This window comes from Sphingobium sp. AP50 (assembly GCF_900109095.1).
Classification (GTDB): Bacteria; Pseudomonadota; Alphaproteobacteria; order Sphingomonadales; family Sphingomonadaceae; genus Sphingobium.
Window position 1 is genome coordinate 1 of the sequence record NZ_FNYZ01000008.1, and the last position, 115343, is coordinate 115343.

87 protein-coding genes, 1 tRNA gene, 2 pseudogenes and 1 CRISPR repeat array (1 of these 91 running past the window's edge) are annotated in these 115343 nt (G+C 63.4%); of the genes and pseudogenes, 46 read left to right on the top strand and 44 right to left on the bottom strand.

The features are described from left to right. Positions 1-141 precede the first annotated feature (141 nt). Positions 142-1599 carry a hypothetical protein gene (locus BMY84_RS14165; protein ID WP_093084687.1) on the bottom strand — a complete coding sequence of 486 codons (1458 nt, stop codon included), beginning with the start codon at positions 1597-1599 and terminating at the stop codon, positions 142-144. A 611-nt stretch (positions 1600-2210) separates the two neighbouring features. On the opposite strand from BMY84_RS14165, the gene trxB reads away from it, so the two are divergent. Genes trxB through BMY84_RS14180 form a run of 3 tightly spaced genes read left to right on the top strand, consistent with a single transcriptional unit; the run spans position 2211 to position 4642 of the window. Then, positions 2211-3173 carry a thioredoxin-disulfide reductase gene (gene trxB, locus BMY84_RS14170; protein ID WP_093084688.1) on the top strand — a complete coding sequence of 321 codons (963 nt, stop codon included), beginning with the start codon at positions 2211-2213 and terminating at the stop codon, positions 3171-3173. A gap of 55 nt (positions 3174-3228) precedes the next feature. Next, positions 3229-3828 (top strand): glycine-rich domain-containing protein, encoded by a 600-nt coding sequence (locus BMY84_RS14175; RefSeq protein ID WP_093084690.1) that lies wholly within the window; start codon positions 3229-3231, stop codon positions 3826-3828. Beyond that, positions 3809-4642, top strand: coding sequence for a TIGR04222 domain-containing membrane protein (locus BMY84_RS14180; RefSeq protein WP_093084691.1), 834 nt, complete (start codon positions 3809-3811; stop codon positions 4640-4642). Before BMY84_RS14175 ends, BMY84_RS14180 begins: the two co-directional genes overlap by 20 nt. A 55-nt stretch (positions 4643-4697) precedes the next feature. Here the strand turns inward: BMY84_RS14180 and BMY84_RS14185 are convergent, their stop codons facing one another. Both BMY84_RS14185 and BMY84_RS14190 read right to left on the bottom strand, forming a co-directional pair. Further along, complete coding sequence (locus tag BMY84_RS14185) at positions 4698-4988, bottom strand: acyl carrier protein (protein WP_093084692.1); 291 nt, start codon at positions 4986-4988, stop codon at positions 4698-4700. A 28-nt stretch (positions 4989-5016) separates the two neighbouring features. Continuing rightward, complete coding sequence (locus tag BMY84_RS14190) at positions 5017-6027, bottom strand: GNAT family N-acetyltransferase (protein ID WP_093084693.1); 1011 nt, start codon at positions 6025-6027, stop codon at positions 5017-5019. A gap of 97 nt (positions 6028-6124) precedes the next feature. Between BMY84_RS14190 and BMY84_RS14195 the strand changes: the two genes are divergently transcribed. From BMY84_RS14195 to BMY84_RS14265, 15 genes and pseudogenes are all read left to right on the top strand, one after another. Next, positions 6125-7636, top strand: a complete 1512-nt coding sequence (locus BMY84_RS14195) for an acyl-CoA ligase (AMP-forming), exosortase A system-associated (protein ID WP_093084695.1) — start codon at positions 6125-6127, stop codon at positions 7634-7636. Further along, a complete protein-coding gene (locus tag BMY84_RS14200) occupies positions 7633-8865 on the top strand; it encodes a pyridoxal-dependent decarboxylase, exosortase A system-associated (protein WP_093084696.1) in 1233 nt (410 codons plus the stop codon). The genes BMY84_RS14195 and BMY84_RS14200 overlap by 4 nt, the downstream gene beginning before the upstream one ends. A gap of 132 nt (positions 8866-8997) precedes the next feature. Next, positions 8998-9642, top strand: coding sequence for an XrtA/PEP-CTERM system exopolysaccharide export protein (locus BMY84_RS14205; RefSeq protein ID WP_093084697.1), 645 nt, complete (start codon positions 8998-9000; stop codon positions 9640-9642). Positions 9643-9644: 2 nt separating this feature from the next. Further along, positions 9645-11165 carry an XrtA system polysaccharide chain length determinant gene (locus BMY84_RS14210; RefSeq protein WP_093084699.1) on the top strand — a complete coding sequence of 507 codons (1521 nt, stop codon included), beginning with the start codon at positions 9645-9647 and terminating at the stop codon, positions 11163-11165. A 14-nt stretch (positions 11166-11179) separates the two neighbouring features. Beyond that, on the top strand, positions 11180-12130 hold the full coding sequence (locus tag BMY84_RS14215) for a P-loop NTPase (protein ID WP_093084923.1): 951 nt from the start codon (positions 11180-11182) through the stop codon (positions 12128-12130). Beyond that, on the top strand, positions 12127-13722 hold the full coding sequence (locus BMY84_RS14220; protein WP_093084701.1) for a hypothetical protein: 1596 nt from the start codon (positions 12127-12129) through the stop codon (positions 13720-13722). Before BMY84_RS14215 ends, BMY84_RS14220 begins: the two co-directional genes overlap by 4 nt. 23 nt (positions 13723-13745) lie before the next feature. Beyond that, positions 13746-14984 (top strand): annotated as a pseudogene (locus BMY84_RS30430) (XrtA/PEP-CTERM system-associated ATPase); the annotation flags it as partial. Positions 14985-15586: 602 nt separating this feature from the next. Beyond that, positions 15587-16432 (top strand): XrtA system polysaccharide deacetylase, encoded by an 846-nt coding sequence (locus BMY84_RS14230; RefSeq protein WP_093084705.1) that lies wholly within the window; start codon positions 15587-15589, stop codon positions 16430-16432. Continuing rightward, positions 16429-17499: a FemAB family XrtA/PEP-CTERM system-associated protein gene (locus BMY84_RS14235; RefSeq protein ID WP_093084706.1), complete on the top strand. Its 1071-nt coding sequence runs from the start codon at positions 16429-16431 to the stop codon at positions 17497-17499. Before BMY84_RS14230 ends, BMY84_RS14235 begins: the two co-directional genes overlap by 4 nt. Before the next feature lie 66 nt (positions 17500-17565). Next, complete coding sequence (locus tag BMY84_RS14240) at positions 17566-18639, top strand: FemAB family XrtA/PEP-CTERM system-associated protein (RefSeq protein WP_093084708.1); 1074 nt, start codon at positions 17566-17568, stop codon at positions 18637-18639. Further along, positions 18636-19865, top strand: coding sequence for a TIGR03087 family PEP-CTERM/XrtA system glycosyltransferase (locus tag BMY84_RS14245; RefSeq protein WP_093084710.1), 1230 nt, complete (start codon positions 18636-18638; stop codon positions 19863-19865). Before BMY84_RS14240 ends, BMY84_RS14245 begins: the two co-directional genes overlap by 4 nt. Continuing rightward, a complete protein-coding gene (xrtA, locus tag BMY84_RS14250; RefSeq protein ID WP_093084712.1) occupies positions 19862-21394 on the top strand; it encodes an exosortase A in 1533 nt (510 codons plus the stop codon). The genes BMY84_RS14245 and xrtA overlap by 4 nt, the downstream gene beginning before the upstream one ends. A gap of 67 nt (positions 21395-21461) precedes the next feature. Continuing rightward, a complete protein-coding gene (locus BMY84_RS14255; protein WP_093084714.1) occupies positions 21462-23357 on the top strand; it encodes an XrtA/PEP-CTERM system amidotransferase in 1896 nt (631 codons plus the stop codon). Positions 23358-23429: 72 nt separating this feature from the next. Further along, positions 23430-24779 (top strand): sugar transferase, encoded by a 1350-nt coding sequence (locus BMY84_RS14260; RefSeq protein WP_093084925.1) that lies wholly within the window; start codon positions 23430-23432, stop codon positions 24777-24779. Between the two features lie 4 nt (positions 24780-24783). Beyond that, entirely contained in the window at positions 24784-25914 is a 1131-nt protein-coding gene (locus BMY84_RS14265; protein ID WP_093084716.1) for a glycosyltransferase family 2 protein, read from the top strand. A 6-nt stretch (positions 25915-25920) separates the two neighbouring features. Here BMY84_RS14265 and BMY84_RS14270 read toward each other — a convergent pair whose 3' ends face one another. Both BMY84_RS14270 and BMY84_RS14275 read right to left on the bottom strand, forming a co-directional pair. After that, entirely contained in the window at positions 25921-27621 is a 1701-nt protein-coding gene (locus tag BMY84_RS14270) for an amidohydrolase (protein WP_093084718.1), read from the bottom strand. Then, a complete protein-coding gene (locus BMY84_RS14275; protein WP_093084719.1) occupies positions 27618-28487 on the bottom strand; it encodes an NAD(P)-dependent oxidoreductase in 870 nt (289 codons plus the stop codon). Before BMY84_RS14275 ends, BMY84_RS14270 begins: the two co-directional genes overlap by 4 nt. Before the next feature lie 97 nt (positions 28488-28584). Between BMY84_RS14275 and BMY84_RS14280 the strand changes: the two genes are divergently transcribed. The 3 genes from BMY84_RS14280 to BMY84_RS14290 all read left to right on the top strand — a co-directional run bounded on the left by BMY84_RS14280 (position 28585) and on the right by BMY84_RS14290 (position 33438). Then, the gene (locus BMY84_RS14280) at positions 28585-29832 is read left to right on the top strand and encodes a threonine ammonia-lyase (RefSeq protein ID WP_093084721.1); all 1248 of its coding nucleotides are present in this window, start codon (positions 28585-28587) and stop codon (positions 29830-29832) included. A 114-nt stretch (positions 29833-29946) separates the two neighbouring features. Beyond that, the gene (locus BMY84_RS14285; protein WP_093084722.1) at positions 29947-30765 is read left to right on the top strand and encodes an arginyltransferase; all 819 of its coding nucleotides are present in this window, start codon (positions 29947-29949) and stop codon (positions 30763-30765) included. Positions 30766-30900: 135 nt separating this feature from the next. Continuing rightward, the gene (locus BMY84_RS14290; protein ID WP_093084724.1) at positions 30901-33438 is read left to right on the top strand and encodes a sensor domain-containing protein; all 2538 of its coding nucleotides are present in this window, start codon (positions 30901-30903) and stop codon (positions 33436-33438) included. Between the two features lie 58 nt (positions 33439-33496). Here the strand turns inward: BMY84_RS14290 and BMY84_RS14295 are convergent, their stop codons facing one another. The 3 genes from BMY84_RS14295 to BMY84_RS14305 form a co-directional block, all read right to left on the bottom strand. Continuing rightward, positions 33497-34555 carry an RcnB family protein gene (locus tag BMY84_RS14295; RefSeq protein ID WP_093084725.1) on the bottom strand — a complete coding sequence of 353 codons (1059 nt, stop codon included), beginning with the start codon at positions 34553-34555 and terminating at the stop codon, positions 33497-33499. A gap of 177 nt (positions 34556-34732) precedes the next feature. Next, on the bottom strand, positions 34733-35218 hold the full coding sequence (locus BMY84_RS14300; protein WP_093084927.1) for a GAF domain-containing protein: 486 nt from the start codon (positions 35216-35218) through the stop codon (positions 34733-34735). A 78-nt stretch (positions 35219-35296) separates the two neighbouring features. Further along, positions 35297-38095 carry a TonB-dependent receptor plug domain-containing protein gene (locus BMY84_RS14305; RefSeq protein ID WP_093084727.1) on the bottom strand — a complete coding sequence of 933 codons (2799 nt, stop codon included), beginning with the start codon at positions 38093-38095 and terminating at the stop codon, positions 35297-35299. Between the two features lie 176 nt (positions 38096-38271). On the opposite strand from BMY84_RS14305, the gene BMY84_RS14310 reads away from it, so the two are divergent. The 3 genes from BMY84_RS14310 (at position 38272) to BMY84_RS14320 (ending at position 41066) form a co-directional block, all read left to right on the top strand. Next, positions 38272-39291: a cyanophycinase gene (locus BMY84_RS14310; RefSeq protein ID WP_093084728.1), complete on the top strand. Its 1020-nt coding sequence runs from the start codon at positions 38272-38274 to the stop codon at positions 39289-39291. Positions 39292-39364: 73 nt separating this feature from the next. Continuing rightward, positions 39365-39814, top strand: coding sequence for an Lrp/AsnC family transcriptional regulator (locus tag BMY84_RS14315; protein WP_093018300.1), 450 nt, complete (start codon positions 39365-39367; stop codon positions 39812-39814). A gap of 292 nt (positions 39815-40106) precedes the next feature. Continuing rightward, positions 40107-41066, top strand: coding sequence for a hypothetical protein (locus BMY84_RS14320; protein WP_093084730.1), 960 nt, complete (start codon positions 40107-40109; stop codon positions 41064-41066). A 68-nt stretch (positions 41067-41134) separates the two neighbouring features. After that, positions 41135-44863: direct repeats of the CRISPR family, unit length 36 nt; unit sequence GTTGCCGCTGGACCGCGATCTCTGAGCGGCTATGAT. A gap of 72 nt (positions 44864-44935) precedes the next feature. Here the strand turns inward: BMY84_RS14320 and cas2 are convergent. From cas2 to BMY84_RS14340, 4 genes are all read right to left on the bottom strand, one after another. Beyond that, the gene (gene cas2, locus BMY84_RS14325) at positions 44936-45241 is read right to left on the bottom strand and encodes a CRISPR-associated endonuclease Cas2 (protein WP_256215256.1); all 306 of its coding nucleotides are present in this window, start codon (positions 45239-45241) and stop codon (positions 44936-44938) included. Positions 45242-45270: 29 nt separating this feature from the next. Beyond that, positions 45271-46194, bottom strand: a complete 924-nt coding sequence (gene cas1, locus BMY84_RS14330; RefSeq protein WP_093084733.1) for a type II CRISPR-associated endonuclease Cas1 — start codon at positions 46192-46194, stop codon at positions 45271-45273. A 24-nt stretch (positions 46195-46218) separates the two neighbouring features. After that, on the bottom strand, positions 46219-49530 hold the full coding sequence (cas9, locus tag BMY84_RS14335; RefSeq protein WP_093084734.1) for a type II CRISPR RNA-guided endonuclease Cas9: 3312 nt from the start codon (positions 49528-49530) through the stop codon (positions 46219-46221). Between the two features lie 328 nt (positions 49531-49858). After that, positions 49859-50212, bottom strand: a complete 354-nt coding sequence (locus BMY84_RS14340) for a hypothetical protein (RefSeq protein ID WP_093084736.1) — start codon at positions 50210-50212, stop codon at positions 49859-49861. 222 nt (positions 50213-50434) lie between these two features. On the opposite strand from BMY84_RS14340, the gene BMY84_RS14345 reads away from it, so the two are divergent. Further along, positions 50435-52336, top strand: coding sequence for a potassium transporter Kup (locus BMY84_RS14345; RefSeq protein ID WP_371262421.1), 1902 nt, complete (start codon positions 50435-50437; stop codon positions 52334-52336). Between the two features lie 22 nt (positions 52337-52358). Here BMY84_RS14345 and BMY84_RS14350 read toward each other — a convergent pair whose 3' ends face one another. The 12 genes and pseudogenes from BMY84_RS14350 to BMY84_RS14395 all read right to left on the bottom strand — a co-directional run bounded on the left by BMY84_RS14350 (position 52359) and on the right by BMY84_RS14395 (position 63854). Beyond that, a complete protein-coding gene (locus BMY84_RS14350) occupies positions 52359-53078 on the bottom strand; it encodes a response regulator (protein WP_093084737.1) in 720 nt (239 codons plus the stop codon). Further along, positions 53075-55744, bottom strand: coding sequence for a sensor histidine kinase (locus BMY84_RS14355; RefSeq protein WP_093084739.1), 2670 nt, complete (start codon positions 55742-55744; stop codon positions 53075-53077). Before BMY84_RS14355 ends, BMY84_RS14350 begins: the two co-directional genes overlap by 4 nt. Continuing rightward, a complete protein-coding gene (kdpC, locus tag BMY84_RS14360; protein ID WP_093084740.1) occupies positions 55741-56331 on the bottom strand; it encodes a potassium-transporting ATPase subunit KdpC in 591 nt (196 codons plus the stop codon). Before kdpC ends, BMY84_RS14355 begins: the two co-directional genes overlap by 4 nt. 11 nt (positions 56332-56342) lie before the next feature. Then, positions 56343-58373, bottom strand: a complete 2031-nt coding sequence (gene kdpB / locus BMY84_RS14365; protein ID WP_093084742.1) for a potassium-transporting ATPase subunit KdpB — start codon at positions 58371-58373, stop codon at positions 56343-56345. A gap of 16 nt (positions 58374-58389) precedes the next feature. Further along, entirely contained in the window at positions 58390-60093 is a 1704-nt protein-coding gene (gene kdpA, locus BMY84_RS14370; RefSeq protein WP_093084743.1) for a potassium-transporting ATPase subunit KdpA, read from the bottom strand. A gap of 17 nt (positions 60094-60110) precedes the next feature. Next, positions 60111-60200 (bottom strand): potassium-transporting ATPase subunit F, encoded by a 90-nt coding sequence (locus BMY84_RS14375; RefSeq protein WP_093084745.1) that lies wholly within the window; start codon positions 60198-60200, stop codon positions 60111-60113. Positions 60201-60480: 280 nt separating this feature from the next. Next, the gene (locus BMY84_RS30435; protein WP_256215257.1) at positions 60481-60609 is read right to left on the bottom strand and encodes a hypothetical protein; all 129 of its coding nucleotides are present in this window, start codon (positions 60607-60609) and stop codon (positions 60481-60483) included. An 82-nt stretch (positions 60610-60691) separates the two neighbouring features. Next, a pseudogene (locus BMY84_RS30825) lies at positions 60692-60980 on the bottom strand (hypothetical protein). A gap of 2 nt (positions 60981-60982) precedes the next feature. Beyond that, positions 60983-61429 carry an Arm DNA-binding domain-containing protein gene (locus BMY84_RS30440; RefSeq protein WP_256215258.1) on the bottom strand — a complete coding sequence of 149 codons (447 nt, stop codon included), beginning with the start codon at positions 61427-61429 and terminating at the stop codon, positions 60983-60985. A 388-nt stretch (positions 61430-61817) separates the two neighbouring features. Next, positions 61818-62315, bottom strand: coding sequence for a hypothetical protein (locus tag BMY84_RS14385; RefSeq protein ID WP_093084746.1), 498 nt, complete (start codon positions 62313-62315; stop codon positions 61818-61820). Between the two features lie 172 nt (positions 62316-62487). After that, complete coding sequence (locus BMY84_RS14390) at positions 62488-63159, bottom strand: hypothetical protein (RefSeq protein ID WP_093084748.1); 672 nt, start codon at positions 63157-63159, stop codon at positions 62488-62490. Then, positions 63159-63854 carry a hypothetical protein gene (locus BMY84_RS14395; protein WP_093084749.1) on the bottom strand — a complete coding sequence of 232 codons (696 nt, stop codon included), beginning with the start codon at positions 63852-63854 and terminating at the stop codon, positions 63159-63161. Before BMY84_RS14395 ends, BMY84_RS14390 begins: the two co-directional genes overlap by 1 nt. 282 nt (positions 63855-64136) lie before the next feature. On the opposite strand from BMY84_RS14395, the gene BMY84_RS14400 reads away from it, so the two are divergent. Further along, the gene (locus BMY84_RS14400) at positions 64137-65669 is read left to right on the top strand and encodes a hypothetical protein (protein WP_143075050.1); all 1533 of its coding nucleotides are present in this window, start codon (positions 64137-64139) and stop codon (positions 65667-65669) included. Positions 65670-65839: 170 nt separating this feature from the next. On the opposite strand, the gene BMY84_RS14405 is transcribed toward BMY84_RS14400, so the two are convergent. The 8 genes from BMY84_RS14405 to BMY84_RS14450 form a co-directional block, all read right to left on the bottom strand. Further along, on the bottom strand, positions 65840-68254 hold the full coding sequence (locus BMY84_RS14405) for an AAA family ATPase (RefSeq protein ID WP_093084752.1): 2415 nt from the start codon (positions 68252-68254) through the stop codon (positions 65840-65842). Further along, entirely contained in the window at positions 68251-68862 is a 612-nt protein-coding gene (locus BMY84_RS14410; protein WP_143075051.1) for a hypothetical protein, read from the bottom strand. Before BMY84_RS14410 ends, BMY84_RS14405 begins: the two co-directional genes overlap by 4 nt. Next, positions 68859-70613 (bottom strand): hypothetical protein, encoded by a 1755-nt coding sequence (locus BMY84_RS14415; protein ID WP_093084755.1) that lies wholly within the window; start codon positions 70611-70613, stop codon positions 68859-68861. The genes BMY84_RS14410 and BMY84_RS14415 overlap by 4 nt, the downstream gene beginning before the upstream one ends. Positions 70614-71340: 727 nt before the next feature. Further along, positions 71341-76443, bottom strand: coding sequence for a hypothetical protein (locus tag BMY84_RS14425; RefSeq protein ID WP_093084759.1), 5103 nt, complete (start codon positions 76441-76443; stop codon positions 71341-71343). Positions 76444-77193: 750 nt separating this feature from the next. Further along, positions 77194-78987, bottom strand: coding sequence for a DUF6538 domain-containing protein (locus tag BMY84_RS14435; protein ID WP_093084760.1), 1794 nt, complete (start codon positions 78985-78987; stop codon positions 77194-77196). A 95-nt stretch (positions 78988-79082) separates the two neighbouring features. Further along, a tRNA-Glu gene (locus tag BMY84_RS14440) sits at positions 79083-79157 on the bottom strand. A 293-nt stretch (positions 79158-79450) separates the two neighbouring features. Then, the gene (locus BMY84_RS14445; protein WP_093084930.1) at positions 79451-80239 is read right to left on the bottom strand and encodes a SapC family protein; all 789 of its coding nucleotides are present in this window, start codon (positions 80237-80239) and stop codon (positions 79451-79453) included. Between the two features lie 128 nt (positions 80240-80367). Further along, positions 80368-81807, bottom strand: a complete 1440-nt coding sequence (locus tag BMY84_RS14450; protein ID WP_093084762.1) for an FAD-binding oxidoreductase — start codon at positions 81805-81807, stop codon at positions 80368-80370. A 79-nt stretch (positions 81808-81886) separates the two neighbouring features. Here BMY84_RS14450 and BMY84_RS14455 point away from each other — a divergent pair, with 79 nt between their 5' ends. From BMY84_RS14455 to BMY84_RS30120, 3 genes are all read left to right on the top strand, one after another. Continuing rightward, a complete protein-coding gene (locus BMY84_RS14455) occupies positions 81887-82321 on the top strand; it encodes a hypothetical protein (RefSeq protein ID WP_093084763.1) in 435 nt (144 codons plus the stop codon). A 121-nt stretch (positions 82322-82442) separates the two neighbouring features. Next, complete coding sequence (locus tag BMY84_RS14460; protein ID WP_093084765.1) at positions 82443-83879, top strand: DEAD/DEAH box helicase; 1437 nt, start codon at positions 82443-82445, stop codon at positions 83877-83879. Between the two features lie 246 nt (positions 83880-84125). Further along, complete coding sequence (locus BMY84_RS30120) at positions 84126-85055, top strand: SHOCT domain-containing protein (protein ID WP_093084766.1); 930 nt, start codon at positions 84126-84128, stop codon at positions 85053-85055. 182 nt (positions 85056-85237) lie between these two features. On the opposite strand, the gene serS is transcribed toward BMY84_RS30120, so the two are convergent. Further along, a complete protein-coding gene (serS, locus tag BMY84_RS14470) occupies positions 85238-86515 on the bottom strand; it encodes a serine--tRNA ligase (RefSeq protein WP_093084767.1) in 1278 nt (425 codons plus the stop codon). Positions 86516-86609: 94 nt separating this feature from the next. Here serS and BMY84_RS14475 point away from each other — a divergent pair, with 94 nt between their 5' ends. The 6 genes from BMY84_RS14475 to BMY84_RS14495 all read left to right on the top strand — a co-directional run bounded on the left by BMY84_RS14475 (position 86610) and on the right by BMY84_RS14495 (position 89511). Continuing rightward, the gene (locus BMY84_RS14475; protein ID WP_093084768.1) at positions 86610-87047 is read left to right on the top strand and encodes a host attachment family protein; all 438 of its coding nucleotides are present in this window, start codon (positions 86610-86612) and stop codon (positions 87045-87047) included. 115 nt (positions 87048-87162) lie between these two features. Continuing rightward, on the top strand, positions 87163-87504 hold the full coding sequence (locus tag BMY84_RS14480; protein WP_256215259.1) for a hypothetical protein: 342 nt from the start codon (positions 87163-87165) through the stop codon (positions 87502-87504). 6 nt (positions 87505-87510) lie between these two features. After that, positions 87511-88044: a hypothetical protein gene (locus BMY84_RS14485; protein ID WP_256215260.1), complete on the top strand. Its 534-nt coding sequence runs from the start codon at positions 87511-87513 to the stop codon at positions 88042-88044. Positions 88045-88131: 87 nt separating this feature from the next. Further along, positions 88132-88332, top strand: coding sequence for a hypothetical protein (locus BMY84_RS30125; RefSeq protein WP_143075053.1), 201 nt, complete (start codon positions 88132-88134; stop codon positions 88330-88332). A gap of 278 nt (positions 88333-88610) precedes the next feature. Next, a complete protein-coding gene (dksA, locus tag BMY84_RS14490) occupies positions 88611-89075 on the top strand; it encodes an RNA polymerase-binding protein DksA (protein WP_093019981.1) in 465 nt (154 codons plus the stop codon). Between the two features lie 67 nt (positions 89076-89142). Beyond that, positions 89143-89511: a PilZ domain-containing protein gene (locus BMY84_RS14495; RefSeq protein WP_093084769.1), complete on the top strand. Its 369-nt coding sequence runs from the start codon at positions 89143-89145 to the stop codon at positions 89509-89511. 260 nt (positions 89512-89771) lie between these two features. On the opposite strand, the gene BMY84_RS14500 is transcribed toward BMY84_RS14495, so the two are convergent. Further along, positions 89772-89930, bottom strand: coding sequence for a YdcH family protein (locus tag BMY84_RS14500; RefSeq protein WP_083952561.1), 159 nt, complete (start codon positions 89928-89930; stop codon positions 89772-89774). A 189-nt stretch (positions 89931-90119) separates the two neighbouring features. Here BMY84_RS14500 and BMY84_RS14505 point away from each other — a divergent pair, with 189 nt between their 5' ends. The 7 genes from BMY84_RS14505 (at position 90120) to BMY84_RS14535 (ending at position 100121) form a co-directional block, all read left to right on the top strand. Beyond that, positions 90120-90299, top strand: coding sequence for a YdcH family protein (locus tag BMY84_RS14505; protein WP_093084935.1), 180 nt, complete (start codon positions 90120-90122; stop codon positions 90297-90299). A 127-nt stretch (positions 90300-90426) separates the two neighbouring features. After that, positions 90427-90909: a DUF1465 family protein gene (locus tag BMY84_RS14510; protein ID WP_093084771.1), complete on the top strand. Its 483-nt coding sequence runs from the start codon at positions 90427-90429 to the stop codon at positions 90907-90909. A gap of 76 nt (positions 90910-90985) precedes the next feature. Beyond that, positions 90986-93067, top strand: a complete 2082-nt coding sequence (locus tag BMY84_RS14515; RefSeq protein ID WP_093084772.1) for an autotransporter assembly complex protein TamA — start codon at positions 90986-90988, stop codon at positions 93065-93067. After that, positions 93067-97263 carry a translocation/assembly module TamB domain-containing protein gene (locus BMY84_RS14520; RefSeq protein WP_093084774.1) on the top strand — a complete coding sequence of 1399 codons (4197 nt, stop codon included), beginning with the start codon at positions 93067-93069 and terminating at the stop codon, positions 97261-97263. The genes BMY84_RS14515 and BMY84_RS14520 overlap by 1 nt, the downstream gene beginning before the upstream one ends. 1 nt (position 97264) lies before the next feature. After that, the gene (locus tag BMY84_RS14525; RefSeq protein WP_093084775.1) at positions 97265-98659 is read left to right on the top strand and encodes an L-serine ammonia-lyase; all 1395 of its coding nucleotides are present in this window, start codon (positions 97265-97267) and stop codon (positions 98657-98659) included. A 179-nt stretch (positions 98660-98838) separates the two neighbouring features. Next, positions 98839-99492, top strand: coding sequence for an outer membrane protein (locus BMY84_RS14530; RefSeq protein WP_093084777.1), 654 nt, complete (start codon positions 98839-98841; stop codon positions 99490-99492). Positions 99493-99701: 209 nt separating this feature from the next. Then, entirely contained in the window at positions 99702-100121 is a 420-nt protein-coding gene (locus BMY84_RS14535; RefSeq protein ID WP_093019995.1) for an acyl-CoA thioesterase, read from the top strand. Positions 100122-100319: 198 nt separating this feature from the next. Here the strand turns inward: BMY84_RS14535 and pyrF are convergent, their stop codons facing one another. Genes pyrF through BMY84_RS14570 form a run of 7 tightly spaced genes read right to left on the bottom strand, consistent with a single transcriptional unit; the run spans position 100320 to position 106515 of the window. Then, complete coding sequence (gene pyrF, locus BMY84_RS14540) at positions 100320-100994, bottom strand: orotidine-5'-phosphate decarboxylase (protein WP_093084779.1); 675 nt, start codon at positions 100992-100994, stop codon at positions 100320-100322. Next, the gene (locus BMY84_RS14545; protein ID WP_093084780.1) at positions 100991-101368 is read right to left on the bottom strand and encodes a lipopolysaccharide assembly protein LapA domain-containing protein; all 378 of its coding nucleotides are present in this window, start codon (positions 101366-101368) and stop codon (positions 100991-100993) included. Before BMY84_RS14545 ends, pyrF begins: the two co-directional genes overlap by 4 nt. 35 nt (positions 101369-101403) lie before the next feature. Beyond that, the gene (locus BMY84_RS14550; RefSeq protein WP_093084782.1) at positions 101404-102276 is read right to left on the bottom strand and encodes an aldose 1-epimerase; all 873 of its coding nucleotides are present in this window, start codon (positions 102274-102276) and stop codon (positions 101404-101406) included. A 14-nt stretch (positions 102277-102290) separates the two neighbouring features. Then, positions 102291-103703, bottom strand: a complete 1413-nt coding sequence (locus BMY84_RS14555) for a sugar porter family MFS transporter (RefSeq protein ID WP_093084783.1) — start codon at positions 103701-103703, stop codon at positions 102291-102293. 25 nt (positions 103704-103728) lie between these two features. Then, positions 103729-104613, bottom strand: coding sequence for an SMP-30/gluconolactonase/LRE family protein (locus BMY84_RS14560; RefSeq protein ID WP_093084936.1), 885 nt, complete (start codon positions 104611-104613; stop codon positions 103729-103731). A 4-nt stretch (positions 104614-104617) separates the two neighbouring features. Further along, the gene (locus tag BMY84_RS14565) at positions 104618-105376 is read right to left on the bottom strand and encodes an SDR family NAD(P)-dependent oxidoreductase (protein WP_093084785.1); all 759 of its coding nucleotides are present in this window, start codon (positions 105374-105376) and stop codon (positions 104618-104620) included. Then, positions 105373-106515 carry a fumarylacetoacetate hydrolase family protein gene (locus BMY84_RS14570; protein WP_093084938.1) on the bottom strand — a complete coding sequence of 381 codons (1143 nt, stop codon included), beginning with the start codon at positions 106513-106515 and terminating at the stop codon, positions 105373-105375. The genes BMY84_RS14565 and BMY84_RS14570 overlap by 4 nt, the downstream gene beginning before the upstream one ends. Before the next feature lie 165 nt (positions 106516-106680). Between BMY84_RS14570 and BMY84_RS14575 the strand changes: the two genes are divergently transcribed. Next, positions 106681-106887 (top strand): hypothetical protein, encoded by a 207-nt coding sequence (locus BMY84_RS14575; RefSeq protein ID WP_093084786.1) that lies wholly within the window; start codon positions 106681-106683, stop codon positions 106885-106887. A 382-nt stretch (positions 106888-107269) separates the two neighbouring features. Here the strand turns inward: BMY84_RS14575 and BMY84_RS14580 are convergent, their stop codons facing one another. Continuing rightward, positions 107270-107680, bottom strand: a complete 411-nt coding sequence (locus BMY84_RS14580) for a calcium-binding protein (RefSeq protein ID WP_093084788.1) — start codon at positions 107678-107680, stop codon at positions 107270-107272. Between the two features lie 276 nt (positions 107681-107956). Here BMY84_RS14580 and purB point away from each other — a divergent pair, with 276 nt between their 5' ends. After that, on the top strand, positions 107957-109273 hold the full coding sequence (gene purB, locus BMY84_RS14585; RefSeq protein WP_093084789.1) for an adenylosuccinate lyase: 1317 nt from the start codon (positions 107957-107959) through the stop codon (positions 109271-109273). 91 nt (positions 109274-109364) lie between these two features. On the opposite strand, the gene BMY84_RS14590 is transcribed toward purB, so the two are convergent. Both BMY84_RS14590 and BMY84_RS14595 read right to left on the bottom strand, forming a co-directional pair. Then, entirely contained in the window at positions 109365-110432 is a 1068-nt protein-coding gene (locus BMY84_RS14590; RefSeq protein WP_093084791.1) for a LacI family DNA-binding transcriptional regulator, read from the bottom strand. A 75-nt stretch (positions 110433-110507) separates the two neighbouring features. Beyond that, positions 110508-112631, bottom strand: a complete 2124-nt coding sequence (locus BMY84_RS14595) for an alpha-glucuronidase family glycosyl hydrolase (RefSeq protein ID WP_371262422.1) — start codon at positions 112629-112631, stop codon at positions 110508-110510. Between the two features lie 174 nt (positions 112632-112805). On the opposite strand from BMY84_RS14595, the gene BMY84_RS14600 reads away from it, so the two are divergent. Beyond that, entirely contained in the window at positions 112806-115181 is a 2376-nt protein-coding gene (locus tag BMY84_RS14600) for a glycoside hydrolase family 3 N-terminal domain-containing protein (protein WP_093084794.1), read from the top strand. After that, a protein-coding gene (locus BMY84_RS14605; RefSeq protein ID WP_093084795.1) for a glycoside hydrolase family 3 N-terminal domain-containing protein crosses the window boundary here: on the top strand, positions 115181-115343 show its 5' portion. It continues 2210 nt past the right edge of the window; 163 of the gene's 2373 nt are visible here — the first part of the coding sequence; its start codon is at positions 115181-115183; its stop codon lies off the right edge, out of view. Before BMY84_RS14600 ends, BMY84_RS14605 begins: the two co-directional genes overlap by 1 nt.

Consider the following 115343-nt stretch of genomic DNA (forward strand, 5'->3'; position numbering starts at 1 on the left):
GCGAAGGCCTCGCTCAGGATCTCCTGCCGTTCCTCGTCGTTCCAACGGCGACGCCGCTCCGGCCCGGAAAACACCGTGATCTGACCCATCGACCGCTCCTAAGCGCACTCTTAAGAGCGCACTTAAGACCGCTCGCTCACCTCATCGGCAAGGCGGGCTTCGCCGGATGGGTACAGAGCCACAGACGCATAGTTCGTTTCTTCCCACTTTGGCGCGTGCTTTGGGTTTCGCAGTCGCCCTCGGAAACTCCGAGATCGTCTGTCTGCTCGCCTGCATTTGCGGTGTCCGGAAAAATCTCAGTTCCTCGTTAGCCTCCTGGTAGTAGGCCTGTCGCTCTGCGTTCCAGTCCTCAAATTCCATCAAAAGCAAATCTTCGGAATTTGTTTTGCCCGCAAACTTCGGCGCGTCAGTCGCAATGCCGATCACTCTCTTGATAGTCGGCATTCTGAGCTTTGCAGCCCCACACGCTATCTCAAGCATGCCGGAACGTACCTCCCGATAGGTCTCTGAGTTTCGGAGATCATCTGAAGCTTTGAGTTGAAGGAACACGTACACCATGCCTTCGTAGAATGAGGGCATTAGCGAGACATTACGAACCACTGGCGCATCAGATTCTGGGAAGTTTCTTATCGACTTCAGCATGAAGTCCGAAAGGCCCCGCCGAGAAAAACGCGGCTCCATGGCCATGAAATGCAAGGCGCTCTTGCCGTGGAAAGGCTTGCTGTTTCCGCCAAGCACACCCTTGAGCGCGTTGTTGGACGTGATCTGTAGCAAGCGATCCCAGAAATACGAAGTTTGGTTTGCCGCTTTCCGTCGCGCATATGGCTCGCTGCGCTCAAAGTCGAACCACTCGCCTTCACCGATATGAACCGTATCGAACGCGTCGAGTGTACCGATCATATGGCGGTTTTTCTTCTCGTCAAAATTGAGGAAGTAGTGCGCGATGACATCTTCCTCCCCGCAATACGATAGGGCGTGACGCTGAATCGCTCCAAGTTTTGCATCCAGATAAGCCGTGAAATCGAAGATCGTATCGAGTTCGGTCAGGGCGATTTCCAAATTCTCGATATCGAGAATGTGGACGGGATGGTTCCGATCAACCTGCACGAAAAATGGGTGATCTAACCGCTCGCCTTTCTCCTCGTAGGAGATCGCCAAGCTACCCGAAACGTTTGCCGAAGAAGCTCGCTTGCAAGCCTCTTTCACGCCATGCGCAACAACGATCTTATGACACCTCACCTGGCCTGGATCGATAGGAATAGGAAATGGCTGTTTCTTCTGAGGATCTAGATAGATCGATCGCCCGGAACGAATGTACCTCTCCGCGCCGTGGGCGGTGGCAACCTGCTTGTCGATGACTTCCTTGCGCCAGCGTTTCCAAGCCAGATTAACGTCTTCTGGATTTTGGTCGAATCTCCGATTTTCTCGGTCGAAGAAAATCAGAACATCATTCTGAAAGACGACGAGCAGGTCGCACAGTTCTTTTCCATCGTCGCGGCACGGATTAGGATAACTCCAAAGGCGCAAAAAGGTGCGGTCGCACAATTCCGCCAATAGCCGCTCAGTGGGCGATACTCCTTCAGATTTTAAGATGGCCATGGCGGATCATATCACGGCTGGAACGGCACGTTCCAATAATTACGGCATACGTATCGGCAACGAAAACAACCTTATCGCTTTAGGCGAAGTTCCGCAGGTGGCACGTCTGTTCGGTGCTCACAGAGCCCGAAAGCTGCCGGTCCAAAATCGGCCATTTCCAGTCCTCTCAAACAATCGCCGCCGTCATCCCCCCTCCCAAAAAACATCCCCCTACCAATGTAGGATAATCTCTGATCTATCCTGCCAGATGAAACCCCGGCGCCTCACCTCCATGCTCGCACCCTCGGCCCCACAACCGGGCCGCCGACCCGTGACCTGCAAGGCGCGTCACCGGCGCGGTGCTGTGACCCGATCGGCGCGTTCCCGGTGCGCCGGTATGACCCGGCTGTCGCGTCGCGGGCGCTTGCCTGCCGCTTTGCAGGTGCAAAACCCCGTAAATGGCGCGCATCGACACTGTGAACTTCCGGCCCGTGACCCTGGTGGCGCGTCACTATGACCGCAATCCCCCCATCGCAGTGGCGCTTGGGGCGTCCCAAGCAAATCCTTCGCTTGCGCCCGCGCCGTCGCCGCCTATCTCTGTCGCCCACCGAATCGCAGTTTGAAAGCCTGACATGACCGCCACCCATTCCACCCGCATGTTGATCCTCGGCTCCGGCCCGGCCGGCTTGTCCGCCGCCATTTACGGCGCGCGCGCGGGCCTCGCGCCGATCGTGGTGCAGGGGATGCAGCCGGGCGGCCAGCTCACCATCACCACCGACGTCGAAAATTATCCCGGCTTCAAGGATGTGATCCAGGGCCCCTGGTTGATGGAACAGATGCAGGCGCAGGCCGAACATGTCGGCGCGCAGATGATGTATGACCAGATCGTCGACATCGATCTCTCCGAACGCCCCTTCCGCCTGCGCGGCGACGGTGGCACCCTTTATGTCGCCGACACTTTGGTCATCTGCACCGGCGCGCAGGCCAAATGGCTGGGCGTCGAGGGTGAGGAGCATTTGCAGGGCAAGGGCGTGTCCGCCTGCGCCACCTGCGACGGCTTCTTCTATCGCGGCAAGAAGGTCGTGGTGATCGGCGGCGGCAACACCGCGGTCGAGGAAGCGCTCTACCTCACCAACCACAGCCATGACGTGACGCTGATCCACCGCCGCGATTCGCTGCGCGCGGAAAAGATCTTGCAGGCCCGCCTTCATGCCCATCCGAATATCAAGGTGCTGTGGAACAAGGCCGTCGACAAGTTCGTCAGCGGCGGCACGCCCGAAGGGCTGGTCGGCGTCGACCTGACCGACACCGTGACCGGCGAAAAGTCGCATGTGGCCACCGACGGCGGCTTCGTCGCGATCGGCCATCACCCCGCGACCGAATTGTTCGAAGGCAAGCTGCCGCTCGACGAAGGTTATATCGTGGTGGAAAAGGGCACGACCCGCACCGCCATCCCCGGCGTCTTCGCGGCGGGCGACGTGACCGACAAAATCTATCGCCAGGCCGTCACCGCCGCCGGCATGGGCTGCATGGCCGCGCTGGACGTCGAAAAATTCCTGGCGGAAGCCGATTTCGAGGAACTGGTCGAGGCCTAAGCTTCTCCTTCAGCGCCTTGCATCGCGTTCTCTATCATGATAGTAGAGAATATAGATGCAAGGCGCATTTCGTCTAAGCGGTCCGCCGCAGGACCAAGCTCTCTGGGACAGGATATCCTCTTATAGGATTGGCCCGGAGGACGCAGATTTTCCCTTCGAAGCGCGACTGGCGCGGGAAAATGGCTGGACGCTCGATCATGCCCGGCGGGTGGTCGAGGAATATCGCCGCTTCTGTTTCCTCGCGGTCACCGGCCCTGATCAGGCCACGCCATCCGATGCGGTCGATCAGGCCTGGCACCTTCATCTGACCTATAGCCGCGATTATTGGGACCGCTTCTGCCCGACAATATTGGGCCGCCCCCTCCATCATGAACCGACCCGTGGCGGTCCGGCGGAGCAGGGGCGCTTCTTCGACCAATATGCCCGCACCCTGCGCCGCTACGAACAGATTTTCGGGGAAGCGCCCCCCGCCGACATCTGGCCCGATGCCGCCCGCCGGTTGCTCCACGATCCGCGCGCCCGCCGCGTCCATCCGGCCGACGCGCTGATCCTGCCCCGCCACCTGTTGCGCCGCATGGCCCTGCTTCTCCCCATTCTCGTCCTGATCCTCCTGTCGATTGGAAAGATGGTGTCCTATGCCCTTGAATCCCTTTGACCTGACCGGTGGCCCGTTCCTGCTGCTCTATATCGTCCTGCTGCTGCTGGCGACGATCGCCGCCTTCCGCATCCCGCACCGGCTGCGTTCGGACGGGCGCGCGGGTCAGTCTTTCGACGCGGATCATCTCGCCTATCTGTCCGGCGGCCCGACCCGCTATGTCGACACGCTGGTCGCCCGCCTGCTGACATCGGACCTGCTGACCCTGTCGGGCCGACACAAGTTGATGTCGAAAGGCGCAGGTCAGGGGCGAACCGCAGCGGAGATGCACGTCCTCGCCCTGCCGGGAGAGGTCGGATGGAGCGCGATCGAACGCGCCGCCATCGACTATGCCGAACCGATCCGTCGCGATCTGGTGCGGCGGCATCTGCTGATCGATGAAGACAAGGTGCTGCTGCTCCGCCTCTGGCAGACCCTGCCTTTCGCGGCACTGCTGTTGTTCGGCGCGATCAAATGGGAAGTCGGCACGATGCGCGACCGCCCCGTCGGTTTCCTCACGGTCCTGCTGGTGCTGACCTTCATCTTCGCGATCATCCGCTTCGCATCGGTCGACCGGCGCACCTGGGCCGGCATCGCCGCGCTGGAGGATGCACGCAGCAGCGCGGACCGATTACGGCGCGCGGCGGTGTCGGACGAAATTCCGCTGGCCGTCGCCCTGTTCGGCACGACGGTCCTCATCGGCTCCTACTGGTCCGACTATCATGACTTGCGCCGCGCCAGCAGCAATGATGGCGGGAGCAGCAGCAGCGACTCATCGTCGGATGGCGGTTGCGGCGGGGGAGGATGTGGTGGGTGCGGAGGCGGGGGCGACTAAGTGATTTCGAGTGAAATGGAACATTTCACGGCTCGGAAATCACGGAAAGCAAAAATCAGCCGCCGACCTTGGCCTGTGCAAAGGCGACCAGCGATCCGAACGTCTCGAACGTGTCGCCGTCAATATCCTCATCGTCGATCAGGATGTCGAAACGATCCTCGATCTCGGTCAGCAAACCGGCGACCGCCATGGAATCCAGTTCCGGCAGCGCACCGAAAAGGGGCGTGTCCGCGTCGAAGGCGTCGACCCGATCCTGCGTCAGGCCGAGCACGTCGCGCAGCAAGGCCCGCATCATGCTGTCTACATCGAGTGTCCGGTCGACCGGCTGAGAATTTTGCGCCTGCATAACGGTCGCCTAACTAGTGGTTCGCGCGCTAACCTACAAGCGCGGAAATGGCCGTCCGCGCCGCCGGCAACCAACTGGACAGGTAACGCGGATTGAAGGCGTCGATCCGGTGCAGTGCAATGCGCCTCTCCATCCAGTCCCGCTTATAGCCATTGTCGCCGGTGCCATAGTCGATCCGGCTGACCCGGTCCTGATCGATCGCCTGCTCGAACATGCGATGGCTCAGCAGCGTGCCAGGCGATCCGCCATCATGCGCGCTGTCATGGCTCAGCTTGTGGATCAGCGCGACGCCATGCTCGACCGTCCAATATTGCGTCGCCACCGCTTGCCCATCGATACGGGCAAAACCCAGCCGCAAAGTCCCCGCCGCGCTTTCCCGCTCGGCCAGATCGCGCAGGAAATCGAGGCCTGCGTCCGGCTCCGCCTGCTTCCAGCTCCGCGAATGGACATCGATATAATCCCGCCACAGCGCATCGGTCAGCCTGCTTTCGATCGACAGAGTATAGGGACTGTTGCGCCCCTTGCGACGAACCAGATTGCGCAGCTTGCCGGGGCGCTCTGCCCAATAATCGGCGAAGCTGCGACCATTGACATCCAGCAGATAGCGCCCGCCCATCGGCCGTTGTACAGTGAACCAGCCCGCCTGCCGGAGCACGCTGACAAGCGGCCCCGTCTCTTCAAGTGGATAGAGGTCGATCTGAGCATGACTTTTCAGCAACTGGCGGGCCATCGCTTCGGTCAGCTTTTGCTGCACGGCCGCGTCCGGCGCGCCAAGGAAGACCGGCGCCCATCTGAAACTATACCAGTTGGCGATCGCGCTCGCCCGGCGCGGGGCAGGGGACAGAAGGAACAGCCAGCCTTCCCGACCGTCTTCTTGCCCATGAAGGATACGGACGGGCATGTCGGGAAAACAATGATGATGCAGTGACGAGAACCAGTCGAAACGGTCGAACAGGCCGGGCACGCGCGCACTATCCAGCCGGCCGGCAACCGCCTGCCTTGCCTGATCGAGGCTGTGATATTCCCTTGTCGCCCGCAACCGACTATCTCCGCCCTCAGTCACTTTGTTGGCCTTGGCCCCGCATAGGATAAAAACATCGATATGGAGTTAAGCGTTTGTGACTAACTATTTCCCCATGATCGATGGCGCGCCGGTGCAACCGATAGATCATCTGTTGCTGCGTGGCGATCCGGCCCGTCCGGCGCTGGATGGCCGATCGGGCAGCTATGCCTATGCGGAACTGGAAGAGACGCTGGGGCGACTGGCGGGCTGGCTCGCCGGATTCGGGCTGGAGCCGGGCGCGCGGGTCGCAAGCTGGATCGCCAAGGGGCCGGTCGCCGCGCTCATGCCGCTGGCCGCGCCGCGCGCCGGCCTCGTCCATGTGCCCGTCAATCCGCTGCTCAAACATGCTCAGGTCGCCCATATTCTGGCGGATAGCGGCGCGGCACTGCTCATTGCCACGGGCGCGCGACTCGACAGCCTGCAACCCGGTGATGTGCCCGCTTCATGCCAACTCCATCGGGAGGATGACGCCGCCTGCGCCATGAGTGGCGGTCCCGCGATCGGCCCCTCCACCGCCGCCCCGAATGATCTGGCGGCGATCCTCTATACCAGCGGATCGACCGGTCGCCCCAAGGGGGTTGTGCTGACCCATGCCAATTTGTGGCTCGGCGCGGTGGCGGTGGCGGATTATCTCCATTTGACGGAAGAGGATCGCACCGCCTGCGTCCTGCCCTTCAGCTTCGACTATGGGCAGAATCAACTGCTTTCCACCTGGTATGCCGGTGGATGCGTCTATCCGCTCGACTATCTGACGCCGCGCGACGTGCTGAAGCTGGTCGATCGGCGCGACATCACGACGCTGGCGGGGGTGCCGCCGCTCTGGGTGCAACTGGCCGAACTGGACTGGCCGGCGGAGGTTGCGGGGAAGCTGCGGCGCCTGACCAACAGCGGCGGCGCCTTGACTCGCCCACTGGTAGCAAAGCTGCGCGCGCTGTTCCCCCAGGCCGATCTTTACCCGATGTACGGGCTGACCGAGGCGTTCCGCTCGACCTACCTGCCGCCCGCATTGGTCGACAGCCATCCCGACTCGATGGGCCGGGCCATTCCCTTCGCGGAAATATTGGTGGTTCGCCCCGATGGCAGCCTGACGGATGCGGGTGAGCCGGGGGAACTGGTTCATTGCGGCCCGCTGGTGGCGCAGGGCTATTGGCGCGATCCCGCGCGCACGGCGGAGCGTTTCAAGCCCGCGCCAGCCGCATCGCGCTATGGCGGCATGGCGGTCTGGTCCGGCGATACGGTGCGGCGCGATGCCGAGGGTCTGCTCTATTTCGTTGGTCGCGACGACGCCATGATCAAGTCCGCCGGCAATCGCATCAGCCCGACCGAGATTGAGGAGGCGGCCGTCGCCATACCGGGCGTGGCCGAAGCGGTCGCGCTGGGCGTAAAGGATGATCGGCTGGGGCAAGCGGTACGCCTGCTGCTTCGCTCTGCCGATCCGACCATCACGGATAAGGTCACCATTCATCTCAAACAGGAACTGCCCAACTTCATGCAGCCCAGGGACATGGTCATAGTGTCGGAATTTCCCCGTAACCCCAATGGCAAGATCGACCGGGTCGCACTGGCAAAGGACTATGGCGCATGAAGTCGATGGGACCGATCCCGGCCTGGTTCGCAGCGGAAGAGGGCATGTTGCTGATCGGCGGTTGCGGTGCGGCCAGTCTGGTGGATGAAGCGGGCGATACGCCGCTTTTCGTCTATGACATGGATATCGTCGGCGCGCAGGTGCGTCGTTTCCGGAGTGCCATGCCCGATGCGCTGCACCTCCATTATGCGGTGAAGGCCAATCCCTATGCGCCGTTGCTGGCGCGGATGGCGGGGCTGATCGACGGTTTCGATATCGCGTCGGGTGGCGAACTGGACATGGCGCTCGGCGCCGGGATGGCACCCGACCACATCAGCTTCGCCGGGCCGGGCAAGCGCAATGACGAACTGGAGGCCGCGATCTTCGCGGGCGCCACCATCCATCTGGAATCGGAGGGGGAAGGGCGCCGCGCGCTCGCCGCAGCGGAAAAGGTCGGCAAGACGCCGCGTCTGGCTGTGCGGGTAAACCCGGATTTCGATCTGAAGGGATCGGGAATGAAGATGGGCGGCGGTGCCAAGCCCTTTGGCGTCGACGCCGATCGGGCGGGTGCGCTGGCGCGGGCGATGATCGATGCCGGGGCGGACTGGCGGGGCTGGCATATCTTCGCGGGCAGCCAGAATCTCGATCCCGCGGCGATCATCGCAACGCAATCGGCGACGATCGCTCTGGCAGCGCGATTGTCGGATCAAATCGGCACGGCGCCGCCGCTGGTCAATCTGGGCGGCGGCTTTGGCCTCGCCTATTTCCCCGGCGACGAACGACTCGATATCCGGCCGATCGGCGTGGCGCTGGACAGCGAAATGAACAGTTTGCCCGATATTCTCAAAACCAGCGAATTCGCGATCGAACTGGGGCGCTGGCTGGTGGGGGAGGCGGGTGTCTATCTGACCCGCGTCGTCGATGTGAAGACCAGTCAGGGCGAAATCTTCGTCGTGGTCGATGGCGGCCTGCATCATCAATTGGCGGCCAGCGGCAATTTCGGCACCGTCGTCCGCCGCAACTATCCGATCGCGATCGCCAATCGCTTCGGCGCGTCGCCTGTGCCCGATCCGGTGACGGTGGTAGGGTGCCTGTGCACTCCGATCGACCGTCTGGGCGACAAGGTGGCGTTGCCACCTGTGCAGGAAGGCGATCTGGTCGCGATCTTTCTGGCGGGGGCTTATGGCGCGTCGGCTAGTCCTTCCGCATTTCTAGGGCATCCAAGTCCTCGCGAACTTTTACTTGGCTGATTTGTGCACTATTTAACTCCTAACGGTATCTTTACCCTTTGGCGGCACAAGAAGCCCAAAGCCATGTGCTGGCAGGCGACCGTTCCCTTTTGCGGCGGCCCGTTGCGCACGGCTCTTCAAAGGGGTTGGACTATGCGTTTCATGTCGGTTTCCAGACTTCTGATCGGTGCGTCGCTGCCTGCGGTCGCCCTGTCGGGCTGCGCCACGGCGCCGTCAGGACCGCAATTGCCGCCGGCCTCCTTCGTGTCGACGCAGGAAGGGCCGGGCGAGGAATATGTCATCGGCCCGCTCGATGACCTGACCATCTTCGTGTGGCGTAACCCCGAACTGGGGGCGAAGGTACAGGTGCGCCCGGATGGCCGCATCACCACGCCGCTGATCACCGACATGCCGGCCGTGGGCAAGACGCCCAAGATGCTGGCCGAGGATATCAAGCTGGCGCTGACGCAATATATCGAAAATCCGCTGGTGTCGGTCATCGTCAACAATTTCAACGGCACCTACAGCCAGCAGGTGCGGATTGTCGGCGCGACCGAAAAGCCCGCCTCCATTCCCTATCGCGCGAACATGACCCTGCTCGACGCGATGATCTCCGTCGGTGGCCTGTCCGAATATGCGGCGGGCAACCGCGCGCGCCTCATCCGTTTCGACAAGGCGACCGGTAAGCAGAAGGAATATCAGGTCCGCCTCACCGACCTGCTCAAGAAGGGCGATACGCGCGCCAATGTGCAGCTCGCGCCCGGTGACGTCATCATCATTCCGGAAAGCATGTTCTGATCATGGCGGGCCTTTACGACGAACTGCTTGTCCTCCTCCATGGCATATGGAGCCGCCGCTGGATCGCGCTGGGCGTGGCCTGGGGCGTCTGCATGCTGGGCTGGCTGGGCGTGGCGCTCATCCCCAACAGCTATCAGTCCAAGGCGCGGGTCTATGTGAACACCCAGTCGCTGCTGGAGGACAAGATCGGCATCACCCAGGTCCAGTCCCAGCAGGATCTGGACCGGGTGCGCAGCACGCTGGCCAGCGCCGAGAATCTGGAAAAGGTGGTGCGCGACACCGACCTGTCCCAGTCGGTGTCCGGTCCGCGCGATATCGCCGCGAAGATCACCAAGCTGCGTGAGAATATCACCGTCATGGCGCAGGCCGATCCCAGCATGATCGACATCAGCGCCATCTCCGCCGATTCCAGCCTGTCGGACGGGGCCAATGCGCGCATCGCCCAGCAGGTGGTGCAGAAGCTGATCGACATCTTCCAGGAAGAAAATCTGTCGGGCGACCGCAACCAGACCAAGCAGAGCCTGGCCTTCCTCGACCAGCAGATTGCCGCACGCGGCAAGCAACTGGAGGCGGCCGACCAGCGCCGTGTCGAATTCGCCCAGCGCTATATCGGCCTGCTACCCGGTGCCGGGTCGATCAGTCAGCGCATGGACGCGGCCCGCGCGGAAATCAGCAACATCGATTCGCAGCTTGTGCAGGCGCAAAGCGCGCTCAGCGCGATGAACGGCCAGTTGGCCGGTACGCCGGCAACCCTGCCGGGCACGACCGCAACGGGCGGCGTGTCGCCGCTGGCGCAGGCGCAATCGAACCTGGCGTCCATGCGCGCGCGCGGCTGGACCGCCAGCCATCCCGATGTGATCGCTGCCCAGCGTGAGGTCGATGCCCTGCGCAAGGCGGGTGGCGGCAGCGCGGCTGCGGCTGGCAGCACGCCCAATCCCGCCTATCTGTCGATCAAGTCGATGCAGGCCGACCGCGCCGCCACGGTGCAGGCGCTCAGCACGCGCAAGGCGCAGTTGCAGGGCGACCTCAACACCATGATGTCCAAGCAGGTGAACGAGCCGGGCGTCGCGTCGGAACAGGAAAAGATCGAAAGCGACTATGCCGCGCTCAAGGCGCAATATGACAAGCTGGCGGCCGATCGCGAGGAAATCCGTCTGCGTGGCGACGTGAAGACCGAAACTGGCTCCGTCCAGTTCCGCGTCATCCAGCCGCCCAGCACCCCGACGGCGCCCTCCGCGCCCAACCGGCCGCTGCTGCTGCTGGGCGTGCTGATCGTGGGGATCGGCGCGGGTGTCGGTGTCGCCTTCGCTCTGGGACAGCTCAAGGGCACGTTCCCGACTGCCGCGCGGCTGGAAAAGGCGATCGGCCTGCCGGTCGCCGGATCGATCAGCCAGACGGTCAGCGCGGCGCAGGTCGCGATCGACCGGCAGCGCATGAAATGGTTTGCGGGGGCAAGCGGTGGTCTGGCCGCCGTCTGCCTGCTGCTGATCGTCGTTGAATTTGTCCAGCGTGGTATGGCGTGAAGGATCCGGACAAGATGAACCAGCATACCCCCATCAAGGGTCGGGGATCGCTGATCGAGCGGGCCACCGAAATCTATGATTTCAACGCCGCGCTGCGCGGGCGTGCCGCGCCTGCCGTCGATGTGCCTGCGGACCTGCCGCCTGCGCCCGCGCCGATCGCTGCCGCGCCCGCCATGCAGGCGCCTATGACGCCGGCTGCACCGATCGTGCCGCCCGCTTATCGCGCGCCCGACTGGACCGGGCCGAAGCAGCCGATCGATCGGATCGCGCTAAGCGAAGCGGGTTTCATCCGCCCGGATGGTCCGGTGACGGCGATGAGCGAGGAGTTTCGCCTGCTCAAGCGTGACCTGCTGAGCCAGCTTCGCGATAACAAGCGCGGCAATCGCATTCTCGTCTGCTCCGCCCATAGCGGCGAGGGCAAGAGCTTCTGCGCTATCAATCTGGCGCTCAGCCTGGCGGCGGAAAAGGACAGGGAAATCCTGCTGGTCGATGCCGATTTCGGCAAGCCGGGCATTCCCGCCAAGCTGGGTCTGGAGGCGGGCCCCGGCCTGATGGATGCACTCGCCGATCCGATGATCACGATCGAGGACTGCGTTATCCGCACGGATATCCCCTCATTGTCTGTCCTGCCCGCCGGGCAGCGCAGCAACAATGACACCGAATATCTGGCGTCCGCCCGGACCGAACAATTGCTGCGCCGTCTGACCGACGGCCGCCCGGACCGCATCCTGATCTTCGATTCGCCGCCCTTGCTGGCGGCTTCGCCGGCCGCCGAGCTGGCCAGCCATGCGGCCATCGCGCTGCTGGTGGTACGCGCCGACAAGACGACCGAAAGCGCGCTGCGTGATGCGGCGGGCATGCTCAAGGGCGGGGCGCAGGTTCAGCTTCTGTTGAACGCAGTCCGCTTCAGGGGCGGTGGCCGCCGGTTCGGCAGCTATTATGCCAAGGGGGATAACCAGTCATGACCGTCCGGCAGATGTTAGCGGGCGCGTCGCTCGCCGCGCTGGCTGTCGCTACGCCCGCGCTTGCCCAGTCGGGCACGGAAAAGCGCACCAGCGTCACGCCCTATATCGGCATTGATCAGGTCGTAGCTGGCCCGATCAAGGGTGATGGCGATGTGCTGACCTATACCAATGTCACCGCTGGCGTCACGGCTGAGGTGAAGACCCGCCGCGTCGAAGCGGCGGTCGACCTGCAATATAATCACAGCTTCGGCTGGGGACCGGCGACCGATCAGGATGTGCTGACCGGCGTGGGCCATGCCACGGTCAATGTCGCACGGGGCCTGTCTATCCAGAGCGGCGGGCTGGCAACGCGCGTGCGCACCGATGGCCTGTCGGGCGCGGCGACGCAGCGCGATACCTATACCAGCCAGGTCTGGTCCGGCTATGTCGGCCCGGCCTATACGACGCAACTGGGCGACTTCAACGTCAACGCCTCTTATCGCCTCGGCTATGCGCGGGTCGATGACGGCACGAACCTGAATGACGGCAATGCCCAATATAACGGCTCCTTCGCCGATAGCTGGACCCATAGCCTGACCGGATCGATCGGCTTTTCGCCGGACACGGTGCTGCCGGGCGTGGGGCTGACGGCCAGTGCGGGCTATGACCGGGAAGATGCCAGCCAGCTCGACCAGCGGTTCGAGGATGCCTGGGGCCGTGTCGACGCGACCGTGCCGGTGACGCAGACCGTCGCACTGGTCGGCGGTGTCGGCTATGAAGAAATCAAGATCAGCCAGCGCTCGCCCGTTCTGGACGAAGATGGCACGCCGCTGATCCGCAACGGTCGCTATGTCACCGACAAAAGCTCGCCGCGCGCGCTGATCTATAATTTCGACGATATCATCTGGGATGTCGGCGTTTTGTGGCGGCCCAATCACCGCACCTCGCTTCAGGCGCGGGTGGGCGAGCGCTATGGCGGCATGACCTATCAGGGCAGCTTCGTCTGGCAGGGCCATGACAGCAGTTTCGCGCTGATCGTGTTCGACGGCATCGACAGTTTCGGCCGCATGATCAGCGCCGATGTGGCGGCGTTGTCGGGCAGCAGCTTCGACGTCGCGCGCAATCCCTTCACCGGCGATATCACCGGTTGCGCTTTCTCCACCACCGGGGGCGGTCAGTGCTTCAACGATGCGCTGGCGGGCATCACCGATGCCAATTTCCGCTATCGCGGCGTGTCGGCGCAATATTCGCGGCGGCGTGGCCCCTGGGGCTTTGGCCTTGGCGCAGGCTATTCGCAGCGCAAGTTCATCACGCCTGAAGGGCAGACGGTGCTGATCCGTGGGTCGCGGGATGAAAACTGGTACGGCAACGGATCAGTCACCTATGCGGTCAGCGATCGCGACAGCATCGATCTGGTGACCTATATCAACTATTATAATGCCAGTGGTGGGCGGCCCGACGTACTCAACTATGGTGCGTTCAGCAGCTATTATAAAAGTTTGACCCGTCGTCTGTCGGGTTCCGTCTCTCTTGGTTTGGACGGCGTACAGGCGGACGATATCGACACCATCATCAGCGGCATGGGGCAGGTCGGCCTGCGCTACAGCTTCTGACGGGTCGCCTGGGAGACGAAGAGATGTACGATCAATTCTACGGTTTGCAGGGCCGCCCGTTCCAACTGACGCCCGACCCGCATTATTATTTCGAGAGCGCGACGCACCGCAAGGCGCTGTCCTATCTCGGCTATGGGCTGGCGCAGGGGGAAGGCTTCATCGTCATCACCGGCGACATCGGCGCAGGCAAGACCACCCTGGTCGGCCATCTGATGCAGACGATCGATCCGGCCCGCCTGACCGCGGTCAAGATCGTGTCGACGCAGGTGGAGGGCGACGACATGCTGCGCCTCGCCGCGCAGAGCTTCGGCCTGGCGACCGATGGCCAGAGCAAGGCAGCGATCCTGCATCAGGTGGAAGGCTTCCTCTACGCGCAGGCACGGGCAGGGCGTCGCACGCTGCTGATCGTGGACGAGGCGCAGAACCTCCCGGTTTCGGCGGTCGAGGAATTGCGGATGCTGTCCAACTTCCAGTTGGGCGGGCAATCGCTGCTTCAGATTTTCCTGCTGGGCCAGCCGGAGTTTCGCGATCTCATCCGCTCGCCGGAACTGGAACAGTTGCGCCAGCGCGTGATCGCCACCCATCATCTGGAACCGATGATGGCGCAGGAGGTCGAACCCTATGTGCTGCATCGGCTGAGCATCGCCGGCTGGAACGGCAATCCGGCCTTCACCCCGGCGGCCTTCTCGGCGCTCTACGCCGCGACGGGTGGCGTGCCGCGCCGGCTGAACGCGCTGGTGAGCCGCGTGCTGCTGCTCGGCGCGATCGAGCAACTGCATCTGATCGATGAGGATGTGGTCGGCGCGGTCGTCGCCGACATGGGTCTGGACGTCGATGTCGCACCCGAACCGGTGGTCGCCTCCACCCTCGATACGGTCGAGGAATGGGATGCGCCGGAAGAGGACGTGATTGAGGAGGAACCTGTTTCGATCGCTGATCCGATCGAGCCGGAAGAAGCTGTCTCCGTCGCTGAACCGGAGGAGGAGCCGGCCTTCGCAGCTGCCGAGGTCGATCTGGTAGAAGAAGCGCCCTTCGCGGTGGCTGACGTCGATCGGTTGGAGGACGAAATCGAACTGGTCGACGAAGTTCCCATGATGGAGAGCGTCGAGCCGGAGACGGAAATTGCCGCGTTCGAACCGGAAGCGGAAGAGGCGGAAGAGGCGGAAGAGCCTGTCGAGGCCGAAATCGAAGAAACGGAAGAAACCGAAGAAGCTGTCGCTTTCGCTGTTGCTGATACGGTGGAAGAGCCGGAACCCGAAGCAACCCGCCCCGCCTTCCTGCGCCCGATTGCACTGGTGCAGCAGGAACCGGACGAGGAGGATGCCGAAATCTTCGATCTGCGCGACATCGATACGAGCGCGCGGGTCACGCCCTTCCTGCGTCCGGTGACGGATGGCAATGTCGCGCCCTTCGCGCCCCCCGTGTCCGAACGGGTGGTGGCATCCTTCGCTGCACCGGTGACGGTGGACGAAAGCGAGGATGAGCCGGTCGAAGCCTTTGCGGAAGAGGATGAAGCGCTCGAACTGGAGCAGGCCATTGCGGTCGATACCGGCATCGAAACCCTCCGGTCGGACATGCTGACCGAGATCGAGGCGCTGCGGGCGGAAATCGCGTCGCTGCGCGCGATGCAGGCCCATGCGCCCTTCGCCCAACCCGCGCCGCAGGCGCAGCCGGAAATCGATCCCGAAGCGCTCAAGGGCTGCTTCACTTTGATCGAGGAACGACTGGCATCGTTGGAATTTCGGGCCGAGGAACAGGATACGGCGTTGCGCCGCGTGCTGACCCTGCTGGTCGACTGGGTCGAGCGCGAAGAGCAACTCGCCGACGCGCAGGCCGTCGCCTGACGGCCGGAGGAACAGGCCCGATGCAAAATGCCCTGTCGGTCGATGTCGAGGACTGGTTCCAGGTTGGCGCGTTCGAGCGCACGATCCGCCGCGCCGACTGGGATGGCCTGACCCACCGGGTCGAGGGCAACAGCGATGCGGTGCTGGACCTGTTCGCGGCGGCTGGGGTCAAGGCGACCTTCTTCACGCTGGGCTGGGTGGCCGAACGCTATCCCGCGCTGATGCGCCGGATCGCGGATGCCGGGCATGAAGTGGCCAGCCATGGCTATGACCATGCCCGCGTCTTCACCTTCACGCCGGAGGAGTTTCGCGCCGACCTGCGCAAATCGCGCGCCATATTGGAGGATGCCAGCGGGCAGGCGGTGACGGGCTATCGCGCGCCCAGCTTCTCGATCGATCCGCGTACCCCCTGGGCGCACGGCATATTGGCGGAAGAAGGCTATCGCTATTCCTCCAGCGTCGCGCCGATCCGGCACGATCATTATGGCTGGCCGGATTCGCCGCGTTTCGCCTGGAAGCCGGTCAAGGATTCGCCGCTGGTCGAACTGCCGGTGACGACCGCCAAATGGGGCAAGCGCACCTTGGCGGCGGGCGGCGGCGGCTTTTTCCGTCTCTTGCCCTATGGCTTTTCGCGCTGGGCGATCCGGCAGGTGAATGAACAGGCGGGGCGGCCCGCCATCATCTATTTCCACCCCTGGGAAATCGACCCGGATCAGCCGCGCGTGCTCGATGCCCCGCTGCGATCAAAGCTGCGCCATTATAGCAATCTGTCGGTCATGGCGGCCAAGCTGCGTCGGTTGACCAGCGACTTCGACTGGACCCGCGTCGATGCGCTGGTGGAGGCGGAGGTCGCGCGCGCATCATGACGGTCGGCGATGGCGCCGGCCCGGCGATCAGCATATGGGACCCGGCGAACCCGGCGCAGGCCGCTGCTGCCGACGCCTTCGTGCGGGCGCAAGATCAGGGTACGCCCTTTCACCGCACCGCCTGGCTGCGCGCGATCACGCAGGCGACCGGTCATCGCTCGCTGTTGCTCGCCGCCCTCGGGCCGTCGGGCCGGATCGCCGGGCTGTTGCCGCTCCATCATGTGAAGAGCCGCTTGTTCGGAAATGCGCTGGTCTCCACCGCTTTTGCGGTGGATGGCGGCATATTGGCGCAGGACGGGCAAGTGGCGCACCAGCTTGCGAAGGCGGCGGAAGCGCTGGCGCGCGAGCGGGGCGGGCTGCCGATCGAATTGCGCGGTGGCATGGCGCCGGGCGACAATTGGGACCGGCGGGAGGGCGAGCATGTCGGCTTCGTCCGGCCGATCGCCGCCGATGATGAAGCGGAATTGTTGGCGGTCCCGCGCAAGCACCGCGCCGAATTGCGCAAGGCTCTGGCCAATCCCGCCCTGACCGCCGAGACGGGCCGCTCTGCCCGCCTGCTGCGCGACCATTATCGCGTCTATGCCGAAAGCGTCCGCAATCTGGGCACGCCGGTCTTCCCCGCCAGCCTGTTTCGCGCGATGCTTGACCGCTTTGGCGAGGATGCCGACATATTGGTCGTGCGCGAAGGGAAACGGCCGGTGTCGGCGGTATTCAACCTCTATCATGGCGGCCGGGTCATGCCCTATTGGGGCGGCGGTCTGTCCGACGCGCGCAGGCTGCGGTCCAATGAACTGATGTATTATCGGCTGATGGGCCATGGCCGTGCGCGCGGCATGACCCATTTCGACTTCGGCCGGTCCAAGGCGGGGAGCGGTCAGGCGGCCTGGAAGAAGAGTTTCGGCTTCGATCCACGCCCGCTGGTCTATCATGACTGGTCGGCGGATGGCGCGGCGCGCGATGTCAGCCCCGGCAGCGCCAAATATCAGCGGCGGATCGAATATTGGAAAAAACTGCCGCTGCCGGTCGCCAACATGATCGGCCCGATGATTTCACGCGGCCTTGGCTGAAATGCACATAAATTATTTAGCCGGAAGTCGTACTATCCGGCTCAGAATGGCAAGGGAAGTTTGACCATGAGCGTAATGACCGGTCTGGTCTTCGTCGTAGAGGAAGCGCGCCTGTCCGACATGGCAGTGGTGGCGGAAATCGACGATTGGGTTCGCGCCCATCCCGATTCCACGCCGTTCCAGCGTCCCGGCTGGATCATGGGCGTGCAGGCGGGCACCGGCCAGAAGGCGAAGATGCTGGTCGCGCGCTCCGGCGCTGGCGAGATATTGGGCGTGCTGCCGCTCACCTATATCCGGTCCGCCCTGTTCGGGCGCGCGCTGGTAGGCAGCGGTTTCGCGGTCGACGGCGGCATATTGACCACCCATCGGCAGGTCGGCGAAGGTCTGGCCAACGCCGCCTGGACGCTGGCGGAGCAACTGGGCTGCGCCACGCTGGAACTGCGCGGCGGCGAAGCCCCGGTCGACGCCCAATGGCAGGAAAAGGCCGACGCCTATCTGGGCTTTGCCCGGCCGCTGGCCGCCGACGATGAGGCGGAACTCAAAGCCGTGCCCAAGCGCCACCGCGCCGAAATCCGCAAGGGACTGGGCAATGACCTGGATTTCGAGATGGGCCGGGACAAGCGGCTGCGCGATATTCATTATCGGCTCTATGCGCACAGCGTCCATAATCTGGGCACGCCGGTTTTTCCGCGGGCATTGTTCGATGCGGTGCTGGACCGGTTCGGCGAAGATGCCGACATCGCCATCGCATCGAAGGATGGCAAGCCCTTGTCGGCGGTGATCAGCCTCTATCATGGCGGCGCCTGCATGCCCTATTGGCATGGCGCGGCCGATGGCGCGCGGGCGATGCGGTCGAACGAATTTCTCTATTTCAGCCTGATGCGCGCCGCGCGCGAGCGGGGATGCAGCATCTTCGATTTCGGCCGGTCGAAGGTCGGAACCGGGCCGGCCGCCTGGAAAAAGACCTGGGGTTTCGAAGGCGAACCGCTCGGCTATCATCTGCGCACCGCGCCGGGCAAGGAGACGCGCGACGTCAATCCGCTCTCGCCCCAATATCGGCGCAAGGTGGAATTGTGGAAGAAGCTGCCTGAATCGATCGCCAATCTGATCGGCCCGCATATCGCGCGGGGGCTGGGATGACGGGCGAGATCCTCTTTCTCTGCCACCGCATCCCTTTTCCGCCGGACCGGGGCGACAAGATCCGTTCCTGCCATCTGCTCAAACGTCTGGCGCAGGTCGCGCCGGTGCATGTCGGCTGCTTTGCCGATGACGATCGCGATATGCGCTTTGCCGCCGAACTGGCGCAGGTGGCGGCGAGCCAGTGCCTGCTACGGCGCGACCGATCGAAGGTCGTGGCGGGCCTGACCGGCCTTGCCAAGCGGCAGTCATTGTTGATTTCGCTGTTCGACCATCCCGACCTGCATCGCTGGGTGGGTAAGACACTGGCGGAGCGGCCGATCCGTGCCGTCGTCGCTTATTCGGCGCAGATGGCGCATTTCGTGCCGACGCTGCCGTCCGATGTGCGTTTCCTGATGGATTTCGTCGATTTCGATTCGGCCAAATATGCTGCCTATGGCGCGGAAGGCCGCGGGCCCATGGCCTGGATCAACCGGCGCGAAGGGCGGGTGCTGCTGGATTTCGAGAAGCGCGTAGCACAGTGGGCCGACATCTGCTCCTTCGTCAGCGAGGCGGAGGCGAGCCTGTTCCGCGATGTCTGCGGGCTGGGACCGGACCGGATCGTCGCCATCGAAAATGGCGTGGCGCTCGATTATTTCGATCCCGCAGCCGATTTCCCGGCGATCGATCATGGCGATGGCCCCTTGCTCGTCTTCACCGGGCAGATGGATTACCGCCCCAATGTCGAGGCAGTCGAAAGTTTCGCGCGCCAGACCTTGCCTGCGATCCGTACCGTCCATCCCGACGCGCGCTTTGCCATCGTCGGGCGTAATCCTGCGAAACAGGTGGAGGCGCTGGCCGACCTGCCTGGCGTGATCGTCACCGGCGGCGTGCCCGACGTGCGCGGCTGGCTGGCGGCGGCCGATGTCGTGGTCGCGCCGCTGCGGATCGCGCGCGGCATCCAGAACAAGGTGCTGGAGGCCATGGCGATGGCGCGGCCGGTTGTCGCTTCGCCACAGGCCGCCGAAGGGATCGACGCCACCGACGATCTGCATTTCCTGATCGCTGCCAACCCGGCCGAGGAGGCTGCGAAAGTCATCGCTTTGCTCGCCGATCCCGCGCGTGCGACCCGTCTGGCCGTCGCGGCGCGAGCACGGATGGAGGAACGCTATCGCTGGACGGCAACGCTGGCCGGTTTGCCGGACATGCTGTTTTCCTCCGACGGCAAGGCCGGTTCGCGCGCCGCATGACCGACCGCGCCATGCCCCTCGATCGCATACCGCTGATCGCGCTGAATGGCTGGCGCGGGCATCTGACGGCGCTGGGCGTGATCGCCTTCGCCATACTGGCGCTGTTTCTGGGCGATGTTCATACCATGGTATCGATCTGGTGGAATGCCTCCACCTTCGGCCATTGCCTGTTCATCCCGTTGCTGATCGGCTGGCTGGTGCAACAGCGTCTGCCGGGGCTGCGCCAGCTACAGCCGGTCGCCTGGGCGCCGGGACTGCTCTGGCTGGCGGCGGGGGCGCTCGCCTGGCTTCTGGGCGCGGCGGCGGGGGTGGCGATGGTTCGCCATGGCGCGCTGATCCTGATGTTGCAGGGCGCGACGATCGCGCTGCTGGGGCCGGCGGTAGCGCGCGCCTTGCTGTTCCCGCTCTTCTACGCCTTCTTCATGGTGCCGTTCGGGGATGAAATCGTGCCGCCGCTGCAATTGCTGACGGCGCGTATAGCCCTGTTGCTGCTCGATCTGACGGGGGTGCCCGCGCATATCGAGGGTATCTTCATCACCACGCCGACCGGCTATTTCGAAGTGGCCGAAGCCTGTTCCGGCGCGAAATTTCTGATCGCCATGACCGCCTATGGCGTGCTGGTCTGCAATGTCTGTTTCCGCAGATGGAGCCGGCGCATCCTGTTCATGGCGGGTGCGCTGACGCTGTCCGTGCTGGCCAATGGCGTGCGTGCCTATGCCACCATATTGGTCGCGCATCTGACCACGGTCGATGCGGCGGTCGGTTTCGATCATGTCGTCTATGGCTGGGTCTTCTTCGCGATCATCATGATCGTGGTGATGGCCGCCGCCTGGCCTTTCTTCGATCGTAAGCCGGGTGATCCATGGTTCGATCCGCAGGCGCTTCAGGGCGCTGTCGGGCCATCCCATGCCGGGCGGATCGCGGGTGCGGCGCTGGTCCTGATCTTTGCCGCGCCGCTCTGGCTGGCGGCAACGGCGGCCGCTGCCGATCCCCTGCCGCCGGTGCTGGCGATGCCGCAGGTCAGGGGCTGGGCCCGCACCGCCGATCCGCAGACCTATCCGTGGAAAGCCCGTTTCGACGGCGCGGATCATTTCGTCACTGGCCGCTACCGCAATGCGCAGGGGCAGGTCGTGGACCTGTCCATCGCCACTTATGACCGGCAGGATGAGGGACGCGAACTGGTCGGCTTTGCGCAGGGCGCGGCCGATCCCGACAGCGAATGGGTCTGGTCCTCGCCCGCCCGCGCCCCGGCCAATGCGCGCGGCGAGCAGATCACCGCGCCCGGCCCGGTCATCCGCCATGTCGTCAGCTTCTACCGTGTCGGGGACGGCGCGCCGACCGGCAGCAAGCCGCAGGTGAAGATCGAGACGATGGCGGCACGGCTGTTGGGGCGCGACCAGCGCGCCGTGGCCATTCTGGTATCGGCCGAAGAAGGGGAGGGGCGCCCGGCCGACGCCGCGATCACGGCTTTCCTCACGGACCTTGGCGATGTGCAGCCCCTGGCTGACCGCGCCGTCGGTATCCAATGACGCTGTTTTCGGCATTCTGCGCCGTCGGCTGTTCCAGCCGACTACAGAATGCTCTAGGGAATTTCGCATGTGCGGCATAGCGGGCATCTTCCATCTCGAAACGGCCAAGCCGGTCGATCCCGCGCGGGTGCGCGCCATGCTGGACGTGATGCCGCATCGCGGCCCGGACGGCAGCGGCATCTGGACGGCGCCGGGGGTTGGGCTGGGCCATTTGCGCCTCTCCATCATCGATCTGGGCGGCGGCGCGCAGCCGATGCTGACCGAGGACGAAAGTCTGGTCGTCGTCTTCAATGGCGAAATCTATAATTTTGCCGAAGTGCGCGCGGAACTGGAGGCCAAGGGCCATGTGTTCCGGACCGATAGCGACACCGAAGTCATCCTGCACGGCTATCGCCAATGGGGCGAGGAATGCGTGCATCGCTTCAACGGCATGTTTGCCTTCGCTTTGTTCGATGCGCGGGCGCAGTCGCTCTGGCTGGCGCGCGACCGGTTGGGGGTGAAGCCGCTCCATTATGCGCTGCTGTCGGACGGCAGCCTGATCTTCGGATCGGAACTGAAAAGCCTGCTGGCGCACCCCCTGTTGCGCCGCGCGCCGGACCTGAGCGCGGTCGAGGATTATATGGCCTATGGCTATGTGCCCGACGATGCCTGTCTGGTGGCGGGCGTGCGCAAGCTGGGCGCGGGCGAGACGCTGCGGCTGGTGCGCGGCCGGCCACTGCCGCAGCCGCAACGCTATTGGGACATCAGCTTCACCGACCGGACCAGGGCGAAACCCGAAGCGCTGGAGGAGGAACTGGTCGCGCTGATGCGGCAGGCGGTGCGATCGCGCATGGTTGCCGACGTGCCGCTGGGCGCGTTCCTGTCGGGCGGGGTGGACAGCAGCAGCGTCGTGGCGCTGATGGCCGAAGCGTCGAGCCGCGCGGTCAAGACCTGCACCATCGGCTTCGACGTCGCGAGTCTGGATGAGACGGGCTTTGCCGACCGTGTCGCACGCCGCTTCGCCACCGATCATCGCACGCGCATCGTATCACCCGATGATTATGGGTTGATCGACCGGCTGGCCTTCCATTTCGACGAGCCTTTTGCAGACGCGTCCGCGCTACCGACCTTCCGCGTGTGCGAATTGGCGCGTGAACAGGTGACGGTGGCGCTGTCGGGTGATGGCGCGGACGAGGCGTTCGCAGGCTATCGCCGCCATCGTTTCCAGATGCAGGGGGAGCGGTTGCGCGGGTTGATCCCGCAATCGGTACGCCAGCCCTTGTTCGGTACGCTCGGGCGCTATTACCCCAAGGCGGATTGGGCGCCGCGCGCGCTGCGGGCGAAGTCAACCTTCCTTGAACTGGCGGGGGAAGGCGGCGAAGCCTATGCCGCATCGGTCGGCGTCACGCCCTATGCCCTGCGCCAGCGATTGTTCAGTCAGGAAATGAAGGGGCGGCTGGGCGCCTATCGCGCCGAGGATCGCTATATCAAGGCGATGGCGGAGGCGCCCGCACGCGATCCGCTCGACCGGGCGCAATATGCAGACATCCGCATCTGGCTGCCCGGCGACATCCTGACCAAGACCGACCGGATGAGCATGGCCGTCAGCCTGGAGGCGCGCGAGCCGTTGCTGGACTACCGACTAGTTGAGTTCGCCGCGAAGCTGCCGGTCGCGCAGCGCATTCGCGGCAATAGCGGCAAATATCTGATGAAGAAGGCGATGGAGCCCTTCCTGCCGCAGGATATACTTTATCGCCAGAAAATGGGCTTCGTGACCCCGATCAGCGCCTGGTTCCGTGGCGCGCTGGCGGGCGAGGCGACGGCGATCGCAGGCGGATCGGCGCTGGCGAAGACCGGCTGGTTCGACCCGAAGATGTTGGCGAAGGTCGCGGCCGACCATCGCGCCGGCGTGTCGGATCATGGCCGTCTGCTGTGGCAGTTGCTGATGCTGGACAAGGCGCTGGTAGGGTTGTTCGGCGTCTGACCGCGAACCTCCCCCTTGCAACCCGCCGCTGCCAGTGCCAACGGGACGCATGACGAAAATCAGGGCGCAGCGGTGACAGTCTCCAAGGAAATCGTGCGGCTGCGGCTTTATGCGCTGTGTCTGGCGGGGGACATGGCGGGCCTGTTCTGCGCCTTTCTGGCCGCTAACTGGTTCGTGCTGGGCGCGCTTTGGGGCGAGCCGGGCAAGCCTCATGGTCTGGTGATGTTCGCCATGGTTGCACCGCTTTATGCGCTGCTGGCGGTGCAGGGCGGCGCTTATGGCATCAATACGCTGGACCGGGTGCGACGCGGCATCGTACGTGCGCTCTGGGCGCTGGCGCAGGCGGCCTTGCTGATGCTGCTGATCGTCTATCTGGGCAAGATCGCCGAGCAATTGTCGCGTCTGACCTTCATCACAGGGCTGGGGCTGAGCGCTATTGCGGTCGCGCTGGTGCGGCTGGCCGTGGCGCGGTTGGCGGTGCGCGTGCTGGGCGATGTGCCGCATCTGACCGCCGTGATCCTGGACGGCGTGGCGATCGAGACGGGACCGCATATGGACCTGATCGACGCGGACGCCGCCAATCTGCATCCCGAACGGCATGATGCCGACATGGCCGCCCGCCTGGCGAGCGCGGTCGGCATGGCGGAACGGGTGATCGTCGCCTGTCCGCTCGATCGTATGACGGACTGGTCCGCCGCACTCAAGTCGCTGTCGGCGCGGGGCGAGATCGTCGTGCCCGAACTGCTGCGCTTCGCCCCGGCACGGGTGGATGAATTTGACGGTCAGCCGACCATCATCGTCGCTGGCGGCCCGCTGCATTTCCGCGACCGGCTGATCAAGCGGTTGTTCGATGTGATCGTCGCCAGCATCGCCACGATCCTGCTGTCGCCGATCCTGATCGCGGCCGCGCTGGCCGTGCGGCTGAGCAGCCCCGGCCCGGCGCTGTTCCGTCAGCCGCGCATCGGCAAGGATGCACGGCCCTTCTCCATCTACAAGTTCCGATCGATGCGCAGCGAGGCGAGCGATCACAAGGCGGCGACGCTGACCCGGCGCGACGATGATCGCGTGACCCGCATCGGCGCCTTCCTGCGCAAGACCAGCATCGATGAACTGCCCCAGCTTTTCAACGTGCTGAAGGGCGATATGAGCATCGTCGGCCCGCGCCCCCACGCCGCCGCCGCTAAGGCGGGCGACAGCCTCTATTGGGAAGTCGATGCCCGTTATTGGGAGCGGCATTGCATCAAGCCGGGCATGACCGGTCTGGCGCAGGTGCGCGGCCATCGCGGATCGACCGACCATCATCAGGATCTGATCGACCGGCTTCAGTCCGACCTCGAATATGTCAGCGACTGGTCGATCTGGCGCGATCTGCGCATTATCGTCGCGACGCTGGGCGTCCTCGTCCATCACAAGGCCTATTGATCCGATGGCGACCAACTTGATTCTTGCCGCGATCTTGCTGCTCTGTCTGGTGGCGGTGGCCTGGCCCTTCCTCTTCTATCCGCTGATCCTGCGCGCTTTGTCGTCGAAGGCGGAACAGCCTGTCGCCGGGTCGACGCCCAGCGCCTCGCTGCTTTTCTGCGCCTATAATGAAGCGGAGGCGATGCCGGAGAAGCTGGCCAATCTGGCGATGCTGAAGCGCCGCTATCCGACGCTGGAGTTTCTGGCCTTCGATGATGGCTCCTCCGATGGCACCGGCGATCTGATCGCGGGGCAGGGCGATCTCGTCACGCTGATCCGTGGCCCCGGCCGCAGCGGCAAGGCGCATGGCATGAAGCAACTCGCGGCCCGTGCGCGCGGCGATGTGCTGATATTCACCGACGCCAATGTGCTGCTGGACGAAGAGGCCGTAGAGCGACTGCTGGCCCGCTATGCCGATCCGGACGTCGGCGGCGTGCTGGGATCGCTCCACTATATCGGTGCGGAGGGCAGCGCGACCGCCTCGGTCGGTTCGCTCTACTGGCGGCTGGAGGAGCGGCTGAAGGACGAGGAATCGCGCACCGGCAATGTGCTGGGGGCGGATGGCTCCATCTTCTCGATCCGGCGCAGCCTCTATCCCGATTTCCCCGACAGCGTGCTGGATGACCTGACCGTCTCCATGGCGGTGGTCTTCGCGGGCAAGCGCCTGATCAAGGCGAAGGATGTGATCGCCCGCGAACGGCTGGTGACGGCGCGCAAGGATGAATATCGGCGCAAGGTGCGGATCGCTGCCCGCGCCTGGCATACGCACAGCCATTTGCGGCCGCAATTGCGGCAGATGGCGGCGGTCGACCGCTTCAAATATATGTCGCGCAAGATCGTCCGCTGGTTCGGCGGTGTCTTCATCCTGACCGGCGCCGTCGCCGCCGGCGCGCTGGCCATGCGGATTTCGCCGATGCTCTATATGGCGGGGGCCATCGGCGTGGCGCTGGTCATCTGGATCGGGGTGCGGGCGAAGAGTGGCCCCTTCGCCGCGCTGGTCGATATCCTGATCGCCTATGCCGCAACCTTGCAGGGCGTGCTCAAGGCGATGCGGGGGCGCACAGTCACCATCTGGAACCCCGCCAAGTCCCGCTGATCTGACTTATTGCCCCTTCACATAGACCCGCTTGCCACCGATCCAGGTTTCCAGCACCTGCGTCTGGCGGATATCGGCGGGGCGTGTGGTCGAAATGTCGCGATCGATCAGCAGGAAGTCGGCGCGCTGGCCGACCGCCAGATTGCCGAACCGCTTTTCGGCAAAACCGGCATAGGCCGCCTGCCGGGTAAAGCCGTCCAGCGCCGCCTCAAAACCGATCCGCTGTTCGGGCATCCACCCGCCCGCCGGTTCGCCCTTGGCATCTTCCCGCGTCATGGCGACGGCGATACCGGCGAAGGGATTGGGGCTCTCCACCGGCACGTCCGACCCGAAGGCCAGAGGCACGCCATTGTCGAGCATCGTCTTCCAGGCATAGGCGCCCTTCAGCCGGGCTTCGCCCATGCGCGCGGTCGCCATGCGCCAGTCCGACGCTTCATGCACTGGCTGCATCGACGCGACGACGCCCAGCGGCTTGAAGCGCGGCAGATCGGCCGGGTCGATGATCTGCGCATGTTCAATGCGCCAGCGCCGGTCGCCCTTATAGGTGTCGTTCAGTTCCTCGATCGCGTTCAGCACTTCATGGTTCGCCGCGTCGCCGATCGCGTGGACCGCGACCTGGAAATTATCCATCGCCGCGCGGCTCATAAAGTTGCGAAGTTGCGTGTCGGGGATCATCGGCAGGCCGCGCTGGCCCGGCGCGTCGGCATAGTCCGCACGCAACCATGCCCCGCGCGATCCCAGCGCGCCGTCCAGCAACAGCTTGATCCCGCCCATGCGCAGGCGATCGTCATACAGCCAGGGCGTCGGCTCCGATCCGGCGATCAGCACCATATTGTCGACGCCATAAGCATAGGACATGATCCGCACGCGCAATGCGCCGCGATCGGCCGACCGGCGGAAGGCCTGCCAGTCTTCTATGCTGGTGCCCATGTCGGCGATGCCGGTAATGCCCATGGACAGCAAGGCGCGCTGCGCCTTTTCCAGCGCATTGTCGCGATCCTTGGGCGCTGGGGGCGGCACGAATTTCTGGATGAGGCTCATCGCCTTGTCGACGAACACGCCCGCCGGTTTGCCTGCTGCCATCTCGATCCGGCCGCCCATGGGCGCCTTGGTCGTGGCGGTGATGCCCGCCGCGCGGATCGCGGCGCTGTTGGCCCATCCGGCATGGCCATCCACCCGCTCCAGCCAGACCGGCGTCTCGCTTTCGGCGGCGTCCAGTTCGGCCGCGGTGGGGAAGCGGCCCAGACCCCATTGCTCCTGATTCCAGCCGGTGCCGATGATCCACTTGCGCCCCGGATTGGCCTCCACATAGGCGCGGATCTTCGCCTGCGCTTCGGCCAGCGATTTCGTGTCCGACAGGTCGAGCGTGATCAGCGCCATGCCATAGCCCATGACATGGCCATGCCCGTCGATCAGGCCGGGGATCAGCGTCTTGCCGCCCGCATCCATCCTGAAGCTCAGCGGCTTGGGCCGCTCCGGCCAGGGCTGGCCCTTTTTCGGCTTCTTGGGCTTATATTCGGGTTCCTGATAGCGGCCCTGAATCAGCTTTTCGACCTTGCCGTCATCATCGACCATCAGCGCATCGAAATGGACCAGCTTGCCATTGGCGTCGATCGCGATGCCGTTGACATTGTCGATCACGCCCGACGCATAAGCGGGGAGGGGCAGGGCTATCGCGGCGATCGCCGCCAGTGCAGCAGCCCTCATGCGCGGGTGATCCGCCGGACCAGTGCGCTGGTATCCTGCCGACTGCCGCCCAGCGCCTGCACATCGGCATAGAATTGGTCGATCATCGCCGTCACCGGCAGGGTGGAGCCGTTGGCGCGCGCTTCCTCGATCGCGAGGCCCAGATCCTTGCGCATCCAGTCGACCGCAAAGCCGAAGTCGAAACTATCCTCCGCCATCGTTTTCCAGCGATTTTCCATTTGCCAGCTTTGCGCCGCGCCGCCGGAGATCGCCTCGAACACCTTGTCGAGGTCCAGTTCCGCCGCCTGCGCGAAGCGCAGCGCTTCGGACAGGCCCTGCAACACGCCGCCGATGCAGATCTGGTTCACCATCTTGGTGGTCTGGCCCGCGCCCGCACCGCCGACATGGACGATCCGCGCGGCATAGGCCTGCATCACGATCTTTGCCGCCGCGACCGCTGGCTCGCTGCCGCCGCACATGATCGACAGCCGACCATTTTCGGCCCCCGCCTGACCGCCGGACACCGGCGCATCGACGCTGTGGATGCCCAGGCTTTCGCCCTCCACGAACAATTGCCGCGCGATCCGTGCCGATACGGTGGTATGGTCGATGAACAGGCTGCCGGCCTTCATCGTGCGGAAGGCGCCGTCGCGGCCCAGCGTGATCTGCGACAGGTCATCGTCGTTGCCGACGCAACTGATCACTATCTCCGCATCCTCGGCCGCCTTGGCCGGGCTGATGGCGACCCGTCCGCCATAGGTTTCGGCCCAGATCTTCGCCTTGCCGATGGAACGGTTATAGACGGTCAGGCTGTGCCCGGCCTTGGCCAGATGACCGGCGATCGGGCCGCCCATGATCCCCAGGCCGATAAACGCGATGTTAGCCATATGCCTCGTACAATTACTGCGTCCAGCCCTGCCATAGGGCCAGTTTTCCGACAGTGCCAGTTTCTTCCGCCGCAATTTTGCTTTACGGGGCCAGCCCATGACCAACCTAGCCAAGATCGAAAGCGCTCTGCCGCTGCCCGTCACCGTCGATGATATTCTTGCTGCGCGGACCCGCATTTCGGGCGCGATCGTCAAGACGCCGACGCTGATTAGCCAGACGCTGTCCGATATGCTGGGCTGCAAGGTCTATCTGAAATTCGAAAATCTCCAGTTCACCGCCGCCTATAAGGAGCGCGGCGCGCTCAATCGCCTGCTGCAACTCGATGAAGCGTCCAAGACCAAGGGCGTGATCGCCGCGTCGGCGGGCAATCATGCGCAGGGGTTGGCCTATCATGGCAAGCGTCTGAGCGTGCCTGTCACCATCGTCATGCCTACGACCACGCCGATCGTGAAGATCACGCAGACGCGCGGCCATGGCGCGACCGTGGTGCAATATGGCGAGAAGTTTGACGACGCCTATGCCCATGCCCGCAAGCTGGAGGTGGAGCAGGGCCTGACGTTCATCCATCCCTTCGATGAGCCGGATATCATGGCGGGGCAGGGCACGGTCGCGCTGGAAATATTGGAAGACGCGCCGGAAATCGACACGCTGATCATCCCGATCGGTGGCGGCGGCCTGTTTTCCGGCATGGCGACCGCGGCGCGGGCGATGAAGCCCGATATCCAGCTTTATGGCGTGCAGGCCGAACTCTATCCGTCCATGTATGATTTCGTGAAGGGCGCCGACCTGCCCTGCGATGGCGATACGCTGGCGGAAGGCATCGCGGTCAAGCAGCCGGGCGAACTCACGCGCCGCTTCGTGGAGCGACTGGCGGACGATGTCCTGCTGGTGACGGAACGCCGACTCGAAGAATCGGTGAGCCTGCTGCTTCAGATCGAGAAGACCGTTGTCGAGGGTGCCGGTGCGGCCGGCCTTGCCGCGCTGCTCACCTATCGTGAGAAATTTGCCGGACGTAGTGTCGGGCTGGTGCTGACGGGCGGCAATATCGACACGCGCCTGCTGGCCAATGTGCTGCTGCGCGATCTGGCCCGGTCGGGTCGTCTGGCGCGTCTGCGGATCATCCTCCAGGATCGGCCTGGCGCGCTGTTCCATGTCGCCCGCATCTTCGATCAGGAGTCGGTCAACATCCTGGAACTGGCGCATCAGCGCATTTTCACCAACCTGCCGGCCAAGGGCCTCAGCCTCGACGTCGAATGCGAAACGCGCGATCGGGCGCATCTTCAGCGGCTGATCGCGGCGCTGGGCGAGGCCGGTTATGAGGTTGCGCCGATCGAGGTTGCCTGACGCTTGAAAAGGCTCGCAACTTTTCGTGGTAAATGGACTTTTCAGCCGGGCGGGTGGACGGCATAAGTCCTTCATGATCGACGCGACGCGCAGGACTGAATCGGAGGGGGGAGCATGACGGCCCCTTTTCGATTCCCGCGTTTCTTCGTCACCAACCCGTCGCCCTGTCCCTATCTGCCGGGCAAGAGCGAGCGGAAGGTCTTTACCGAACTGAATGGCGACAATGCCGCCGAACTCAATGATGCGCTGGGCCGCATCGGGTTTCGCCGCAGCCAGAATGTCGCTTACCGGCCGAGTTGCGCCGATTGTTCGGCCTGCGTGTCGGTGCGTGTGGTGGCGGGCGAGTTTCAGCCCAACGCCACCCAGCGCAAATTGCTTCGCCGCAACAGCGATCTGGTCGTCACCGCCTGCAAGCCCTGGTCGACCGAAGAGCAATATACGCTGCTCCAGCGTTATCTTCAGGCGCGTCATCCCGGTGGCGGCATGACCGAGATGGACGAGATGGACTTTGCCGACATGGTCGAGCAGACGCCCGTCGACAGCTATGTGGTCGAATATCGCGAGCCGACCGTGGATGGACGACCGGGCAAGCTGGTCGGCGCCTGCCTGACCGATCGGCAGGGTGATGGCCTGTCGATGATCTACAGCTTCTTCGACACCGAACTGGAAGAGCGGCCCGGCCTCGGCAACTATATCATCATGGACCATATCCTGCGCGCGGCGAAGGCTGGTCTGCCCTATGTCTATCTGGGCTATTGGGTCGATGGGTCGCAGCGCATGCAATATAAGGTGCGGTATCGACCGCTCGAAAAGCTCAGCCGCACCGGTTGGGTGCGATTCGACCCGGATGAGCAGGTCAAGGCGGTACGTGAAGTGCCCCAGCGCGACGAACCGCCGCTACCAGTCGAACTGGTGGGCATGTTCCGCAAATAGCTTCAGGCTATATCGCTGACTTTCCTTGATATTAGAAATAGTGGGACGAATGGACATTTTGGACTGCCAATTTGTTTAACCTTTTTGGCTAGGTACCGAAAATAGTGGGATGAGGCGGTAGAAACGGGAGCGGGAATGGACCGCTTTGTTGATCATCGATTTGAGGATGTCCGGCTTGCGCTCGGAGGCGGCGGCGCGCGCGACTTGTTCCTTTATCGGAACGACCTTCTTGGCTCCCCCCTCTTCGATCAGGTTTCTCCGCCGATTCTGCGCTGGGTTGCCGACCATCATGGTCATCTGATCGCGGTCGAACGCGATGGCGTTGGCTTCATGCCGCGTCTTGCCGGTGATCCGATCGACCTGGGATGGCGCGTGCTTCTGTCCTGCAAGGATCGCCGGGCCTTGCTGGGCGCGGCGCTGAAGCAGGATCGGCCCCAGCCCCTGACCCTGCGCTTCGAATGCGCCGACGGGCAAAGGCGCTGGTGCCTTGTGCGCCTTGCCCGATCGGTGGGGCCGACGGGGCTGCCCTGCTGGTATGGCACGATCGAAGATATTCATGAGCGCCATGATCGTGATGCGCGTCTGCTGGCCGATGCGCTGGCGGAAAGTCGCGAACATTATCGCTGGTCGGTCGATCTCAGCCCGCAGGTGCCATGGACCGCGGGGCCGGATGGCAATGTGGAGGAAGTGGGGCCGCGCTGGCTGGACCTGACCGGCATGGCGCCGCAGGAGGCGCTGGGGACGGGCTGGCTTGGCGCCGTGCATCCCGACGATCTCGCGCGGACCGTGGCGACCTGGAGCAACCATCTGTCGAGCGGCATGCCGGTCGATGTCGAATATCGCATCCATTTGCGCGACGGCGGCTATCGCTGGATGCGGGCGCGGGCGTCTGCGCGGCGGGATGCCAGGGGCGCTGTGCTGCGCTGGTACGGCACGCTGGAGGATGTGCATGCCCAGCGGCTGGCGCAAACGGCCCTGAGCCAGAGCGAGGAACGGTTTCGCCTGGCGGTGCAGTCAGCCCGGCTGGGCATATGGGATTTCGACTGCGTGACCGGCGTGCGGACCTGGTCGGTTGAGTTGCGTCGGATGCTGGGCCTGCCCGAAGAACAGTGTGCGACGACGGAGCTCGCCCTCAGCCTCGTCCATCCCGAAGATCGCGATCGGCTGCGCGCCATGCTGGAGGCCGTTGCCGAGGGGGCACTGCCGCCGCATTTCGAAGCGACATTGCGCATTTACCGGGCGGATAGCGGCGCGCTACGCTGGATACGCAGTACCGGATGGACGACGCGATCCGATGGCGGCCGCCCGCAGCGGATCATCGTCACCTTCCTGGATGTGACCGAGGAAAGGGATGCGGAGCAAAGGATACGCTGGGCGGCGACGCATGACCCGATGACGCGGATGCCGAACCGCGCGCTGTGGCAGGCGACGCTGGAGGAAATGGCGGCGCGATCGCAGGCGAAGAATGAGAGCTTCGGCCTGCTGTTGTTCGATATAGACGATCTCAAGCGCACCAATGATTCGCTCGGCCATGATGCAGGCGATGCGCTGCTCTGCGCCTTTGCCCAGCGGCTGGTGGCGCTCGCGCCCGCTGATGCGATGCTGGGGCGTCTGGGTGGGGATGAGTTCGGGCTGATCGCGGCGTCGCTGGGCGACAGTGAAGCGCTGGAGGCATTCAGTGCCCGTCTGTACGACAATGTCCGCACGCCGCATCTGCATCAGGGGCGGGCGCTGGATTGTGGGGTCAGCATTGGCGGCGCCCTGTTCGGGGATCATGCCAAGCGCGCCGACGATTTGCTCAAGGCGGCCGATCTGGCGCTCTATGCGTCCAAAGCGGCCGGGCGTGGGCGGTTGACCCTGTTCCAGTCACAATTGCGCGCCGATGCGCAGCATCGCAGTTCTATGATCCGCATGGCGCGGCAGATCGTCTCCGACAAGCTGGTCATCCCCTATTATCAGCCGCGCGTGGACATGCGGTCCGGGCGCGTATTGGGCTATGAAGCGTTGCTGCGCTGGCATCATCCGCGCATGGGGTTGCAACTGCCCGGCACCATTGCCGCGGCCTTCGACCATAGCGAGATCGCCGTGGACCTGACGCGGCAGATGCTGGCGTCCGTGCTGCGGGATGTGCAGCAATGGCTATGGGCGGGGCATGATCCCGGCAGGGTGGCGATCAATGCGTCGGCGGCGGATTTCGCCAATGGCGATTTTGCCGAGCGATTGCTGGAGCAACTGGATCAGTTCGGCATTCCGACCGCGAATTTCGAGGTCGAGGTGACGGAAAGCGTGTTTCTGGGGCGCGGGACGGATCAGGTGGCGCATGCCCTGGACCATTTCGCCAAGGCGGGCGTGCGGGTTGCGCTGGATGACTTTGGTACCGGTTTCGCCTCGCTCACCCATTTGAAGCAATATCCGGTCGACGTGCTGAAGATCGATCGCAGCTTTGTCAGTCATATCGAAAAGGATGCGGGCGACGCCGCGATCGTCGACGCGATCGTGAAACTGGGCGGCAGCTTCGGCATGGAAGTTGTGGCCGAGGGCGTCGAGTCCGAGGCGCAGGCGCTGTTCCTGCTGGGCCTTGGCTGTGTCGTGGGACAGGGTTTCCATCTGGGCCGGCCGCAACCCTTTGATGTGCTGCATCCGCCTCTTGGGGATAACCGCGTCCGGCGATAGGGCCAGTCCCGTCAGGAACCGGCCCCGCACCGACGTCGTGACTCGCCGGGGCTTTTGCTTATTTGCAGCGACAGTTTCGCACGACCTTGCGCCGCACGGTCTTACGCGGCGCGGCCGTTTCCGTAGTATAGGTCGTGGTGGTCGTCGTTATGGTCTCTTCCGGTTTCACCGTGACCGTGGTGACGATCGGCGCGGGATAATAATAGCCACCCGACACATAACCGCCCTGTGTCGGCATCGGCCCTGCGCCGCGCCAGTGCGGCCCGCCATAGGGTGGCGCGTCATAATCGACGCCCGCGCCGCGCACATCGCCTTCGAAACGGCCCTCATAGGTGCCGCTGACCTTCCGGCCATCATCAGTGGTCCAGGTGCCGGTCCAGCGGCCGTCATATTCATTCTGGCTGGTGACGCGGTCATCGGCATAGCCATAGCCGTCATCATAGCCCGCGCCGGGGCGACGCGGCGGGGGCGGGGCATGGCGGCGCGGGCCATCCTCCGCCTTGTCGATCGCCATGCCGGCAACAGCGCCAACGCCTGCGCCGATCAGCGTGCCGGCGGTGCGGTTGCCGCGCCCGGCGATCCGGTTGCCGGCCACGCCGCCGACGACCGCGCCGATCGCGGCGCCGCCCACGCCATTGTCCCGGCGCGGTTCGGGATAGGAGCCATCGTCATAATAGCCGTCGGGCGCATAGCCGCCTTCATAGCGGCCCCACTCGACATTGCTGCGATAGTCATAGACCCGGCCATAGCTGTCGGTCATGACCGCATCGTCATAATAGCGCGACCAGCCATAGCCGCGCGCGGGCACGGGCAGGCCGTAGGTGCCGTAATTGGCGATATAGTAGGTCGGGCTGACCCAGTAGCGGGGCAGCACATAGCCATAGACGGGACGACGATAGGCGCCCCAGCCGCCCGGCGCGCGCGTGCCGGCGAACCAGCGGCCATTCTGCAGCGGGCCCCAGCGATGCCCGTTCCAGTTGCCTGCGGGGCGGGGTGCCTGCGGGGCGGGGCGCGGGCCGGTCCAGCCACCAGCCGCGGGCGCTTCGGCAAGGACCGGTACCCCGATGCTCGCCAGTGCAGCGCTGGCGCCCACAAGCAGAAGGCTGGAAATCTTCATGGTTAACGCTCCCTGTTGCCTCGCGCAGCAAGGGGCGTGCGCGGACCAAAAATGCTAACGCCTCGTTTAGCATGATGATCCGCGCCTATCCATGATCCAGCCGGGAAATCGCTGTCCCGAAACGGGCCGGAAAGACCAAAATCCTTACGGCCCGGAAGGTGGGATATGGTTAATGCGTCAGATTATTCTGTCGGCGATCTTCGACACCAGCGCTTCAAGGCCTTGCGCGTCCTGCGAGTCGAACCGGGCGGGAAGGGGGCTGTCCAGATCCAGCACGCCGATCAGCTTGCCGTCATGGAGGACCGGCACCACGATCTCCGAAGCGCTGGCGGCGTCGCAGGCGATATGCCCCGGAAAGGCGTGGACATCCTCCACCAACTGCGTTTCGCCGGTGGCAGCGGCCGTACCGCACACGCCCCGGCCGACCGGGATGCGGATGCAGGCCGGCTTGCCCTGAAACGGACCGAGCACCAGTTCGCCTTCGACCATGCGGTAGAATCCCGCCCAGTTGAGGTCGGGCAGGAATTGCCAGAGGAGGGCGGACAGGTTGCTCATATTGGCAACCGGGTCCGGTTCTCCGGAAGTCAGCGCATCGGCGGCGGACAACAGGTCGTCATAGAGGCTGCTCTTGTCGACGGCGGTATCGGGCGAAAAATCATACATCGCGCCCATATAGGCGCGACGATGGATTGTTGCCAGAGCGGCAGGCATGGGCTTCGCGATGCCGCCCTGGGTGTCGTCTTACAGGGCGCCGCCGCCCAGCTTGTAGGTCAGTTGCAGGAACATGCTGCGGCCCACGCTGTCGAACCAGCTAATGTCATAATAGGGATAGGCGGCGTAGCTCGGGTCCTTGACCGGCTTTTGATCGAACAGGTTCGTCACGGTCAGCGACCCGCGCAGATGATCGGTAAAGTCATATTGCAGCGTCGTGTTGAACAGGTAGCTCGCCCTGATATAGGCGTCCTCGTCATAATTGGGCAGCTTGCCCAGACGCTTGCCTTCCACCGTCCATTTCAGTCCTTCCAGCGACCAGCTGACGCTCGCCGTCGTCTTGTCGCGCGGGATATAATAGCCGCTGGTTGCCGCCAGCTTGTTGATCGACGCATCGCCCGGATATTGGCGGAAGATGTGGTCGAAGACATGGGTGTGGGCGAAGGACAGGCCGAATTCGCCAAAGCTGGTCGGCAGGCTGCCATGCAAGGCGATATCGATGCCGCTGGTCTTTTCATGCGCGATGTTGATCGGATTGACCGACACCGAATCCAGTTCCCCGTCATTTACGCCACCGACGAAGCGATGGACGCGGGCAAGGGCATCCTGACAGGTGGGCGAATTGATATCGACCGCAGCGCCGCCCATCGTCGTGCCGATCCGACAGTCCGCCTCGTCACGCAGCAGCGTGTCGATACTGAGATCCTGCACCTGATTGGACAGGGACACGCGGAAATAATCGACCGACACGTCGAAATGGCGGGAAGGCGACCAGACGATGCCGGCATTGATCGATCGGGCGGTTTCGGGCTTCAGCTTCCGATTGCCGTTGCGTTGGGCGACGATGCCTTCATCGGCATAGCTGCAATCGCCGATATCCTCGTCCGGTTCTTCCGTGCGGCAGAGATAATAATCGGTCGCGGATGGATGGGTGTTGCCCGGACCGGTGAACACATAATGCAGGTCGGGCGCGCGGAAGCTGGTGCCATAGGCGGCGCGCAGCAGCAGCGTGCTGGTCGGCCGCAGCTCGATCCCGCCATTATAGGTGAACTTGCCCACACTGCTACCGCCAAAACGGAACCGGTCATAGCGGGCCGCGCCCGACAGTTGCAGGAAGCTGGTGACGGGCACGCGCAATTCGCCACCCAGCGCCCAATGTTTGCGGCTGCCTTGACCGTCGCTGTCCTTGAGGCCGTAATAATAGTCGGTCAGCGCCAGCGGATCGGGATTGAGGTCATAGCCCTGCTTGCCCAGTTCCGCGACGGCAGCGAAGCCGACCGGGCCAGCGGGGAGCTGAAACAATTCGGTGCTGCTGATCGTGGCCGACAGATTGTCGGTCCAGCTTTTGGGATTATAGACGCTGTAGGCGGTGATGCTCTCATATTCCGACTGGGTCAGCGGCGTGTAGAGGCGTGCGGGATCGGCATTGAAGATCGGATAGCCGCTATCTTCATCCACGCCCTGCTGTTCGCCCAGAAACAGGGCGTTGGCCTTGGCCGCGATCACCTGCGGGAATTTGACCTTCGCCTTATATTCGCTGTGGTTGAAGGAGAGTTCGTAATTCCATGTGCCGCCAAACTCGCCCTTCACGCCCGGCGTGATGCTGAACGTCTGTTGCCGGTTGCGGGTCATCACCTTGGAGAAGCCACCGGATTCCTCCGGCGTGAACTGCCGATACCAATCGTCCAGCTGGCCATCGAAACTATTGTAGAAGGTCGTGTCGCTGCTGCCTGCGCTATTCTGATAGCCCCAGTTGAGCACATCGGACATCAGCGCCACCTTGCTGATGCCGAACTGCGCGTCCACGAACAGTTGCGCATTGTCGGACAGTTCGTAACCCGCCGATGCGAAGCCGTTGAAGCCTTCGCGGCGTGAAATGACGGTGCCATAGCCGATCGACGTGTTGCTGCCGCAGAAATAGCCGGGACCATAATCTTCAAGCTCGTCGTCGTAGGCGCCGTAGCGCGGCCGGGACGCATAATAGGTCGACCCGCCATTGAGGCCGGACAAAGCGCCGCAGGTCGCCGCGCCCGGATCGACATATTCGTCGGCATCGGGATTGTAGCGCAGGAAGGTCCGCCGGGCGAGGGGCGAGGCAGTGGTGGGATTATCGGCCGTGCTGTCCTGAATCTTGCGCTGATAGGCCCAGATCGGGCGTTGCAGCAGATATTCGCCACCCGCGACGATATGGAAGCGATCGTTTGACCAGCCCGTGGTCGCGGTGATGCGGTGGGATGCGCCGCCGCCATGTTCCGTCCGCCCGGCACGATAGTCGATCGTCGTGCCGTCGACCTTGTCCTTCAGCTTGAAATTGATGACGCCGGCAATCGCATCCGACCCGTAAATGGCCGATGCGCTGCCGCTGAGCACTTCGACCTGATCGATCAGGCCCAATGGAATGTTCGAAATATCGGTGAAGTTGCTGCGCCCCTGAAAGGGCAGGGGGAAGTCCGCGATGCGACGGCCGTTGACCAGCACCAGTGTATGATTGGGGCCAAGCCCGCGCAGGTCGACCTGCTGCGCGCCGGGGGTGAAGCTGGCGCCGCTGAAGCTTTGCTGGCTCTGCGTTTCGCCACCATTCTGGGTGACGGCGCGCAGGATGTCGGGAACGCTGGTATAGCCGTTAGCGCGGATCGTATCGGCGGTGATGGTCGTCACCGGGGCCGGTCCTTCCTGCGCCGCGCGGGGAATGCGCGATCCGGTGACGATGATTTCCGGCTCGCCCTCCGGCTGCCCGCCAGTCTGTGCCGTCGCGCTGCCGATCAGTGCCGGCAGGCAACAGCCCAGGCCCAGCATCGCCCGAAAGATACGGCGTTCCGCGAAGTTCATATTGCCCCCATTCCGGGGATGGCGCCCCACGCGCCTCTGCATCCCCATATTTCCGATTGTTACATCAGAAACCTGCGTATGATTCAATCATTGTGATGGAGATGTGGAACATATTGTTTTGTCCTGTGGACAATATGTGACATGAAAATGCGCATCTGATCGGACGGGAGATTGCTATGCGACGCGCGCTGGGGGCTGCCATCGCATTGGCCGCCATGGTCCTAACCATGAGCGGGGCGCAGGCGAAGGAGGCATCCTATCGTCATTATCAACTGGGCAAGCTGACGACGCCAACGCCCGATCCAGTGTCCGGCGGCCTGCTGTTGCTGGGCGGTGGCGATCGCAATGCCGATGCCATGAAATGGTTCTTCGCGAAGGCTGGGCATGGCCATATCGTCATATTGCGGGCGTCGCAGAAAGGGCAGATCGGCGAGGAATTCTATCACAAGCTGGGTGGCATCCAGTCTGCCGAAACATTCGTCTTTGCCGATCGCAGTGCGGCGACCGATCCGAAGATTCTCGCCAGTCTGAAACATGCCGACGGCATCTTCATCGCCGGGGGGGATCAGGCCCGCTATGTCCGCTTCTGGCGCGGCACACCGGTCGCCGAAGCGCTGGATGCCCATGTCGCCGCGGGCAAGCCGTTGGCGGGGACCAGTGCAGGCCTCGCCATGTTGGGTGAGAAGCTTTACGGTGCGATGGACGATGGCAGCATCACCAGCGCAGAAGCGCTGGCCGAGCCCTTCGGTCCTGCCAACACGATCGAAGGGGATTTTCTGCACCTGACGCTGCTCAAGGGGATCGTGACCGACACCCATTTCAAGGAGCGGGATCGGTTGGGTCGATTGTTCGCCTTCGTGGCCAAGGCGCAGGTGGGGCGTCCGGTGGATCAGCCTGCCATGCTGGGGCTGGGCGTCGATGAAAGCGCGTCTCTGGCGGTTGAACCGGATGGGGTGGCGCGCATCTACGCCACCGATCCGCAAGGTGGGGCATGGCTGGTCGATGGTGCCGCGCTGCGTAATCTCCCAGTTCAGGGGCCGCTCAATGCTTCCGCCATATCCGTCACGGGCATTGGCGCGGGATCGGTCGTGCATCTGCCGCAGGGGCGCGTGGATCGGCCGACCTTCCAGCGGCTCTATGACGTGCAGGCTGGTCAGGTGCGGTTGAGCAAGGATGGCGAACGGCCTTTGCCATGACCCTGCCGGCCCGATATGATGACTATATGACGGGCAACGGTAATCCGCATGGCGCGATGGACGCCATGGGGCGATGATGCCCCATGGCGGTCTGCGCCTCGATGAGTTGGACGAACGGCTGCTGAGCCTGTTGCGACAGGATTCACGCCAGCCCATCGCCCAGCTTGCCAAGGAACTCGGTGTATCGCGGGGGCATCTCTATTCGCGCATTGCCCGTCTGGAGGAAGACGGCATCGTGGCGGGCTATACGATCCGTCTCGGCTCGGTCTTCTCCGCCAGTCGGGTGCGGGCGCACATGATGATCAAGACCCTGCCGCGCCATCGCCGCGACATAGAGCAGGCGCTGATGCGGATCGACCATGTTCAGGCGGTCCATGCCATCAGCGGCGAATATGACATCATTGCCGTGCTGGAGGCCGATGATGGGGCCGAACTGAATGATATCATCGACGATATCGGTCAGTTTGACGGCATGGAGCGGACGACGACCCTGGTGCTGCTGGCGACCAAGTTGGAGCGATAGGCGGGTTCAGCGATTGAATGGCCGACCATGACGTCAGGATCATATTGGCTGTCGAAGATATATAAGGCGTATCACCTGCCTGATCGCGCTTTGATCCCGTTCCGACCTGTCCATTCCACAGGTGCGTTACCCGCCACTGCTTTTTTGCTTCGTACAGAATGTCGATCCATCGGGTCCAGTTTCGGCCGCCTACCCCTGTTCATTTTCGGTTTGGTCGCCTCGTTCACAAGTCGGTTCAGCAACGGAGCGCAATGCTCCTGCCAAGAAAATCGACTTGAGGCATGCCTGATCCATGCACCGTCCTTTCGCCCTGTCCCTGTTGGCGGCTGTCGCTGTCAGCACGCTCGCTGCACCGGCTATTGCCGAAATGGCTCAGGTGCAGACCCGCTATGTGAAGATCGCGCCGGGCGTGCCGGGCGTCCTGTACGAGCCGGCTGCCGACGCGGCGAAGAAAGGCATCGCCATCTTCGTGATGCATGCCAATAATGACTATCTCAGCTTCCCGCCCCGCACCCAATTGTCGCAGCGCGGCTATACCGTGCCGTGCGCCAACAACAGCACCAACAAGATCAACGCCGTGGATGAAGGTCAACTGGACCGCATCCTTGCCGAAGCGAAGGAAGGTGTCGTCTGGCTGCGCAAGCAACCAGGCATCCAGAAGGTGATATTGTTCGGCCATAGTGGCGGCGCGACGATTATGAGCGCCTATCAGATGATCGCCGAAAATGGCGTTGCATCCTGTCAGCAGGCGGCGCGCCTGTCCAAATACCCGGACAATCTGGCCGGCATGCCAGCCGCCGATGGCGTAATGCTGATCGATTCCAACTGGGGGCACGCGGGCATGGTCCTGCTCAGCCTCGACGCCTCGATTGTGGATGAAGCGGATGGAAAGCGCACCGATCCGTCGCTCGATATTTACGCGTCGGCCAATGGCTGGAGCAAGGAGGGTGCGCATTATTCGCCAGCCTTCGTGGTGCGCTATCAAAAGCAACAATCGCCTGATCGACGCAGCGCTGGCGCGGGTGGCCGCGATCGATGCGGGCAAGGCGGCCTTTCTCGACGACGAAGCTTTTACCGTGCCGGGTGCCAGTTTCCTCGGTTTCTACAACCGCGTCTTTCCGCAGGATATCAACCTGATGGCGCATACGCGCAAGGCCTGGCCGCTGTTGAAGGGCGACGGGTCGACAGTGATGCAGATCGTGCCGTCCGTCCGCCCGGCCAGCGACGCAATACCGGCGCCGGGCTATTATGACCCGGGTGCCTTGCGGACGTCGGTGCGCAACTTCCTGTCTACCTATGCGGTGCGGACCAAGCCCGACTTCTGCCGCTGGACCGCGATCTCTGAGCGGCTATGATGCTTGTTGCCGCGTGCGAACACCGGGTCTTGTTGCCGCTGGACCGCGATCTCTGAGCGGCTATGATAGCGCACTTCCTTGGCCCCCTGACTGCCGGGTTGCCGCTGGACCGCGATCTCTGAGCGGCTATGATCAAGGTCAAGGCTGCGCCCAAGCAGGTCGAGTTGCCGCTGGACCGCGATCTCTGAGCGGCTATGATCAGTGACAGGGCTTTTACCGGCCTCTCAGGGTTGCCGCTGGACCGCGATCTCTGAGCGGCTATGATTTCGGCGCAGGTGGTGAAGAACGCGCGCTTGTTGCCGCTGGACCGCGATCTCTGAGCGGCTATGATTTCCGTTGCCGGGGTGGCCTTGGCCTCTGCGTTGCCGCTGGACCGCGATCTCTGAGCGGCTATGATTCATTGGCGGCGCGATCGTTGGCTGCGGCGGTTGCCGCTGGACCGCGATCTCTGAGCGGCTATGATATCGCCCAGCACGGTGCCGGTGCCATCGTTGTTGCCGCTGGACCGCGATCTCTGAGCGGCTATGATGACGCTGTTGCCGATCGCGCTGATCTGCATGTTGCCGCTGGACCGCGATCTCTGAGCGGCTATGATGGCGCGCGTGTTGGCCTCCGACGTGATCGCGTTGCCGCTGGACCGCGATCTCTGAGCGGCTATGATCTGCGTTACCTTCGCGCCGACTGGCACGCCGTTGCCGCTGGACCGCGATCTCTGAGCGGCTATGATAGCGCGGCCATCCGCGCGCGGTACGAAACGGTTGCCGCTGGACCGCGATCTCTGAGCGGCTATGATGCCTACGCCCGTGTATGGCTGTATAAATCGGTTGCCGCTGGACCGCGATCTCTGAGCGGCTATGATCGAAAATGTTCGTTCGATGGCGGAAGTGCTGTTGCCGCTGGACCGCGATCTCTGAGCGGCTATGATGTCCCTTCGCCCTTGACCGTCTGGCCCACAGTTGCCGCTGGACCGCGATCTCTGAGCGGCTATGATGAAGGGTGGCGTGGCGATGATCCTGCGCGGGTTGCCGCTGGACCGCGATCTCTGAGCGGCTATGATGTTGCATAATCGCCCGAATTTCGATCAATCGTTGCCGCTGGACCGCGATCTCTGAGCGGCTATGATGCGGCCGCTTTGCTGGCGGACCAGATGCTGGTTGCCGCTGGACCGCGATCTCTGAGCGGCTATGATTTCTTCGGCGTCGGCCACAAGGAGATAACGGTTGCCGCTGGACCGCGATCTCTGAGCGGCTATGATCCCCTCTTTGCATCCTCAACGGTCCTACACGTTGCCGCTGGACCGCGATCTCTGAGCGGCTATGATCGGCCAGACAGGACATACGCAGGATCTTCAGTTGCCGCTGGACCGCGATCTCTGAGCGGCTATGATTGACCGGGCTGATCGTGCCGATGACGCCATGTTGCCGCTGGACCGCGATCTCTGAGCGGCTATGATGTTCCAGGCGCTCTATGCTGACAGCACGCTGTTGCCGCTGGACCGCGATCTCTGAGCGGCTATGATGCGCGCGATCCAGCGCGAGGCGGATTTCGTGTTGCCGCTGGACCGCGATCTCTGAGCGGCTATGATCTCGGGCAGCTGCGGTCGGCTCCGTCAGCAGTTGCCGCTGGACCGCGATCTCTGAGCGGCTATGATCTGGCGCAAGCTATCAACGATTACCGGACGGTTGCCGCTGGACCGCGATCTCTGAGCGGCTATGATCTCCTCAATCTGGTCAGCCGCCGCAAGCAGGTTGCCGCTGGACCGCGATCTCTGAGCGGCTATGATGCTCTACGCGCCGAACTGCAGATGTTCGACGTTGCCGCTGGACCGCGATCTCTGAGCGGCTATGATCGCCTATGCCAAGGGGAATATCAGCATCCGGTTGCCGCTGGACCGCGATCTCTGAGCGGCTATGATAATCGTGGATTAGTTCCGACTGTTTCGCCTGTTGCCGCTGGACCGCGATCTCTGAGCGGCTATGATCGGGCGCTTGGAGCCCCGGGTGTTCTTCCGGTTGCCGCTGGACCGCGATCTCTGAGCGGCTATGATCTACATATTGCTGGCGGGTGCCAATTCGGCGTTGCCGCTGGACCGCGATCTCTGAGCGGCTATGATGCTGACGGGCTGCGGATGCGCTACGGCCGGTTGCCGCTGGACCGCGATCTCTGAGCGGCTATGATCTCGACGCCGCTTTCCGCTGCCTCGGACGCGTTGCCGCTGGACCGCGATCTCTGAGCGGCTATGATTGCGCGCGGCGACTATGATGCGCGTGGCGTGTTGCCGCTGGACCGCGATCTCTGAGCGGCTATGATGCTCGGCCGCGCGGCGCCGCGATCCTTGACGTTGCCGCTGGACCGCGATCTCTGAGCGGCTATGATTCGCTTCACCGTCGATCTGGTCCGACAACCGTTGCCGCTGGACCGCGATCTCTGAGCGGCTATGATCCCGGCGTCGATGCCGACGACCAAACTTTTGTTGCCGCTGGACCGCGATCTCTGAGCGGCTATGATCGCAATCGCCGTGCCCGCAGCAGTCGTGGAGTTGCCGCTGGACCGCGATCTCTGAGCGGCTATGATTTCCTGGCGGTTTTCTTCGAGCTTGGACCGGTTGCCGCTGGACCGCGATCTCTGAGCGGCTATGATCGGGATATAGGGTATCTCGGCCTCCTTGCAGTTGCCGCTGGACCGCGATCTCTGAGCGGCTATGATGAAATGGCCGTCCGCCACTTCGATCGGCGCGTTGCCGCTGGACCGCGATCTCTGAGCGGCTATGATGCGGTTCAGCTTCTCGCGTTCAGCTTCCACGTTGCCGCTGGACCGCGATCTCTGAGCGGCTATGATTTCGGCGCATGTTGTGAAGAACGCGCGCTTGTTGCCGCTGGACCGCGATCTCTGAGCGGCTATGATTCTGCGCTCCGTCGGACAAAATCCGGCCAGGTTGCCGCTGGACCGCGATCTCTGAGCGGCTATGATTTCGGATGGCCTTCACAAAGGGTGACACCGGTTGCCGCTGGACCGCGATCTCTGAGCGGCTATGATCGTTTGCGCGATCCTGAGCGGCAGCCTTCTGTTGCCGCTGGACCGCGATCTCTGAGCGGCTATGATGACACCAATCTGTGGACCCTCTGCAAGCCTGTTGCCGCTGGACCGCGATCTCTGAGCGGCTATGATCGCGATCGACAAACACCTAACGCGCCTCCGGTTGCCGCTGGACCGCGATCTCTGAGCGGCTATGATGTCGGACATGATTTCGACCTTGCCCCTTTCGTTGCCGCTGGACCGCGATCTCTGAGCGGCTATGATGGTTCGAATCCTCTTGGGTGCACCATTCCAGTTGCCGCTGGACCGCGATCTCTGAGCGGCTATGATCTTGACCAGGCCGTTGACCACCTTGCCGCCGTTGCCGCTGGACCGCGATCTCTGAGCGGCTATGATCGACCACGTCAACTGGCGCTTGCCATGGAAGTTGCCGCTGGACCGCGATCTCTGAGCGGCTATGATTCCGATGTGCGAAGGCCCGGTGCCAATACGTTGCCGCTGGACCGCGATCTCTGAGCGGCTATGATTCTGGAAGAGCCGGGCAAGGGCAAGGCGATGTTGCCGCTGGACCGCGATCTCTGAGCGGCTATGATACCAAGGCCGTGTTCCAAGTCGCCGGGTCGTTGCCGCTGGACCGCGATCTCTGAGCGGCTATGATGGATCAACGGTTATTGCATTGAAAAACATTGCAATAACCGTTGATCCATCACCGCAAAATGCGCGCGAATCATCAGAACAAAGCAAGCTGATCCGGATTTTTCTGCTGTCGTCGTCGTCGCTGTCCTGAAAATCGCACGATATTTTCATATTGCCGGTCCGTGAAACTGAGGATGTGGACATCACCGCGATCCGGCAAGCTCGACTCGACCCGCCGCATATAGGTTTCAAACTGTTCCTTGCCGTTGCAGAAGCGAGCATAGACCGAAAACTGGCTCTTCTCAAAACCTTCATCCAGTAAAAACTCGCGAAATTTCGTGGCTGCACGGGCTTGCTCCCTAGTCGTCACAGGCAGGTCGAACATCACGAAAATCCACATCAGCCGGTATCCGCTCAACTGGCTCGCGCTCATGGGAGCAGCGAATCGAGTCCGGCCAGTTCCAGCGCGGACGGGGGTGACGGGAGCAGGATGTCGGCCGCCTGTCCGCTCTGGAAAGCACGCGCCAGGCTTTGCGCGGCGCGGTTCGCGGCGCCCGACACGGTGGTCGTTCCGTCCGGGCCGGGCAGGTCGAGCGCGATCAGACTGGCAAAGGCGCGCTTGGCCTCCGGCGTTACGCTGACGATACCGCGCGCGAAAAGCCGCAGGGCCAGCGCATCGACCAGTGGCCGGAACGGTTCGATCAGATCGTCGGCCAGGGCAAAGGCATTGGTCCGATTGGCATGGTGCACGCCGATGGACGGGTGCAGGCCAGAGCCGACCACGGCACGCGCGCACAGTGACCGCAGCACCGTATAGCCATAGTTGAGCAAGGCGTTGATATCTTCTGCATTCCGATCCCGCCGGAAGCCTTCCCCCATCAGCAACGGCCAGTAACGGCGCGCCGCCTGCGCCTCGACATTGTCGGGGTCGCCCGATCCCACGCGTCGGGCGAGCAGGTCGAAAGCGGAGGAGGGGATGCCATTGGCGTCCAGCACCGCGGCTTGCCACCGGATCTTGGCGATGATGATCCGGCGCCACAATTGCTTGGACAGCGGCTTGCCTGCCTCCCACTGGGCGCGCATCCGGCTGTTCTGGGCATGATGGCCGTCCAGAGGCAGGCAGACGGCGACGGGGGCGTGATTGCTGCCGCAGAGCACCATCACCGCCCCGCGTTGCGCTAGCGCGACGATCAGGCTGGTCGACCATGTGACGCCATGCGCATGGACGATGACGGCGGCGACGTCGTCCAGCGGGATGCGGCCAACTTCCGCGCGATCCTCCGATACGATCAGGAAACCGCGATAGGCAGAAAGATGGCGGCCGTCGGTGGCGATGTCGACGATCCGGTCCACCTTTACTGCGCCTCCGCCTGCTCGTCAGCCCGGCTTGCGCGTTTTGCGGCGGGCAGTGCGTGCCGGGAAGCCGGGGTCCATGACGCGGCCGAGTTCGTCGATGCGGACCCGCCTTGCCCTTGCTTTTTTCAATCCGCCACAGGTTGGCGAGTAGTTTCGATATGGGTCATCCTTGGACTTGTTTCGCTCTTCCAATTTGCCGGCTTCATTATGTTCGACCAGGCGAACCTGTCCATTCTGCCAGAATTGGGTGACGATCATCAGTCTGCGCATCCCACTTTCCTGCTCGATCGCGATCAAGTCTCCCTGGTGCAGGCTCAGAGCCTTTCTGGCAGTGGGATTATTGGCACGGATTTTCGATATCCAGCCTGGCTGATGTGCGTCGAATGTCGAAACCACTTCTGCCTCCCATTTCCCGTCCGGTAATTCCCATATGTCGTAACGATAGTTGGAATCGCCCTTATATCCCTTATAGATGCGTCCATTCCGGTCCTTGATCGGGATGACGGTCAAAGGCTCGATCACGCGCACGCGGCGCACGCCGCCAAAGGGATGCCATTCCAGTCTGGGGAACTCGGCCAGCGCCTTCTCGAAGGCCTTGCCCTCCAGCCCGTCCAGATGCTGATAGAGCGCGGCTCTCAAATCGGCGTCCCGGACTCGGTCCAGATCTGTGATTTTCTTGAAACTGATCAGGGGCACACGGCGTACGACGATGCTGTTGCCTTTCGCATCGACTTCGCCAGTCAGGCCATAGGCGGTATCATTGTGCAGTCGGCCGGCGGTCGCATCCTTGCCCTTGGGCAGTCCTGTCTTGGAGGCAGTGCCATGGTCGGTGCGATGGCTGACGGTAATGGCGTTGACGGCGGCGCGCAGGTCGTCGCGAAAGCCTTTCCAGGGTGGTGGAATTTCGATGCGCTCGCGGCCATCTACGCCTTCTTGTCCCGATACGCGCGCAATCTCGTTGAGCATGCTTCGATCGACGATCGCCACGACCACCGCGTCGATGGCATGATGGCGATGGTCCAGCCGGTTCTTGGCCTGATCCGCGCCGCCACCGAAATTATGGTCGGGCAACAGGTCGTTCAGGCCCAGCTTGCGCCGCACCATCTCTGTCAGTCGCCCTGGCGAAACCCAGATATGGCCGCTGCCTTCCCCCTTTTCGGGATAGAGTGTCGCCAGATATTCGCGCGACAGTCGGGCGAGATATTGGGTGTCGACCAGATGGCGGGCCTGAAACCCGCCCGCGTCCTTGAACTTTTCCATCGCGTCCGGCTCGAACCGCCAGCGCTTGTTGCGCGGTAGCTGCGCGGCACGCGCGGCAATTTCTTCCCAGCGAGCGCCATGACCCCATGCCTCATAGGGGGATCGCTTGCGCTTTTCCCGATTGGCCTCCCGCATGCAGACGATTTTGTTGCCATTGCTGTCATCCAGCGTCGCGGTGAAGGGCAGGATATGATCGACCTCCACCGCCGCGGAAAACAGCATGTCGATGGAAATCTGCGTACCGGTATAGATGCAGCGCCGGTCCAGCACATTGGCGGGATTGAGTTCCTCCCATAATTTCAGCAACGCCCGGTTGCCGCCAGTGTCGGGCTTGCCAATGGCCAGCAGCTTTTCCGACCGCCGTTCCGCGGCGATCCGGTTGTCATTATTCTCCCGGTTGATCCGCTTCTTGTCCTCGTCGGTCAGCTTGAGTTCGCGCGCCAGTTCGATCGCGATCTCGGCGGGCGGGCCATAAGCGCGGATCAAAGTGTTCACGATCCGGCGCAACTGGTTGAGGCCTATATGCACGGTCGGATTGGTCAGTCGGCCGACCCGCATTTCCTCCGGATCGGATGGATTTCCCGTACCGGGCATGATGTGCCGTTCCAGCGCCACGCCATAATAAGGGAGTTGCGGGCGGCCTTTTTCATCCGTGAAGGTCGTGCCTTTGCGCAAATCGCTATGATGGCCAAGGTCCGCCAGCGCCACCGCCTCACTATACACGATTACGCGGCCATCCTTCTCGCCATCGCGCAGCGCGTCGATCAGCTTGCGCGTCGCCGTCTCGCCAAAGCGGCCATAGCCCGGCGGCAGCGGCGCATTGGCGACGGCGCGCGCCTGCTCTGCACTCAGGTCATAGCTATCCACCAGCCATGCACGAAATGCTGCGTCCTCCGCGTCACTCTCGATCTCGTCGATCCGCGCGATGACGTCCCATTGTTCGTCCACCGACAGATGCACCCAGCGCGTGCCAAAGCGCGTCTTGGCGCCCATGGTGGCGGCCACTTCGTCACCTTTCAGGTCGGGTCGGTTCTCGCTCTCCTTGTTGAAGCGGGCATCGGGATCGAACTTCAGCGTCTTGCGCAGCGTAGCGAAGCTAACCTTGCCCTTGTCCTTCAGCTTCAGGAACAGCGTGTCACGCTCTTCCCGCGTCAATCGCTGTGCGACCTCGCCGGGGCGCACGATCATCAGCGCGTTGATCTCCTCCAGCAAACGCCGCTTCTGGAACAGAGGATGGGCTTTGGGCAGTCGCTTGTCGCCAGGCCGCAGCGTACACATGCCGATTTGCGGCGCCTTCAAGGGGCGCTGGTAGAATATGATCTCATGCAGCCGTTCATAAACTTCGTTCGTCAGCACATCGGGATGATGCGGCGCCTGCGCAGCCCAGATGGCGTCGAATTCCTCCTCCATCAGCGCGCGGCCGGGATAGAAATCATAGCCATCGCCCTTGGCATCATCGGCACTTTCCGGGCGAAGCCGGGTGCGGACAGGCTTGCCGACCAGGCGACGCTCATATAGCCATTTGCCAAAGGTCCAACTGCCTGGCTCGACGCCTGCCGCCTCTTCGTCTTCGGCGATGGCATTGCGCGTTCGGTCGATGCCGATCGCGATTTTGCCCATATCATCGTCCGCCTTGCGATCGGCCTTGCGGTTCGACTTGAAGCCGCGCCGCTGGTTCAGGTGGAACAGCGCCCGGCCCAGTTCGGGCAGGGACAGCGCCTCATCCAGTGCTCGCGCGCGGACTTCATAGGGGTCGATCGCCGCCATTGCTTTTCGCGCAGTCTCGTCGGTGGGGAGCAGCCCGTCGGCGATCAGATATTTGATCAGCGCTTTCTGTCGCTGCTGAAAACGATCCCGCCGCCGCCGCATTGCGCGAGCATCACGCCGGTCGACCGCGAGTGATGCGCCAGACTTGGGGTCGCGGCCATCGCTGAAAATGCGGGAGCCGGCGGCAAGGATAGCAAACGGCTTGCCGTTCGGCGCTGGCCCGTCCAGTTCGATCGCAGCCCAACCGAGTGAGTTAGCGCCAAGATCAGCGCCAAAACGCCAATATCTCGTTCCTGCCTTTGACATAAAAATCCCCCATTCCTTTGAAGGTCAATGGGGCGTTTCCTTTTCTGTTCGTCAAGCAGGATTATCTTCTGAATTGAACATATTGTAGAGCGAAGTGACTTGACTGCATTTCGCCTCCGTGACATCTTCATGTTTCAGAGATCGCGGTCTGGCAGTTAACAAGTGTCAGTACGCACCAGATAAGGGCGACGCTCCGGCGTCGCCTTTTTTGTTTCTCCCTTGGCAGGTCAGCGATCTTTGCGCCGCACTCCGGACGCCTCAGAACCGTTTGGCGATGCGGGGGAGCTAATGCAGGCCGGCATTTGATATCGGGAGCAGGAAAAAGCAATCACATCATATTTTCGATATTTTCGGACTTGTCGCGATGCCGCGTTGGATACACCGAAAAGAGCGTTGCCTCCAGATCGCCCACGACCGGTATCGGCACGCTGGTCGTCCAGCGATCCGATACCTGCACCGGCTTCCACAGCCCCGCGCCTATAATGGTGAGCATGAGACCCAGACTCACGCTGGCGAACATCAGCGCCGCCAGCAATATCTGTGCCAACGACGCATCAGCGGACGGTTTGGCTGCCATCAGGTCCTGCAACCACAGGCCCTCCATCCACGCCGTGCCCAGCAGTGCCAGCCCGATGACCCTGATACCAATCCTTGCGACCAGTTTTTCGTGCCACTGAACCATGACGATCACCTCTCAAAAAAGAGGCCGTCCAAATAGACAGGCGCGCATAGGAACGCGAGAGGAGGAAAGGCGCCTTTCCATTGAGATTGCATAGAAATCGGCGATATTCATCGCTTTTCCGGCAAAATCATATGGAATTTCTATGCGAATGGCGCAAAGCTCATATGGCAATAAAATGCGACTTTGTGCGATGGAAGATGCGCAACAGGGTGAGCATATTCGTTGACGACCGAAGAACCGAGCGCGCCTGCGGAGCAGGGGCACAGCGCGCATGGGAAACTGCCCATCCTCGCTCTGGGCGCGCTTGGGGTGGTGTTCGGTGATATCGGCACGTCTCCCCTTTACGCGCTGAAAGAAAGTTTCATCGGCCATCATCCGCTGACGGTGGATGCCGATCATATCTTTGGCGTGTTGTCGCTAATATTCTGGACGATGACGCTGCTCGTCACGCTCAAATATGTGTTCATCGTCATGCGGGCAGACAATAAGGGCGAGGGGGGCAGCATGGCGCTGCTCGCGCTCATTTCCCGCAAGCTCGGCGAAACCAGATGGACGCCGGCCATTGTCATGCTGGGCGTCCTGGCCACAGCCCTCTTCTATGGCGACGCGATCATCACCCCGGCCATGTCGGTGCTGTCGGCGGTCGAGGGTCTGACCGTCGTCAATGATGGTTTTGCGGCTTACGTCCTGCCGATCGCTATCATTATCCTGATCGGCCTGTTCCTGATCCAGAAACATGGAACGGCAAGGGTCGGCGCCCTCTTCGGCCCGATCATGGTCATCTATTTTCTGGTGTTGGCCGCGCTGGGCATCATCAATCTGGTGCAACACCCTTCGATCATCGGCATCGTCAATCCCTGGTGGGCGGTCCATTTCTTCCTGATCGACCCCAAACTCGCCTTCCTTGCGCTGGGTTCGGTTGTACTCGCAGTGACGGGCGCGGAAGCGCTCTATGCGGACATGGGGCATTTCGGGCGCAAGGCGATCAGCATATCCTGGCTTTACGCAGCCTTCCCCTGCCTTCTCCTCAACTATATGGGGCAAGGCGCGCTTCTGCTCGCCAATCCGGCGGCCGTAGCCAACCCCTTCTTTCTTCTGGCACCTGAATGGGTGCGTCTGCCGCTCGTCATTCTGGCGACCATGGCGACCGTCATTGCCAGCCAAGCGGTCATTTCCGGCGCTTTCTCAGTCACGCAGCAAGCAGTTCAGCTTGGCTTCCTGCCGCGCCTCAGGATCGAACATACCAGCGCATCGGCAGCCGGGCAGATCTATGTGCCGCTGGTCAACTGGGCGCTCCTTATCCTCGTCCTGCTACTGGTCATCGGTTTCAGATCGTCCAGCAACCTGGCCGCAGCCTATGGCATCGCCGTGACCGGCACGATGGTCATCACCGCCTGCATGATGGGCGTGCTGACCTTCAGCGTCTGGCGCTGGAATCCCTGGCTTGCGGGGGCAACCACCGGCCTGTTCCTGCTGATTGACGGCGCCTATTTCGCGTCGAACGCCACGAAGATACCGGATGGTGGCTGGTTCCCGCTGCTGGTGGCGGCGGTGACTTTCATGGCGCTCACCACCTGGTTCAAGGGGCGCAGGATCATGCACCATTATCTGAACGAAGGCGCGATGGAGGTGCCGCTGTTCATCCAGTCGGTATCCCATTCACTCAAGCGTGTAGCGGGGACCGCGATCTTCCTGTCATCGCGGGTGGAAGGGGTGCCGCCAGCGCTGCTCCACAATGTAAAGCATAACAAGATTTTGCATGGGCGCATCATCATCCTGACCGTGCGGACGGAAGCTGTGCCGCATCTGCCGCTTGCCGGTCGCGCAGAGGTGACGGACTGGGGCGAAGGCTTCTATCGTGTGATATGGCGCCATGGTTTCATGGAAGATGTCGATATCCCCGCCGCCATGAAGACCGTGAAGGGTTGCGGGCGACCCATCAATATCAGCGACACCAGCTATTTCCTGAGCCGCCAGACGCTTATCCCCTCGGACAAGCCGGGCATGGCGATCTGGCGCGAGAAATTCTTCGCCTGGATGATCCGCAATGCGGAAACGCCGATGGAATTTTTCAAACTGCCCACCAACCGCGTTGTCGAATTGGGATCGCAGGTGGAGATTTGAAGGCCTGTCCAGGCCGGTCGGTTCAGGGCGCAAATTCCTCGGTTTCGCCCTCTTCGGTGAAGCGCAGCCGATAACCGATCCCCAATTCATTGCCGATGATCCGGGGCCGTTGCGGATCATCCTCCAGCTTCTGCCGCAGGGTGCGCACCAGAACCCGCAAATATTCGACATGATGCTCCTGTTCGGCCGGCCAGACATGCGCCATGATCTGCTGATGGGTGATGACCCGGCCGGGGAATTTGGCCAATTGTGCCAAAACCCCATATTCCTTGGGCGTCAGATGCACCTCCCGTCCGCCCTTGCGGACGATATGGGCGACCAGGTCGATCTCCACATCCCCCGCCCGCACCATCGATATCCCGCCATCCCGCGCCATGCGGTTGCGCAGCGCCACCCGGACGCGCGCCAGAAGCTCTTCAGTGTCGAACGGCTTGGTCAGATAATCGTCCGCGCCCAGATCCAGCGCGGCGACCTTATCATCGGTCGCCTCGCGCGCGGACACGATGATCAGCGTGGTGTCGGACTGCTGCTTGAAGATCGGCACCAGTTCCAGCCCGTCCCGATCGGGCAGCCCCAGATCGAGCAGGCTGATGTCCGGCCGGGCTTCCTTCAGCCGTTCGAGCGCCTGACGCGCATTGGCCGCCTCGATCACGGCATAGTCGGCCCGCGTCAGCGCCGTATGGATCAGTTTGCGGATATGTGGTTCGTCATCGACGACCAGCACCTTGTGGCGCAATTTCATGGGATATCCTCATGGGGCAATTCGGTGATGATCAGCGCCTGCGGCATAGTGAGGGTGAAGCAGGCGCCCAGTGGCTGAGCCCTGTTGGCGGCGGAGACGGAAAGGCCCATCGCCTCCGCAAAGCCCTTCACGATGGCGAGGCCAAGGCCGGTGCCCTGCCTGCCCCGGTCCGATCCCTCCAGCCGGGTGAAGGTATCGAACACCCGCATTTCCGCCCCGGCCGGGATGCCCGGCCCTTCATCGATGACGGAGAGGCTGATCGCATCGGGCAGGCGCAGGCCCCGGATCAGGACCGGCGTGCCGGAATCGGCATAGCGGCCGGCATTGTCGAGCAGGTTGATCAGACAATGGTGCAGCAGGGTCGGATCGACGCGAACGAGTGGGATGTCGGGCGGGATATCGACCTGCACCTCATGCCCCAGCAGCGACTGGCGGCTGTCATGCACGGCGCTGGCCACCGCGTCGAACAGGTCGGTCGGTTCGAGTTTGAGCGGCAGGGCGCCCGCCTCCACCCGCGCCATGTCGAGCAGGTTGGCGACGAAACGATTGAGGCGCTGGGCTTCGGCCGCCACGGAATCAAGCAGGTCGGAGGGCTGATCGCGGCGCAATTCGTGGACGGCGGAGATGATGGTGGTGAGGGGCGTGCGCAGATCATGGCTGACCGAGGAAAGCAGCGCAGACCGCAGCCGGTCCCGCTCGCGTATCTGACGGGCGTCGAGCATTTCCTCCTCCAGCGCCATGCGATCGAAGGCGATCGAGGCCTGATCGAGCAGGCTCATGAGCAGGGGAATCTGGTCGGACCGGAGCGGTTCGCCCGCATCTTCGCGGGCGAGGCCCAGGACGCCCAGAACCCCGCGCGTCGTGCGCAGCGGATGGAACAGCCAGTCCGACGCGGTAAGGGTTGATGATCCGCGCCCGGCGGGTTGTTCATTGTCCATCGCCCATTGCGCTGCCGCCTTTTCAATCTGTTCCAGCCGGTCTTCGGGCGGGAAGGCTGCGCGCAGTTGCGGGCCATCGCGGGACGGCAGGAGCAGGACGGTGCGGACCGAAAATAGCCGCGCGACTTCGGCGCAGATGGCCTGCATCAATTCCTCCTGACTGGAGGCGGCAGTGAGATGGCGCGAAAAGCCGGCCAGAGCGGCATTTTGCCGCGCGCTGGACTGGGCCAAGTCCGCCTGCGCGCGGACCCGCGCGGCAAACTGGCTGGTCACGATCGCGACGCCCAGCAGGACGAGGATGCTGATGATATTTTCGGGATTGCTGACGGTCAGCGTGCCGGTGGGCGGCAGGAAGAAGAAATTATAGGCAAGGCTGGACAGAAGGCCGGAAAACAGCCCTGCGCGCAGGCCGAAGCTGGCCGCCGCGAACATCACCGGGACAAGGTAGAGCAAGGCGATATTGCCGAGGTCTATGACTTCAAGCAGCATCCGCCCCAGCGCGGTCATGCCGGCGATCATCAGGATCGACCAGAGATAGTCGATCGGCCTGCCCCAGCCCTGACGCAGCGGCCTGCCCGCCGCCTTCCGGCCGGGTGCGGTGGCATCACCGGGCAGGACATGGATGGCGACATCATTAATCTCGCGGACCAGCCGGTCGACCACCGATCCATGGCGCCGTTCGAACCACCAGGACCGGGCCGACTTGCCGATCACAATCTGGGTGGCGCGGGCGTCGCGAACATAATGGCGCAGCCCTTCGAACACGGACGGCGCCGGGATGGTCGCGGTGGTCGCGCCCAGCCGGGAGGCGAGCGCCATGGTGTCAGCCAGTTGCTCGCGTTCCTGCGCGGTGAACGTCAGGCTGCGCTGGGTTTCGATATGCACGGCCGACCAGGGCGCCTTGAGCGCATCGGCCAGCCGTTTGGCGGCGCGGACGAGGCCTTGTGCGCCGGGCACTTCGCTGATCGCGACGAGGATGCGCTCACCCGCGGCAAAGCTGCCCGCCAGCGCATGGGCGCGGACATAGTCCAGCATCTGCGCGTCGACCGCCTGTGCGGCGCGACGCAGCGCCATTTCGCGCAGGGCGGTGAGGTTCGACTTGGAAAAGAAATGGCCGAGCGCGCGGGTCGCTTCCTGCGGGATATAGACCTTGCCGTCCTTCAGCCGCTCGATCAGTTCGTCGGGCGGTATGTCCACCACCTCGATCTCGGCCATTTCCAGGATCGAGTCCGGCACGGTTTCGCGCACGCGAACCCGCGTGAAGGAGGCGACGACGTCGTTCAGGCTCTCCACATGCTGGATATTGACGGTCGAATAGACGTCTATGCCCGCGTCGAGCAGTTCCTCGATATCCTGATAGCGTTTGGGATGGCGGCTGCCGGTCGCATTGCTGTGCGCCAGTTCATCGACCAGCACCAGCGCCGGGCGGCGCTCCAGAATGGCGTCGAGGTCCATCTCGCCCAGCCGATGGCCCCTATGGTCGACATCATGCCGTGCGATGATCTCATGGCCGGCGAGCAGCGCTTCCGTTTCCTTGCGTCCGTGGGTTTCGACCACGCCGACGACGACGTCGATGCCGGCCTTGCGCCGCTGCATGCCGTCGGTCAGCATCTCATAGGTCTTGCCGACGCCGGGCGCGGCGCCCAGGAATATCTTGAGACGGCCGCGACCTTCCTGCGCGGCGGCGCGCAGGAAGGCTTCGGGATCGCGGCGATCGGGATCATTCATCGGACGGTGGTAGCGCCGATCCGGTCCAGCCGTCGATTGATTTCAAGGACGTTGACGCGCGGTTCGCCCAGAAAGCCAAGGAGCGGCTGTTCGATATGCTGATCGACCAGCGCGCGGACATCGGTCGCCGCAAGCCCGCGCACCCGCGCTATCCGGTCGACCTGATAATAGGCCGCTTGCGGCGTGATGTCGGGATCGAGGCCGGACGCCGAAGCCGTCACCAGATCGGCGGGGATCGGCTGGCCGGGATTGGCCTGTGTCAGCTTCTCGCTGTCGGCCTTGACCCGATCAACCAGCACCTGGCTTGCCGGGCCAAGGTTGGACCCCGAAGAAGCAAGGCCGTCATAGCCCTTGCCTGCGGCCGAAGGGCGCGAGGAGAAGTAACGATCGGACGTAAAGCCCTGTCCGACCCGTTCCGACCCGATGATCTTGCCATCCTGCTCGATCAGACTGCCATTGGCCTGAGACGGGAAGACCATCTGGCCGATGCCGGTCAGGGTCAGCGGATAGGCAAGGCCCAGCAGCATGGCGAAGAGGATCGTCATGACCAGAGCGGGCCGGAGCGATGTGATGATGTCCTTGTTCATGGAGAAATTCCTCAGGCGAGGCCAAGGCCGTTGACGGCCAGGTCGATGATCTTGATGCCGACAAAGGGCGCGACCAGCCCGCCCAGACCATAGATGGCCAGGTTGCGCGCCAGCAGCGGCCCGGCGCCGATCGGGCGATAGGTCACGCCCTTCAGCGCCAGCGGCACCAGCAGCGGAATGATCAATGCGTTGAAGATGATCGCGGACAGGATCGCGCTTTGCGGCGTGGCGAGGCCCATGACATTGAGCACGCCGAGCCCCGGATAGAGCACCACGAACATCGCCGGGATGATCGCGAAATATTTGGCGACATCATTGGCGACCGAGAAGGTGGTGAGCGCGCCGCGCGTCATGAGCAATTGCTTGCCGAGCCCCACAACCTCGATCAGCTTGGTCGGATCGCTGTCGAGATCGACCATATTGCCCGCTTCGCGCGCCGCCTGCGTGCCGGTATTCATGGCGACGCCGACATCCGCCTGCGCCAGTGCGGGCGCGTCATTGGTGCCGTCGCCGCACATGGCGACAAGGCAGCCGCCCTCCTGTTCCTTGCGGATCAGGGCCAGCTTGTCCTCCGGCGTCGCCTGAGCCAGGAAATCGTCCACGCCCGCCTCGGCCGCGATGCTGGCGGCGGTCAGAGGATTGTCGCCGGTGATCATCACCGTGCGGATGCCCATCTGCCGCAGTTCCCCGAAGCGCTCGCGGATGCCGGCCTTGACGATGTCCTTCAGGAAGATGGCCCCCAGCAGTTCGCCATCCTTCGCCACCGCAAGCGGCGTGCCGCCTGCGCGCGCAATCTCGTCCGTGATGCGGCGCAGTTCAGCCTCCCCTTCCGGCTGGCCGTCGATCGCTTTGAGCACGGAATCCACCGCCCCTTTGATGATTGTCGATCCGCCGGCCTGCACGCCCGAAATACGGGTCTGGGCGGTGAAGGGAATGACCTCCGCTCCGCCCGGCAAAACCGTCGTGGTCTGTGCAAATGCCTCGCGCGCGAGCAGGACGATCGAGCGGCCCTCCGGGGTTTCGTCCGCCAGGCTGGCGAGCAGCGCGGCTTCGGCAAGATCGGCCTGCTTCATAGCCCCGACGGTGCGGAACTCCGTCGCCTGACGATCGCCGACCGTGATCGTGCCGGTCTTGTCGAGCAGCAGCACGTCGATATCGCCCGCCGCCTCGACCGCGCGGCCCGACTTGGCGAGCACGTTGAAGCGCACCAGTCGATCCATGCCGGCAATGCCGATCGCCGACAGCAGGGCCGCGATGGTGGTGGGGATCAGGGTGATGAGCAGCGCGGCCAGGATCGATACGGGGATCGCGCCGCCCGCATAGCTGGCGAAACCGGGAATCGTGCCGACCGCGATCAGGAAGATGATGGTCAGGCCCACCAGCAGCAGCGTCAGCGCAATCTCGTTGGGAGTCTTCTGCCGTTCCGCACCCTCGACCAGTGCGATCATGCGGTCCAGGAAGCCCTGCCCCGGATTGACCGTCACGCGCACCCGGATTTCATCGGAGATGACACGGGTGCCCGCCGTCACGGCCGAGCGGTCGCCGCCGGCCTCGCGGATCACCGGCGCGGATTCGCCGGTGATGGCGGCTTCGTTGACCGACGCGACACCGGATACGACTTCGCCATCGGACGGGATCAGGTCGCCGGTTTCGACCAGCACGGCATCACCCAGCTTCAGCGCGCTGGCCGGGACATCGTCATAGTCTCGGCCGTCGCCTTTCAGGCGCTTGGCGGTCAGTTCCGCCTTGGTCGCGCGCAGTGAGGCGGCCTGCGCCTTGCCGCGCCCTTCGGCAATGGCTTCGGCGAAGGTGCCGAACAACACGGTCAGCCACAGCCAGATGACCAGTTGCAGCTTGAAGCCGATCGATAGCCCGTCCTGCCCGACGACGAGCAGGACGGTCAGCAGCACCGCGACGACGGCGGTGGTGAACATCACCGGATTGCGGATCAGTTCCTTCGGCTTGAGTTTGCGGAAGGCGTCTCGACACGCAGGCAGGATCAGGTCGGCGGTGAAGAGCGATTTGGACGCGGTGCGTGCCATTTATATGCTCCAATCTTTAGAATGTCTGGCCGTTGATCATCGCGAGATGATCGGCGATCGGGCCAAGGGCGAGGCCGGGCAGGAAGGTGAGGCCACCCACGATGAGGATGATGCCGACCAGGAGGCCGGTCCAGAGCGGCCCGGTGGTGGGGAAGCTGCCTGTCGTTGCCGGCGTATATTTCTTCACGGCCAGACCGCCGGCGATCGCCAGCATCGGCACGATGATGAAGAAACGGCCGATCCACATCGCGACACCCAGCAGGCCATTATAGAAGGGCGTGTTGGCGGACAGGCCGGCAAAGGCGGACCCGTTATTACCCACGGCCGATGTGAAGGCGTAGAGGATTTCGGAGAAGCCATGCGGCCCCTTGTTCAGCGGTCCGGCCAGACCCGCCGGCAAGACCGATGCCAGCGCCGAAAAGCCCAGGATCATCAGCGGCAGCACGGCGATGGCCAGAACCGCCAGCTTCACTTCCCGACTTTCGATCTTCTTGCCGACATATTCCGGCGTGCGACCAACCATCAGTCCCGCGACGAACACGGCGAGGATGGCGAACAGCAGGAAGCCATAGATGCCTGCGCCCACGCCACCGACGACGACTTCGCCCAGTTGGATATTAATCAGCGGGATCATGCCGCCCAGCGCGGTAAAACTGTCATGCATGGCGTTGACGGCGCCACAGCTTGCGGCCGTCGTGACGACCGAGAAAAGGGCGGAGGCGGCGATGCCGAAGCGGACTTCCTTCCCCTCCATATTGCCCCCGGCGATGCCCAGATGGTGCAGCACCGGATTGCCCGCCGCCTCCTGCCAGTAGGTGACGGCCGTGCCCAGGAGGAACAAAAACGTCATGGCCGCCAGTATCGCCCAGCCCTGCCGCACATTGCCGACCGCCTTGCCGAAGGTATAGGTCAGGCCGACGCCAATGAGGAAGATGGACAGCATCTGGACGAAATTGGTGAGCGCGCCTGGATTTTCGAACGGATGCGCGCTGTTGGCGTTGAAGAAGCCGCCACCATTGGTGCCCAGCATCTTGATCGCCTCCTGCGAAGCGACCGGTCCCAGCGCCAGCGTCTGCCGCGCGCCTTCCAGCGTGGTAACATCAACCGATGCCGCCAGGGTCTGCGGCACGCCGCTGGCGATCAGGAACAGCGCGTAGAGGAAACAGGCCGGCAACAGCAGATAGAGGGTGATCCGCGTCATATCGGCCCAGAAATTGCCGATGCCCTTTGCCTCCCGTCGGGCAAAGCCCCGGAACAGCGCAAAGGCCAGCGCAATGCCGGTCGCCGCCGACAGGAAATTATGGATGGTCAGGCCCAGCATCTGGCTGAGGTTCGACATTGTCGATTCCCCGCCATAGCTTTGCCAGTTGGTGTTGGTGGTGAAGCTGACCGCCGTATTGAACGACAGATGCTCGCTCAGACCTGGATAGCCCAGCGGATTGAGCGGCAATACGCCCTGAAACCGCAGGATCGCATAAGTGAAGAAAAGCAGCACCGCGTTGAAGATGAGCATGTGGACCGCATAGCGGCGCCAGCCCTGCTCCTGGGTCGGATCGATGCCGGAGAGTTTGTAGAAACCGCGTTCGACCGGCTCCAGCACCGCATGAAGCGGCGTTCGGCGCCCTTCATAAAGGGCAAAGAGCCACAGGCCCATCGGCTTTGCCAGCGCCAGCAATAGGCCGACGAAGGCCAGGATCAATATCCATCCCTGGAATGTCATGGTTTCGCCCCCCCCGATCAGAAGCGTTCGGGGCGTGCGAGCACGGCCACCAGATAGAGAAGAAGGCCGAGCGCGGTGATTGCCGCCAGCCAGAGGTCGATGGTCATGGCTGTGCCCTCTTATGCATTGTCGCACAGGGCCGCATAGCCAAGCGTCGCCGCCAGCAAGCCCAGGGTGAGGCCGATCCAGAGGATGTCCTGCATGTGAAATCTCCCGCATGACGCCGGAGCCGCAGGAGATGCGGCATCGGGTCCTATGCAGCGCTTCAACTAGGGCAGGGCCGCGTTTGAATTCGAGAGCGGGAACAGATGGAACGCATAGTATTTGCGTATGATTGGCATATTTTTGTGACAAAGGCCGCTGAAATCGGGCGTTTTATCGTAGCTTTTATCGCCGCAGCGACTCTTCGTATTTCGAAAAATCTATGCCGATTGCGCCTTCCCGATCTGGAGAAAAAATGGTCGGTTGAGCCATATCCTCTGGCACGCCGCAGGGTTGTGGCGCGACTTCGCTCATGATGAGCCAAGCCTTTTCGGGCGCCGTCAAGCGGCGCTGACAGGGAGCAATTATGGCCACTCGGCTGCAAAAATTTGCTGAATCAAAGTCGGCCCATTCGGCATGGCGTAGCTCCCCAGGGCGCACGAACACATGGGGAGAAGTCGGAGCGCCGCCTTGGTGTTGGCGAAATCCTGGAACGTTTCGATAGCCCGTAACAGCCCACCCGCATTTTCTGCGCAGGCTGGGGCGCGATCAATGCGCCCCGCAGGTCTGCCGCCACGTCACGCTCTGCACGGGCCGTGGCGATGGCGTAGCGGAATATCTGGCTGCATGTACTGCGCGCGCTTGGCTGTCTCGTATTTGCCCTTGCCCTCCATCTTGCGCAGCATGGTCAAGACTTCCTGCGTGGTGATGGCGGTGACTGGACGCTTGCCGAGAGAGGCGTTGATGAAGGCCAGCAGTCAGCGCAGTTTATCATCGTGATGGCAGAGCGGCCTTCGCGCTCCACCTTCATCAACCATTCGTCGGCGACGGCTTTGAAGCTGTTGGAAGCGGCCACCGAGGCGGCAATACGATCCAACTTGATCTTCTCGGCAGGATCGTCGTCCTTCGCCAGCACCTTGCGGGCGGCGTCGCGCCGCTCGCGGGCATCGGCAAGGCTGGTGTCGGGATAGACGCCGAAGGCAAGGGTCTTCTGCTTCCCCATGTGGCGGTAGTTCATCCGCCAGTAGCGCCCGCCATTGGGCATTACATAGAGGAACAGGCCATCGCTGTCTGTGAGTTTATAAGGCCTGGCGTTGCCCTTGGCATTCTTGATCGCAACGGCGGTAAGCGCCATGACGGTACCTCCTTTTGGGGGAGGGCCACGCTACCATCAGATATACCATCAAGATGCTGGTATCCGGTGGTCCAAGACCGCTCCGTATGGGATACCTATACCACGAAAAACCGCAGAAATCCGCCATTCCTGGCACCATCTGATACTCTCTGAGAGAGTATTTTGGTGACCCCTACGGGAGGCCTTGCATTGAGCCCCAGGCTCGAATTTCTGCGGGTTTTCGGGCTTCACCCAACCTGCTTTTGTACCCATGCTCTGTACGTGGAGATCAGCCTATGCGGACCAGCTTGGTTGGTCAATCTACTTGGCGATTGAACGCCGGACAGGCCGGGGCCTTAGCGGCCCCGACCTGATCTTCACCAATTGCCGGTCTTTCGTGACCGTGCTGTCACGCCGCCTCCGCCAGATGTACGGACATTTGTCCGCTCATATCGACCCCATCTGCGACAAGCTGGCGCAGTCGGGACGCCGCGCGCTCGATTCCATTCATGAGGTTCACCGGCTTACTGTCGCGCTGGATGATCTCGTCCGTCATGATCTGAAAATGACCACGCCCGCCTTCTCGGGGCAGCAAGCGCGCAATGCGACTGCCGGGCGCCAGCGCCAAGCGACAACCGCTATGGACATATACTGCACCGTCTCGTGGCGCGATCAGCGCGATGCCCCGCATTTGCGGCTCTGGCACCGTAAAGTCGAACTCGAGGACGACGATATCCGCATTGGCATGCTTCGCCGTAACGGCGATGTTGGTGAGGGTGGTCGGCGTGAGCGGGTCGGCTGCGACTATCGAGAGGCGCGCTCCCATTTTTTTGTTTCCGAGCAGCATCTTGCTCACAGCTTCGACGTGACGGCGAGCGGTGTCGAGGGCGGTGTCGGCGGTATTCATTCAGGTCTTCCTTCATTTTCATCCCCCCATGGGGATCGACCTTCCACCTTCATTCCATTCAACCGGCAGCGGCCCCGCCGCGGCCGCGTGTGTCACGAAAAACCCGGACCATGGTCGAAGCCAGGTCCGGGCTGCTTTCCGCCGATCGGTGAGCCACCGACGATAGCGCTGTTTATGCTCGGTCATCCACGAGGTGTCGGCGCCACATCGCTTCAATGACGGCTTGCCCCTGATCGCACGTCAACTCGTCATCATACACACCGTACCGAAGGCCAAGCTCGGTCGTTCGCGGAACGATCAGCAGGTGGCAGTGCGGCGGGTGTGGCGCACCTATCGCACCCGGCGCATGGAGAATCAGAACTGAGGCAAGGCCGCGTTCGCGCCCGATGAGCCGGGCGAAGTCACGGCATCGTTCCCACCCCATGTGCAGTCGGTCGCCGTCCTGGAAAGGCAGAGTAAGGTAAACCAGCAACGCCTTCTGATGCGCGACGGCGTGTTCATCCATCCGGGTCAGGATTGTCTCTGCATCAGCTAGGCTATCGTCGGTGCCCGGCGGAAGGACGACATCTATACGCTCTGCGGTCGTGCGCCACGGCGAGGCCATCGGATCGCCAGCGGGCGCGATCGGCTGCATCTTGCGCCGCGCGAATTCCGCCGCACTGTTCAAACGGTCGCCATAGTTTCGCCGGAGCACGCCAAAGACCAAACCGCTGTCGCTGCTGCCTTTCGGGTTCGTGTAAAGCCACGTCAGCGGGTCATCTGGATCGGTTACGATGGCTTTGACAGGCACAGGAACCAGAGCCTGCTTGACCGCGATGCGCGCGGGCTTTGTGCGGGCAGCCATCAAAATGCACCCCTGCGGTTTACGATCCGAACAATTTGCGAAGCGGCGCGGCTGGTGCCATCGCATCGCTCATCCCAGGTCGCAAACGGCGGCGTGGTCGTGAGCGCCAAGCCATCCGTCCGAATTTCCACGAACGGCCCGAGGCGCTGAGGGACAAGCCATAGACTGCCGTCACTCCGCCGCATGAACGCCAGATCATTGATGATTAGCGGGCCGCCCGGGTAAGACAGTGCCAAATCGACGGAAACCGGATCGAGTGTTTCCGGAAACAGGCCGGTCCGCACCAACATGACGTCACGATCCGTCCGTCGGCATGCCTTGTCGATCGCAGGCCGGAACAACGGAGCGCTACAGGGCGTGGCAGCTATGACGAGGTTTGCGGACGCCACATCGAATGCTCCAGCGGGCAAACCGTCGCCGGCATGGACTTTACCGGCGGCACCCAAGGCGTGGAACGGCAGCGCAAGAACGCGCAGAGACGGATCGAGCGTGGAGCCGCTCGGGTAGGTAAGCATCAAGGTAAAGCCTTCTTGGCAAGAGGATCGCCGGACCGACAGGGTCCGGGTCAGGCTGCCGACCTTCAATTTCATCACGGCCGACAGCTTCGCAGGCTCGTGCCATCCTTTCCGATGGGCGCTCTTGCGGCCGGCGCCTTCGCGAGCAGGGGCGATCGAGGCCGTCAGGCCAACGATCAACAGGCCCTGCGAGCTCGCGCCAACGGCGCGATTTGTCCGGGCTTGCCCGGCCCGCCTTTTTTTCGTCGTCCGGGGGGATGCGAAAAAAAGAATAGCGGGTTATCTTTTTCTCCGTACCTTCGAAAAAGAGTTTGACCTGTGTCCTTATACTCAATGGCCCGCATCAGGCGGCAGACCTTTCTTGAACTGGAGCTAGCAGAGACGCACGCAAGACGTGGCGATAAAAGGTCGCAGGCGCGACGTGTGCGCGATGTGCCGCCATTGACGTGGCTGCCGGCCGGCGTGAGCGACGATCCGCTGTCCTACGGAACGTTGTATACTCACCATGTCGAGGGGGCCTTCATTCCTAAGGGCAAGGGCAAGGCGCTGCATCTGCTGGTAAAATTCCCCGAGAGCGTTCCGGTGGAGACGAGGGAGGATGCCGAGGCGGCGCTGAAGCTGGCGGTCGATTTCGCTCAGCACATATTCGGTGGCGATGCGGTCTTTGCAGCGCGGATGGACCGAGATGAAAAATCCCTGACCAACGCCGATCTGTTCCTGGCACCGCGCTATGTGAAGAAGACCAAGCACACCGAGAAGATAGCGATCAGTCTGTCGAGGCACTTGAAGCTGATGGCCGAAGATCAGCTTGGGCCGATCAAGGAGGATAAGGATATCCTGCGCCAGCAAGGGCGTGCCTTGCAGGATGCGTTCGCGAAGTTCCTGCGCGCGCGTGGTTTCCAGGCGATCCGCGGTCAGGCGAAGCAGGCACCTGAGCCCGATTGGAGTTCGCCAGAAGCATATGGCTCAGCCACCGATCGCAAGATCGCTGCGGCAGATCGCGAAGTCGCCGCGCACGATCGCGCGGAAATCGAGGACCGCCTTGTCGATCAGGAGCGCGAACTGGCGGACAAGGCCGTTGGCCTCGTGAAGGGCCTTGAAGATGCCCGCCAGATCGGTGGCGATCTGATCGCAGATGGTATCGCTGAATCGGATCGGATTCGTGATGCTGCCCGAGAGGATGCCGATACGATCCGAAAACAGGCAGAAGCGGAGAAAGAACGACTGCTGGATGCCGCCACACAGCGCAGTGAACAAATGGCCACGCAGATCCGCGACCAAGCACAAGCAGATGCCGATGCAGTCGCGGCGAAAGCGAAAGAGGCTCGGCTGGAAGTGGAGGTCGCGCAGCGCAAACGCGACGAGGCCATTGCCGACAGGCACGCGGCGGAAGCAGCGAAAGAAGCGGCACGGTCTGATGCAGATATCGCGTCTCTACAGCTAGCCCTTGTTAACCGAGCGCTGGTTGACGACGCCCTGGAACTTCGACCCGACGATGGCGAGCGCGGCATCTTGATGAATGAAACGGCCATGCAGGAACCCGAACGCGAAGCCTATCGAGCGCGCTGGGCTGATTGGGTGCGCACCGTCGCCCGTGCGGCCGCGATGGCATTGGCGAAAACTCGCGCAATAGCTGCGGCGGCAAAGCACGAAGCCGAGCGCATGATCGATGCCGCGAAAGCGAAACTGGCGGACGATCGGATAAAGCTGGCAGCAGAGCGGACAAAACTCAGCGCCGAACAAATCCAACTGGCGCTCGGCCAGAAGGCGCTTAAAAAGCAGCGAGCTGAAGTGGTGTCATACCTTGAGATATGGGAAGCTATTCCGCCAGATCGGCGATCGCCTGAAGTCAATGCTGCGGTTGAACGTACCAGCGGCCTGAAACAGCAGGCGGAGAGTTTGTCGGCTGAGACTCGCAGCCGGTCCAAGAGGCGTCTGTCAGACGTCGATGCTCCGGCTCAGGCGGTGCGGGATTGGCTCGATGAAGGGCGATAGAGACGATCCATTTTGCGCTTCACGCAGATTCGCCGCCAAGGGCGGCTGTCGACCAAAATACGCGTTCGCCGATCGGACTTGGACGGCAGACATTTACACAACTTGCCATTCGCTGAGTGCGAAACCGTCTGGCAGCAACGCCCCCAGTCACACCGCAGGCTGGTTCATGTCTAAGCCGCCAGCAGCGACGTCTCCTCCTTGAAGCTGAACCGCCGCGACAGGCATCGTGTGTCCTGATGTGGCCCACGGGCCAGCTCGAGCGTGAGCAGGCTGTCGCTCGGGAACGCGGGGCTCAACTCCAAGCGAAGATACTCGAAGAGTTGGCGATCGTGAACGGCGATGACGATTTGCCGCCCATGCTCCTTCGATAGCGTACGCAGGAGAGCAGCGAGATGAGCGATGTGGATGTCGTCCATCGACTGAACGGGATCGTCCAGAATCAGCCAAGGCAGCGTCTTCGGTACGGATAAGTGGAGCGACAGGAACAGCGTCAGCGCCGCCGTGTTGAGGTTGCCCGCGCTGAGCATGGCACCTGGCGTGCCGCCCGCGCCCCCCCCTCCACGATGGTCGGTGACGAGGCGCGGTTGGATGCGCTGCGTCTCTGCATCGGGGATCCGGAACGCCGGAATGAACGGCTCGCCCGGCGCGAGGCGTACGAAGAGGTCTCGCCAGAGGCGGTTGAGCCGCTCGTTGAATTCCCGGCGGATGATGGCCGATCGGATCGCGTCCACTGCGTCGCGGATCTTTGTCCCCTGCACCCTGACCTTCTGCCCCCGCTGCTGCGCCTCAGCGACAATCTTGAGCGTCGCCTCGTGCTGCCCGAGCTCGTCCGAAAGACGCTCGGCCCGCGACTGGAGCGAGCGGATCGTTGCGACGGCGCTGCGGCCCTCGCGCCGCAGCGACAGTCTGTCTTCGAGCTGTCGGTTCTCGGTGTCGAGGACGGACTGGATCCGCTCCGCCGCTACGCCCAGGTCCTCGCCGTCGACGATGGGACTCGTGGCGACGGCTACGGCGAAGTCGGACAGGGTCTGGCGGGCCGCGGTCAGCGCCACGCTGCGCGATTGCGCCTCGGTGACGGCACGCTGCGCCGCCACCTGACCAGCGCGCAGGCGCGACCCTTCCTTCAGCGCGTCGAGAATACTGGAGAGCTCGGCCCGCGCCGCGTTCCCGTCGGCAGCGGCGCGGTCGAGATCGGCGAGCGTCCGCTCGTCCGGGATCGCGTCGGTCAGCGTAGCGATCTCCCGTTCGAGCCTGTCGACGAGCGCCTGCGCCTGCGTGTTCGTACGCCCGAGCTCCAGCAGGCGCTGCGCTGAGGTAGACAGGCGGCGCACCTTGCCGTGGACGTGCTCTACCAGCGTGCCGGCGTTCAGCTCGGCATAGTCGCGATCGCAGACGGGGCAGGTCTCGCCGTCGATGAAGGCCGTCACTTCGGACAGTATCGCAGCGAGGCCGCCCGCCGATGTCGAGATTCCCTCCATCTCGCCGCTGATTGTCCTGAGGCGCGATCGCGCGACCTCGATCTCGCTCCTGGCCGCGGCGAGCCGCTCGGCGTCGGCCTTGGCCTTGCTCGCGCGGGACGTCGTCTGGTCGGCGTGAAGCGTGAGGTGGCGGAGCGCGGCGTCGCCGAAGGCCGCCATGTCGCCAGGCATTGACGTAGCGGGGAGGATCGCCTCGATCCTCGAGCGAAGCGCCGAGTAGCGCTCCAAATAGGTTGCGGCCCAGCGCTCGTACACGTCAGCCGACGGCTCCGTGACGATGGATGCAGACGGACCCGCTCCCGCAGCCCGCACGAGCTCCCGCCGGATCGAACCCAGTTCACGCCGGCGGTCGGTGATCATCCGCAGGCGTTGCTCGTCGTCCGTGGGCGAAAGCGCCTGCTCGATAGCGTCCAGCTTGCGTTCGTCGAACTCTAGGACAAGTCCGAGCGTGTCCGCCGCCTTCTTGATATCCGACATCTGGACGCCGATGTCCTCAATGATTTGGAGCAGACTGAGCTTCTGGTCCTTAATAAGCGCGTCCAGCCGCGTAATCTCCAGCTCGTTCTCCGACCAGCCGTCGACGACCTTGCGGACGTTGCGCACGTCCCCGAGCGGCTTCAGCCCGGTCTCGATGGCGTCGAGGCGGTCCAGGCGCAGCAGTTCGCCGACGAACTTCGCCAGCGGGGAATCCGCGCCGCTTCCCGAATCTTGGTAGATTTGCAGGAGCTGCCCGAGCAGCGCTTGCGGCAGGTAGCTCCGCTCGCTGAAGAACGACGCTAGCGTCGCATCGAAGGAGGTCGATGTCGCAATTCCGTCCGGGGAAAGCGTGGCGCCGTACTTGGCCGCACCGGTACCCACCGTAGCCACCGACACGCTACCCTGTGCAGCGGACCGGTGCATCAGCTGTGATGCGTAGCCCGGGTCTGCCCGCCGAAGCGACTGAACGCCTCCCGTCAGCGCAAGCTCGATGGCCGACAGAAGGCTCGTCTTGCCGGCGCCGTTCTCGCCATGCACGAGGACGACCTGCGCGTCGAGCGGAGCATGCACGCGCCCGCGGATGCTGCGGAAGTCGGTGACGTCCAACTCCTTGAGAAGAAGGTCGGTCATGCTTTCTCCTCCTTTTTGACGAGCGCCGCATCGATAAGGCTCGCGATTGCCTCGGTCACGGCCTCGTCGCCGCGCTCCGCCGCGTCCAAGATGATCTTGATTGTCGCTCCATCGACGACGTTCTTCAACGCCTTCTCCAGCTGGTCCTGCGCCGTGCCGCCCTGCTCGTCGGCGGCCGGCTGCGGGATCGACAGGGGCAGCAGCACTCGGAGGCTGTCTTCCAGGCGGTTGACGTCCGGGGATCCCGCCTGATCGACGGGAAGCGTGTCGACGTGCAAAACGCGTGCGGTGTCCGCCAGCGCCTCGACGTCGCCGGGCAGCGTCGCCCCGGCGAGCACGACCGTCAGAACGTATCGCGATGCCGTAACGTCGAGCGCGCGGCTCAGCGCCTGGACCCGGGCACGAACACGCGCGCCATCGCTGTCGCCGAAAGATCCCGCCGTGGTGTCGACAAGAAGCACGAGGTCGAGTGCCCGGCCGTGCCGACCGCGAAGCGCCCCGGTGAACTGGAACTCGACGCCAGCCATCCTGAACGGAGTCGGCAGGTCGTCGTATCCGGCTTCGTTGAGGCGCTGGCGGATGGCGGCAATAAGGGGAGATGATGTCATAGCAGCACCTCGGCGGCGAAGGATGCACGCAGTTCGTCGATGTCGCCGGACGCTTGTAGGAGGCTCTCTACGCTCACGTGGGAGGGGGCGAGCGATCCTGTCCGACCCGGCGCGCTCGATGGCGACCTGCTGGAGCGGGTGGCCATCGTGAGATGCCAGGTGTCGTCGGAGTGGATGACGAGGGCATTGTCGTTGGCATAGGCGCCGTCGGCCTGCAGGCGGATCGCTTCGGAAGCCGACTTCACGAGGAAGACGGGACGGGCGGGCGCTCCGGCGCGACTCGCCTTAAGCGAGGCGACCCCAGCGGATAGATCGTCGTTCGCTGGCGACGCGAGCGACCACTGAGCCGTCGATCGGCCATACTCCAGCAGTGCGAGCACGATGGCGAGATGCCCGAGCCTGCTCGCCCGGGCATTCTGGTCCGTCGCCAGCAGGCCGATTGTATTCGGACTGATCGGCTCGTAGGCTGCCGGATCATGCTGGAGCTGCCCGCCCCGGAAGACGGACAATGCGCGTGACCAGAGAGCGATGCCCGTGTTGACGGCGGTCGTCCGGCTCTGGTCCACCGCGTCGACGACGGCGCCGCCTGCCATCTGGTCACGGAGCGCGTTTACGGAGGCGGTCAGAGGGGCGAGAAGCGCGCCTCTGCCGCTCGCGTCGAGCGCGAGCCCCATCAGGCAGTTGAGCTTGTCGGCGACCATCTTGAGCACCAGCGCGACCAGGATCTGTTCGCCCCATGCCCGCATGTGACTGGCCGCGTTTATCGCTAACACGTTTCCGTTGTAGTCATCGCCATAGACGATCCGCAGGACGTCGCGTTGACCCTGGGTGATCTGGTCCTCGCAGAAAACGTGGCCCGGGGCATCCGGCGCGCATGGCCAGGGCCACTTGTTGATTCCGGTCGCCGCCGCGAACACGCCCTGCAGATTCATGTCCTGGATCGACAAGCCCAGGACCATCGTCTTGCGATTCGTGGCGATCCCGAGCACCTCGTTCCGCATGGCGGCGAAGTCCGGGTTGTTCGGCCACATCGCGATCTGCGTGTGGCTGCCGGTTAGAAAACGGCGATATCGCCCCTCGTCCTGCTCGGCGTGGATGATGCATCCGTGGAACTTCAGCAGCCTCGCCTGACCAGGAGGATCGCGGAGCTGGCCGGGGTCCACGACGACCTGGAGTATTCCGGGGATGCCGCTGCCGAGACGATGGATGGCGGCTTCGATGAAGCCGTCCCAGTTTCCGGATGCTATGGTCTTGATGGCACCCTCGAGCACGAGGAGCGCGATGCAGAGGTGCGACCCTACCGGCGGTGGCGGATTTTCAAACTGCCGCCGGATGTCGATCGCCGTCCAGAGGATGAAGTCGCCGGGTTGGGCACCAACGCGGATATCGAGGACGCGGGAATAGCTATTCCAGAGCGCGTTGACGATCGCATCGCGCGCTCCCCAGGCCACGAACGCCAAGTGGAGGTCGGTGCCGACTGCCGTTCGATCCGTTCCGGCGAGCTGCAGAGCCTCGTCGAGCGCGGGCATGTATTCGGCTTCGGTCGCCGGATCGACAGCTCGTATGCGAAGATATTCTATCGCCGCGGCGATGAGACCGCCTAGGCTCGGTGCCTTCCGCGAGATACCCGAACCGACCCACAAAGCAAATTCGCCGTTCTCGACGGCCTTCGCGGTGGCGGCGAATTCGCCGTCGAGCTTCTCCAGAACTTGGCGTACGGTGATGTTGGTCGCGTTGGGTGCAAGTCCCACTTCATGCCTCCCCGATCGGCATGACACGAGTCACCCGGAAGAGCTCAATGCTATGCACGATCCCCTTGGAGCGCAACGCCTTCTGGTGCAGTACGGGGAAGCCGCTGCGCTAGCTCGCGCCGGGTTCGTGTCGCGCTTCGAGCGGATCGGCTGCGGGTGGTTCCTGTCGATCTCTCCTACATTCGCCTTCATTGAGGACGGCCTCCGGCCGCACCAATTCTCCAGCCCACGAAGTTAGACGGATGACCGATTTTCAGCAGTAGGATCGGACCTGCGAATGGCCAGCATGGAGTCTTCCCGAACACGACGGCCCGGTGAACGAATGTGAGCAAAGCGCCTCGACTCGCCCGGGACCTGCCAGAGCACAAACCGCCGAGGTCGGTCGGCCCATGAGATCAGAGGCGCAATCGCTGAACGTCGGCATTTGATAATATCCGCCGTTCGCCACGTCGCCGGTGAACGGCGGAAATGTCCCACGGCCTTCCGGCAGCAGTCGACCTGCTTACGGCGTTCCATGCGATGTTAGGAACGTCGGTCCTCGCCCAAACCGGTCGTTCCTTAGCCAACCTTGCTGACGACTAATCACGCCTGATCTGTCGTGGTGGGCCGTTGTTCCGCTTGCACGCAATCTCATAGTTGAAGCGGGCGTTTGTCCATTCTGAATGCGACGGTAGCCGACTAGTCCAACCATCGATCTTTGATCGTCTAAGAGAGCCCCTTCGCAACATCAGCCTCGGTCACGTTGGCCAGCTAATCGGGCCAGGCATTCGCGAGCGGTGAGAGATCCTGCATCTGCAATTACAGATAGGATCAATCGGACTTCCTTGCGGACGGTTGGGGCGGACGTGGCGAGCGGTTCGAGCAACAGGGCGAGTTCGTCCCCCAGATGGTCATAGGTCCAGAAGCGCTGATCACCCTGGCGGCGGTCAACCATCGCCGCAGCCCAAGGTAGCAGGCATTGCTGACGCTGTGCTTCATCGAAACGCAATGCGAGCCGCACGAGCCGCCGCGCAGCAATAGCGGATCCCAGACTAAGCCTGGCCCAGCGGTCAATCTCGGGTAGGACCATGTCGAGATGTGGCCAGTCATCCGGCAGCGGGAGTCCGTAGCGTCCCATGAACCCAGCCGGGGTGCCCCATTCAGCGATGTAATCATCGGATTCGCGCTCGTGCTCAAGTCGGTCGAAAATCCAGCTGGAAGCCCCCCTCCAAGCAGTCCAAAAGCGTTCATCGGGTGCGCTTCGACTGGCGACCAACTCGCTGATCAGCGTGTCGAGATACTGGCTGACGCAACGCTCGGCATCTCGCTCCTTGTCAAAGTCGCTAAGTGGGCGCCAGAGATCGGAGTCCCCGGCCGCGAGCGCAAAGCGGGCGATCGCCTTGGCAAGATGGGAACTCCATTCGGCGGGGAATGTCCTGTCGGTCCGTCTCCCATTGGCGCTGGAATAGTCGTGCAGCCAAGCCAGACATTGGCGGAGATACGTGTCCATCCTCCGGGCGATCTGCGGCTCGTCGGCGATCGCGGACATAGAGAGACCGTCGAGAATCTTACCAGCGCGCGTCCACAGAAAGGTCCAATCTGTCCGGTGGAGGCCGTATTTGAGGGGTGGCCAACCAGTTGTTCGATGAAGGCCACGGCAGACGATGGTGCGCGGCGCCCGGGGCGATCGAGGGCTCGCGAACGGCCACAAGGGATTGCCGACGCTCCGGCGCATGAGCCTCAGGTTGGCGCGGAAGGCGCGCCTTGCCGCCCGATCCTGGCCCGGGCCCCAGTAGCGGACGACACAGCGGTCGAGCGCGATGACGGCGAGATCCCATGCCTCCCGTGTTGATCCGGCCCAGTCGAGTGATTTGATGAGATTGAGGCTCGCGTCGGTCAACCGACTGTAGGCGATCATGCGAACCCAACCCCCGATTTCGGGATTCGACGTGCCGCGTGACATGATCACCGCTGCTCCGCGAGCGCCGTAGGCGATCGGCTGCATCGATAGCAGCGCCTCATCGACGAGCATGCCGTTGGCTTCTGTGTCAGGGAGCGTCTGGCAGGCAAGAAGGATCGTGGCTTCGATCCAGTCGCGCCCCCCCGCAAAGAGTGTATCTGATCCGAGGCGGGCGGCAAGCCATGCCGTCGCGCTCGTGCAGGCCAGCGCCAGGTTGATGTGGAAGTCATCCTCCTCGAGCAACTCCGCGAGCGGCAGGGCCTGGATTGCCTTCGCCCTTTCGATGGCCTGCTCAAGCGAGAACAAGGGATCGAGTTCTCTCTTCGATTCGTAAGCGGACACCCAGTTCATCAACTCACGGACCGGGATGAGGGCGCGTTCGCGCGCCTCGAGACGCTCACGCTGCGCCGCCTGCTCGGCCGGCGGCTCGATCCAGATCGTGCCGCCTGAGCCATCCTCATTGCGCGCGACCCTTACGTTGGAAGGGTCGGTGTCTGATCGGAGACGGACGAGATCTTCCTCAAGCGCGCGGACATGATCCGCATCTTCGAGCGACCGCAGGTGCGCTGCGAGATCGGAGGAGGTCCACGTTTCGCGCGCGGCTGCGAGCAGTGCCCTCGCGTTGTCGCCGGCTTGGACGTGGAAGCGCAACGTCAGGTCGTTCTTGAGGAAGGTGCGCCGGCGCCAACGCTGCCAACCGACGTCGGCATTCGCGAAATGGTGATCGAGCGCGGAGAAGCCGATAGGGTGCTCGTAATGCATAGTGTTGATGAAGCGCTTGAGCTCATAGTCCCAGAGCCTCGGGGTTGCGAGGAAAGGAGCCGCAGCATCGATCATGCCAGGCGTTTCCGCTTTGAGCGCTATCGCATTAATCAGCAGGGCCGCTGTGGCAGCAAGTCCATTGGGCTGGAGGATGAGGCGTGCCAACTCCTCAATTTCGCGCCCGGCTTCCAGTTGCGCCCAAAGCCAGTCGTCGAGCGCTAGATAGCTGGATCCCAGAACGTATGAGCCGAGGATCCCACGAGACCACGTGTATTCGTGCTCATTTCCCCAGAGCGGGACGACGCCCCACGGCATCGGCACGCGAAGCGGGTTGAGCGGGTTGCGCTCCCCTCGCGCGTGATAATGACGCAGGTGGACCGAAGCGCGCATCTCAAGACGGTGGAACAGACGCAGGCCATCCGCTTCGCTCTCCTTGAACACGGTGTCGAAGCCGTACCGGCTTGGCGAAGCGTCCGAATGGAAATGCGCGCTGCGAATGCCGGCGTCATGATAATCGGTGATGCTGAAACAGTCCGCCATGAACAGCATGTTGTCGTGTCGCGTCTTGCGCTCGCGCGGCGTGAAGTAGGCGATCATCAGGTCGACATAGGGACCGGGGAGAACGGTCGGAAGCTGGCCATGATGCTGTATCAGGTCGCTGGCTGGGTTTTCCCACCGGCGATCCGACTGGAGGCGCCGAAGATAGGCGGTGACCTCTTCAGGCGCTGCTGCGGCACCTCGCGCGACGGCGTTGCGCAGCAGTTTTTCGGTCTCCTCCCAACTGCGGTGCTCCTTCTCGCCGAAGGGGCGCTTGCGCTCGCTCCAATTGCGCCAGTCCTGCCCATGCTCGCAGTCCTCGATCTCGCGGAGGAGCGCGAGTGCCTCCTGGACGACGGCCCGTACGATTGGCCACTCCGCCCCCTGCGTGGTGGCGCACCAGCGTTGGGCGATCCGAGCGAGCGGGACCACGAGAGCGGATGGCCATGTGGTCCACCACCGCACCGACCACCGTAGGAAGTTGTTCCAACTTCGGTAGATCGGCAGTTGGTATTGTATGGCTGAATCGGCCCCGCCCTGCGTGGGCGAGGTTTCCAGGAGGCGCATCTCGGCAATCAACAGCGTATCGAGCATGCGGCTGAGAAGATGGCCATCGTCAGCCAGCAGGGTAGGCTCCAGCCCGCTCAGAAAAACCTGCGAGCGCTCCGAATAGAGGGGAGCGGCCAGCAGACTGCGCGCCCACGCCGGATCCAGTCCGGAGACGGCGTCGAGCCGGTTGAGGGCTGCCAGCCAAGCCTGATCTCCATCGGGTCGCTCGAGCAAGGCCTGTCCATAGACACGCATTGCACGCAGCCAGGCTAGCGGCTCCTCCGCGCGCTGGAGAAGCGCCGGGAGGTTCGCTTCGTGGTTGAGGAAGGCTCGAGCCAGCAGCCAGTCCTCGTAGATGTCGTGCGTGAGCATCACGCGGTCATGGCCGGGCGCGAGATGGATCGTGCCTTCGCGCTGGAGGATCAGGCAGCCCTCGAGATCGAGGTCGGCCTGTGCCGGAGGCTGATCCGGGCGCTCGAGCAAGAGCGTTCCAATCCGGATCAGGGCGGCGTCGCGCGCAGGATCCGCTGGCTGGGCGTGCACCCCGCGCGTGGCCCACGCCTCAGCGAGTTGAACCTCGGTTGCCGTGTCGCCGAGCTGTGGTGAGGCCAGCATTTCACGATAGAGGAAAAGAACGCGGTTGAGATCTCCAAGGTCGCTGCGCAACGCGACTGCCCGAAGCGCCGGCAGCGCCTCCCCGATCATGCGCACGTCGGCCGAGGTGACGCCAGCGACCGTCAGCCTGCGACCTTCGGGCAAACCAACCTCGGCAAGGGCAAGGGCGACAATATCCCGCGTCTGGAAATCGCGCGCGCTGGTCACGATCGACCAGCGCTGCCGCAATGGACTGTCGACGATCGCCCGGAACAGGTCGAGGACGACAGGTCGCCGTTCAGAGAGCAGGAGGCGGTCGGCCCCGTCGATCGCCAGCAGATACTGCCCGCGCGCGGCGAGTTCGTCGACCACCTCGCCGGCCGTTAGAGCCAGACCGAGAGAAGCCGCATGAGCCGCCCAGCTCCGGGCGTCGACGCGGTCGTCCTTGAGGACAAGCGCCGGTCCTTGGAACCGCGCGGCGATTTGGCGGAGCAATGCTGACTTGCCGCAGCCACCATCGCCGGCAATGCGCAGCACGCCGTGACCACCGAGGCCTTCCACGCCAGCATGCACCAGATCGCCACGTAGCAGGCATAGACCTGCAGGCTCCGAGTTGGGAAGGCTCAGATGCGACACGATCGATGTGAGCGCGTCGCGGCTTTCACTCTCAAGCCGTGTGATCGGAGCGCGCAAGCGCTGGATCGGCAGAAGTCCGTAGCCTTCCGGCAACCGAGCGGCCAGCGACGTGCGTGTGTAGCTGCCGGCGAGTTTCCCGTCGGCAAGTGCCAGGCTGCGCAGGGAAGCCAGGAGATCGGGCGCACGAACCGGCTCGCTCAGCGAATGAGCGAGCAGATCGACCGCGTTCTGCCTGTCGCGCGAGGCATCGACGTCGAAATCGGCGATGACGAGCCTAAGCCGTTGGAGGACGGTGAACCGCTCGGCTGGCGATGCCGCAGGAAGGCCGCTGGTGACCGCTGCCAGAAACTGGCGCTTGGCGTCATTCAGCACGCCTTCCTCGACCCACAGCGCGTCGAATGTCGCGGCGTCGGGCTGAGTTCGAGCGGATCCGAGGAGTTCGTCGATGTCGCGCGCCGTGGGCGTGCATGCCGCGGTGATGATCGTCACGGTCCAAAGCCCGGAGTCGGTCGCAATGTGCTGGTGGATGGCGCCGAGCAGAGCGCGAAATTCGGCTGTGTCGCCCAGCGCGTAGCTGCGCTTGGCCTGTAGGTAGGCGATCGTCGCGCTGCCGTCCTCAACTGTGCCGTGAACCGTGATGTCGTCGAAGCCGCGTGGGCCGCTGCGATGCTGTAACGAAAGGCTCTCGGGCGTGATCGAAGGGAGGTAAAAGGCATCCGTCCCACCCGCAAGCAGGCGTGCCATCAACGCGGCTGCAATCTCGACCTCATAATCCACACCGGCACCACCAGTCGATGCATAGGACGCCTTCACTCGACAATTCCCTCCATTCATACGGGCACGCGTTAATGTGCTGGGTCAGCAAGGTATGAAAGTGGATCAAGAAGGGAACAAGGGACAATGGGCAAGGAGCGCGGATTCTTGACCGTGTAGATTTGCGGGACAGATCCGGGCGATCAATGGCGTGAGTGAAAAAGAAACGCAGCGCAGACACGATGCTGTTCATGGTCGGGATCCCTATGCCCGCCTCGCGCTGTTCGACCTGGAATTGCCGGAGCTCTTCTGCGGTCGCAGTATAAGGGGGGACGCCCAAGATATGCGGCGAACCTTGCGACATGCCGGACGTAATCGAACTGGGTCTTCCGCGTGAACCGGCGCATATTCATATCTTCGATCATGCGCTGACGCAGCGAACTGACGGGGGCATCAAGTTGACCATTGGTCATGGTACGACTCCTAGGTTGAAAGGAGCCGCAATCGTCTGCCTACTTGGCCTACACCTCAACTTAGACCCAGGCCGCCGATTACTGTCCAGACCTCAAGGCAAGCAACACTCCCGCGCCAGCGGGTTAGTACAAGTCCCAGCCCTCGTCACTCAAGCGGCTTCGCAGCGACGGTGAATGAACGGCAGGTTCCGAAGCCGCAGTCCAGGCCCTTGAACGTCTGGAATGAGGGCGAATGTGGCCAGCACATAAATGCGATCCGAATGTCTGGTTTTCTGTTTTTGCGCTCCGAAGCGGACCGAGCACAAGGTCCCAACTGTAGATCTCGATCTACAACGGATCAAAGTGCCTTGATCCGCGCGATGACACTGTCCCAATCCACGCTGGGATAGCTGATCTTGACGATGGCATCGTACAGCGTCTGCATGTCGGCGCCGCGACCGTAGGTCGAGCTCACCTTGTTGTCCGCATGGCCGAACAGCAGATCGACGATCTCGCCTATCACCTTGCCGCGCAGTGCGCGCTTCCCGGTATGGCGAAACGAGTAGAACACGAGTTCCGGATCCGACAGGCCGATTCCGTCAAGGAAATCGTTGAATACGCGTGACAGCCGCTGCGTCCGCGAGCCGTACTTGTTGGTCTCAAGGTCTGAGAACAGCCATTCTTCATCAGCGGCCCGCCTCCTCTCCACAAGATCGAGGAAGCCAGCTTCGATCAGCAGCGGATGAAGGGGGACGTGCCGGAGCGAACTGGACGTTTTCACGCGTTTCCGGTGTGTGCCCTCCCGTTCTCGAACCTGACGCCGATCACGCTCGATAGCTATATAGGGAATGCCGTCAAACTCGCGTATGTTGCCCGGGCGCAGCGTACCGAGTTCCTCAAGGCGACATCCGGTGAAGGGAGCAAGCAGCAGCAACCAGAACAGGGTCTCGACCGAGACACCGCTTTTTTCCGGCAGCGGGGCGGAGAATATCACCTTCAGATCGTCGGGTTCGAAGGGAAGGCGTGCATCCTCGTTTCCGTCTCGGGGTAGGGAGGTTACGGTCTTACCGACATTCTCCTCGATGGCCTCCATCACCTCAACCGCATGATCGAGCATGACCCGTAGGCCTGACAACGCCTTGTTTACGGTGTCCGCAGCCAAGGTGGGCAGCGATTGCGCCTTGGCCGCTTCCACCTGATCACGCAGCGGCAGGCTGGCGATGTCCTTGCGTGCGCGGGACGGAAGGCCGGCACAGGTCCGCCTGTAATCGCGCAGCATCGCGGCGGTGATCTGATCTACCGGCAAATCGCCATTCAGTGCGACGAAGCGCCGGACCGCGGTTGCCCATTCGGTGAGCAGCTTCGGCTCTCGCGGCTTGAAGGTGCTCCAGTCGTCGTACACCGCTGTGATGGTCGGCGCGACTTTGCTGGGCGTGATAGCTGCCGCCAGTGACGTTGCGGGTTGAGCGCCGCCTACTATGATGATGGGTGCCGGGATGATCCGGCTACGGCTTGGTTCGATTCGAACGGCACAGGCGGCGCAGAGGCGGTCCAGATATGCCCGGCCGATGGCCTCATGGAGTTCGCTGCCGGGCTCGGCGTCGGCGCCTGCCTGATAGGCGATGGAGGCGATAGCCCAGTCGATCGGGTCCAGCGATGGCAGCGTCGAAACGCGGCGGATGGTTTCCAGCCAAGGCAGCGACTCCAGGTCGGGCACGCTCTCCAGCATCTGCTGTCGTGACAAGTGGTCTTTCAGGTCGGTGAGTGCCGGAGGCGTGCCGAAATCATAGCGAGCACCTGGAGCATTCCGCATAAGCCCATGAGCGTTGGAGAAGGCTTCGCTTTCCAGCGAAGCCAGTTTTCGAGCGATACCGCGCAGGGTATTGTCATCATACCCCTCAAGAAACGTGTCGACCATCGCAGTCGCCGCCTGAAGGTGCTGGTTGAGCAGCGCACGCCGGGCGGCTGCCAGCTTCATTTCGTAGATATCGGCTTGCGCGGGGTAGCGTGACTTCGCTGTTTCAGGATCGCGGGTGTCGAGCGACCGTTTGTACTCCGATTTTCCACCATCGAAGAACGGTCGCAGTGCCTTGGGCACTACGCGCCTGAAGATATAAATGCCGGTGCGGGGATCTTGAGTAGGGACTGCCATTCGGATCACTTTGTACCCATCCTTTGTACCCAAGGAGGGATGAAGTGACCGTTAACGCTGCAAAAATCCCAGTTTCCTGCCATTTGTTGCAGGAATGGTGACCCCTACGGGAATCGAACCCGTGTTTCAGCCGTGAGAGGGCCGCGTCCTAACCGCTAGACGAAGGGGCCATGGGCCGCATCGGCGGCTGGCAGGGGAGGGGCTTTAGCAGGCACGCTGATCGCGTCAAGCCAAAGCATGCGGCATCCCGCCGTCGCCCCATAAAAAACCACCCCATGCAAGCATGGGGTGGCCAAGGTTCAGGGAGGAGACGTCTCCAAAGGGGGAGACGCCCATATGACACACCCGAAAGGGGGGCAGGTGCGCCATATATTTGATAGATAGGGCAGGTCGCATCCCCTTGCAAGAGGGGCGCGGCCTGCCTTCCATCAAATTTTTCAAACCGTTCGGGTTAACTTCTCATTCAGGCTTCAACCGGCTCCGGCGCGGCGGGCACGGCGATCGGGCCCTTGCCCTGGCCGACCTGACCTTCGAAGATTTCGCGCATCAGCTGGAGCGAGAAGAGATGGGCATAGATCAGCGGCAGCATACCGTTCTGGTTGATCTTGCGGAGTTGATCGCCGCGCAGGTCACGCAGCTTTTCCTCGTTGATCATCTTGAAACCGCGATAGACGAAGGGCTGCTCGGCGATCGGCGTCTGGATCGACACTTCGCCGTCCATCAGCAGGTCCATTTCCTGAAGGTCCTTCACGAACTGGCCGGTGCGGGCCGCAGCCTGTTCGAAATCCTCGCAGAATTTCAGCACGCCCTGCGTCAGTTCGCTCGGCTTGCCGTCCACGAACAGCGGCTGGCCTTCTTCACCCGCGCCGATCGTCGGGCTGGTGGGGTCGAAGCAGAGCGACAATTCGTCGCTTTCCGGGCGCAGCTTGGCCAGCATCCAGGGATAGCGGCGGACATAGGCCGGGACATAGGCCGGACCGCGCAGCTTGCCTTCGTCGTCCACGAAGATGTTCACACCTTCATTGAGGCCCATCAGCAGCAGCGGCACGGAATCGGCACCGGCCGAAAAGATGATCGGCGCAAAACGCTGGGCCGGCACGAATTCGTCGATGGTCAGCGGAACGGCATGCTGCGACACCAGGAAGGGGGCCGCATCCGCCGGCTTCACCTTATGGTCGATATGGTCGACACTGCTCAGCGGCAGCAGGTCGTTGTAGAAGATCGGCAGAGTGTTCACGGGCGCGCTGGCCATGGTCAGGTCCATTCTCTCATAAGGCGACGTGTTTTGGGGCACGCCGCAGGTCGCAACTTTGGGGCAGGGCGATATAGGCCTTGCGGGCCATGCGCAATCGCTTTGTCAGCGGCGCACCTGCCCCATGATCAGCCTTCGCCGGGTAGCGGAATGAGCTTGCCAGGATTGAACAGCCCCTTGGGATCGAACGCTGCCTTGATCGCGCGCAGCGCGCCGATTCGCGCCGGCCCGGCAAGTCGGCCGAGTTCCGTCCGCTTCATCTGGCCGATGCCATGTTCCGCCGAGATGGAGCCGCCCGCCGCGACCACCGCATCATGGACGAAGGCGTTGATCGCCTGCCCCTGTGCCGCGATCCAGGCCGGTCCATCGCTCGTCCCCTTGGGCGCGCGAACATGGAAATGGACATTGCCGTCGCCCAAATGGCCGAAGGAGGAGGCCGTCGTGCCGGGGAAGGTCGCTTCGGCGGCGGCGGCGGCCTCGATCATGAAGGCGGGCATCTTCGCCACCGGCACGCTGATATCATATTGCAGCGCAGGCCCCTGCGCCCGCTCCGATTCCGACAGCGATTCGCGGATGCGCCAGAAGGCTTCGGCCTGCGCTTCGTTCGCGGCGATGGCGGCATCGATCGCGATTCCCCGTTCGAACGCCTCGGCCAGCGCCCCTTCCAGCCGCTCGGCAGGGGAGGGATCGGACAGGTCGGCATGATCCACCTCGATCAGCACATGCCAGGGCGTGCGCGTCTCGATCGGCGAGCGCGTGCCCGGAATATGCCCCAGCACGAAGCCCAGCGTGTCGTTGGCGATCACCTCGAACCCCTCGACACTGTCGCCGAGCTTTTCCTCGGTCAGCCGCAGCAGCCGCAGCGCATCGGCCGGCGTCTCCACCCCGACCCAGCCTACCGCCCGCGCGGCGATCGCCGGCACCAGCCGCAGCGACGCGGCGGTGACGACGCCCAGCGTCCCTTCCGCCCCGATCAGCAACTGCTTGATGTCATAGCCGCGATTATCCTTCTTCAGCGCATCCAGCCCGTCGAAGATGCTGCCGTCGGGCAGAACCGCCTCGATCCCTTCGACCAGCGCCCGCATCGTCCCATGGCGCAGCACCTGCGTCCCGCCCGCATTGGTGGACACCAGCCCCCCGACCGTGGCGGAGCCTTTTGCCCCCAGGCTCAGCGGAAAGCGCCGTCCCGCCGCCTCGGCCGCGTCATGCAGCACGCTCAGAATCACGCCAGCCTCGCACAGCGCCAGATTGTCGTCGGGAGAGAGGCTGCGAATATGGTTCATCCGCCGCAGCGACAGGATCAGCGCGCTGCCATCGGCCGGCGGCGTCGCGCCCCCCACCATCGACGTGTTGCCGCCCTGCGGCACCAGCGCGATGTCCAGTTCCGCCGCCAGCTTCACGGTGTCGGCAACCTCCTGCGTCGATGCGGGGGAAAGGATTGCCACGGTCGCGCCATGATATCGCCCGCGCCAGTCGCTGGTCCATGGGCTGATGTCGTCCGGATCGGTCACGACCCCCTTGGGGCCGAGCAGGGCGATGAAGCTGTCGATATGCTGCTGTTCTATCATGGGACGATGCTATGCCCCGGAATTCATCGACGGTTCAACCTTTGGGCGATAGCGTGCCAGTCCCAAAAAGGGGTTCGACTTGCTTCCATCCGTTCTGCTGCTGCTGATCGCGTCCGGCGCTGAGCCTGTGCAAATGGCGCAGCTCACGATTCAGCAGCGCATCATCATCCGCGTGCCGATGGCGAAAAAGGGCAGGGCGCCCGCCCGTCCCGCGCCGGAAGATCAGCAGGCTTGGGAAGAAAAAAAAGGGCCGCGCTGCGTGGCTCTCCGCTCGATTCGCGGGGCCAGCATCGTCGTCGGCAATGGCGTTGACCTGATTCTCGCGGACAATCATCGCTATCGCGCCCGGCTGGAAAAGGGCTGCGACTCCGATGGCTTCTATTCCGGCTTCTATGTCGAACCGGATGATGACGGTTCGCTTTGTTCGGGCCGCGACGAATTGCAGGCGCGCAGCGGCCTTAGCTGCGGGATCGACAGCTTCCGTCGCCTGATCCCGATCGACGAAGAGGATTGATCCTTCTCTATAGGCGGCAAAATACGCGAATTTCTTGACAAGTGGCCGATATTTCCGCAATGCGCGGCCGATTTCCTGCATGCGGACGCGCATGTCGGCCACCTCCTGTCCGGACATATGAATGACTTTTGCCGATCTCGGCCTTTCCGACGAATTGCTCAGGGCCGTAACCGAATCCGGTTATGACACGCCGACGCCGATTCAGGCGCAGGCGATCCCCCCCGTGCTGATGATGAAGGATATCATCGGCATCGCCCAGACGGGGACGGGCAAGACCGCCAGCTTCGTGCTGCCGATGATCGACATTCTCGCCCATGGCCGCGCCCGCGCGCTGATGCCGCGCAGCCTGATCCTGGAGCCGACCCGCGAACTCGCCGCCCAGGTTGCGGAGAATTTCGAGAAATACGGCAAGTATCACAAGCTCTCCATGGCGCTGCTGATCGGCGGCGTGCAGATGGGCGATCAGATCAAGGCGCTGGAAAAGGGCGTCGACGTGCTGATCGCGACGCCGGGCCGCCTGATGGACCTGTTCCAGCGGGGCAAAATCCTGCTCAACGGCTGCAACATGCTGGTCATCGACGAAGCCGACCGGATGCTCGACATGGGTTTCATCCCGGATATCGAGGAAATCTGCACCAAGCTGCCGGCGCAGCGCCAGACTTTGCTCTTCTCCGCGACCATGCCGCCGGTGATCAAGAAGCTGGCCGACCGCTTCCTGTCCAATCCCAAGTCGATCGAGGTGGCACGCCCCGCGACCGCCTCCACCAATATCGTCCAGCATCTGGTGAAGGTCGATTCGCGCAAGAAGCGCGACGCCCTGTGCGACATGTTGCGCGTGGCGGACGTGACCAGCGCCGTCGTCTTCTGCAACCGCAAGACGACCGTGCGTGATCTCAACAAGGCGCTGCAACGGCAGGGCTTCCGTTCGGGCGAGATTCACGGCGACATCGACCAGTCGTCGCGCATCGCCGAACTGGAACGCTTCCGCGACGGCACCGTCAACATCCTCGTCGCGTCGGATGTCGCGGCGCGCGGTCTGGATATCAAGGGCGTCAGCCACGTCTTCAACTTCGACGCGCCCTGGCACCCGGACGATTATGTCCACCGTATCGGCCGCACCGGACGGGCCGGCGCGACCGGCGTCGCCTATACGTTCGTGACCGAGGCGGATGCCGAGGCGATCGACAATATCCAGAAGCTGATCGGCACCAAGATCGCCTATGCCCCGTTGCCGGGTGGATCGGGCCGTGAGGAGGAAGCGCCGCAGGACAGCCGCCGCAGCGAAAGCCGCGACCGCAAGCCCGCCCGCCGCGAAGAAAAGCCGCGTGACGACAAGCGCCGGGAAGATCGTCCGGCCGAACGTGCTCGTGAGGATCGCAACGAAGAACGTCCGGCGGCACGTGCCCGCGACGATCGTCCGCGCGAAGACCGTCCCCGCACTGAACGCAAGGATCGCACGCCCCCGCCACAGCGTCGCCGCGATCCGGTGGACGATGGCCCGGACGATGGCTGGAACGGCCCCGTTCCCCACTTCCTGTCGGTCGGCTTCATCGGCTGATACTATCTTCCGCATCGGCGGTAAGGATTTGAGAGGCACCCCTGACAGGATCGGGGGTGCCTCTTTCGTTGCAGCCTGCCGCTGGACCCGGCATGATCGGGTTGGATTGTGATGACATTGTTCTGATCCGACGGCGTCATTTCGAGCGCAGCGAAGCAATCCAGTGGTACATCGTGGATTGCTTCGCTGCGCTCGAAATGACGACTCATACAGATATCATCATACCCTAATAGGCAGGGGTGGGGCATGAAGCCGGACAATATCGATCGCCTGACGAAGCTGGAGGAACTGCGCGCAGCGGGCGTGCTGACCGACGCGGAATTTGCGGAGGAGAAGCGCAAGCTGCTCTCCGCCGGATCGACCCGCTGGCCGCTGATCATCGGCGCGGGCGTGCTGGGCATCGCCGCCCTGCTGGTCATCGGCGCATGGCTGGTGCCGGGCCAATGGTCGACCTCGGTTGCGCCGCCACACCCCACCACGCCACACCCCACCACGCCGCAGCCCGTCCTCACGCCGCCTGCGCCGGTCGCCACCACGCCGCCACTCGCCCCGGCGGAACGTCTGGCCCGCGCGTTTGAGGCGGCGACCAGCCATCGCCGTCCCTTCGTGCAGACGGTGGAGGGCGAAGCCTTCACCATTACGCCCGTCCGGATCGTGGACCTGCCCTTCGGCCCGGCGCTGATCGCCACCCTTGAAATGAAGGATGGCTGCCACGCCTGCACCGGCTTCCTCAGCGTCTATTATCTGGCGGAGGATCAGGGGAAGACAGTCGTGCGCGCCGCCTATCCCGAAGCCGTGTCGGGCTGGGGATGGGGCGCTGGCCCGTCGGACTGGGACATCACCAACCGCTTCACCGCCAATCCCGCCATCTATGCGTCGGGCGGCTATACCGGGCAGGGCGTCACGGAATTAGGCGCGACCATCACGGAGCTTCGGCCAGAAGGGCCGATCACATCGGACCTGATCGGCACGGGCTATAGCGACGCCGGGGCGATCTCTGACGATAATCCGCGCAAGGCCTGCGAACTGGAAGGTCGGATCGCCAATGTCGTCAGGGACAAGGGCTTCGATGTCATCGTCACCGGCTCCGTCAACCGAACGGAACATTATGGGAAGCGGCAGGGCAAATTCGTCCCCGCCAACAAGCAGGACTGGGGATTGCCCTGCGGCGGGTGAGGGGCGTTCACCTGTCCTATCCGCACGCCCTTTGCTAAGGGATGATCACGACATGCTGATCCGCTGTTGGAAAGAAAATTTCCAACTTATGTTCGAAAAGAACAGGATTTACGGGAAATATGCGAAGTTAAGCGCGACGAATCCAACAGGGGCGACCCTCCGGCCACCCCCGCAGGTCGCGCTTATTTCGGGTCCAGCCGGGTGATCCCGCTCATATAGGGAAGCAGCGCGTCCGGCACGGTCACGCTGCCATCGGCCTGCTGGTAATTCTCCAGCACCGCGACCAGCGTGCGTCCCACCGCCAGCCCCGACCCGTTCAGCGTGTGCAGGAAGACGGTCTGCTTCGATCCTTCCGGCTTGAACCGGGCGTTCATCCGCCGCGCCTGGAAGTCGCCGCAGTTGGAGACGGAACTGATCTCGCGATAGGTATCCTGGCTCGGCAGCCAGACTTCCAGATCATAGGTCTTGCGCGCGCCAAAGCCCATGTCGCCGGTGCACAGCAGCATCTTGCGATAGGGCAGGTTCAGCGCCTGCAAGATGCCCTCGGCCGCCGCGGCCATGCGCTCATGCTCGGCGGCAGAGTCTTCCGGCGCACAGATGGCGACCAGTTCAACCTTCTCGAACTGATGCTGGCGAATGAAACCGCGCGTGTCGCGCCCGGCAGAGCCTGCCTCCGACCGGAAGCAGGGGGTCAGGGCAGTCAGCCGCAGCGGCAGGCTGTCGACCGGCACGATCTGGTCGTTCACCAGATTGGTCAGGCTGACCTCCGCCGTCGGGATCAGCCAGCGGCTATCGGTCGTCTTGAACAGGTCTTCGGCAAATTTGGGCAGCTGCCCCGTACCGAACAGCGCCTCATCCTTCACCAGCAGTGGGACGATCGTCTCTTCATAGCCGTTGGTGGCGGTCTGCGTGTCCAGCATGAACTGCGCCAGCGCCCGATGCAGCCGCGCCATCTGCCCGCGCAGCGCGGTGAAGCGCGCGCCCGACAGCCGCGCGCCGCCCTCGAAATCCAGCCCCAGCGCCGGCCCAAAATCGGCATGGTCCTGCGGCGCGAAATCGAAGATGCGCACCGTGCCCCAGCGGCTCAGTTCCACATTGTCCGCTTCGTCCGCGCCCTGCGGCACATCGTCGGCCGGCAGGTTGGGGATGGCGGCCAATATGGCGGTCAGCGCCTCGCTCGTTTCGCGATCGTCCGCTTCCAGCGCCGGCATGCTTTCCTTCAGCGCGGCGACCTCGGCCTTCAGCGCCTCGGCCTTTTCCATATCCTTGGCCGCCATAGCCTGGCCGATCAGCTTGCTCGCCTCGTTGCGGCGGGCCTGGCCCTGCTGCAACTGGGTCTTGATGGCGCGGCTCTTCTCGTCGATCGCCAATATCTCGGCGGACAGCGGCGACAGGCCGCGCCGGGCGAGGGCGGCGTCGAAGGCGGCGGGGTTTTCGCGGAGGAAGCGGATGTCGTGCATGGGTCAGCCCTATGCCGCTGTGCGACGGGCCGCGCAACCCTGTGCGCTGCCGTCCGTTGGTCTGTCATCACCGATAATGCAAAAGGAGACGGCGATGCAGATCGATCATGACGCGATGATATTGGTGGCGGACGGGCGCAAGCTGCTCTTCTTCCGGAACAAGGGCGATTCCGCCTTCCCGCAACTGGAGGCGGAAGCGGTCAGGGTGCAGGATAATCCGTCCCATCTGGAACAGGCATCCGACCGGGCGGGGCAGTCTTCCTCCACCGGCACCGCATCCGGCACGATGGGCGAAAACAACTTTCACGAACTGGAGGAGCAACGCTTTGCCGCTCAGGCCGCCGACCTGCTCAAGCAACGCGCCTTCGCGCAGGATTATGAAAAGCTGATCATCGTCGCGCCGCCGACGGCGCTCGGCGAAATGCGCAAGCATCTGCACAAGGAAGTGCGCGACCGGCTGGTGGGAGAGATTGCCAAGGATCTGACCAACCATCCCGTACCCGAAATCGAAAAGCTGATCACCGCCAGCTAAGCTGCGCAGCCCAAAGCCCAAAAAAGAGGGCGGCCCGAATATCGGACCGCCCCATTTTTCTGTCCGTAGTATTCGCCGTCAGGCCGCAGCCTGCGCCTTGCGATCAGCAAAGCGCTTGCGGGCGATCAGCGCGACCGCCGCCGCACCGAACAGAAGCACCATGGGCGGTGCCGGAACGTCGGTGCCACCGGTGCTGCTCGAGCCCCCGCTCGAGCTGCTGGAAGAGGAACTGCTCGAAGAACTGCTGCTCGACGAGGAGGAGGAACTGCCGCTCGACCCGGTGCTGCTGCCCGTGCTGCCGAAGCTGGACGAGCCGCCCGAAGACGAAGAGCTGCCGCTGGACGAGGAGGAAGACGAGCTGCTGCTCGATCCGCTCGACCCGGAACTGCCACTCGACCCGCTGCTGCCGCTCGATCCCGAACTGCCGCTGGAACCGCTGGACCCGGAGCTGGAATGATCCGGCTTGTCGGGCTTGTGCGGCTTGCCGCCGCTCGATCCGCCCGAGCTGCTCGAAGACGAGCTGGACGAGGAAGAAGAGGACGAACTGGAACTGGACGAGGAAGACGAGCTGGAGCTGACCCCCGACGAAGTCGAAACACCGCCGGTGGAGGTGGAAACACCACCCGTCGACGTGGAAACGCCGCCAGTGGAGGTCGACACGCCACCGGTCGACGTGGAGACGCCACCCGTGGTCGAGCTGGTCGAGCTGCTGATGCCGCCGGTGGAGCTGCTGGTCGAGGAGATCACGACCGAACCGCCGCTCCCGCCGCCACCGCCGCCGAAGAAGCCGCCGATAAAGCCACCGCCGCCAAAGCCGCCGCCACCGCCCATCACGACCGGCACCGATCCGCCACCGCCCGACATTACCGGCATTTCGGCCGGGGGCAGGGGGATAGGCGCGGGCTGGCTGGTGACGGTCACGACCTGCGCCGGCGTAACGGTCTTCACCGTCTGGACCGTCTTCACGACCTTGCGCTTCACGGTGCGCACGGCATAGCGCTTCTTGGGCGCCGCCTTCATGCTCTTATAGCTGTGGACCACAGCCGGACGCGCGTTTTCGGCCACATGGACGGCGCCGCCGCCAATGATCGCCCCGCCGCAAGTGCAGGCGCATAATTTAGCCAATGCCATCCGTACCGACATAGGATCCACTCTTATTCTTGTTTACCCCTGGGCCGCCGCCGGTTTGTGGCCGGATGCGGTTGAGGAACTTCCCGTACGTAATAACGCAAAACAAACGGTTAATCGCAAGTCTGTTAACCCTGATTCCGCCTTTCAAGTCTAGGGAAATCCTTCCTTTGCTTGAAGGAATATGGTTAACGTCCCACATTGGTACGCAGGCGATCGGCAGGATAAATTAACCTTGTTTAGCTTTTCGACCACCCGTGATTTGCCGGACTCGGCCGCGAAGGCCGATCTTGCTGCAAAAACACACAGTTCTAGGCGGCGGCGAGTAGATTGCCCGCTTGTGTCGGTCTGCCCCGATGGCTATGAGGCGCGCACAATCAAGTCATGGGCGCCCGGACATTATAAGCGCTGGGGCCTTTCGAGTCGGAGAGCCAGATGGCATCGGTGCTGAATTCCGATAAAGACGGCGAAAAGCCGCCCAAATCGACTGTAACGCTTCCCGCCGACTATCGGCCGTCGCCTGACGAAGAGTTCATGAATCCCTTGCAGCTGGAATATTTCCGCCAGCGCCTGTGGGACTGGAAGAAGCAGATCCTCGCCGAAGCGGAAGGTACGCTGGCGGTGCTGCAAAATGAACCGCTGCGCGAACCTGACCTCAACGATCGCGCGTCGAGCGAAACCGACTGGTCGATCGAACTGCGCACCCGCGATCGCCAGCGCAAGCTGATCTCGAAGATCGACTCCGCGCTGCGCCGTATCGATGACGGCGAATATGGTTATTGCGAAGTTACCGGCGAGCCCATTTCGCTGGGTCGGCTGGAGGCTCGGCCGATCGCGACCATGACTGTCGAAGCGCAGGAGCGGCACGAGCGGCAGGAAAAGATATCCCGCGACGATTAACGCTTTGTCCACCACCCCGCGATTAGGATGGTGATCATTCGGATATCATTTAGTCGCGGGTTAGTTCATGGACGAAGAACGGGATATTTCTGATCGGGGGCCGGCACGCGCCGCGCCGCGCGACAGCCTGTTTCTCCTGACCACCCTCTGCACGCCGGAAGGCGCGGAGCTCGGCAAGGCACGCATCCGCAACCTGTCGGCCACCGGCCTGATGGCGGATTGTGAGCGAGCCATTGCCGTCGGTGCCCGTGTCATTTGCGATTTGCGTGGCGTCGGGCAAGTCGCCGGGACCATCGCGTGGTCGCGGGAAGACAAGATCGGCATGGCCTTCGACGAAGCGATCGATCCCCAACTCGCCCGCAAGCCGGTAAGTGGTAAGGGACAGGGCGTGCCCGATTATCTGCGCGTGCACCAGATGCAGGCGCCGCGCCGCTAAACCGTTTTTCGCTTTAGGCACAATAAAAGCCCCGCGACCATCCGGTCTTCGGGGGCTTGCTTCGTCTTTGCTGACGCCACGGCATTAGCGAGCGCTGCGTTAAATCCGACGCAAATAGCGCGCCCTAGATTCTTGTTTTGGCATCGTCTTCTGCCCAAACCGGTTTCCACTTTTGGGCGGAATGCTCTAGCGACCGGAAGGGTCGGATCGGCGGTCTGCGCCGCCGGATCCTGACCTCCTCCCAGCACGCAACATGGATGTCAGTGTTGCGCTGCCATCTCCTCTTTCAACCGCAATTTCTGCTTTTTGAGCGATGCTACCAGGATGGCGTCGGGCATGGGCCGACTCGATTCCGCCTTGATTCGGGCCTCAAGGCCGGCATGCTTTGCTGAAAGAGCTGAAACGTGGCTGTTTTCCATGACATTCTCCTTACGAGGGGTGATGGACGACAAAGTAGATCATGATTCGGATGGCTTGTCTTGCGGTGATTCGCGCTTTGCGATGGGCCGCCCGCAAATTTGCGATGGCCCGCGCGGTCCTGCCCGGCTATCAGGGCGGTTCGAGCGCAGGTCAGGGAGGCAATGGGCGCGGTGAGCCGGGAAGACATCATGCGCCGTCTGGAATTGCTGCGGGTGGAGCATCGCGATCTCGACAGCGCGATCGCGGCTCTTGCGGAAACGGGCGGCGGCGACCAGATGCAAATCGCACGGTTCAAGAAGCGCAAGCTGCGCTTGCGGGACGAGATTGCCTCGCTGGAAGATTCGCTGGTTCCGGACATCATCGCCTGAACGGCTTCCGCAATTTCCGGTTAACGGCCCGCTAACCGATCCCAAATGGGACATTGCGTGTCCCGGTGGCCATTTCGCGCCAGCTAACAGGCCTGACAAATTTGCAAAAATATGGCAGCAACGCGGGATGCGGAACGCTGCCTTTCTTGATCCTGGCCTTCATCGCCGTCTGGTCGACGGCCTCTATCTGGAAGCCATGGTGATGGCGGATGAGGCGCGCACCTATTTCGACGGCAGTGACTCGCTGGACGATGGCGGTAACGACCCTTTGCGTCGCGTGGCTTTCGCCTGCGAATCGCTCAAGGTCACGACCCGGTTGATGCACATAATCGCCTGGCTGCTCAGCCAGCGGGCCTGGCAGCGCGGCGAGATTGGCGATGCAGATCTGGTGGACGAGAAATATAGGCTCGGCCGCGCGACCCAGACCGATGCCGAACTGGCAGGCAGTTTCCCCTTTACCGCCCGTGCCCTGATCGAGGCGAGCCAGGAACTGTACGACCGCGTCGCCCGGCTTCAGGATCGGATGGACCTGATGACGGGGCAGGGGGGGGATCAGGCCGGTGCCAGCCCGGCACGCGCCCTGTTGGATCGGTTGAGCGGCGCTTTCTGACATTTGGCGGAGTTTTGACGCCGACTGGACGCTTCCGGGCTGGCTTTGGCGCGCAAAGTTGGGCTAGACCAGTGGTATGACCGATGGTTTGCGGATCAGACGCCGCGTTTCAGGCTGCCCGCACACCGCTCGGCTTCTCCTTGCGCCGTTGCTGTTGACTGCCCCCTGTGTCGCGCGGGCGCAGCAGCCTGCGTCGGCGGAAGCCGCGCCCGATCCCACTCAGTCGCTGGAAGCGATGCCCGATATCGGCGTCGACTGGCCGGACATGGGCCAGCCCGACACCGTCACCCCCTTGCCCGAAGATCCTGTTGATGCGCAGGCTCCCGCCGCGCCAACGCCCGGCGCGGAGCCCGCCCAGCAGGTTGAGGCGCCCGCAACGACCGAACCGGATGTCGCTCCGCCCGAAGACAATGTCGGTTTCACTGATGCCGGGGAAGAACGGCGCTACACGGTCCAGTTGACCGGCATAGATGCGATCGCCGACGCGCAATTCACGCTGCGCTTCGATGAATTGTCGGTCCTGCGGCAGGGGCAGGGCAAGTCCGCCAACCTCGCCCAGATCAACCGGCGCATGAAGGAAGATGGCGAACTGCTCGACCGGCTGCTGCGCGCCAAGGGCTTTTATGCGGCCCGCATTCGCAGCGCCGTCGCCGCGCCTCCACCGGGCAGCGACCGCCTGTCCGTCACTTTCGACATCGTGCCCGGCACCCAGTATCTGCTCGATTCCGTCGAAGTCAGCGGCTTGGCCGAAACCGCCGAACGCGAAGCCGATCTGCGTGCAGCCTTCCCGCCGAAGGCCGGCGATCCGGTCGATGCCGACAAGATATTGGCCGGGCGCGATGCGCTGGCGACCAAGCTCGCCGAAAGCGGCTTCCCCTTCGCCAGGGTGGACGAACCCGAAGTGCGGATCGACCATGAGGAGCGCAAGGGCGATCTGGACGTCATCGTCACGCCCGGCGGTTTCCGCCGCTTCGGCGCGATCAAGATGGCGGACGACACGCTGTTCGACGCACATCATGTGCAGGAAATCGCTCGTTTCGATCCGGGCGATCCCTATATGGCCTCCGATGTCGAGGATTTGCGCCGGGCGATCGTCGCCACCGGCCTCGTCTCTTCGGTCAGCCTGACGCCCAAGGATGCGGGCGATGGCGAGCATGTCGATCTGGACGTCGGCCTGCGCCCCGCACCGCTGCGCACCATCGCGGGCGAACTGGGATATGGCACGGGCGAAGGTTATCGCGCCGAAGTGAGCTGGCAACATCGCAATCTCTTCCCGCCCGAAGGCTCGGCGACGGTGCGCGGCGTGCTGGGTACGCAGGAACAGACCGGCTCCTTTACCTATCGTCGCAATAATTTCAAACGGCGCGACAATGTGCTGACCGGCCTGGTGTCGATCAGCAATATCAAGCGGGACGCCTATGATGCGCGCACCATCACCCTGTCCGGCTCGATCGAGCGGCAGAGCAATATCCTGTTCCAGAAGAAATGGGTCTGGCGCTTCGGCGGGGAACTGATCGCGTCGGACGAAGCCGATGCCTTCAGCGGCGGCGCACGCCGCACCTTCCTGATCGGCGCCGTGCCGGTCAGCCTCACCTATGACGGCAGCGACGATCTGCTCAATCCCAGCAAGGGCTTCCGTCTGGGCGCCCGCGTCAGCCCCGAACTTTCCTTCCAGAACCAGACCTTCGGTTATACCCGCGTGCAGGTCGACGCCAGCGTTTATCAGCCGGTGAGCGATCGCGTCGTCGTGGCCGCCCGCACCCGCTTCGGCACGATCCTGGGGTCGAGCGTCGAGCAGATTGCGCCGTCCCGCCGCTTCTATGCCGGTGGCGGCGCATCGGTGCGCGGCTATGGCTATCAGGCGATCGGCCCGCGTTACGGCGAGGATGACGATCCGGTCGGCGGCAAGAGTCTGGCCGAATTCTCGCTGGAAACCCGCGTCCGCTTCGGCAATTTCGGCGTCGTGCCCTTTGTCGATGCTGGCAATATCTCGACCAGCTTCCTGCCGCGCTTCCGTGACCTGCGCGTCGGCGCGGGCATGGGCGTGCGCTATTATAGCAGTTTCGGGCCGATCCGCGTCGATGTCGGCACGCCGATCAATCCCCAGTCGGGCGATCCGAAGGTCGCCGTCTATGTCTCGCTGGGGCAGGCCTTCTGATGGCGGAGGACGCGATCCCGACCCCGCCCGTGCCGCCACCGCCGGCCGCGCCACGCCCCCGCCGGGCCTGGGACGGGCGCTGGCAGCGCTGGCTGCTGGGGATTATCGCCAGCCTGCTCCTGATCGTCGTCGGCGCCCTCGTCTGGCTCGATACTACGCCCGGCCACCGTTTCCTTGCCTCGCGTATCGCCACGATCAAGCCCGTGTCGGGCCTGCGCATTCGCGTCGACCGGATCGATGGCAGCATCTATCGCAAGCTGGTCCTGCACAATCTGGCGCTGTCCGATCCCAAGGGCGTGTTTCTGGACGCGCCGCGCGTGGAACTGGACTGGTGGCCCTTCGCCTGGATGTCGAACCGGCTGGACATCGACCGTCTGGTGATCCCGCGCGCGACCCTGCGCAAATTGCCCAAGCTCAACCCCACCCAGCGGCAGGGGCCGATCCTGCCGGGCTTCGACATTCGGCTGATGCAATTTTCCGTTGGTCGGCTCGATGTCGCCCCGGCCATCGCTGGCCGGGCGCAGGTCGCGACCATGGCGGGCGATGCCGATGTGCGCGGCGGCCGGGCGATCATCGATCTGACGGCACGCACGCTGGACGGCGGAGACGCGCTGACGATCGCGCTGGATAGCCGCCCGGACAAGGATCGCTTCTCGCTCGACGTCACGGTCAACGCGCCCAAGGGCGGCGTGCTGGCGGCGATGGCGGGGCTGAAGCAGGCGGCCAATCTGCGCATCGGCGGCAAGGGTAGCTGGAGCCGCTGGGATGGGCGCCTTTCCGCCACGCTGGATGCCGTGCCCGCCGCCGATTTCACGCTGACCGCGCGCAGCGGCGCCTATTCCGCGCGGGGTTCGATCGAGGGCGCGGCGATATCGGGCAACGGCCTGCTCCGCCGCATGGCCGATCCGCGCCTGATGGTCCGCGCCAATGGCACGATGGTCGACCGGGTGATCGACGGCCATGTCATGCTGCAATCCTCCGCCTTCGATCTGGGCGCGGACGGGGCGATCGACCTGCGCAACAATGCGCTCGACAATATGCTGCTGACGTTGAAGCTCGCGCGACCGCAGGCCCTGCTCAAGACGATGCGTGGCAGCGATATCAGCGCAAAGGTCCGGCTGGACGGCCCGTTCTCCGCGCTGGGCTATGAATATCTGCTCACCGCCAAGCAGATCGCCTTCGAAAAGACCGTCATCCATGACGTCCGCGCCGAAGGCAAAGGCCGCGCCGGCAAGGGGCCGGCACTGATCCCGGTCAAGCTGCGCGCGCGCCGTCTGGACGGGCAGGGCGACCTGATCGAAGGCATCGTCCGCAATTTCCAGATTGATGGCGTGCTGCAACTCAAGGGGCAGCAGATCGTCAGCAATCCCATGCCCTTCCGGTCAGACAAGCTGCGCGGCAAGCTGGTGGCGACCGCCGATCTCAAGACCGGCCGCTATGATATCGGCCTGGACGGGCAACTGACCAATCTGTTCATTCGCGGCCTTGGCATCGTCGACCTGACCTCCCGCCTGCGTGCTGTGCCGCGCACCGATGGCGCTTTTGGCCTCACCGGCACTGCGCTGGCGCGGGTGCGGCGGCTGGACAATGAATTTTTGCGATCGCTGGGCGGCGGCCTACCGACGGTGCGCGGCGGGCTGGAATTGCTGAAGGGCGGCGAACTGGCGCTGACCAATCTGACGCTGGATTCGCCGCTTCTTACGCTGACCGGTCGCGGGCTGCGCCATCCCGACCAGACGCTGCATCTGGAAGCGAGCGGCCGACATCAGCGCTACGGTCCGCTGCAACTCACGCTCGATGGCATGATCGAACATCCCACCATCGACCTGCTGCTGCAACGGCCGATGGATGCGCTGGGCCTGCGCGATGTGAAGGCGCATCTGATCCCCGACGCCAATGGCTATAGCTATGTCGCCAATGGCGGATCGACGCTTGGGCCTTTCGTCGGCCGGGGCGTGATCCTGCTGCCGCCCGGTGGGCAGGCGGTGGTGCGCGTCGCCAATCTGGCCGTGTCGGGCGTCACCGCCAGCGGTGATATCCGGCCGATCAATGGCGGGCTGGACGGACAACTGGCGGTCAACGGCCCGGTCACGGGCTATATCGGTTTCAAGCCGATCAATGATGTCCAGCAGGTCCAGCTTCAACTCAACGCGAACGATGCCAGTTTCGAAGGGCCGACCGTTATCGCAATGCGGCGCGGTACCCTCAACGGCACGATCCTGCTCGATCCCGACGGCACGACCGTCACGGCTACCGCGCAGGCGCGTGGGCTGCGCGTGGGCGGCGTGCTGCTCGGCCGCTTCGCCGCCAATGCCGAACTGGTCGATGGCAAGGGCAAGATACGCGGCAGCCTGGCAGGGCAGCGGGGCCGCATCTTCGATCTTCAGGGCGAAGCGCAGGTGGAGCCCAACCGCATCCGCCTGTCGGCCGGTGGCACCATCGACAAGCGCCCCATCCGGCTCGACCGGGCGGCTCTGCTGACGCGAACCGAAGATGGCTGGCGCTTGTCGCCCGCAACCATCAGCTATGCCGGCGGGTCGCTGCAACTGGCCGGCGAACTGGGTGCCGCGTCGACCCATGTCGAGGCGCGGATGCAGAAGCTGCCGCTGTCGCTGCTCGACATCGCCTATGACAATCTGGGGCTGGGCGGCATGGCAACCGGATCGCTCAGCTATGTGCAGCCGCGCGGTGGCCTGCCAACCGGCAAGGCGGAACTGCGCATCCGTGGCCTGTCCCGTTCCGGCCTGTCGCTCAGTTCCCGTCCGGTCGATGTCGGCGTCAACGCGATCCTGTCGCCGGATCGGCTGGCGACGCGCATGGTCTTCGTGTCGGATGGCAAGACGATCGGACAGGCGCAGGCCCTGCTCAATCCGCTGGTCAGCGACGGCAATCTGGTCGACCGGCTGAACAAGGCGCCCTTCTTCGCCCAGTTGCGCTATAATGGCACCGCTGACACACTATGGCGCCTGGTGGGCGTGGAGATTGTCGACATTGGCGGCCCGGTCGCCGTATCGGCCGACATGCGCGGCACGCTGGGCGAACCGGCGATCACCGGCACCTTCACCACCGATAATGCGACGATCAACAGTCCGGTCACGGGCATGCGGCTGAACGGCGTCAAGGCGCGGGGGCGCTTCTCCGGCGCGCAACTCGTCATTTCCAGCTTTGCAGCCAGCGCGCAAAATGGCGGGACGGTGAACGGCACCGGTCGCTTTACCTTCAACGGTATCGCGGGCGTCGGCATGGACCTGTCGCTTCAGGCGGATAATGCCGCGCTGCTGGAGCGGGACGATATCGCCGCGACCGTCACCGGGCCGATTACCATCCGCTCCGACGGGGTGGGCGGCACGATCGGCGGCGACCTGACGCTCAACAAGAGCCGCTTCACCATGGGCCGCGCCGCCGCCGTCGCCGAAATCCCGGAACTGCGCGTGATAGAGGTCAACCGCGCCGGCGACGAAATCGAACGCGCGCGGGCCGTTACGCCCTGGACGCTCGCCATCAAGGCACGGGCGCGCAATCGCCTGACCGTGACGGGGCTGGGCATCGAAAGCGAATGGCGCGCCAATCTGGACATTGGCGGGTCGGTGACCAATCCTGCGCTGGCGGGCACGGCCGATCTGCTCAAGGGCACCTATGACTTCGCCGGTCGCCGTTTCGACCTGCGCGAAGGCAAGATCCAGTTTGATGGCCGCACCCCGGTCAATCCCACGCTCGATATCGATGCGGAGGCGGACGTCAGCGATCTGAGCGCGACCATCCATGTCGGCGGCACCGGCCTCAAGCCCGACATCACCTTCAGCAGCACGCCCGCCCTGCCGCAGGACGAGCTGCTCTCGCGCATCCTGTTCGGCACTTCGATCACCAGCCTGTCCGCACCCGAAGCGTTGCAGCTGGCATCGGCGGTGGGTTCGCTTCAGGGCAATGGCGGGCTGGACCCGATCAATGCGGTGCGCAAGGCGGCCGGGCTGGACCGGCTGCGCATCATCGCCGCCGATCCAACCCAGGGGCAGGGGACATCGATCGCGGCGGGCAAATATCTGACCCGCAAAACCTATGTGGAACTGATCACCGACGGACAGGGCTATAGTGCGACCCGGATGGAATATCAGGTGACTCGCTGGCTGTCGCTGCTAGGGGCGATCTCCACATTGGGGCGCCAGAGCGCCAACGTGCGGGTGTCCAAGGATTATTGATGTGACCAAAAGCCGTATCGACGCCGCCACCGCGATCAGCGTGATGGACCTGTTCACCATCGGCATAGGTCCGTCCAGCTCGCACACCGTCGGGCCGATGCGCGCTGCGCTGATGTTCATGGACACGCTGCCGTCTCATCCCGACCGGGTCCAGTGCGAATTGTTCGGGTCGTTGGCCCTGACCGGCCGGGGCCACGCCACCGACAGCGCCATCCTGCTCGGCCTGTCGGGCTATCGCCCCGAAAGCGTCGATCCGGACGCCATTCCCGCCATATTGGCCGCCATTCGCGACGATCGCCGCATCCGTGCCGGCAGCGCCCTGGACCATTGGGTTGCGTTCGAGGAGGATCGCGACCTGCTGTTCCGCATGGGCGAATTTCTGGAAGCGCACAGCAACGGCATGCGCTTTACCGCCTGGCTGCCGGGCCGGGCGGAGCCGCTGGTGCGCGACTATTATTCGATCGGCGGCGGCGCTGTCCTACCCGGTGTCGTGCCGGTCAGCGACAATGCCCCGCTCGGCCATAATGTGGTGCAGCCCTATCCCTTCTCCTCCGGTGTCGAAATGCTGGCGCAGGGGGAGGCCAGCGGCCTGTCGATCGCAACTCTGGTTCTGCGCAACGAGGGCGCCTGGCGCGTACAGGCGGAAACCGACGGCTTTCTCGACAGCGTGATCGATGCCATGTCCGCCTCCATCGATCGGGGACTGGAACAGGAAGGCCTTCTACCTGGTGGATTGAAGGTCCGCCGTCGCGCCCGCGCCATCCATCAGCGCTTGCGCTTGCAACAGGATGCGCTGGGGCCCGCCCAGATCTTCGAATGGGTCAGCCTGTTCGCGCTGGCGGTGAACGAGGAAAATGCAGCAGGCGGCCGGGTCGTCACTGCGCCCACCAATGGCGCGGCGGGTGTGATCCCGGCGGTTCTGCACTATTATCGCCGCTTTGTGCCCGGCGCGGATCACGATGGCGAGCGTCGCTTCCTGCTCACCGCCGCCGCGATCGGCTTCCTTTACAAGAAGCGCGCCTCCATCTCCGCCGCCGAAATGGGCTGTCAGGGGGAGGTCGGCGTCGCCTGTTCCATGGCGGCGGCCGGGCTGGCCGCGGTGCTGGGCGGTACCAACCAGCAGATCGAAAATGCCGCCGAAATCGGCATGGAACATAATCTTGGCCTCACCTGCGATCCGATCGGCGGGCTGGTCCAGATCCCCTGTATCGAACGCAATACGATGGGCGCGGTCAAGGCGATCAATGCCGCCTATCTCGCGCTTCAGGGCGACGGCCGCCATATCGTCAGCCTGGACGCGGTGATCGAAACCATGCGCCAGACGGGTGAGGACATGGCCAGCCGCTACAAGGAAACTTCGCTCGGCGGCCTTGCCGTCAATGTGGTGGAGTGCTGAATCGGTTCCTTCGCTTCATCGCTTCGACAACACATATGCAAGACGAGCAGAGGCGATTTCGTGTCATTAATGCCACATAATCAATTGTTTATCTGGCGTTCATGAAACAAAGATGGCCGCTCCGGCTTCATCGCCTCACCCCGTCGAAAGGGGAGAGAATGACGAACGGAGTATCTGTTATGCGTAAGTTGATGGTCGCAACCCTTCTGGCCGGCGCAACCGTCGCCACCCCCGCGCTGGCACAGGACCCCGCGCCGACCTTCACCGGTCCCCGCGTCGAAGCAATCCTAGGCTATGACCGTACCGGCGCCGGCAGCGATGTCGATAATGACAATGGCAATGACGATCAGAATATCGATGGTCTGCTTTACGGTATCGGCGCAGGCTATGACATGAACCTGGGCAGCGCGGTCGTCGGTGTCGAAGGCGAATATACCGACTCCACCGCCAAGAGCAGCCGTAGCGACTTTTCCGACCAGTTCGGTTTCGGCCGCGTGAAGCAGGGCCGCGACCTCTATATCGGTGCGCGCGCCGGTATCCTCGCCAACCCGCAGACGCTCGTCTATGTGAAGGGCGGCTATACCAACACCAAGCTGGACGTGCTGGCCGGCGACACCGACGAGACGACCGACACCGCTTTCAAGCTGGACGGCTGGCGCATTGGTGCGGGCGTGGAACGGGCGATCAACGCCAACACCTTCGCCAAGGTGGAATATCGCTATTCCAAATATGAGGATGCTCACATCAATTTCGCTGATGGATCGACCAGCAGCGAATTCGGCATCGACACCGATCGCCATCAGGTCGTCGGCAGCATCGGCTGGCGTTTCTAAGGCATCGCGCCTTTAGTCTGCACTACCCCCGTTCGCTCCGGGTCTGTCGAGAACGCTCTCGCGCGCTGGCCGGACGGGGAACGGAGCAGACTGAAGGGTGCAAAGTACAGGTCGAGGGGGAAGGGGCCGGTCATGCGATCGGCCCCTTTTTCCGTCGTCACGCCGATGCCCCCTATCTGCCCGCTTGCGGGGATGCTATTTACATCCTTGTGAGTAACGCGATTCCCCACCTGTATCCGGTCGGCATCGACCCCGAAGACATCGACTTCATGGGTCATGTCAACAATGCCAGCTACCTGAAATGGGTGCAGAATGCCGTGCTGGACCATTGGCGCGCGCTGGCCCCGGCCGAAGCGGTCGCCCAGCATCTGTGGGTCGCGCTCAAGCATGAAATCACCTATCGCAAGCCCACTTTCCTCGACGACGAAGTGATCGCCACCGTCCTGCTGGAAAAGGTGCAGGGCGCCCGTGCCTTCTACGAAACCGTGATCCGCCGGGGCGAGGAAGTGCTGGCCGAGGTCAAATCCAGTTGGTGCTGCGTCGATGCCAGCAGCCTGCGCCCTGCCCGGCTGACGCGGGAAGTGATCCAGCATTTCTTCCCCGGAGATGAGGGCGAAGAGCGCGCCTGATCGACGGGCGGCTTATGGTTTGAACGGCGGAAAGCGAGCCTAATTTCTTCTCCCATCGGGAGAGGAAGAGCCCCGCTCGGCGCAGCCGAGTGGGAAAATGAGGGTGATGCAAGGCGCGACCTTTGCCCTCACCCTTCCGCCGTGCTTCGCACGGCTCCCTCCCTCTCCCGGCGGGAGAGGGAATTTGACCAATCCCCCCTACAGCGTCGCCTCAATCTCCCGCGCGGCCATGTCGGGATTTTCCGCCTGGCTGATCGGGCGGCCGATCACCAGCATCGATGCGCCCCGGTCCAGCGCCTCGCGCGGGGTCACGGCGCGCTTCTGGTCGCCCATCGCGCCGCCGGTCGGGCGCACGCCGGGCACCACGAAATAGCCGCCATTCCAGGCCGCCTTGGCGATCGCCACTTCCGCGCCGGAGCAGACGATGCCGTCCAGCCCGGCGCTCTGCGCCAGATCGGCCAGCCGACGGACCTGATCCTCCGCCTTGCCGCCTACGCCAATGTCCAGCAGGTCGCCATCGTCCAGGCTGGTCAGCACGGTCACGGCGACCACCTTCGTATTCACGCCCGCCGCCGCCTTCGCATCCTCCAGCATGGCGCGGCCACCGGCGGCATGGACGGTCAGCACCGCCGGTTCCAGCATGTGCAGCGCCTGCACCGCCTTGGCCACCGTATTGGGAATGTCGTGCAGTTTGAGGTCGAGGAAGATCGGCAGGCCGAACTTCATCATCTCATGCACGCCATGATGGCCGTTGGCGCAGAAAAATTCGAGGCCCAGCTTCAGCCCGCCGACATGATGCTTCACCTGCCCGGCAAGCGTCTGCGCCTTGCTCAGGTCGGGCGTGTCGATGGCGACATAGATGGGGCTGCTCATGCTGGTCCTGTAAGGCTGGAATTGGGGGTATGGGAGTCCGTAATCGCCGCAATGGCGGGCTGTTCCGGCGCCAGAGAGGCCAGGGTCGGCGCTGGTGTCGGCGCTGGCGGCGGGGATGCTGCTGCTGCGGTCGCGGCGGCGAGCGCCCGTTCGCTGCTGTCCAGCCGACGCTTCAGGCGCCAGCGGGTGGCCCGCGCCATGATCCAGAAGGGCAGGGCGCCCAGCAGGAATGCGCCGATCAGCAGGACGGGCAATTTGGTTTCCATCACCATGTCGCCCCATAGGCGCACGGTCACGGGGACATAATTCGCCATGCAGAAGAAGGCGAGCCCCACGGCGATGACGACCCAGAAGGCTGTCCGCAAAAATTGCATAGGCTTGAAACCCCTTGCTGCTGCTTTCGGGCAGCTTAGGCGATTGCAGCCGATTTCGAAAGCGCCGGATGGATTTTGTCGATGGCGATGGTCATGGACAGATGCGCCGTCGCGCCGGCGGGCAGCACGGCCATGCCGCCCCGGTTGATCGCGTCGGGCATATGGCTGACCGGTTCCAGACAGAAATCGATGCTGCCGGGCGGGCGATAGACATGCAGATAGTCGGCGCCCGTGGCGTCAACCGTCAGGCGCAGCCCGTCGCCACGATCGACCACCGCCGGGCCGGTCCAGCCGGTATAAGCATTGTCGACCAGCGTGTCGCCGCGAACAATCGCGGACTGCGACCAGTCGCCCAGCGCATCGGCGGGCGCTTCCCGGTCAGGCAGCATGTCGGGCGTCGAAAGCCACAGGCCGCGCGCATCGAAGCGCAGCGTCGTCTCCGCATCGGCCAGAAAATAGGGATGGAAGCCAAGGCCTGCCGGCATCGGCGCGTCACCGATATTGGTGAGAGACAGCGACATGGACAGGTGCGAGAGCGTCAGCGCGACATGCTGTTCCGCCCGATAGGGCCAGGGCCAGCCTGCGTCACCCGGATGTTCGTGGATCAGGCGGGTGGAGGCATCGTCTGTCTCGACCGCTGTCCACATCGTCTGCCAGCCAAAGCCATGGATGCTGTGCGGGTGATCGCCGAAGTTGAGCGGTAGCTGATAATGCTGCCCGTCAAAGGCGAACCGCCCGTCCGCTATGCGATTGGCATAGGGGACGAGCGGGAAACTGGCCATCGCCAGCGGATCGGCAGCGTCGGCAGGCGCGCGGCGCAGCAGGTCGACGCCATCCAGCGCCAGCCAGAGCAGCGATCCGCCGACCGTGGGGGAGAGGGCTGCTTCCAGCCCTCCCGCCTTCAACATGATGATATGCTTGCTCAGCCGACCATATCCTCAAGCTCGCGGCCCTTGGTTTCATGTACCATGGCGCGGACGAAGAAGAAGCTGATCGCCGCGAACAGCGCATAGCCGGTATAGGTGACGACCAGCCCCGGCGACACGGCGAGCGAGGGGAAGCTGACCGAAATGGCGGCGTTGGCGATCCACTGGGCAAAGCCCGCGACCGCCAGACCCGATCCGCGAATCTGGTTCGGGAACATTTCGCCCAGCATCACCCACATGATCGGACCCCAGCTGAGGTTGAAGAAGATCACATAAAGGTTGGCCGCGATCAGCGCCATCAGGCCGTTATGGCCCGGCAGCACGACGCCGCCATCCGCGCCGGTGACGGCGGTGGAGAAGGCATAGGCGACCACCGCCAGCGTCACGGCCATGCCGGCCGATCCGATCAGCAGCAGCGGCTTGCGACCGATCTTGTCCACCAGCATGATGGTGCCCAGGCACGCGCCGATCGACAGCACGCCCGAGAGGATGTTGATCTGAAGCGCATTATCTTCCGAAAAGCCGACGGCTTCCCACAGGGTCGCGCCATAATAGAAGACGACATTGATGCCGACCAGCTGCTGGAAGACGGCAAGGCCAATGCCGGTCCACACGATCGGGCGGATCTTGCCCGTGGTCTTGCTGATCAGGTCCGACAGCTTCGGGCGATGATGATCGGCGGCCAGGCTGGCGCGGATTTCGGTCACTTTGCGCGCGGCTTCCTGCGGCCCGAACAGGCGGGTGAGGACGTCCAGCGCGCGCTTGTCATGTCCGCGTGCGACCAGATAGCGGGGGCTTTCGGGAATGACGAGCAGGGCAAGGAAATAGATGGCGGCCGGGATCGCCTGCAACCAGAACATCCAGCGCCAGGCCGGGAAGTCCAGCCACAGCGGCGCGGTCGAACCACCGGCATAGCGGGCCAGCACGAAATTAGCGACGAAGGCGCCGGTCAGGCCGGAAATGATCATCACCTGCTGCACCGACGACAGGCGTCCGCGCACATTGGCGGGGGTGACTTCGGAGATATAGACGGGCGAAATGACGCTGGCTGCGCCCACGCCCAGACCGCCGATGATGCGGGCGATGATGAAGATGGCGGAGGAGCCGGCCGCGCCGGCGACCAGCGCGCTGACGAGGAAGAGGATGGCGGCGAGCATCATCACGCCGCGTCGGCCAATGATGTCAGCCATGCGGCCCGCGCCGAACGCGCCGATCGAAGAGCCGACCAGAATCGCGCCGACATTCACGCCGATGCCTAGCTTGCCCAGATCGAAGGCGGCTTCCAGCCCCTTCTGCGTGCCGTTGATGACGCCCGAATCATAGCCGAACATGAAGCCACCGATCGTCGCGACGGCGACAATCGCGGCGATGAAGGCCATATTGACCCTCTCGGCGCTCCCCTCACTCATTATAGCGTTCCTTCCAAATCTCTCATTATATCGTTGCGATATGCCCTGGCAGCCCCGCGACGCCGGGATCGAAGGCGAACAGATCGCCTGCCAGAGGCTGCTTTGTCAACGCTGTCATATCCAGCCCCTTGCGCGCCGTCGTCGCATAGGCGGTCTTGAGGTCCGGACCGCCAAAGGCGATCTTGGTGATGTTGGCCACGGGAAAGCGGATTTCGCGCATCAGCTTGCCCGCCGGATCATAGCGGCGCACCGCCCATCCGCCGAACAGGCCGGTCCACAGGCAGCCTTCGGCGTCCACGGTGGGACCGTCGGGATAGCCCGCACCCTCTTCTATCTTGGTGAACAGGGTCGTGTTCCCGACCGATCCGTCCTGCTCCAGCTGGGTACGCCAGATGCGCTTGCCCAGCGTGTCGGTGTGATAGAGCGTGCGTCCGTCCGGCGACAGCGCCGGGCCGTTGGTGATCGATACGCAGGGTAGGCCCGCTTCGACGCAGACGCCTTTGTGGAAGCGGTAGAAATAGCCGCTATCGGCTTCCTCCGCGTCATCCATCGATCCGAACCACAGCGCACCGTCCGGCGCGACGCAGGCGTCATTCTGGCGATTGCCCGGCAGATGCGCTTCGGGGGCATGGATCAGCGTGAAGCTAGCCTGCACGGGGTCGAAGCGATGCACGCCCGATTGCAGGCCGACGGCAAACAGGCCGTCGTCGGTGGGCGCTATCCATCCCACCTGACCGGGCGCGGCCCAGCTTTGCCCGACGTCGATCGCCGGATCATAGCGGTGGATGCGATGCGCCTTGATATCGACGAACCACAGCGCCGCGTCGCGCGCGACCCAGACCGGGCCTTCGCCCAGCGTCGCGCCGACCGACAGGACGCTTTGCGGCGCGGTGGACAGATCGACCGTCATGACGTCAGCGCCAGCCGGCATCGATGAAATAGTCATGCGCGGTGCAGTAACGCGCATCGTCCGACGCCAGGAACATCGCCAGCGCGGCGACATCGACCGGCAGGATGCGGCCATCGAGACACTGGGCCGCGACGATTTCCGCTTCGCCTTCGGGCGTGTACCATTTTTCCTGACGCAGCGTCTTCACATTGCCGGGGATGATGGTGTTGACGCGAATATTGTCGCGGCCAAGATCGCGCGCCAGACTGCGGGTCAGGCCTTCGATCGCGGCCTTGGACGTCTGGTACAGGACCAGTTCGGGCAGAGCGAGGTGCCAACTGATCGACCCGAAGTTCAGGATCACGCCGCCACCGGCGCGCTTCATCGCCGGGACCACGGCCTGCGCCGCGAAGAAGAGGTGGCGCAGGTTCACCGCCATCCGCTCTTCCCAATAAGCCGGGGTCACTTCCTCGATCGTGTGACGGTCATCATTGGCGGCATTGTTGATCAGGATGTCGATCCCGCCCAGTTCACCTTCGACCTTCGCCATCATGGCCTGCACGGCGTCTATGTCGCGCAGATCGACGGCATGGAAGATCGGCGTGAAGTCTGCGCCGGACAAGCGCGCGACCAGTGCTTCACTCGCGTCCACGGCGATGTCGCAGAAGGCGACCTGCGCACCCTGACCGACGAAGGCCTCGACCAGCCCTTCGCCGATACCGCTACCGCCGCCGCTGATGAAAACCCGCTTGCCCTTCAGGCTCGGGTAGATGGCGTGGCTCATGCGGTTTCCTTTTCCGCTACGGTCAGCAGACCGCGCGTCGCGAGATTGGTCATCAGGGCGGTCAGGCCGAAGGTCCAGGGGGCGGCGTCCTTCGACGTGACGACTGTGTTGGTCAGCTTGCCCAGACGCGGGGTGGAGATGGTCACCACGTCGCCGACCTTGTGGGTGAAGCCACGGCCCGGATCGTCGCGATCCTGCACGGGGGCGAAGAGCGTGCCCAGGAACAGGGTGAAGCCATCGGGATATTGATGTTCGGACAGGGTCTGACGCACCAGTTCCAGCGGATCGCGGCTGATCTGGTTCATGCTGCTGACGCCTTCCAGACGATAGCCTTCCGGCCCGTCGATGGTCAGTTCCACCTCTGCATTGCGCACATCATCAATGCCATAGTCGCCGTCGAACAGGCGGATGAGCGGGCCGAGCGCGCAGGAGGCGTTATTATCCTTCGCCTTGCCCAGCAGCAGCGCCGATCGCCCTTCGAAATCGCGCAGGTTCACGTCATTGCCCAGCGTCGCGCCGATAGCGCTCCCGGCGGCGTTGACGATCAGCACGACTTCGGGTTCAGGGTTGTTCCAGGTCGAGTCCGACCGGATGCCGATGTCCGCGCCCAGACCGACGGTGGAGAGCACCGGCGCCTTGGTAAAGACTTCCGCGTCAGGGCCGATCGCGACTTCCAGATATTGCGACCACAGGCCGTCCTCGATCAGCGCGGCCTTCAGCGCAGCGGCTTCTTCCGTGCCCGGCACCACGGCGCGGATCGATCCACCGACGCGCTCTTCCAGGCGGCCGCGAATCTCGGCGGCGGCGCCAGCGTCACCGCGTGCACGCTCCTCGATCACGCGCTCCAGCGCGGACAGGGCAAAGGTCACGCCGCAGGCCTTGACGCATTGCAGGTCGACCGGGCTGAGCAGCGGGAGGTTGAGGTCTTCCAGCGGGCCGAGCGCTTCGCCCGATTCCGGCGCCAGCGGCAGCTTCTCGACCAGTTGCGCCACGGTCGGCGCGACCCGGCTCATATCATAGGTCAGGCCGTTGGCGACCAATATGGGGGAGGGGCCAGCGGCAGTCTGCACACGGCCGAGGAACAGGCCGCTGCGCCAGTCGGCAGGCAGGCTATCGAGCAGGGAGAAGTCGCCCGGCATCATCAACTCCTAAATGGAACGGTTGTAAATTGATAGCGCTACCAACATCGAACCGGGCGCGGAGTCAAGGGGTGTTGCGTAAAAGGCGCGTAAGCGAAAAGTCGTAGGGGTGGGACGTCTTGTCCCTTTTCCATCACCCGGCTTTGGGGCATAGATGATCGGACCATGAGCAAGCCCGAAGACAGCGCGCCGCCCGCCGGCGCAGACGCCGCCGCTCCCGCAACGCCTGACAAGGGCCCCGATGCCGGCAAGACCGATCTGGCCAGCGCCGCGCGCAAGTCAGCCAGCAAGGGCGTATGGATGGGCACCGCCGTCGGCATCGGATCGGCGGCGATCGTCGCGGCGCTGCTTTACACGCGGAAAAAGGGCTGACTGGCCGTTACGGGCTTGGAGCGCGCGTGTTACGCTATCTGGACCACCTTCCGTTCGTCCTGAGTAGCCGCTGAGCGAAGTCGAAGCGGCGTATCGAAGGATGGGTCACGCCAGACCCTTCGATACGGGCCTTCGACAAGCTCAGTCCCTACTCAGGGCGAACGGTTCGGGTTTAAAATGCGATTCTCTAATTGTTCGTCATGCCATGATGCTCGAACGCACGGCTTGCGTCCTGTGGGCGTTCATGCGTGGTTTATTCAAACCGGCACGCACCGCGCACAAAAATAGGGCGGCATGGCCTTCGTTCCATGCCGCCCCCGGTGCGACCCGGCAGGCTCTCTTATATCCCCCGCCTTCGTGACAGGCGTTTGGGGAAGCGGCTTTAGCCTGCGCCGCCACTCAGATAGCTGATCAGTTCCGGCTTGCTGATGCTGATGCTCTTGTCCTTGTCGGCCGTGGAGAAGGCGCCATTGGCCCAGGCCATGACCTGATCGGTCGGCAGTTGCGATCCCGTCGCCTTCATTTCCTGCGTCTTAAGCGCTACCATCCAGCGCGAAAATTCGGACTGGTCCAGTTGGCCATCCTTATTCGCGTCATAGGCCGGAAATTCGCTGTCGACGATCGACGCGACCGCGTTTGCCGGATTGGAGGGCGCCGGATTCGCGGGCGCAGCGGGTTGGGCCTGCGCCGGACTGGCGGGGGCTGCGGGCATCGCGCCCTGTTCCGGCGCGGTCTGCGCCATGGCGGGGGCCGTCACGGCGATGGCAGCGGACAATAATAATATGCGGACCATGGCAATCTCCTGTCGCCTTGAAATGCGGGAGGAAGAGGATTGTTTCGCTCTTCCTTGAAAATCTGCCACTATAATGGACGAGAACAGGGAAATGTTCCTGAATATCCATTCATAATGCCGAATTTGACTTGAAAAGAGGCACGGTTCGTCTCTCAAATCGGCATCTGGCGCAATAAACTGGCCGAAGGGCGAACATAATCTTTCGCGATTTGCCCCGCCGCCCCGACGCTGCTAGGCGGCGCGGCAATATCCACCCTCCAGCCGCAGGATTCGCCCATGGTCCCCCGCTATTCCCGTCCCGCAATGACCGCCCTCTGGGAGCCGGAAGCCCGCTTCAAGATCTGGTTCGAGATCGAGGCGCACGCGACCGAGAAGCTGGGCGAACTGGGCGTTGTCCCGCCGTCCGCCGCCAAGGCGCTGTGGGACTGGTGGGCCACCAACCCCGCCATCGATGTGCCCGCGATCGACGCGATCGAGGCCGTCACCAAGCATGACGTCATCGCTTTCCTGACCTGGGTTGCCGAACAGGTGGGCGACGAAGCCCGCTTCATGCATCAGGGCATGACCAGTTCCGACGTGCTGGACACCTGCCTTGCCGTGCAGTTGGCCCGCGCCGCCGACATCCTGATCGAGGATCTGGACAAGCTGCTGGAGGTGATCAAGCGCCGCGCGTTCGAACATAAGCTGACGCCGACGATCGGCCGCAGCCATGGCATCCATGCCGAGCCGGTGACCTTCGGCCTGAAGATGGCGGAAGCCTATGCCGAATTCAGCCGTTGCAAGACGCGCCTGATCGCCGCGCGCGAGGAAATCGCCACCTGCGCCATTTCGGGCGCCGTCGGCACTTTCGCCAATATCGACCCACGCGTCGAAGAGCATGTCGCGGAGAAGCTGGGCCTTGCGATCGAGCCGGTGTCGACGCAGGTGATCCCGCGCGATCGCCATGCGATGTTCTTTGCGACGCTGGGCGTGATTGCCTCGTCCATCGAGCGTCTCGCTGTCGAGGTTCGTCACCTTCAGCGTACCGAGGTTCTGGAGGCTGAGGAATATTTCTCGCCCGGCCAGAAGGGCTCGTCGGCCATGCCGCACAAGCGCAACCCGGTGCTGACCGAAAACCTGACCGGTCTGGCCCGCGTTGTCCGCGCCGCTGTGGTGCCTGCGCTGGAAAATGTCGCCTTGTGGCATGAGCGCGATATCTCGCACTCGTCGGTTGAGCGCTTCTTTGGCCCCGACGCGACCATCACGCTCGACTTCGCGCTGGCGCGACTGACCGGCGTGATCGACAAGCTGCTCGTCTATCCCGAGCGGATGATGAAGAACCTCGACAAGATGGGCGGCCTGGTCCACTCGCAGCGCGTGCTGCTGGCCCTGACGCAGGCAGGTGTCAGCCGCGAGGACAGCTATCGCTATGTCCAGCGCAACGCGATGAAGGTGTGGGAATCAGACGGCCAGCTCTCGCTGCTGGAACTGCTGAAGGCCGATGCCGACGTCACCGCCGCGTTGCCTGCCGAACAGATCGAGGAAAAGTTCAACCTCGACTATCATTTCAAGCAGGTCGACACGATCTTCGCCCGCGTGTTCGGCGAGGCGTAAAACAACCTCCGTTCGTTTCGAGCGAAGTCGAGAAACGGTAGCGCTGCGCTAGCCGCTTCTCGACTTCGCTCGAAGCGAACGGACTTTGAATTTAACGGCCACCCATCCTTGGTCGCATCCGTGGCGCTGCATCCGACTGGCGGCGGATCAGTTCATAGTCCAGCACCAGATGTTCGGCCGCGTCGCTGCTGCGGCGGCCCTTCAACTGGCGCACCAGCACTTCCACTGCCGCGCGCGCCATGGCGCTGATCGGCTGGCGGATGGTCGTCAGCTCCGGCCAGATGGTGGTGGCGAGCGAGGTATCGTCGAAACCGCAGACGGTCAGGTCGCCCGGCACGTCCAGCCCGGTGCGATGGGCGATCGCCACCGTCGCCGCCGCCATATCGTCATTGCTGGCGAATATGGCCGTCGGCGGATCGATCAGTGACAATATCTGTTCGGCTGCGTCCAGCCCCGATCGATAGGTGAAGAAACCCTGCGCGATCAGTTCGTCCTGCACCGTCAGGCCCGCTTCGCCCAGCGCCGCGACATAGCCTTCGAACCGGCGGGCGCTGGCGCTCTGGTTCGGATTGCCCTTGATGAAGCCGATCCGGTCATGGCCCAGCGCGATCAGGTGGCGCGTCATTTCATAAGCGGCGTGCCGGTCGTCGATGCTGACGGCGGCGAGATCAGACGGTGCGCGGCCGGTCGCCACCGCCACGGCCGGAATACCGGCCCGGTCCAGCGCTTCGACCAGTTCGGGCAGGTCGCACAGCGGCGGGGGCAGGATGACGCCGTCGATACGCCCCCTTTGCAGATGGGCGACCACCGCTTCGACCGATGTGTCGTCGTCCCATTTCTCTACCACCAGATCGACGCTGCTGCGGGTCGCCTGATCCAGGCTGCCGACCAGAAATTCGCTGAGATAGGAGGAGGAGGGGTTGGAATAGAGCAGGCCGACCCGTGTCTCCTCGCCTCCGGCCAGCGTGCGCGCGGCGGCGCTGGGCGCATAGTTGAGGGCGGTGATCGCCGCCTCGACCTTCTCGCGCGTGGCCGGTCGCACCACCTGTTCGCCGTTGATCACGCGCGACACGGTCATCGGCGACACCCCGGCATGGCGGGCGACATCGTTGATGGTGGGCGCGTTGCGCTGGCGGCGGGAAGATCGGACGTCGCTCAAAATAGGTGGGCTTTCGCTGGGATGATGTCGCGGCCGAAGGGTAGCGACATCATCTGTAATGTTTAAAGCGAAAAATCAGTTATGCCCCGGCGCATAGGGGAATTTCAGCGCCTTGTACCAGTCGAGGTCATGCGCGGGCGCGTCCGATCCGGCGGGCAAGGGGCGTTTCGACACCGACTGGAAATAGGCGATGCTGGCATCCCGCCACCACAGCGCTTCGCGATGCTGGATGCTCAGGAAGGCTTCCGTCTCGGCAAAGCGTTCGGCATCGACATAGGGCTTCAGCGACGCCCATGTTGTCTGCATGTCGGTGACATAATTCACGCCCCGATCATAATGGTGGATCAGCCCGTCCCACAGCGTGTCGCCAGACTTCAGGCGATAGTCCCAGGGCAGATGATGGAACCAGAGCAATTCGCTTTCCGGCGTCGTCTTTGCGCTGGCCAGCAGCTTCGCGACCGGCGGCGCATATTGGCCCACGGCGTCGCTGCCGCTCTTCGTCCGGTCAAAGCCGATGCCGCCCGCATCCGCCTTATGATAATAGACCGGGTTCCATTCCGGGCGCGCCAGTTCCGACACCCACGGTCCCGGCCCATAATGATGTCCGGTATCCATGACATGGGCCAGGCCCAGCGGTGTCATATAATCGACCGCTGCCTCGCGCGATCCCATCATCATCCTGACGACCGGCTGCACCAGCTTCGGATCGGGGGAGAAGGTCATCTCCGCCCATTCCTTGGCGATGCTGTCGGCCGACAGGCTGGTGTCCCAGGCGAGGCGGCCAAAGGCATACCAGTCCGCCTGATTGAAGATCGATCCGCTCCAGTCGCGATCGACGCCGATATTGGCGACGCCTGCAATGCCGGTCAGTTTGTGGCCCTCCAGCGATCCGTCGATTACCTTGGCAACTGTCGAGCCCTTGCCTTTCGCGAAAGTGTCGGCGTCGAGCGTCTCCTCGAAGAGCGGGCCGAGATAGGTGAGGTGCGTCGACTGGCCCAGATATTCCTTGGTGATCTGGAATTCCATCATCAGCGGCGTCCTGGGCATCGCCCCGAACAGCGGATGGAAAGGTTCGCGTGGCTGGAAGTCGATCGCGCCATTCTTGACCTGCACGATGACATTGTCGGCGAACTTGCCGTCCAGCGGCTTGAAGTCGCTATAGGCCTGCTTCGCGCGGTCGTCGGGATTGTCATGCGCGTAGACGAAGGCGCGCCACATCACGATGCCATTATGGGGCTTCACCGCTGCCGCCAGCATGTTCGCGCCATCGGCATGGGTGCGGTTATAATCCTGCGGCCCCGGCTGGCCTTCGCTGTTCGCCTTGACGAGGAAGCCGCCAAAGTCGGGGATCGCCTTGTATATTTCGTCCGCCTTCGCCTTCCACCAGGCGGCGACCTGTGGATCGAGCGGATCGGCGGTCTTGAGGCCATCCAGTTCCATCGGCGCGGTCCATTTGACCGACAGATAGACTGTGATGCCATAGGGGCGGAACACATCCGCCAATGCCGCCGCCTTGGCGATATAGGGGGCGGTCAGGCTGTCCGCCTTGGCATTCACATTGTTGAGCACGGTGCCGTTGATACCGATCGAGGCGTTGGCGCGGGCATAATCGGCGTAACGCGGCCCTTTCCAGTCGGGCAGACGCCACCAGTCCCAGATGGATTGCCCGGCATAGCCGCGTTCGACCGTGCCATTGAGATTATCCCAATGGTTGAGCAGGCGCAGGCCGATCTTCGGCGCGCTGCTTATATCCAGCTTGTCCAGACTCTCGCCGCTCTGGGCGAGGCGCAGCCAGTGATAGGTGCCGTGGAGCAGGCCCACATCGCTGTTCGCGGCGATCAGCGTGACGGCTTTGCCATCGATCATGGTCGAGCGAATCGCATAACCCTCGCTGCCCAGACCGTCGGTCTTTACCGGCAGGGCAGGGGTGGAGGCGGGCGTCGCCAGCAGCAGCGCACCTTGCTGCACTGTTGCTGACAGTGCTGGCGTGGTGCCGGTCATGCCGGCAATCGCGCGCTGCAATTCCTGTGTTGCGATGGTCAGCGTCGGCCCGGTTCCGGGGACGACGATAGCGGTCGCATGGGCGGAAATCGTGGCGCTGCGCGGCGTATCCGCATGGGCATAGCGCAGCCACAGATCATAGCCGTCCTCGGCCTGCGCCGCAGGTACCATCACGGGCGACAGGCTGGTTCCGGCCATGGCAATCATCCAGCAAAACAGGCGCGCTCTCACTCTTCCCTCTCCCTATTGCGTTCCATGTCAAAGCCGGTTCGACGGGCATTGACAAGTGCGTTTGTCCGAGCAATGGTAACGCTATCAGTTTACTCGCGGCAAGCGTAAAGTCGCCGTGATATAAAAATGGAGAGGGGTTCCGTGATCCGTACCAGCAAAATCCTGTGCGCCGCATCGGCGCTGGCCTTCTGTATCGCCGTGCCCATGGCGCCGGTTCAGGCTGCGCCTGCGACGGCTGCGTCGGCCAAGCCGGTCTACAAGGATGCGACTGCCCCGATCGAGGCGCGCGTCGATGATCTTCTCTCGCGCATGACGCTGGATGAAAAGATCGCCCAGATCACAACCGTCTGGCTCGACAAGGTCAAGATTTTCGACGACCAGCTTCAGCTCGATCCCGCCAAGCTGGCGGCGCAATATCCCAATGGCCTGGGGCATTTCACCCGCCCGTCGGACGCCAAGGGCTCCGTCAGCCCCCGCGTTGCCCGTGGCCGCGATCCGCGCCAGACGGTCGCACTCGTCAACGCCCTGCAAAAATGGGCGACGACGCAGACGCGCTTGGGCATTCCGATCCTCTTCCATGAGGAAGGGCTGCATGGCTATGCGGCCGTCGGCGCAACCAGCTTCCCTCAGTCGATCGCCATGGCATCCTCCTTCGACACGGACATGCTGCGCGACGTGAACAGCGTCATCGCGCGGGAAATCCGCTCGCGCGGCGTGCCGATGATCCTGTCGCCGGTGGTGGATATCGCCCGCGATCCGCGCTGGGGCCGGATCGAGGAAACCTATGGCGAAGATCCCTATCTGGTTGGCGAAATGGGCGTCGCTGCGGTCGAGGGGCTGCAAGGCGTCGGCCGTGAACGCAATCTGCGCGATGGCAAGGTATTCGCCACGCTCAAGCATCTGACCGGCCATGGCCAGCCCGAAAGCGGCACCAATGTCGGCCCGGCGCCGGTCAGCGAGCGCGAACTGCGCGAGAATTTCTTCCCGCCCTTCGAACAGGTGGTGAAGCGCACCGGCATCGAGGCCGTGATGGCGTCCTATAATGAAATCGATGGCGTCCCCAGCCATGCCAATCGCTGGCTGCTGGAAGATGTGCTGCGCGAGGAGTGGGGCTTCAAGGGCGCGGTCGTCTCCGATTATTCGGCTGTCGACCAGTTGATGAGCATCCACCATATCGCCGCGAATCTGGAAGAAGCGGCGGAACGCGCGCTGGACGCTGGCGTCGACGCGGACCTGCCCGATGGCCTGTCCTATGCGACGCTGGGCAAGCTGGTGCGCGAAGGCAAGGTGAGTGAGGCGAAGGTCGATCTGGCCACCCGCCGCATGCTGGAGCTGAAGTTCCGTGCGGGCCTGTTCGAGCATCCCTATGCCGATGCCGCCGCGTCGGAAAAGATCACCAACAATGCCGAAGCCCGCGCGCTGGCGCTGAAATCGGCGCAGCGTTCCATCACCCTGCTCAAGAATGACGGCATGTTGCCGCTGAAGCCCGAAGGCACGATCGCCGTCATCGGCCCAAGCGCGGACGTGGCGCGTCTGGGCGGCTATTACGGCCAGCCGCCGCACACCGTCTCCATCCTCGACGGCATCAAGGCGAAGGTCGGCAGCAAGGCGAACATCGTCTTCGCGCAGGGCGTGAAGATCACCGAAAATGACGACTGGTGGGAAGACAGCGTCACCAAGTCCGACCCGGCGGAGAATCGCAAGCTGATCGCGCAGGCGGTGGAAGCGGCGAAGAATGTCGACCGCATCGTCCTGACGCTGGGCGACACCGAACAGTCGAGCCGCGAAGGCTGGGCCGACAATCATCTGGGCGACCGCCCATCGCTCGATCTGGTCGGCGAGCAGCAGGAGCTGTTCGATGCGCTCAAGGCGCTCGGCAAGCCGATCACCGTCGTCCTGATCAACGGCCGCCCGGCCTCGACGGTGAAGGTCAGCGAGCAGGCGAACGCCATATTGGAAGGCTGGTATCTGGGCGAGCAGGGCGGCAATGCCGTCGCGGACGTGCTGTTCGGCGATGTGAACCCCGGCGCGAAGCTGCCCGTCACCGTGCCGCGTTCGGTCGGCCAACTGCCGATGTTCTACAATGCCAAGCCTTCGGCGCGGCGCGGCTATCTGTTCGATACCACCGATCCGCTCTATCCGTTCGGCTTCGGGCTGAGCTACACGACGTTCGACTTGTCGGCGCCGCGTCTGGCGGCCACTCGCATTGGCACCGGCGGCAAGACGACTGTCTCGGTCGATGTCCGCAACACCGGTGCGCGGGAAGGCGATGAGGTCGTCCAGCTCTATATCCGCGACAAGGTCAGCAGCGTCACGCGGCCGATCAAGGAGTTGAAGGGCTTCCAGCGCGTCACGCTCAAGCCCGGCGAAGTGCGCACCGTCACTTTCACGATCAGTCCTGAAAGCCTCCAGATGTGGGATGCGGACATGCACCGCGTCGTCGAACCGGGCGATTTCGAGATCATGACTGGCAACAGCTCGGTCGCGCTGAAATCCGCCACGCTGACGGTGCAATAATGGGGACTTTTGCTCGTCGTCAGGCGCTCGGCCTGCTTGCCTCGACCTCCTTCGCGGTCGTCACGCCTGCCTTCGCGAAGAAGGCGGACGGGCCGCTCTACAAGGATGCGTCCGCCCCCACCGACCTGCGCGTGCGCGACCTGATCGGCCGCATGACGCTGG

Bases quoted from the DNA above. Each gene is read 5' to 3' on its own strand.
- BMY84_RS14165 (WP_093084687.1), bottom strand. From the start codon at position 1,599: ATGGCCATCTTAAAATCTGAAGGAGTATCGCCCACTGAGCGGCTATTG.
- trxB (WP_093084688.1), top strand. From the start codon at position 2,211: ATGACCGCCACCCATTCCACCCGCATGTTGATCCTCGGCTCCGGCCCG.
- BMY84_RS14175 (WP_093084690.1), top strand. From the start codon at position 3,229: ATGCAAGGCGCATTTCGTCTAAGCGGTCCGCCGCAGGACCAAGCTCTC.
- BMY84_RS14180 (WP_093084691.1), top strand. From the start codon at position 3,809: ATGCCCTTGAATCCCTTTGACCTGACCGGTGGCCCGTTCCTGCTGCTC.
- BMY84_RS14185 (WP_093084692.1), bottom strand. From the start codon at position 4,988: ATGCAGGCGCAAAATTCTCAGCCGGTCGACCGGACACTCGATGTAGAC.
- BMY84_RS14195 (WP_093084695.1), top strand. From the start codon at position 6,125: ATGATCGATGGCGCGCCGGTGCAACCGATAGATCATCTGTTGCTGCGT.
- BMY84_RS14200 (WP_093084696.1), top strand. From the start codon at position 7,633: ATGAAGTCGATGGGACCGATCCCGGCCTGGTTCGCAGCGGAAGAGGGC.
- BMY84_RS14205 (WP_093084697.1), top strand. From the start codon at position 8,998: ATGCGTTTCATGTCGGTTTCCAGACTTCTGATCGGTGCGTCGCTGCCT.
- BMY84_RS14210 (WP_093084699.1), top strand. From the start codon at position 9,645: ATGGCGGGCCTTTACGACGAACTGCTTGTCCTCCTCCATGGCATATGG.
- BMY84_RS14215 (WP_093084923.1), top strand. From the start codon at position 11,180: ATGAACCAGCATACCCCCATCAAGGGTCGGGGATCGCTGATCGAGCGG.
- BMY84_RS14220 (WP_093084701.1), top strand. From the start codon at position 12,127: ATGACCGTCCGGCAGATGTTAGCGGGCGCGTCGCTCGCCGCGCTGGCT.
- BMY84_RS14230 (WP_093084705.1), top strand. From the start codon at position 15,587: ATGCAAAATGCCCTGTCGGTCGATGTCGAGGACTGGTTCCAGGTTGGC.
- BMY84_RS14235 (WP_093084706.1), top strand. From the start codon at position 16,429: ATGACGGTCGGCGATGGCGCCGGCCCGGCGATCAGCATATGGGACCCG.
- BMY84_RS14240 (WP_093084708.1), top strand. From the start codon at position 17,566: ATGAGCGTAATGACCGGTCTGGTCTTCGTCGTAGAGGAAGCGCGCCTG.
- BMY84_RS14245 (WP_093084710.1), top strand. From the start codon at position 18,636: ATGACGGGCGAGATCCTCTTTCTCTGCCACCGCATCCCTTTTCCGCCG.
- xrtA (WP_093084712.1), top strand. From the start codon at position 19,862: ATGACCGACCGCGCCATGCCCCTCGATCGCATACCGCTGATCGCGCTG.
- BMY84_RS14255 (WP_093084714.1), top strand. From the start codon at position 21,462: ATGTGCGGCATAGCGGGCATCTTCCATCTCGAAACGGCCAAGCCGGTC.
- BMY84_RS14265 (WP_093084716.1), top strand. From the start codon at position 24,784: ATGGCGACCAACTTGATTCTTGCCGCGATCTTGCTGCTCTGTCTGGTG.
- BMY84_RS14270 (WP_093084718.1), bottom strand. From the start codon at position 27,621: ATGAGGGCTGCTGCACTGGCGGCGATCGCCGCGATAGCCCTGCCCCTC.
- BMY84_RS14275 (WP_093084719.1), bottom strand. From the start codon at position 28,487: ATGGCTAACATCGCGTTTATCGGCCTGGGGATCATGGGCGGCCCGATC.
- BMY84_RS14280 (WP_093084721.1), top strand. From the start codon at position 28,585: ATGACCAACCTAGCCAAGATCGAAAGCGCTCTGCCGCTGCCCGTCACC.
- BMY84_RS14285 (WP_093084722.1), top strand. From the start codon at position 29,947: ATGACGGCCCCTTTTCGATTCCCGCGTTTCTTCGTCACCAACCCGTCG.
- BMY84_RS14290 (WP_093084724.1), top strand. From the start codon at position 30,901: ATGGACCGCTTTGTTGATCATCGATTTGAGGATGTCCGGCTTGCGCTC.
- BMY84_RS14295 (WP_093084725.1), bottom strand. From the start codon at position 34,555: ATGAAGATTTCCAGCCTTCTGCTTGTGGGCGCCAGCGCTGCACTGGCG.
- BMY84_RS14300 (WP_093084927.1), bottom strand. From the start codon at position 35,218: ATGTATGATTTTTCGCCCGATACCGCCGTCGACAAGAGCAGCCTCTAT.
- BMY84_RS14305 (WP_093084727.1), bottom strand. From the start codon at position 38,095: ATGAACTTCGCGGAACGCCGTATCTTTCGGGCGATGCTGGGCCTGGGC.
- BMY84_RS14310 (WP_093084728.1), top strand. From the start codon at position 38,272: ATGCGACGCGCGCTGGGGGCTGCCATCGCATTGGCCGCCATGGTCCTA.
- BMY84_RS14315 (WP_093018300.1), top strand. From the start codon at position 39,365: ATGATGCCCCATGGCGGTCTGCGCCTCGATGAGTTGGACGAACGGCTG.
- BMY84_RS14320 (WP_093084730.1), top strand. From the start codon at position 40,107: ATGCACCGTCCTTTCGCCCTGTCCCTGTTGGCGGCTGTCGCTGTCAGC.
- cas2 (WP_256215256.1), bottom strand. From the start codon at position 45,241: ATGTGGATTTTCGTGATGTTCGACCTGCCTGTGACGACTAGGGAGCAA.
- cas9 (WP_093084734.1), bottom strand. From the start codon at position 49,530: ATGTCAAAGGCAGGAACGAGATATTGGCGTTTTGGCGCTGATCTTGGC.
- BMY84_RS14340 (WP_093084736.1), bottom strand. From the start codon at position 50,212: ATGGTTCAGTGGCACGAAAAACTGGTCGCAAGGATTGGTATCAGGGTC.
- BMY84_RS14350 (WP_093084737.1), bottom strand. From the start codon at position 53,078: ATGAAATTGCGCCACAAGGTGCTGGTCGTCGATGACGAACCACATATC.
- BMY84_RS14355 (WP_093084739.1), bottom strand. From the start codon at position 55,744: ATGAATGATCCCGATCGCCGCGATCCCGAAGCCTTCCTGCGCGCCGCC.
- kdpC (WP_093084740.1), bottom strand. From the start codon at position 56,331: ATGAACAAGGACATCATCACATCGCTCCGGCCCGCTCTGGTCATGACG.
- kdpB (WP_093084742.1), bottom strand. From the start codon at position 58,373: ATGGCACGCACCGCGTCCAAATCGCTCTTCACCGCCGACCTGATCCTG.
- kdpA (WP_093084743.1), bottom strand. From the start codon at position 60,093: ATGACATTCCAGGGATGGATATTGATCCTGGCCTTCGTCGGCCTATTG.
- BMY84_RS14375 (WP_093084745.1), bottom strand. From the start codon at position 60,200: ATGACCATCGACCTCTGGCTGGCGGCAATCACCGCGCTCGGCCTTCTT.
- BMY84_RS30435 (WP_256215257.1), bottom strand. From the start codon at position 60,609: ATGAGCGAAGTCGCGCCACAACCCTGCGGCGTGCCAGAGGATATGGCT.
- BMY84_RS30440 (WP_256215258.1), bottom strand. From the start codon at position 61,429: ATGGCGCTTACCGCCGTTGCGATCAAGAATGCCAAGGGCAACGCCAGG.
- BMY84_RS14385 (WP_093084746.1), bottom strand. From the start codon at position 62,315: ATGAATACCGCCGACACCGCCCTCGACACCGCTCGCCGTCACGTCGAA.
- BMY84_RS14390 (WP_093084748.1), bottom strand. From the start codon at position 63,159: ATGGCTGCCCGCACAAAGCCCGCGCGCATCGCGGTCAAGCAGGCTCTG.
- BMY84_RS14405 (WP_093084752.1), bottom strand. From the start codon at position 68,254: ATGACCGACCTTCTTCTCAAGGAGTTGGACGTCACCGACTTCCGCAGC.
- BMY84_RS14410 (WP_143075051.1), bottom strand. From the start codon at position 68,862: ATGACATCATCTCCCCTTATTGCCGCCATCCGCCAGCGCCTCAACGAA.
- BMY84_RS14435 (WP_093084760.1), bottom strand. From the start codon at position 78,987: ATGGCAGTCCCTACTCAAGATCCCCGCACCGGCATTTATATCTTCAGG.
- BMY84_RS14445 (WP_093084930.1), bottom strand. From the start codon at position 80,239: ATGGCCAGCGCGCCCGTGAACACTCTGCCGATCTTCTACAACGACCTG.
- BMY84_RS14450 (WP_093084762.1), bottom strand. From the start codon at position 81,807: ATGATAGAACAGCAGCATATCGACAGCTTCATCGCCCTGCTCGGCCCC.
- BMY84_RS14460 (WP_093084765.1), top strand. From the start codon at position 82,443: ATGACTTTTGCCGATCTCGGCCTTTCCGACGAATTGCTCAGGGCCGTA.
- BMY84_RS30120 (WP_093084766.1), top strand. From the start codon at position 84,126: ATGAAGCCGGACAATATCGATCGCCTGACGAAGCTGGAGGAACTGCGC.
- serS (WP_093084767.1), bottom strand. From the start codon at position 86,515: ATGCACGACATCCGCTTCCTCCGCGAAAACCCCGCCGCCTTCGACGCC.
- BMY84_RS14475 (WP_093084768.1), top strand. From the start codon at position 86,610: ATGCAGATCGATCATGACGCGATGATATTGGTGGCGGACGGGCGCAAG.
- BMY84_RS30125 (WP_143075053.1), top strand. From the start codon at position 88,132: ATGATCGCCCCGCCGCAAGTGCAGGCGCATAATTTAGCCAATGCCATC.
- dksA (WP_093019981.1), top strand. From the start codon at position 88,611: ATGGCATCGGTGCTGAATTCCGATAAAGACGGCGAAAAGCCGCCCAAA.
- BMY84_RS14495 (WP_093084769.1), top strand. From the start codon at position 89,143: ATGGACGAAGAACGGGATATTTCTGATCGGGGGCCGGCACGCGCCGCG.
- BMY84_RS14500 (WP_083952561.1), bottom strand. From the start codon at position 89,930: ATGGAAAACAGCCACGTTTCAGCTCTTTCAGCAAAGCATGCCGGCCTT.
- BMY84_RS14505 (WP_093084935.1), top strand. From the start codon at position 90,120: ATGCGCCGTCTGGAATTGCTGCGGGTGGAGCATCGCGATCTCGACAGC.
- BMY84_RS14510 (WP_093084771.1), top strand. From the start codon at position 90,427: ATGCGGAACGCTGCCTTTCTTGATCCTGGCCTTCATCGCCGTCTGGTC.
- BMY84_RS14515 (WP_093084772.1), top strand. From the start codon at position 90,986: ATGACCGATGGTTTGCGGATCAGACGCCGCGTTTCAGGCTGCCCGCAC.
- BMY84_RS14520 (WP_093084774.1), top strand. From the start codon at position 93,067: ATGGCGGAGGACGCGATCCCGACCCCGCCCGTGCCGCCACCGCCGGCC.
- BMY84_RS14530 (WP_093084777.1), top strand. From the start codon at position 98,839: ATGCGTAAGTTGATGGTCGCAACCCTTCTGGCCGGCGCAACCGTCGCC.
- pyrF (WP_093084779.1), bottom strand. From the start codon at position 100,994: ATGAGCAGCCCCATCTATGTCGCCATCGACACGCCCGACCTGAGCAAG.
- BMY84_RS14545 (WP_093084780.1), bottom strand. From the start codon at position 101,368: ATGCAATTTTTGCGGACAGCCTTCTGGGTCGTCATCGCCGTGGGGCTC.
- BMY84_RS14550 (WP_093084782.1), bottom strand. From the start codon at position 102,276: ATGTTGAAGGCGGGAGGGCTGGAAGCAGCCCTCTCCCCCACGGTCGGC.
- BMY84_RS14555 (WP_093084783.1), bottom strand. From the start codon at position 103,703: ATGAGTGAGGGGAGCGCCGAGAGGGTCAATATGGCCTTCATCGCCGCG.
- BMY84_RS14560 (WP_093084936.1), bottom strand. From the start codon at position 104,613: ATGACGGTCGATCTGTCCACCGCGCCGCAAAGCGTCCTGTCGGTCGGC.
- BMY84_RS14565 (WP_093084785.1), bottom strand. From the start codon at position 105,376: ATGAGCCACGCCATCTACCCGAGCCTGAAGGGCAAGCGGGTTTTCATC.
- BMY84_RS14570 (WP_093084938.1), bottom strand. From the start codon at position 106,515: ATGCCGGGCGACTTCTCCCTGCTCGATAGCCTGCCTGCCGACTGGCGC.
- BMY84_RS14575 (WP_093084786.1), top strand. From the start codon at position 106,681: ATGAGCAAGCCCGAAGACAGCGCGCCGCCCGCCGGCGCAGACGCCGCC.
- BMY84_RS14580 (WP_093084788.1), bottom strand. From the start codon at position 107,680: ATGGTCCGCATATTATTATTGTCCGCTGCCATCGCCGTGACGGCCCCC.
- purB (WP_093084789.1), top strand. From the start codon at position 107,957: ATGGTCCCCCGCTATTCCCGTCCCGCAATGACCGCCCTCTGGGAGCCG.
- BMY84_RS14595 (WP_371262422.1), bottom strand. From the start codon at position 112,631: ATGGCCGGAACCAGCCTGTCGCCCGTGATGGTACCTGCGGCGCAGGCC.